Raw genomic sequence first — 115,343 nt, 5'->3', positions numbered from 1 at the left:
CGCGCGCCCACGGGCGCGACCGGCTCCGCGGGCATCAGCCTGAACACCACCGGGATCACCTTGTCCACGGCCACCGCCGACCTGCAATACGAGCAGGTCAGCGATGACTCCAGCATCACCCGCTTTACCACGACCCCGGATGCGTTCACCACCGATGGCTCCAGGCTCGATCTCGACAACAGCGGCCTCATCCAGGCGTGGGGAGATGAATTCAACACCAAGGCAAAAAGCGCCATCCGGCAGCACAGTCCCGTTCAGGTCTTCCAAGTCGTCCAGGGGGACGGCAGCGCCGTCAACTACGATAAACTGCAGATCGACAGCAGCGGCACCGAAATCCGCGCCACCCAGGACACCGCCTTAAGCGTCAAGACCAGCAAGGCCATCCAGGCGCAGGCCGGCAAAGGGGTTCTGGCCCTGGACGACACGCATGCCAATATCGGGCACGGCGGCAATGCCCTGACCTGCAAGAGCTCGGCGGTCAAGCTGGCCTTTGGGGCAACCAATCTGACCATCGACAGCACCGGCATCAGCATTGGCGGAGCCGTCACGATCCTGGCGCCGGGCGGCCCATTGCCCACCTCGACGGACCTGGCTGCAATCCAGGCGGGGCTGATCGCCGCCGACGCCAAAAACGCGACGCTCGAAGCAAAATTGAAAGCCGCCGAACTCAAAGCCAAGCTCATGGAAGAATCCGTTGCCAAGCTGAACAAATCCGTGATCGCGGCCCACGCCCGGGTCACGGCCGCCGCCCGCCGGGCCAAACGCCTGGGGGGTCAGTAAAAATGGCGCTGGATATGCCCCGTTTCGCCTGCATTCTGCCGCCCGATACGCGGCTGGTGCAGCGCAGCCTGTGCCTGGATCAGCAACAGGCCCTGGCCCTGGGCCTGATTGCGCCCTTCGCCCTCAGCCCGGCCCCCGGCGCCCCCACGGCGCCCAATCCCGACACGCCGTGGCCCCAGCTCACCCGCCTGCTGGGCGAGGATCTGGATGCCGGCTGGCCCAAGCTGCAAGGCGAACTGCACATCGCGGGCGGCTGGCAAGCCCCCCCGCGACAGGCGGCGCAGATCACCGTCCAGGCGCCCGGCGCCTGCCTGTCGATCCAGCTGACGCAAGCAGACACTGCGGCAGGCCCCTTTTTCATTCCGCAAACAGACCCGCCATCCGCCACCCCCTACTGGGCCGGCGGCGAAACCATCCATCTGCAATCCATGCACCCGCAGCACCCCCATCTGCATGGGGTTGTGCCCGCGCTGCGCCCCCGGTTTTTCGTCCACCAGACCCTGCCCGACGGCAGCCACCGCTTCGCCGAACTGCAAGCCACGATCGAAACCCTGTGGCTGCTGCCCAGCCTGGCGCAGGGCTTGGTCGTCTACCGCGCCCTGGCCCCCACCCGCAGCGCCGAGGGGCACGACATCAATGCCCTGCTGGTGGCCCTGGAACCCTCGGACACCCCAGAGCATCCCACAGAACACTATCTGCAGTCCTGCGTGCAGGCCATGGCCGCCCACTACGCGGACGATACGCCCGGCTTCATCCCGGACGACGGCCCGGACAGCCCTCGCGGCCCGGACAATCTGGACAAGCCGGACGGCCCGTCCGCCGGGCGCGCCCTGCACGAAGAAATCCGCCAGCAAAAATTGCGCTTTCAGGCCGCGCTGGCACAGCACGGCGTGGATGACGACCACGTCATGCAGGTGTTGATGGCCAACCCCCACACGCAGCAGTTTGCCCAGCTCGTCGCCCAGCGCGCGGGCAACCTGAGCGGTTTTTTCACCGAAATCGAATCCCTGCTGCACGTCATCGAACACGGCGACGTGCCGCAACCGCCTGGTAAAAACACACCATGACCGCGTCCCCCCCCACCATCATCGACAACACCCTGAAAGACGCCGATCTGGCCAAAGCCAATCTGGCCGACACCGATTTTTCCGGCATCGCGTTTCACGGGGTGATTTTTCAGCAGGCCGACCTGCGCCGGGTCAATTTTTGCCAGGCGTCCTTTGAAGAATGCGATTTCAGCCAGGCGCAGCTGGACGGCAGCCAGTGGCTGGGCGCCACCATCACGCGCTGCATTCTGGACGATGCCCAGCTGCAGAACGCCAATGTGTCCACCGCGCAATTCACCCAGGTCAGCCTGAACCGCATCCAGGCCACCGAAGCCGATTTTTCCGGCTGCTCACTGGATCGCTGCACCCTGACCCAGGCGCGGATGCTGCAAACCGACCTGTCCCTGGCCCAGCTGGATCATTGTTTTCTGGAAGCCACCGACCTGACGGACGCCCGCCTGGAAAACCTGTCCGTCACCGACACCGACCTCAGTCAGGCGATTTTCAAGAACAACCGCATGAATCAAGCGCTGTTCTTGCAAACCAAGCTGACCGGCCAGCAATTCCCGGGCTGCACCCTGGATCAAACGCTGTTTATCGACGCCCAACTGGAAAACGCCGATTTTTCCGGCTGCACCCTGAGCGACACGCAATTTACCCAGGCCAAGCTGAACGGCGCCAGTTTCAAAGGCGCACAAGCCGAGCGCATCCATCTGGCCCTGGCCGATCTCAGCGGGGCCGACCTGTCCGATGCCCGCTTTGACGTCTGCATTTTTACCTATGCCGTCATGCACCAGACCCGTTGTCAGAACAGCCGGTTTTCCACCTGCCAGATGGAAGACATCGACGCCAGCGGCAGTGTCTGGGACAACGCCTACCTGAAGCTGTGCGACCTGTCGTCCGCCAAACTGGACGAGGCCAGCTTTCGCCAGACGCAGTTCGAGGTGTGCAGCCTGGACGGCATCGACGAAACTGCCGCCCAGTGGGCAGGCGCGCGCGTCAATGAAACCCTGCGCATGCCCGACAGCGCCGCCCCGCCGCCGGGCGATTGGGCGCCTATTGCGGGATCTCTCTGACCCGAACCTGCTGCGCAGGCGTTGGCCGCAACATCATCGGCTTGCCGTTGGCGTCCAGTTCAATCGTGTCGCCCGGAAACCGGGGCACGCTGACCGTATGGCGCTGGCCCTGGTAGTCGTACACCACCCGGTAGGCGCTTTGGGTATAGCGCACCACCGGCCGGGGCAAGCAGCTGGTCTCGACATAAAACTTCTGATCGACCAGATACTGGCCCGGCTGCGGCGGGGCCAGCAAATCTTTGGACGGTTTATCGGGAAACAAGAAATCAAACGCCTTATCCCCCAGAATGGCCCCCAGCAAGCTGACGGCGGCCACCACGGGCAATTTGCCCGGCACATAGGCATACGCCAGCGTGCCCAAGGCATAGCCCCCCAACACGGCCCCCGGGCCCGCCAGCGCCCCCACGGCCATCCCCCCGGCCACCGTGGGGTAGACCCATTTCTGGTGGGTGGGCCCATAATTGGCCGTGAAGTGATAGCCCAGCGCCCCGCCCAGAATCCCCCCCAGGATGGGCTTCCAGTATTTGACCACCCAAGACTGCTGCTGATACTGGCGCTGGGCGAGTTCACGGTCGCTGACAATGACATCCCAGCAGACTTTCTCCTGGGCCGGCTGGGCCACCGTATCGTGGGTGATGGACAAGACGGGCACCCGCACCCCGGCGGCGTGAACCGACCCCGCGCCGCATATCAGAAGCAACATCGAAAAGGCCACGCAAACACATGATTTATCGGGTTTGTCATAGTAGCCAAGCCCCAGTTGGACAATCCGCATCAGCTATAATCCCAACGTCTGGTAAATAAGGGTTACTCTACCCTGCCCCAACACAAAGCGCACGATTTTCGCCCGCCCCGCCCAAGACCTTGATCCCCATGCCTTATTCGCACCCAATCTTGCTGTTGCTGCTGGCCGGCCTGCTGTCCTTGGCGGCGGGATGTTCCAGCGTCAATTCAGCCCTGGGGGGCAACACGGCCAAAGAGGCCCAGGCCGAGGTCGCCTGGGACTACGCCCGCAACGCCATCCAGATCGAACTGGACAGCGACACCGACCTGAATGATTATTTCAGCCGGCCGCACACCGTGGTATTGGGGGTATTCCAGGTGGCGGACGCAAAGACCTTCACCAGCCTCCTGAAAGACGCCGACACCATCAAGCAAACCCTGGCCAGCGGCACCGCGGGCAAAGACGTCCTGCAGCTGGATCGCTACGTGGTCAGCCCCGGCAAGCACACGATCCTGACGCTGGATCGCGTCCAGGACACCCGCTACGTGGGCCTGATCGTCGGCTACTACAATTTTTCCGCCGACGACGCGGTAAAACTGTTCCGCATCCCGCTGAACATGGACAGCAGCGGTATGATCAGTACCACCTACACCGCACAACCCGCCCACCTGGCCTTGAAGCTGCAACTGGGGCGCCAGCGCATTACCAACGCCCAAAGCCTGACCTTCGACCCCGAGGCCAAGCCCAACATCGAGACCGTGCCGCTGGACAACAGCAAGCTCGAAGTCGATACCGGCGGCGCGGCGCGGGAAGCGGCCCAAGCCGCCAACGCAGCGGCCAGAAAGCTCGGCAACTAAGGATCGCACCCATGGATTTCCGCACTGCAACCTATTGGCATCAGGGGCTGTTCCTGCAGCCCCAGCACTTGCAGCGCCAAGACCTGCACCAGCAATTCCTGCAAAAACCACTGTACCAGCTGGCCACGCCCCACGGCTGGGGGGTGGGCAAGCTCGAATTCGCCCCCGACGGCCTGGCCGCCCAGCACATCGACATCCGCGAAGCCCAGCTGATTTTCCGGCCCAATACCTATGTCGAATTCCCCGGCAACGCCATCATCGCCCCGCGCGCCTTCGATACAGCCTGGACAGACACCGACCAGCCGCTGGATCTCTACCTGGGCCTCAAGAAACTGACGGTCGCCTACCCCAACGTCACGGTGGTCGACGCCTTTGAAGACGCCGCTCACGCGACGACCCGCTATGCCTCGCAGGCCGATGGCCAGGAAACCCCGGATCTGTACGGCGACGGCCCCGTGGCCCAAGTCCCCATCATCAAGCATATCGTGCGGGTTTTCTTCGGCCCCGAACTCGACGCCCTGGACGACTACGACCTGATCCCCATCGGCCAGCTGCAGCGCGTCAACGACACCATCCAGTTCAACAACACCCGGGTTCCCCCCTGCTTCCACCTGTCCGGCTCGGCCGTGCTGCAGAACCAGCTGCGCGACATCCGCGACGATCTCTCGGGCCGCATGCGCCAGCTGGCCGAATACAAAGCCCCGGCCGACCTGCAACAAGACCTGGATTCCAGTTATTTCACCCTGATGCAGGCCTTGCAGGCGCTCAATCGCCAGGTGCCCCTGCTGACCCACCTGGCCGAAACCCCCCAAATCCACCCCTGGATGGTCTATGGCGCGCTGCGCAGCTGCGTGGGCGAACTCAGCACCTTCAGCGAGCCCTACGACGCCCTGGGCCGGCGCCGCGACCAGCCCAACGACGAAGGCCTGCCCGCCTACGACCACCTCAACCAACAGGCCTGCTTCCAGGCGGCGCGGCAACTGATCGGCCGGCTGCTGAACGACATCTCGGCCGGCCCGGAATTCCGCGTCACGCTGGAACCCCTGGACGACTACCGGGTCGCCGCCATTGCGCGCGATCACTTCGCGGCCCGCAACCGCTTCTACCTGATGCTGCAATCGGCCAAAAAATGGGAAGCCACCACGCAGGACTTCCTGCGCCTGGCCCGGCTGGCGGCCCCGAAAGTCCTGCCGTCCCTCATCGACCACGCGCTGCCGGGCACCGATCTCATCGAACTCAACGCCCCGCCCCAGGGCATCCCCAAGCGCGCCAATGCCCGCTATTTCCGCATCGAGCAAATGAGCGCCGAATGGGAACAAATCGTCCAAGCCGCCGAAATCGGCCTGTTCTGGGCCGACGCCCCGGACGACCTGCGGGCCCAGATCATCGTGTTGCGAGGTTGACCCCATGCCCTTAGCCGACTGCTTCACCTTGCTGATGGCCCGGGTTCAAGCCTTCCAGAGCCAATCCGGCGACACCCCGGAAGCACTCTCCGGCACCATCGACCAACTGATCGACCAGGCCCACGCCCAGGCGCTGCGCCAGGGCGCCAGCGCCGATACCTTCCGCCAGGCGCTGTATCCGGTTCTGGCCTGGGCGGACGAAACCATCTCGCGGGGCCGCCACTGGCCCGACGAGCACGCCTGGCAGCCCTTTCTGCTGCAGCGCCGCTACTTCCAGACCGGCCTGGCCGGGCGCGAATTCTTCGAACGCCTGGAGCAGCTCGGCCCCAAAGACCACGACCTGCGTGAAGTCTACCTGCTGTGCCTGTGCCTGGGCTTCCAAGGCCGCTACCTGACCGCCAGCAATACGGCCGACCTGACCGACATCCGCATGAAACACTACCGCCTGCTGCCCCAGGCGGCGCAGCAAGCCCGGGCGGCCGACGCCCGGATGTTTCCCGTGGCCTATCCCGCGCAATCCAAATCCAGCCGCCGCGGCCTGCGCGCGCGCCTCACGCCGCAGCGCCTGCTGCTGATCCTTGTGCCGCCGCTGCTCATCCTGGCGCTGGCCCTGGCCATGCACGCCCAGCTCACCCAAGCAGTCCAGCAATTCCGCCAGGCGATCAACCTATGAAAACCTTTCTGCTCAGGTTCCTGCAACTCATCGCCCTCGGCCTGTTCAGCTGGATACTGGCCATGTATCTGATGTGGCCCGCCTGGGGGGCGCTGGCCGTCTTCTTCGGCTGCATCGGCCTCTGGCTGGGCTACAAGCTGCTGCGGCGCCTGTGGCTGCTGGCCCGGTCGCGCGCCAAGCTGGCGGCCTCCGAAATCCACGGCCGCGCCAAGGTCGACACCCCGGCGGGCCTGACCCGGCTGAACCTCAAATGGAAACAAGCCATCGGCACGCTGCGCCATTCCAGCCTGCGCCGCTACGGCAACCCCATCTACGCGCTGCCCTGGTACATGGTGATCGGCCTGCCCGGCAGCGGCAAGACCACGGCGGTCACCCAATCCCGACCCGGCAGCCTGGTGCGCGGCACCGCCCCCCTGGACGCCATCGGCCCCACCGAAAACTGCGAATGGTGGTTTCTCAACCGCGCCGTCATCCTGGATACCGCCGGACGCTACGTCGCCGCGGACAACACCGAAACCGACCAGGCCGAATGGGACCGCATCCTCGAACTGCTGTCTAAATACCGCCTGAAAGAAGGCATCAACGGCCTGGTGCTCTGCGTGACCGCCGACCAACTGATGCAGGCTTCCCCGGACACCCTGGCGCGCCAGGGCCAGGCGCTGCGCGAACACATCAACCAGCTGATCCGCCTGTTCGACCGCCGCTTCCCCATCCACCTGCTGATCACCCAGGCCGATCACATCCCCGGGTTCGAGGCCTGGTCGCGGCAGTTGCCGGCCCACCAGATCAACCAGGCCCTGGGTTTTACCGGCACGCTGGCCGAGGGCGACGGGGCCGAGGCCCAGTTCGCCGACCAGGCGCTCGATCAAATCATCTTGCGGCTGCGCCAGCTGCGCCTGGACACGGCCATCCAGGGCCAGGCCCCGGGCCCCGAGCTGCTGCTGTTCCCCGACGAGGTCGAGCGCCTGCGCGCCGGGCTGAAGCAATTCCTGGCCGCCAGCATGGGCAACAGCCCCTACCTGGAACAACCGCTGCTGCGCGGCATCTTCCTGACCAGCGCCACGCAAGACGGCCAGCATTGGCCCGATCTGCTGGGCCGACCGGCCGAGGCATCCGCCGCCGGCCCCGTGCGCAAAGGTCTTTTCCTGCACGACATCTTCGAGTACGTCCTGCCCGCCGATCACGGGGCCTGGCGACCCACCGTCATCGTCGACCGCTGGCGCCAGGCCACGCGCAACCTGGCCACCGTCACCTGGATCTGCCTGTGCCTGGCCGCGCTGGGTTTCCTGCTGGTGTCCTACTACCAGACCCGCACCAGCCTGAAAGACATCCAGGACGCCTACCCCAGAACCTCGCTGGACAAAGACCTGCCCGTGCAGGAACGCATCCAGTCGCTGCGCGGGATGCTGCGCATCATCAACCTGCTCGACGACCACGAACAGCAATGGGCCACCCGCTGGCTGGCATTCAGCCCCGATCTCATCAGCCTGGAAAACGACATCAAATCCCAATACGTGGACGGCTACCGCGACCTGCAGGAACGCAATCGGCGCGAAGTCATCCTGCCGGCCCTGCAAGACCAGGATCCGGCGCACGAAAAAGCCTACTCCACCGCCGTCATCACCCTGGTGCGCAACATCAACCAGACCCAGGCGCGCATCCAGGGCGCCGACTACGAGCAGCTGCTTAAAATGCCCCAGGCCCCGGAACAAATCACCGCGACGCTGGGGCTGAACCTGCCCTCGTCGCTGGGCGACGCGCCCGCGCAAATGGCCGCCGCCTTCAAGGCCTGGAGCCCCACCGACGCCCCCTGGCTGCAAGACAGCCTGGAGTCCGACCGGACGCTGCTGCAACAGGCCGTCGACCAAGTGGATCACCTGCCCTGGCTGCTGTCCTGGGCCAACGCGCAGCCCGGACTCAGCCCCGTCGCGCTGCGGGATTTCTGGCTGCCGGGTTCGCAAGGCACCAACTACAACGAAATCCCGCCCGCCATGACCCTGGCGGGCGACCAACTGATCGAAAAACAACTGGCCGCCATCGGCCAGGCCCTGGATAACTCGACCGACTTCCAGTTCAAGAAAGGCGCGTTCGACGCCTGGTACGCCAGCGAGCGCATGAACACCTGGCGCAGTTTCGCCTGGTCTTTCGACCAGGGCGAACAACTGATCACCAACGAGCCCGCCTGGCGCGACCTGGTGACCCGCGTGGATACCGTCACCAGCCCCTATTACCTGTTCTTCGACCGCCTGAATACCGAATTCGCCCGCACGCCGGACACCGATCTGCCCGGCTGGCTGCAGTTCGCGCGCGAATTCAGCACCCAACGCCGGGCCACCAGTGACAACGTGTCGCTGGACAAGGCATCGGCCATCATCCAGACCATCAACACCATCGGCACCCGCATTCTGCATCCCGAAATCAAGGGCCAGGCCGCCGCGGCCGCCGGCAGCACCCTGAACCGCTCCATCCAGGGGGTTCAGGCCTTTGCCGACTACGCCAAGCAATTCGACGTGGCCGCCGCCAAGGCGCTGGAGGGCGCGGGCCAGGCCTACCAGCTTTCCGCCGATTACTTCAACCTGGGCACCGACCCCAAGGCCGCCAGCTCCGACCTGCAAACCGCGCAAGACAGCCTGAACGCCTTCCGCCAGGCGTCGGGCTACAACCTGCCCGACGACCAGATGATCTGGAAGCTGGTGGGCGGGCCTTTGCGCATCCTCACGCTGTACGCCCTGGAACAGGCCTCCTGCCACATTCAGCAGGCCTGGGAACACGACGTGCTGTGGAAAACCCAGCTGGCCGTCAGCACGCGCGAAGCCGACGACCAGCTGTTCGGCGATCAAGGCTCGGTCTGGGCCTTTGCCGACGGCCCGCTGAAACCCTTCGTGAAACGCCAGGCCAGCGGTTTCAGCCTGCTGGACAAAAACGGCTTCAAGGCCCCCCTCAACCCAGACTTCCTGCCTTTCCTCAACCGTTCGGTCGACACCCGCGTCGAATCCGTCGTCAAGGCCAAACAGGCCGAAGCCGCCAAGGGGAAAAGCGCCAACATCCTGATCACCGCCCGGCCCCTGGGGGTCAACGAAGGGGCCCAGGCGCAGCCCTATTCGGCCATTCTGTCGATCCAGTGCGCGCAGCAGGAAATCACCCTGGACAACTTCAACATGGCCGTCACCAACAGCTTCGACTGGTCGCCCGAGCAATGCGGCGACGTGACCCTGCGCATCAGCATCGACGACCTGACGCTGACCCAGCGGTATCCCGGCCCCATGGGCATGGCGCGCTTCCTGGCCGACTTCCAGGACGGCGAACACATCTTCACGCCCGCCGACTTCCCGCAATCCGAAGCCCGACTGGATGCCCTGGACGTGCGCACCATCCACGTGCGCTACGATTTCGTCGGCGCCGATCAGCTGTTGACCATGGCCGACCAGCTGGACTACCTGGCCCAGACCGACACGCCGGCCGTCGGGGCCGTGCCCGCCCGCGTCGCCCTCAAGGTTCCCGACCGCGCCGGCCAGTGCTGGACCGCCGGGTCGCCGCGCCAGATCGCGTCCACCCTGCCGCTCTACATCCAGCAGCGCGCCAACCTGCTGCTGAACCCCTCGCCGCCACCCGAGCCCGAGCCGGAGCCGCCCCCTCCGCCGCCGCCCCCCGCGCCAGCCCCCGAGCCGCTGCGCACCCACAAGGTGCTGGCCGGCGACACCCTGTATTCGATCGCCCGGCGCTACGGCACCAGCATCGACGCCATCCAGCAGCTGAACCACATCAAGGACAACAACCTGATCATTACGGGCAGAACCCTGACGATCCCGCCGGCGGCCACCGGATCCGCCGCGAAAACCGGGCCCGCCGCGAAAGTGACAGATTTCAACGATTGACAGATTAAGTATCTCAGGTCAAAATTTTTATCCCCATTGCCGGGATTGCCATTACAGGAGACACATATGGCTACAGAAGGATCCGTCGCGCCCAAAGAGCGCGTCAACATCACCTACAAGCCGGCCACCGGTGATGCGCACGCCGAGGTCGAGCTGCCATTGAAGCTTCTGATCCTGGGCGACTTCACGCAAAGCGCCGATGACCGCAGCGTCGAAGACCGCGCCCCCATCAACGTGGACAAGGACAACTACAACGACGTCCTCAAGGCCCAGAACCTGTCCCTGGACCTTTCCGTTCCCAACCGCCTGGAACCCGACTCCGAAGACAACATCCCGGTCAGCCTGAAATTCGAATCCCTGGCCGATTTCCAACCTGACAGCATCGTCGAAAAAGTCCCCGAGCTGCGCTCCATCGTCGAACTGCGCGGCGCGCTGAAAGCCCTCAAAGGCCCCTTGGGCAACATCCCCGACTTCCGCAAGAAACTCCAGGAACTCGTCCAGGACGACGGCGCGCGCCAACGCCTGCTGACAGAACTCGGCATCGACGACAAGCAATAACCCGATCGCCATTTTCCCCGCTGGACGGGCCCTACAGTACACAAGCAGGAAGCAAGCATGAGCGAAGAAGCCGCAAAACAGGAACAAACCAGCGCCCAGGAAGGCAGCGGTTCCCTGATCGACCAACTACTGGAAACCACACGGGTGCGCCCCGGCGACGAGTCCTACGCCATCACCCGCCAAGGCATCCAGACCTTTATTTCATCCTTGTTGGATCCTGCCCGGGCGACCGACCGCATCACGGCCTCGCTGGCCGACGACATGATCGCCGAACTCGACAAGAAACTATGCCGCCAGGTCGATGAAATCCTCCACAACCCGGATTTTCAGCGCCTGGAATCCTCCTGGCGGTCACTGAAGTTCCTGATCGACCGCACCAACTTCCGCGAAAACATCAAAATCCAGATCATGAACGTCAGCAAAGACGATCTACTCAGCGATTTTGAAGACTCGCCCGAAGTCACCAAATCCGGCCTGTACAAAAACTGCTATACCGCCGAATTCGGCCAGTTCGGCGGCCAGCCTTTCGGGGCCATCATCGCCAACTACGAATTCGGCCCGGGTTCGTCCGACGTCAAGCTGCTGCAATACTGCGCCAGCGTGGCATCCATGTCGCACGCCCCCTTCATCGCGGCGGCGGGTTCGCATTTCTTCGGCCTGGACGACTTCGCCAAGCTGCCCGATCTCAAAGACCTGTCCTCGATCTTCGAGATGCCGCAATACACCAAATGGAACGGCTTCCGCGAAAGCGAGGACGCGCGCAACGTGGGCCTGGTGCTGCCGCATTTCCTGCTGCGCACGCCCTACGGCAACGACACCACCCCCTCGAAGAAATTCAACTACGAAGAAGATGTCTCCGCCGGCAACCACGCCTTCTTGTGGGGCAATGCCGCCTTTGCCTTCGCTTCGCGCCTGACCGCCAGCTTCGCCGACTACCGCTGGTGCGCCAACATCATCGGCCCGCAAGGCGGCGGCACGGTGGGCGACCTGCCCATCTACAATTTCCAGGCCATGGGCGAAATCCAGACCAAGATCCCCACCGAGGTCCTGATTTCCGAACGCCGCGAATTCGAACTGGCCGAACAGGGCTTCATTGGCCTGGCCATGCGCAAGAACAGCGACAATGCGGCGTTTTTCTCGGCCAATTCGTGCCAGAAGCCGAAATTCTTCGGCAACACCAAAGAAGGCAAAGAGGCCGAAACCAACTACAAGCTGGGTACCCAGCTGCCCTACATTTTCGTGGTCAGCCGCCTGGCACATTATATCAAAGTGCTACAACGTGAAAATATTGGTACATGGAAGGAACGTGCAGACCTCGAAGGTGAACTAAACAACTGGATTCGCCAATACGTTGCCGACATGGATGCACCGGGGCCCGAGGTTCGCAGCCGTCGCCCCTTGCGCACGGCGCAGATCAATGTCGAAGATGTGGAAGGCGACCCCGGCTGGTATCGGGTTTCCATGCTGGTGCGCCCGCACTTCAAATACATGGGCGCATCATTCACCCTATCCCTGGTCGGTAAGCTCGATCGCAAGTAAACCCATACCGCCGGCTGTCCCAGCCGGCACCCTTCACGCTTAGGAGATCCACCATGCCCATGCCCGGCTACCTCACCCTCACCGGCCAAACTCAAGGTAAAATCGACGGCAGCTGCACCATCCAGGGCCACGAAAATACCATTCTGGTTCAGGCAGTCGACCACACCATCGAAATCCCGAAGTCCATCCAGACCGGCCTGCCCACCGGCAAGCGCATCCACGGCCCGCTGACCATCACCAAGGAAATCGACAAAGCCTCGCCCAAGCTGTTCCAGGCGCTCACGTCCGGCGAACAGCTGACCGACGCCAAGCTGGAATACTATCGGATCTCGCCCCAAGGCAAGGAAGAACTCTACTACACGGTGGAAATCAAAAACGCCATCATCACGTCCATGCACAAGTTCGTCCCGATCTGCCTGGATCCGGCCAACAAGTCCATGGGCCACATGGAGGCTGTCTCCTTCACCTACGAGACCATCATCGAAACCTTCACCCCCGATGGCATCGAAGCCCAGGATTCCTGGAACGCCCCGAAGTCCTGATCTCCCTGATGTGGCGGCTTGCCACATGGCCGGGCCGATGCCTTATTCGGTCGTCAAACGGGCGGCTTTGCTGCCCGTTTCTTATCCTGTCTCCTTTCCAGGCGCACACTTATGCAAATTGTCGAATTCAGATCCCTGGTCGAACGCCTCAACCCGGCGTGCCGTGATGCGCTGGAAAACGCCGCCGGCCTGTGCCTCAATCGCACCCACTACGAAATCACCCTCGAACATCTGCTGGTGCGCCTGCTGGACGACCCCAACGGAGACATCCGGCTGATCCTGCGCCAGGCGGACATCGACCCCGGCCGCCTGCAGCGGGCGCTGGAACAAGCCCTGGAATCCTTTAAAACAGGCAATGGGGCGCGGCCGCAGTTCTCCCCCCTGTTGCCCGATCTGTTCTCCGACGCCTGGATGGTGGCCTCCGTCGATCTGTTCGAGTCCTCGATCCGATCCGGGGCGCTGCTGGCGGCCTTTGCCGCGCGCCGGTCTTTCTATGCCAACAGCACCTACGCCGCCCTGCTGGAACACCTGGACAAAGACCACGTCATCCAGCTGCTGGGCGCGGTGGCCGGCCAGTCCCGCGAATCGGCCATGACCAGCGCCGCCGGCGCCCCGGGCGCGGGCCCGGCGTCTGCCGCCCCGGATGGCCGCGGCGGCAGCGCCGTCCAGCGGTTCTGCGAAGACTTCACCGCCAAGGCCCGCGACGGCAAGATCGACCCCGTCTTTGGCCGCGACCCGGAAATCCGCCAGATGGTCGACATCCTGGCGCGCCGCCGCAAGAACAACCCCATCTGCGTGGGCGATCCCGGCGTGGGCAAAACCGCCGTCATCGAAGGCCTGGCCGTGCGCATCGCCGAGGGCGACGTCCCCGACCTGCTGCGCAACGTCACCATTCTGGGGCTGGACATGGGGGCGCTCGAAGCCGGCGCCGGGGTCAAGGGCGAGTTCGAAAACCGCCTGCGCGGCGTCATCACCGAAATCAAAGCCTCGCCGACCCCCATCATCCTGTTCATCGACGAAGCCCATACCCTCATCGGCGCGGGCGGCGCGGCGGGCTCCAGCGACGCGGCCAACCTGCTGAAACCCGCCCTGGCGCGGGGCGAACTGCGCACCATCGCCGCGACCACCTGGAGCGAATACAAGAAGTATTTCGAAAAAGACCCCGCGCTGGCGCGCCGCTTCGAGCTGGTCAAGCTGGACGAGCCCAACGTGCCCATGGCCGTGCAAATCCTGCGCGGGCTCAAAGAACGCTACGAACAAGTCCACCAGGTCATCATCCGCGAAGAAGCCCTGGCCGCCGCCGCCGAGCTCTCCAACCGCTACATCACCGGCCGCCAACTGCCCGACAAAGCCATCGACCTGCTGGACACCGCCTGCGCCCGCATCAAGATCAACCTGAGCTCCAAGCCCGATTTCATCGAAGACCTCGAACGCCAGCTGCAAATGCTGGAACGCGAAAAACGCGGCCTGCTGCGCGACATCGACAACCGCGTGCCCACCGACACGGCGCGGGTGGCCGATATCGACCAGGCCCTGGCCGACACCCAGGCCCAGCTGGATGCCGCCCGCGCGCGCTACCAGGCGCAGCACGACGCCGCCCACCGTGTGCTGGCGCTGCGCGCCGAGCGCAGCCAGGCCGCCCCGCACGGACACGACACCGCCGAAGCCGGCCAGGCCGGCAACCCGGCGGATACCGCTCCAGCCGCTGAATCCACGGCCGCATCGGCCGCCGAAGCCCCGCAGGCCGACCCCCTGAACGCGGGGACTGCCGCCGCCCCGCTGCGCGATGCGGCCGCCATCGAAGCCGATCTGATCCAGGCCGAACAGGCCCTGGATGCCCTGCAGGCCCAGGAAAAACTGATTTTCATCGATGTCTCCGGCGACACCATCGCCAAGGTCGTGTCCGACCGCACCGGCATCCCCCTGGGCAAGATGATGCGCGACCAGGCCAGCGCCGCGCTCGGCCTGGAAGCCACGCTCAAAACCCGCATCCGCGGCCAGGACTACGCCCTGAACACCATCGCCGAAGTCCTCAAATCCGCCCGCTCCGGCCTGCGCGACCCGGATCAGCCCATGGGGGTTTTCCTGCTGGTGGGGCCTTCGGGCACCGGCAAGACCGAAACCGCCCTGTCCATCGCGGACACCGTGTTTGGCGGCGAACAGTCCATCGTCACCATCAACATGAGCGAATTCCAGGAAAAACACACCGTCAGCCGCCTGGTGGGCTCGCCCCCGGGCTATGTGGGCTATGGCGAAGGCGGCGTCCTGACCGAAGCCGTGCGCCAACGGCCCTATTCGGTGGTGCTGCTGGATGAAGTCGAAAAAGCCCACCTGGATGTCGTCAATCTGTTCTACCAGGTGTTCGACAAAGGCGTGCTGTCCGACGGCGAAGGCCGGGAGATCAATTTCCGCAATACCGTGGTCTTCCTGACCTCCAATCTGGCGCTGGATGTCATCACCGAACTGTGCGCGGGCGACGAAATCCCCCCCATGGAAGCCATCCAGGCGGCCGTGCGGCCGATTTTGTCGCAGCATTTCAAGCCCGCCCTGTTGGCCCGCATGACCGTGATCCCGTTTGTCACGCTGAAAGCCGATGCCTTGCAAGGCATCGTGCGCCTGAAGCTGGACAAGCTGGCCCGCCGCATGCTGCAGAACAACAAAATCCGCCTGAACATCAGCGAGGCCGTGGTGGACGCCATCACGCAGCGCTGCACCGAGGTCGATACCGGGGCGCGCAATATCGACTTCATCTTGCGCGGCACCCTGTTGCCCCTGCTGTCCAACACCCTGCTGACGCACATGGCCAATGCCCAGGATCTCAGCCAGGCCCATCTGGACGTGGACGAACACGGCCAGTTCACGGCCCGCTTCGATTAACGCTGAACAAACCCATGTGCCCCATGCCCCCGGGGATGACGCCCGGCTTGCGCGGCGCTTCCCCCGGCGCCCATCTACCCATTGCGAGGCCCCATGACTGACAAATGCGCCTGGTTCATCAACCTGTCCGACGACGAACACGCGGCCCAGGCCGCCGCCCGGCAGCTCAAGCCTTATGGCCTGCCCATCCGGGGCCAGCGCTGGCCCCAGGGCCTGGCCTGGCTGGCCGCCGCCCAGGAAGCCGCCAGCGCCAATGCGGCGGTTGTGCTGGTGTTCGGCCCCGCCAGCCGCTACGCCGACCCGATCCTGCGCCGCGACCTGGCCTTGTTCAGATTGCGGCTGCACACCCAGCTGGGCCGCCCGCTGAACGGGTTTACCGTGCTGGGCGGCGACGCGCCCGATCCCGGCGCCGCGCCGGACGCCCCGCCGCCCCCGGTTCATCCGGCCGTGCTGGACGACTGGACGCCCCTGCCCGCCGCCGGCTGGCCGGCCAAGGTCGTGGCCCGCGCCCACGCGCCCAGCGCCCCGGCCTGGCCCATCGCCCTGGGCCTGCACGCGCATGAACGCCTGGGCGTCTGGCTGGAAACCCACCCCCAGCCGGGACACACCGCCCCGGGGGCGCTGCTGGGCGTGGCGGGCCACGGCGCAAAAATCGACTTCCACGCGGTGGGCCCCAAAGGCGGCCTGCCCGCCAGCACCGATAACCAATACGAACTCAAGGGCGTGCAATTCACCGCGGCGGACACCGCCTTCGAGGCCTGGGCGCTGCGCAACGCCATCGGCCCGGACGAACGCTACTACACGCGCCTGGACGGCGACCCCGACCTGCTGGCCATCGGCACCCTGCCCGACGGCGAACCCCGGGACGTCAGCCTGATTCGCCTGGGATAAGCCGGCCCGGCGCGTCAAACTCTATAATCACGCGCATGACCCTCGATACCGAACCCCTGCTGCAAGCCATCTCCGACGCCGCCCCCGGCGGCGCCGACATCCGCGATGGCGAAGACTACGACGCGCTTTCCAGCGAAATCGACAAACTGTCCAGCCCCACCAGTTCGGGCCAGGTCGATTGGTCCCGGGTCGAAACCATCGCCAGCCGTCTGCTGGCCCAGCAAAGCAAAGACTTCATGGTGGCCGCGTGGCTGTCAGCCGCCTGGATACACCGGCACAAGGTGGAGGGCCTGGCCGCCGCGCTGCACCTGTTCGACCAACTGGTGGCCCGCTTCTGGGACAGCGCCTGGCCCGCGGTCAAGCGCCTGCGCGGGCGGCGCAACGCCCTGATCTGGGGGATCGACCGGGCCTCCGCCTGGCTGGAAACCGCAGAAATTCCCCCGCTGCCGCCCGCCGAACACGCCGCCATGCTGGCCGATATCCAATCGCTGGACAGCCGCCTGGCCGAACTCGACCCCGAAAGCCCGCCGCTGCAGGCCTTGACGCAGCACATCCGCCGCCTGGAAGTACAAGAAGAAGCGCCGCCGGCAGCGGCAACGTCCCCCGCCGAAACCAGCGCCCCCGCCGAAGGCAACACAGACACCCCGCAGACCGACGCGGCACCGGCCGGACAGGCCGACCCGGCCAAACATCCGCCCGCCGCCGTCCCGGCCGCCGCGCCCCCGGCCAAGGCCGCCAGCCTGCCCGCATTTTCCCCGGCCGCCGACGGCCTCCCGGCCAGTCTGGACAGCCCGGACGCCGTCATCCAGGCCCTGCACCCCGCCCTGGACTACATCGCCCGGCTAAACCAAAGCCTGCGGACACTGGCCCCCTTGAACCCCCTGTGCATCGACCTGAACCGCCTGACCGCGCGCAGCACCCTTTTGGATGCCCCACCGGCCCAGCAAGGCGCCACGGCCCTGATGGCCCCGCCCGTAGCCATTCTGGACGCCTTTGCCACCATCCGCCAAAACAACAACCCGGACGGCCTGATCGAATTTTGCGAATCCCGCCTGGGCACGTTTCCCTATTGGCTGGATCTGGATCGTGAATCGGCGCGCGGCTTCGGCTTGATGGGCCCCGCCGGGGCGCCCCTGCGCCAGGCGGTGACTGAACACGCCCTGGCATTCGCCGAACGGCTGCCCGGCCTCGAACACCTGACGTTTTCGGACGGCACCCCGTTTGCCGACGAGGCCACCCGCCACTGGCTGGCCGAATGCCGCGCCGAACGCGCGGGCGGCCCGCCGCCCGACCGGGCCAGCCAAACCCAGCAGCAGGCCCAGGCCGCCCAGGCCGCCGGCCATCCCGAACAAGCCATCGCCGCCTACCAGGCCCTGATCGAAACCACCTGGGCGGGACGCGACCGTTTTCTGGCCCGCCTGGCCCTGCTGGAATCCCTGCCCAGCCTGCTTGCCAACGCCACACCCTACCCCCTGGCCCAAAGCCTGGCCGACGATTGCCTGGCCCAGCGCCTGGACAGTTGGGAACCCGACCTGGCCCGGCGCGGCTGGCTGGCGATCTACCGGGCGCTGCGCGCCCGCCTGAACACGCCCAGCCCCGCTGCCGCGCCCAGCCAGGACGCCGCAAGCCAAGCCCTGATGCAACAAGCGCAGCTGGCCCTGGCGGGCTTGGCGCCGGGGCTCACGGCCTGACATCAATGCACAGAGAAAGCGAAAGCGAAAGCGAATCAACTAAAACCAAGTTTCAAGATTATTGGGTTTCCTTACTTCTGGTGCCATTTTTCCAAGGCCTGCGCGGGCGATAGAATCTCAAACCCCCAGTCAGAAAAAGAAAGCCCCAGCAAATCCTTGTCGCCGCTGATCAGCCAGTCGGCCTTACCATGCAAGGCTGTATAAAGAAACATATCGTCATCAGGATCACGGCTGTATGTTGGCCTGGGCGCCGCCGGCAGAACCACCCATCGGGCGACGGCGGCAAAGTCATGCAATAACAGGCGACGGCGATCCGCATCCAGATAGCGATCAAATTTCGGACGCCAGAGCCTGGTTTCAAATTCATCAAAGGTCTCACGCGAAAACACCAAGGTCGCGTGCTGCAAAAGACAATCTACGATCTGCACTGGAGCAGACCGGGCTGACAGCGCGGCACTAATCAACACATTGGTATCAACGACGGCACGTTTAATCCTCATCGACTAGAAGCTGTTCCAGTTGCGCCTCCGTCAGGCCCCTGGCAGCGGCGCTTTCTGCGCTTTGTTTCAAGGTGCGCCGCAACCGATCCGCATAAAAGGCACGCATCGCATGGTAATCCTCCGCAGACACCATGACGCCAACCACCTGGTTGCGCCGCGTGACCTGAACCGGCTCTCGTTGTACCCGATCTATCAATTCGTCGAATCGAGCTTTCGCTTCGCTGGCGGTAAGCGTTTGCATTTTAGATTCCTCGCATAAGCCTATCAAATAGTCTACTGCATCCACTCGATCTGCTCAATTTATCGAAAAGCCCCCGCGCACCGGACATTCGTCCAATGCGCGGGGGCTTTTCAACACTCAACGGGAAACCTCGCCGGGCGAACGCTCGGACTTACAGTTGCACGTCGCGCGCCGCGGCGCCCGTGTACAGTTGGCGCGGACGGCCGATCTTGTAGTTGGGATCGGACAGCATTTCGTTCCACTGGGCGATCCAGCCGACGGTGCGCGCCAGAGCGAAGATGGCCGTGAACAGCGAGGTGGGGATGCCGATGGCGCGCTGCACGATGCCGGAATAGAAGTCCACGTTGGGATACAGCTTGCGATCCACAAAGTAGGGGTCTTCGAGGGCGATGCGTTCGACTTCCATGGCCAGCTTGAACAAGGGGTCGTTGTGCAGGCCCAGGGCATCCAGGACTTCGCGGCAGGTTTCCTGCATCATCTTGGCGCGCGGGTCGAAGTTCTTGTACACCCGGTGGCCGAAGCCCATCAGGCGCACGCCGGAGTTCTTGTCCTTGACCTTTTCCATGAACTCGCCCACCTTGGCCACCCCGCCATTGGCTTCCAGGGTTTCCAGCATGTTCAGGCAGGCTTCGTTGGCCCCGCCGTGGGCCGGGCCCCACAGGCAGGCCACCCCGGCGGCAATCGCCGCAAACGGATTGGTGCCCGACGAGCCGCACAGGCGCACGGTGGACGTGGACGCGTTTTGCTCGTGGTCGGCGTGCAGGATGAAAATGCGATCCAGCGCGCGCTCGACGACTTCGTTGACCTGGTAGTCGTCGCACGGCGTGGCGAACATCATGCGCAGGAAATTGCCCGTGTAGGACAAGTCGTTCTGGGGATAGATGAAGGGCTGGCCCAGGGAATGCTTGTAGGCCATGGCCACCAGCGTGGGCATCTTGGCGATCAGGCGGATGGCCGAGACCTCGCGGTGCACCGGGTTGGTGATATCGGTGGAATCATGGTAGAAGGCCGACAAGGCCCCCACCAGTCCGGTCAGCACCGCCATCGGGTGCGCATCGCGGCGGAAGCCCTGCAGGAACGTGTGCATTTGCTCATGCACCAGGGTGTGATGCGTGACCAGGTCGTCGAAATCGTGCTTTTGCTGGGCATTCGGCAGGTCGCCGTTCATGATCAGGTAGGCGATGGACAGGAAATCACATTTGTGGGCCAGCTGGTCGATGGGGTAGCCCCGGTACAGCAGCTGCCCCTTGCCCCCATCAATGAACGTGATGGCCGATTCGCACGATGCGGTCGCCAGGAAGCCCGGGTCGAAGGTGAACATCCCGGTTTCGCCATAGAGCTTGCGGATGTCGATGACCTCGGGGCCCACGGTGCCCTGGTATACGGGGAACTCCACCGAAGGGCTGCCGTCGGAGAACGATAGCGTGGCTTTTTTATCGGATAGCTGCATGTGATTTTCCTTTAAGTTACAGCGCTTTCATTTGCTGGACGAGCCGCCGGATATCGGGCGTGTCATAGACCCCAGACACGTCGCAACGCCCCAGCAGAACATCGAGCAATTCGTTGTCGCCCATTTCAAAAAGCTGTGTCAGCGCCCGCACGTCGACATCCGTCAATTGCGCTTCGTGGCGATCCAGGAAGCGCGTGATGATGAGGTCGTTTTCGAGCAGGCCGCGCCGCGCCCGCCAACGCAGGCGGGCGCGGTCCAGATCAGAGAGATCGCCCGGCATGTGGCTTACACCGTCCGGCGCACAAGCATTTCTTTGATCTTGCCGATGGCCGCCGAGGGGTTCAGCCCCTTCGGACAGACTTCGGTACAGTTCATGATGGTGTGGCAGCGGAACAGACGATAGGGGTCTTCCAGGTTGTCCAGGCGCTCGCCCGTGGCGCGGTCGCGCGAATCGGCGATGAAGCGGTATGCCTGCAGCAGGCCCGCCGGCCCCACGAATTTGTCGGGATTCCACCAGAAAGACGGACAGGCAGTGGAGCAGCAGCCGCACAGAATGCATTCGTACAGGCCGTTGAGTTCCTCGCGTTCTTCGGGGGACTGCAGGCGCTCTTTTTCGGGCGGCGGCTCGTCGTTGATCAGGTAGGGCTTGATCGAATGGTACTGGTCGTAGAAGAAGGTCATGTCCACGATCAGGTCGCGCACCACCGGCAGGCCGGGCAAGGGCTTGAGGACGATGGGCTCGGTGAGCGTCAGCATGTTGGTCGTGCAGGCCAGGCCGTTGTGGCCGTTGATGTTCATGGCATCGGACCCGCACACGCCTTCGCGGCAGGACCGGCGCAGCGCCAGGCTGTCGTCGACTTCGTTCTTGATGCGCAGGATGGCGTCCAGCAGCATCTTGTCGGATGGCTGCAGTTCGACTTCCAGCTTTTGCATGTAAGGGCGCTCGTCCTTGTCTGGATCGTAGCGGTAGATTTCAAATTTCACGATACGTTTGGTCATGACGTTATCCAGGATTAGAAGGTGCGCGGCTTGGGCGGGATGGTGTCCACGGTCAGGGGCTTCATGCGCACCGGCTTGTATTCCAGGCGGCCGTGCTGGTCATCGGAGAACCACAAGGTGTGCTTCAGCCAGTTGACGTCGTCGCGCTCGGGGTATTCGTCCAGCGCGTGAGCGCCGCGGGATTCCAGGCGGTTGGCGGCGGACTTGGCCGTGGCGCGGGCGACCTCGATCATGTTGGCGACTTCGAGGGCTTCCAGGCGGGCCGTGTTGAAGACCTTGGATTTGTCCGAGAAATACATGTCGCGCACCTGGGGCACCAGGTCGGCAACGACAGCCTCGCCCGCCTTGAGCTTGTCGAGCTTGCGGAACACGCCGTAATGGCTTTGCATGGCCTGCTGCATCTTGTGGACGACGTCCTGGGGCTTTTCGCCCGAGGTGCGGGTTTCGAGGTGGTTGACGCGATCCAGCGAGGCGTCGATGTCCGTGTCGGGCAGCACCTGATGGCTGTGCTGGCGCTCGGGATGCTGGTCGACGATGAAATTGCCCGCGGAACGGCCGAACACCACCAGATCCAGCAAGGAATTGGTGCCCAGGCGATTGGCCCCGTGCACCGAAGTGGCCGCGCATTCGCCGATGGCGTACAGGCCGTTGACGATTTTTTCCTCGCCATTGACCAACGTCATGACCTGTCCGTGATAATTGGCCGGGATGCCGCCCATCTGGTAGTGGATGGTGGGCACCACGGGAATCGGATCCTTGATGGGGTCGATGTTGGCGAACTTGATGGCGATCTCGCGGATCGACGGCAGGCGCTTCTGGATGGTCTCGGCGCCCAGGTGATCCAGCTTGAGATAGACGTAGCTGCCATCGCCGCAACCCCGGCCTTCTTTGATTTCCTGATCCATCGAGCGCGAAACGAAATCGCGCGGGGCCAGATCCTTGAGCTGCGGGGCGTAGCGTTCCATGAAGCGCTCGCCGTCTTTATTGAGCAGAAAGCCGCCCTCGCCGCGCACGCCTTCGGTGATCAGCACCCCGGCGCCCGCCACCCCGGTGGGGTGGAACTGCCAGAATTCCATGTCCTGCAGGGGGATGCCGGCGCGCGCCGCCATGCCCAGGCCATCGCCCGTATTGATGAAGGCATTGGTGGTGGCCGCCCAAATGCGGCCCGCGCCGCCCGTGGCCAGCACCGTGTGCTTGGCTTCCAGCACGTAGATTTCGCCGGTTTCCATTTCGATGGCGGTCACGCCCAGGACGTCGCCGTCGTTGTTGCGCAGGAGGTCGAGCGCCATCCATTCGACGAAGAAATTGGTGCGCGCCGCCACGTTGCGCTGATACAGCGTGTGCAGCATGGCGTGGCCGGTGCGGTCGGCCGCCGCACAGGCGCGCTGCACGGGCTTTTCGCCAAAATGGGACGTGTGGCCGCCAAACGGGCGCTGGTAAATGGTGCCGTCCGGGTTGCGATCGAAAGGCATGCCGAAGTGTTCGAGCTCGTACACGGCGTTGGGGGCTTCGCGCACCATGAACTCGATGGAATCCTGATCGCCCAGCCAATCGGAGCCCTTGACCGTGTCGTACATGTGCCATTGCCAGTGGTCTTCGCTCATGTTGCCCAACGAAGCGCTGACGCCGCCTTGCGCGGCCACCGTATGCGAACGCGTGGGGAAGACCTTGGACAGCACGGCGACCGTCAGGCCGGCATTGGAGAGCTGCAGCGCGCAGCGCAAGCCGGCCCCGCCGGCGCCAACGACCACCACATCGAACTGGCGGCGCGGGAGAGATTTCTTGACAGCGGCCACGTTAGAGACTCCAGAGAATTTTGACAAAGAAAGCCGCCGAGGCCACCAGCCACAGCGCGGTCAGGACCTGCAGGGCCAGGCGCAGGCCATCGGAATGCGCGTAATCCATCCAGATGTCGCGCACCCCCACCCAGGCGTGCCAGATCAGGGACAGAAAAGCCAGCGTGGCCAGCATCTGGCCCACGGGCAGCGCCCCCACCGTGAAGATGAAGAAAGCCCGCCAGGATTCGAAATCCAGGCTGGGGACAAAAACCGCGTAGAAAACCAGAACCAGCGTGTAGACGGCCATGATGACCGCCGTCATGCGCTGGACGATGAAATCCCGTGTGCCGTAATGGGCGCCCACGACCAGGCGCTTGCGACCGATGCGTTCATGTGTCATTACCAGACTCCAAACAATTTCAAGCCGAACACGACGGTCAGGGCCAGGCCCAGGCCAATCACCAGGGCGCCCGAGCGCTGCGAGGCGGCGCGGTCGTTGCCGATGTGCAAATCCAGCGTGAGGTAGCGGATGCCGGCGCAGAAGTGATGGAAATACCCCCACATCAAGACCAGCAGCACGAGCTTACAGGCGGGGCTGGCGACCCAGTCTTTCATGGCGGCGAAGGTTTCCGGGGTCTGCACGCTTTGGGCGAACAGCGGCACCAGGATCAAGGGCAGCGCCAGGAAAAGCAATGCGCCGCTGACCCGGTGCAGGATGGATGCTTTGCCCGCGGGGGGCAGCTTGTAGCGCATGAGGTCGCTTAACCCCAGGTTACGAAACTGCGGGCGCGGCTTTGTGGCTGATTCAGACATGATGGCCTCGTAGTGGATAATGAAGGAATTTTGGTGCGGATACGGCATTTTCGCCGATCTGGAGATCAATTCAAACTGTTGCGATAATGGTGCCGTTCTGTCACGTAGTGGCCGCGGCGCAGTTCCATGGGACGGTCGCCGTAGGTGTAGGCAATGCGTTCCACCTGCAGCAGGGGGCTGCCCGCCTCGACCCGCAGGTGGCCGGCCTGCGCGGGGCTGGCCGCGACGGCGCGGATTTTTTCTTCGGCGCGCACCATGCTGACCCCGAATTCGGTTTCAAACAGGGCATACACAGGCCCTCGATAGCGTTGCAGGAATTCCAGCGTCAGGCCCTTGAAGGGGCTGCCCGGCAGCCAGATGTCGTCCAGGATGGTGGGCACGTCGTCGAAGGACAGCACCCGGCGCATGTTGACGACCGCATCGCCCGCGCGCAAATCCAGGGCCGCCGCCACATCCGCCGAGGCCTTGGCGCGGCGGCAATCCAGGATCTGGCTGGTGGACACCCCCGGCTGGCCGTCATCCGAACTGAGCCGCAAGAACCGATAGCGCACGCGGGCCTCGTTGTGGGTGGCCACGAACGTGCCCTTGCCCTGGCGGCGGATCAGCAGGTTGTCGGCCGCCAGTTCGTCGATGGCCTTGCGCACCGTGCCCTGGCTGACCTGAAAGCGCGCGGCCAGTTCGAGTTCGCTGGGGATGGATTCGCCGGGCTTCCATTCGCCGCGATCCAGCCCCTGCAGGATCAGCCCTTTGATCTGCTGATACAACGGGCTGAAGGCGGCACTGTGATGGGTGCGTCCCGGCGGCTGTTGGCGATCGAGCTGAGAAGTATCGGACATGTCTTGGAAAGTGCGGCAGGGCGGCCCATGCTACAAAATGGAACTTGTGCATTTTCGCATTTCCACGCGCAGATGTCTAATACTCTTCTGTCTTATATAAGATATAAGACCCTTGACGCTGATAGATGAAATACACTACTCTTTTCGGCACTTTTATCAGGGGCTTCCCGCCGACGCCCGACCGCCTGCCCGGATCACGCGCAGGCAGGTCGCCGGCCCCCTGAACCCGGATACTCTTTACCACATCCACTCGGAGAATCTCTATGTCCAAACCCGCCATGCGCGTTGCCGTCACGGGCGCCGCCGGTCAAATCGGCTATGCCTTGCTATTCCGTATCGCTTCGGGCGAAATGCTCGGCAAAGACCAGCCCGTGATCCTGCAATTGCTGGAAATCCCGGACGAGCGCGCCCAGAAGGCCCTGCACGGGGTCATGATGGAACTGGACGACTGCGCTTTCCCCCTGCTGGCCGGCATGAGCGCCCACAGCGACCCGCGCACCGCCTTCAAAGACGCCGACGTGGCCCTGCTGGTGGGCGCCCGTCCGCGCAGCCAAGGCATGGAACGCAAAGACCTGCTGCAGGTCAATGCCCAGATTTTCACCGCGCAGGGCAAGGCCCTCAACGAAGTCGCCAGCCGCAACGTCAAGGTGCTGGTGGTGGGCAATCCGGCCAACACCAATGCCTACATCGCCATGAAATCCGCACCGGATCTGCCCGCCAAGAACTTCACCGCCATGCTGCGCCTGGATCACAACCGCGCCCTGTCCCAGCTGGCCGCCAAGACCGGCAAAGCCGTGGCCGACATCGAAAAACTGGTGGTCTGGGGCAATCACTCGCCCACCATGTACCCCGACACCCGCTTCGCCACCATCGGCGGCCAAGCGGTGCAGTCCCTGATCAATGACGACGCCTGGATTCGAGACACCTTCATCCCCACCGTGGGCAAGCGTGGCGCGGCCATCATCGAGGCCCGCGGCCTGTCGTCCGCCGCCTCGGCCGCCAACGCCGCCATCGACCACATCCACGACTGGGTGCTGGGCAGCCAGGGCAAGTGGGTCACCATGGGCGTGCCCTCCGACGGTTCCTACGGCATCCCCGAAGGCATCATCTACGGGGTGCCCGTCACCACGGAAAACGGCGAATACACCCGCATCAGCGGCCTGGAAATCGACGATTTCTCGCGCGAGCGCATGGATCACACCCTGAACGAACTGCTGGAAGAACGCGACGGGATCGCCGATCTCCTGAAATAACCCCAGTGCCGGGCCACCGGGGCGCCACACCGGCCCGGCGACCGGCCAAATTGTCCGGTCGATGACAGACAGGGAATCCTCCCGGACACACAATCCCCCCACCATCGACTGGAACCCCGCCCCTACCCGGGGCGTTTCTGCCGCGCACAGGGTCTGCCCGGCGCGGCCGCACACCGGAGCCGTTCATGACCCGTCCCTCCTCGCCCGGCGCTTTGCTGCGCCAGGCCATCGCCGAAGAATCCCCCCTGCAAATCATTGGCGCCATCAATGCCAACCACGCCCTGCTGGCCAAACGCGCCGGGTATCGGGCCATTTATGTGTCCGGCGGCGGGGTGGCCGCCGGCTCGCTGGGCCTGCCCGATCTGGGCATCAACACCCTGGACGACGTCCTGACCGACATCCGCCGCATCACGGACGTCTGCGACGTGCCGCTGCTGGTGGACATCGACACGGGCTTTGGCCCATCGGCCTTCAACATCGCCCGCACGGTCAAGTCCCTGATCAAGTTCGGCGCCGCCGGCTGCCACATCGAGGATCAGGTGGGCGCCAAGCGCTGCGGCCACCGCCCCGGCAAGGAAATCGTCAGCACCGAAGAAATGGCCGACCGCGTCAAGGCCGCCGCCGACGCCCGCACCGACAGCGATTTCTACCTGATCGCCCGCACCGACGCGATTGCCGTCGATGGCGTGGACGCCGCGCTGGATCGCGCCCACGCCTGCGTCGAAGCCGGCGCGGACGCCATTTTCGCCGAGGCCTCCTACGACCTGGACACCTACGCCAAATTCTCCAAGGCCCTGCCGGTGCCGGTGCTGGCCAACATCACCGAATTCGGCAAAACCCCGCTGTTCACCGTGCAGGAACTGGCCGGCGCGGGGGTGGGCCTGGTGCTGTACCCGCTGTCCGCCTTCCGCGCCATGAACAAAGCCGCCGAGGCCGTCTACCAGGCCATCCGGCGCGACGGCCATCAGCACAACGTCCTCGATCTGATGCAAACCCGCGAAGAACTCTACGACCGCATCGACTACCACCAATACGAAGACCAACTGGACGCCTTGTTCCAACAAGGCAAGGGCAAGGCGCGCTGAACCGCCCGCCCCGCTTCCGTTAAATTCCGTCCCCAAGGAGACCTCTGATGGCCACATCCTCCAAAACCAAGAAAACCGGCACACCCGCCGCCGCCCCGGCCGCCGAAGCGCCCGCCCCCGGCTTCAAACCCAAGAAATCCGTCGCGCTGTCCGGCATCGTGGCGGGCAACACGGCCCTGTGCACCGTGGGCCGCAGCGGCAACGATCTGCACTATCGCGGCTACGACATCCTGGACATCGCCGACACCTGCGAATTCGAAGAAGTCGCCCACCTGCTGATCCACGGCAAACTGCCCAACAAAACCGAGCTGGCCGCCTACAAGCAAAAACTGCGCCGCCTGCGCGGCCTGCCGCTGCAGGTGCAGACCGCCCTGGAATCCCTGCCCGCCGCCAGCCACCCCATGGACGTGATGCGCACGGCGGCCTCCGTGCTGGGCTGCGTGCTGCCCGAAAAGGACGACCACAATCTGCCCGACGCCCGCGACATCGCCGACCGCCTGATGGCCAGCCTGGGCTCGGCCCTGCTGTACTGGTATCACTACAGCCACAACGGCCGCGTGATCGACGTCGAAACCGAAGACGACAGCATCGGCGGCCATTTCCTGCACCTGCTGCACGGCGAAGCCCCGTCCGACGAATGGGTGCGCGCCATGCACACCTCGCTGATCCTGTACACCGAGCACGAATTCAACGCCTCCACCTTCACGGGCCGGGTCATCGCCGGCACCGGGTCGGACATATATTCGGCCATTACCGGCGCCATCGGCGCCCTGCGCGGCCCCAAACACGGCGGGGCCAACGAGTTCGCCTTCGAAATCCAGAAGCGCTACGAAACCCCCGACGAAGCCGAGGCCGACATCCGCCGCCGCGTCGAGGCCAAGGAAGTCGTCATCGGCTTCGGCCACCCGGTCTACACCGTGTCCGACCCGCGCAACCAGGTCATCAAGGCCGTGGCCAAGAAACTGTCCAAGTCCGCCGGTTCCACCAAGATGTTCGACATCGCCGAACGGCTGGAATCCGTCATGTGGGACGCCAAGAAAATGTTCCCCAACCTGGACTGGTTCTCGGCCGTGTCGTACCACATGATGGGCGTGCCCACCGCCATGTTCACGCCGCTGTTCGTGATCGCCCGCACGGCGGGCTGGTCGGCCCACATCATCGAGCAGCGCATCGACAACAAGATCATCCGCCCCACGGCCAATTACGTGGGCCCGGAAGACCAGAAATTCGTCCCGCTTGCCAAGCGCAAATAAGCCGCAACTTTTTCAGGAATCATTATGTCTGCGACTATTTCCAACGTCCGCCCCCAGCCCGACCAGGTTCTGGTCGATATCGTCGATTATGTCCTCGACTACAAAATCGACAGCGAACTCGCCCTGTCCACGGCGCGCAACTGCCTGATCGACACCCTGGGCTGCGGTCTGGAGGCCCTGGAATACCCGGCCTGCCGCAAACTCATGGGCCCCATCGTGCCCGGCACGGTCGTCCCCAACGGCGCCAAGGTTCCCGGCACCCAGTTTCAGCTCGATCCCGTCCAGGCGGCCTTCAACATCGGCTGCATGATCCGCTGGCTGGATTTCAACGACACCTGGCTGGCCGCCGAATGGGGCCACCCCTCCGACAACCTGGGCGGCATCCTGGCGGTGGCCGACTGGCTGTCGCGCAACGCCGTGGCGGCGGGCAAACCGCCCCTGACCATGCGCGCCGTGCTGGAAGGCATGGTCAAGGCCCACGAAATCCAGGGCTGCATCGCGCTGGAAAACTCCTTCAACAAGGTCGGGCTGGATCACGTCGTGCTGGTCAAGGTCGCCTCCACTGCGGTGGTCTCGCAGTTGCTGGGCCTGTCGCGCGAGGAAACCATCAACGCCGTATCGCTGGCCTGGGTAGACGGCCAAAGCCTGCGCACCTACCGCCACGCGCCCAATACCGGCAGCCGCAAGTCGTGGGCGGCGGGCGACGCCACCAGCCGCGCCGTGCGCCTGGCCCTGATCGCCCGCACCGGCGAAATGGGCTATCCCTCGGTGCTGTCGGCGCCGGTCTGGGGTTTCTACGATGTGCTGTTCAAGGGCCAGCCGTTCAAATTCCAGCGGCCCTACGGCAGCTACGTGATGGAAAACGTGCTGTTCAAGATCTCGTTCCCGGCCGAATTCCACTCGCAGACCGCGGTCGAATGCGCCATGCAGATCCACGAAAAACTGGCGGCGGCGGGCAAGACGGATGCCGACATCAAGAAAATCACGATCCGCACCCACGAAGCCTGCATCCGCATCATCGACAAGAAAGGCCCGCTGGACAACCCGGCCGACCGCGACCACTGCATCCAGTACATGGTGGCCGTGCCCATTATTTTCGGCCGCCTGACCGCCGCCGACTACGAGGACGGCGTGGCCGCCGACCCGCGCATCGACGCCCTGCGCGACAAGATGGTCTGCGTCGAGGATCCGGCCTTCACGGCGGACTACCACGACCCGGAAAAACGCTCGATCGCCAATGCCCTGACGGTGGAATTCAACGACGGCACGACGCTGGACGAAATCGTCTGCGAATACCCGATCGGCCACAAACGCCGCCGCGCCGACGGCATCCCGCTGCTGGAAGCCAAGTTCCGCACCAATCTGGCGCGCCAGTTCCCGGTGCGCCAGCAGCAACGCATTCTGGATGTGTCGCTGGATCAAGCCACACTGGAAGCCATGCCGGTGCACGAATACGTGGATCTGTATGTCATCTGACCAGGCGCCGGCTGCCGCGGGGGTTGCGCCCCGCACCGTGCGCCACAATGCGGCCGCCTCCCGGTTCGAAGTCACCGAGGACGGCCACTTGTGCGTGCTGGATTATGTGCTGTCCGGCGGGATCGCGGCATTCACGCACACGGGGGTGCCCGCCCCGGTGGGCGGGCGCGGGATCGCCGCCGACCTGGTGCGCGCCGGGCTGGACACGGCCCGGACGCAGGGATGGCGCGTCCAGGCCGTGTGCTCCTATGTGGCGGCTTATATGCAACGGCATCCCGAATACCAGGATTTACTGGCCGCCGATTGAGCACTCATTGCCGTGATTGGCGTCGAAACCCGCGCGTGGAGAGGAATCCACGCGCGGGTTTTTGTTTGTCGAGGGACGGGGGATACGAGGGCTGATTGAAGGGGCTGATTGAAGGGGCTGATTGAAGGGACTGACTGAGGGGGCTGGCCGAGGAGGCTGACTGGGTGGAACTGACTGCACAAGACTGACTGCGTGAAGCCGACTGAGCGAGACTGGCCCGTCAGCATCGATCAAACGCGGGCATTGAGCTGGCCAAGGCGGTGCCGATGAGCGTCTGGGGGGTGTTGCCCGGTGGGGCGCGGTCGGGCAGCGCCGGATGCTGACGAAGGGAGCCGGGGGGCTGTCGTCGGGCGTGTTTGAGGCCGCAGGCCGAGTTCGCCCGACGCCCCGGCGGACGAGGCAGATCCGGGCAGTCCGGCCAAAGGCCGGACCGCTGCCTGGCGCCCCGCCGAGCAACACCCCCCAGACGCGGACGCTGGGGAATGCGCAGCCGGCCCCCCGGTCATCCAGGCTTCATCCATCGGGAAATACCGCCAACGGCCTATGCAACGGCTTATGACAACCGACCGCCGCAGAGACCGGCCAAGCTGTCGTGCTCAAGCCGCTCAATGACTAATCTACTAATCTATTCATCGGCTAAAAAAGCCTAACTTTGTTGGGTTCGGCAAGCAATCACTTATATCTTATATAAATGCCATTGATTTGATCCGGGTTAAGGTTTTTTGACCAAAACATCAACACAATAGGGCCTTTCGTAAAACCATACCGCCAACGTGGAGGCCCTCATGGCATCAACCCTTCGTCAAACCACCCTTGCCTGCGCCCTGCTTGCCGGCGTCCTCGCCGCCAGCCCGGCGCTCGCGCACGAGGCCGGCGATGTCCTGGTCAAGGTCGGCGTCACGCACGTCGAGCCCAAATCCAACAACGGCACCGTGGCCAACGGCGCGGTGAAACTGGATATCGACGGCAGCACGCGCCCCAGCCTCAGCCTGACCTACATGGCCACCCGGAACATCGGGATCGAACTGCTGGCGGCCGTGCCGTTCAAGCACACCATCAACGCCAAGGGTCTCGGCGAGATCGGCTCGACCAAGCAATTGCCGCCCACCCTCAGCGTGCAATGGCACTTCCTGCCCGAATCCACGGTTCAGCCCTATGTGGGCGTCGGCCTGAACTACACGACGTTTTTCAGCACCAAAAGCGCGCTGGGCGACTTGAGCCTGGGGGATTCCTGGGGCGTCGCCGCCCAGGCCGGGATGGATATCCAGCTGAACGAGCGCTGGTTCCTGAACGCCGACCTGCGCTACATCGACATCTCGTCCACCGTGCGGCTGAACGGCGCAAACATCGGCAAGACCCGCATCGACCCCTGGGTGGCAACCGTCGGGGTGGGCTACCGCTTCTAAAGCCGATTCCCTTCTAAAGCCGCTTCCCGAAGCGGCGCATCGGACACCCGGCACCGGGCGGCGCGGGTGCAAACCGGGGCAACAGTCTTATATCTTATATAAGACTGTTGCCCAAATCCGGCTTCCCCTTTAAAATACCGGCATTCTCAAACCCTTACTTTCTGGGGCATCTCCATGCTGGAATCCTATCGCACCGAAGCCGCCGCCCGCGAGGCCATTGGCGTACCGCCGCTTCCCCTGACGGCCAAACAAACCGCCGACCTCATCGAACTGCTGAAAAGCCCGCCCGCCGGCGAAGAAAAATACCTGCTGGATCTGCTCACGCACCGCGTCCCGGCCGGGGTGGACGACGCCGCCCAGGTCAAGGCGTCCTATCTGGCCGCCGTGGCCCTGGGCAGCGAAACCTGTGCCCTCATCAGCCCCACGCACGCCACCGAGCTGCTGGGCACCATGCTGGGCGGATTCAATATCGGCGCCCTGATCGAACTGCTGGATCATCCCACGCTGGCCCCCGTGGCCGCCGAAGGCCTGAAGAAAACCCTGCTGGTGTTCGACGCCTTTCACGACATCGAAGAAAAAGCCAAGGCGGGCAATGCCCAGGCCCAGGCCGTGCTGCAAAGCTGGGCGGATGCCGAATGGTTCACCAGCCGCCCCGAAGTCCCCGACAGCCTGACGCTGACCGTCTTCAAGGTAACCGGCGAAACCAACACCGACGACCTGTCCCCCGCCCCCGACGCCTGGAGCCGCCCGGACATCCCGCTGCACGCGCTGGCCATGCTGAAAAACCCGCGCGACGGCATCACGCCCGACGCCCCGGGCCAGGTCGGCCCGATCACCCTGATCAACGAACTCAAGGCCAAGGGCCACCTGGTGGCCTACGTGGGCGACGTGGTCGGCACCGGATCATCACGCAAATCGGCCACCAACTCCGTCATCTGGCACACGGGCGAAGACATCCCCTTCGTGCCCAACAAGCGCTTCGGCGGCGTGTGCCTGGGCGGTAAGATCGCCCCCATCTTCTACAATACAATGGAAGACTCCGGCGCGCTGCCCATCGAGCTGGACACGTCCGGCATGAATATGGGCGACGTGATCGAACTGCGCCCCTACGACGGCAAGGCACTCAAAGATGGTCAGGTCATCGCCGAATTCCAGCTGAAATCCGACGTCCTGCTGGATGAAGTGCGCGCCGGCGGCCGCATCCCCCTGATCATCGGGCGCGGCCTGACGGCCAAGGCCCGGGCCGCGCTGGGCCTGCCCCCCACCACCTTGTTCCGCCTGCCCGAAGCCCCCGCCGACACCGGCAAAGGCTACTCGCTGGCACAAAAACTGGTGGGCCGCGCCTGCGGTCTGCCCGAAGGCCAGGGCGTGCGCCCCGGCACCTACTGCGAACCGCGCATGACCTCCGTGGGCAGCCAGGACACCACCGGCCCCATGACGCGCGACGAGCTCAAAGACCTGGCCTGTGTGGGCTTCTCGGCCGACCTGGTCATGCAGTCCTTCTGCCATACCGCCGCCTATCCCAAGCCCGTGGACGTCAAGACCCACCACGAACTGCCCGCCTTCATCAGCACGCGCGGCGGCGTGTCCCTGCGCCCGGGCGACGGCATCATCCACTCGTGGCTGAACCGCATGCTGCTGCCCGATACGGTCGGCACGGGCGGCGACTCGCACACCCGTTTCCCCATCGGCATCAGCTTCCCGGCGGGCTCCGGCCTGGTGGCCTTTGCCGCCGCCACCGGCGTCATGCCGCTGGACATGCCCGAATCCGTGCTGGTGCGCTTCAAGGGCGCCATGCAGCCCGGCGTCACGCTGCGCGACCTGGTCAACGCCATCCCGCTGTACGCCATCAAACAAGGCCTGCTGACCGTCGAAAAGAAAGGCAAGAAAAACATCTTCTCCGGGCGCATCCTCGAAATCGAAGGCCTGCCCAACCTCAAGATCGAACAAGCCTTCGAACTCTCCGATGCCTCGGCCGAACGCTCCGCCGCCGCCTGCACGGTGCGCCTGAACAAAGAACCCATCATCGAATACCTGAACAGCAACATCACGCTGCTGAAATGGATGATCGCCAATGGCTACCAGGACGCCCGCACGCTGACGCGCCGCATCAAGAGCATGGAAGCCTGGCTGGCCGACCCGCAGCTGGTCGAACCCGACGCCGACGCCGAATACGCGGCCGTCATCGACATCGACCTGGCCGATATCCACGAACCCATCGTGGCCTGCCCCAACGACCCGGACGACGTGAAAACCCTGTCCGACGTGGCCGGCACGGCCATCGACGAAGTCTTCATCGGCAGCTGCATGACCAACATCGGCCACTTCCGCGCCGCCGCCGCTCTGCTGAAGGGCAAGCGCGACCTGCCCTCCAAGCTGTGGGTGGCCCCGCCCACCAAGATGGACGCCAGCGAACTCACCAAAGAAGGCCACTACGGCACCTTCGGCACGGCGGGTGCACGCATGGAAATGCCGGGCTGCTCCCTGTGCATGGGCAACCAGGCCCAGGTGCGCGAAGGCGCCACGGTGTTCTCCACCAGCACGCGCAACTTTCCCAACCGTCTGGGGAAAAACGCCAACGTCTTCCTGGGCTCGGCCGAAATGGCGGCCATCTGCTCGGGTCTGGGGCGCATCCCCACCCGCGACGAATACCTGGAAGCCATGGGCCTGCTGGCCAAGGACAGCCAGGACATCTACCGCTACATGAACTTCGACCAGATCGAAGATTTCACGGCGGTGGCCAACACGGTCGACGCCTGATCCGGCCGCTGCGCAAGCCCCCGACGGGTGCCCGGCCCATGGCCGGCACCCGAGACACAAAGGCCCCGGCATCGCCGGGGCCTTTTGGCGTCAAAAACCACGCAGCGCTCGGGGTACACTAACGCCACCCAGATTTTTTCATTCATCCATGTCCGCTCGCACATCTTCCTTGTCTCGCACCTCCCAAAACCTGATCTCGCTGGCAGAATCCCTGGCTGCCTGCGGCAGCCGGCTGGAGGCAAGCTGGTGGCAGCACACCCTGGGCCAGGCCCTGGTCAAGGCCCTGGCCGCACGCCATGGCCACCCCATCGAGGCCGCCCTGGACTATCTGCTGGATCAGCAATCCCCCGCCTACGAAATCCTGGTCGAACAGGCCGAGGCCTATTCCAGCGCAATCCACCTCGACCACCAGAACCAGGCCTACGACGCCCAGTTGATTTCAGCCCCGATCCTGGCCTGGACGCGCTACCAGCTGCCGGCGGGCCAGCTGGATCCCCAACAGCGCCAGCAGTTGTCGGCGCTGTTGGCGGAAACCGTCCTGTCCCCGGACGCCATCCATTATCTGGTGCCCGATCTCGTGCGCTTCGACCAGCTGCCGCAATCCTTTCGGGACGCCCGCCAGTGGGTCAACGCCATGGCCCAGCACGCCCTGGGGGCCCGCCGCGACGCCCCCGACATCCGCCCCGGCGACACGCCCCAGGATCTGCTGGCCGATGCCTATTTCCTGATGGCCCTGGTGGTGGTGCCCAAGGGGCGGGCCTTGTTCCAATGGCAAGCCCCGCCGGCCGATGGCGCGCCCAGCCGCGACGCGGTGGCCACGCGATGGTCCGAAGGCTGCGCGCAGATCGTCACGCCCTTGTTCACCGGCTGCCTGACCGAATACCTGCCCCCGGAAGCCTTCTACCACAGCACCCGCGCCGCCGACCAGGCCATCCGGCCCCTGACCCTGAAAGCCGCCATCACCTGGCTGCAGACCGCTGCCCACCTGCCCGGCCAAGAGCTCCGGGCGGCCATCGTCGCCTGCGGCGACCAGGCCATCGAAGAATATCGCATCGGGTTCTGCACCCGCCAAAGCAACGACGTCATCTACGGCTGCATCTGGCCCGCGCTGACGCCAGAGGAATCCGACCCCGACCCCGCGGAAGACGGCCAGGCGGACACCTGGGACACCCTCGCGGCGCTGCTGCGCGAAGCCGGCATCCAAGAAGTCCGCCGGCTGCCCGGCATCCAGGCCCAAGAATTCTGCGAAGACTGCGGCACGCCATTTTTCCCGAATATGCTGGGCGATATGCAGCACCCCGAGCTGCCCGAAGAAATCGACCCGGATCCGGTGCAATTCCATTGATCCGCCTGCCTGGCCGCCACGCCGCGCCGGCCGGCGGGCCGCAGGGATGGCCCGCCGGATGACCCCCCCCGGCCCCCGCCAGCCCTTCGACCTGTTTTGCCGGGTCATCGACAACTACGGCGACGCGGGCGTCTGCTGGCGGCTGGCCCGCCAGCTGCGTGCCCTGGGTCATCCGGTTCGTCTGTGGATCGACCGCCTGGCCCCCCTGGCGGCGCTGGCGCCCGCCATCCAGGTTCGGCGCGCCACCCAGACCTGGGCGGGCGTCACCGTCAACGACTGGGCGCAGGCGGCGCACACGCCGCCGCCGCGCCAGGGCGTGGTCATCGAAGCCTTCGGCTGCACACTCCCCAGCCCCTACCAGGCGGCCATGGCCGCGCAAGAATGCCTGTGGATCAACCTGGAATACCTCAGCGCCGAGGCCTGGGTAGACGGCTGCCACGGCCTGCCCTCGCCGCAGGCTGGCGGGCTGAAGAAGTTTTTTTATTTCCCGGGCTTCAGCCCCGCCAGCGGCGGCCTGCTGCGTGAGCCCGATCTATTCGCCCGGCACGGCCAGGCCCGCCGGCAGGATCGCTTCCAGCGGCTGCAAGCCCTGACCGGCCTGGACACCTGCGGCTGGGCGCGGGACGCTTGGCTGATCCTGTTGTTCTGCTATCCCGATGCGCCCTTGGACGGGCTGCGAACCGCCCTGTCCCGGCTGGATCGGCCCGTCTACGTCCTGACGCCCGGCCACGCCCCCCCTGGCTTCGACAGCCTGGGGGCCATGCGGGTTCTGCCCTTCGATTTTGTGCCCCAAGACCGTTTCGACGCCTTGCTGTGGTGCTGCGACCTGAACTTCGTCCGGGGCGAGGATTCCCTGGTGCGGGCAATCTGGGCCGGCGCGCCCCTGGTATGGCACATCTACCGCCAGGCCGAAGCCGCTCACTTGGACAAGCTGAACGCCTGGCTGGATCGGGCTCAATGGCCCGCCCCGGCCCGGGCCTTGACCCTGGCCTGGAACCAGGAAGACGACGCCGCCTTGGCCCGCGACCTGGCGGCGGCCCTGGCGCCAGCGCCCTGGGCGCAATGGCGGCGGCGCAGCCGGAACTGGGCCCGCGACCTGGCCCGGCAGCCCGATCTGGCCCAGAGCCTGGTGGCGTTTTGCCTGCACCACCGCCAAACAGGTTAGAATGCACAGTTAACTTTTTTCTGCTGTTGCCTCGGTATGCGCGTTGGTCTGCCCGGGGCATGTCAATCCCCCGGAGTCCTAACACCATGAAAACCGCCCAAGAACTGCGCGTCGGCAATGTCGTGATGGTCAACAACGACCCTCTGGTCGTGCAAAAGGCCGAATACAATAAATCGGGCCGCAATTCCGCCGTCGTCAAGCTCAAGTTCAAAAACCTGCTGACCGGCTCCGCCAGCGAATCCGTCTACAAGGCCGACGAAAAATTCGAACAAGTCATGCTGGACAACAAGGAATGCACGTATTCCTATTTCGCCGACCCCATGTATGTCTTCATGGACGAGGAATACAACCAGCACGAAGTCGAGGCCGACAGCATGGGCGACGCGCTGAACTACCTCGAAGAAGGCATGGCGGTGCAGGTCGTGTTCTACGACGGCCGCGCCATCTCGGTCGAACTGCCCACCATCATCGTGCGTGAAATCACCTACACCGAACCCGCCGTCAAGGGCGATACGTCCGGCAAGGTGCTGAAACCCGCCAAGATCAACACCGGCTTCGAGCTCGCCGTCCCCCTGTTCTGCAACATCGGCGACAAGGTCGAAATCGACACCCGCACCAATGAATACCGCAGCCGCGTGATGTAAGAAAGCGGCTACGCCGGCGCCTTCGGGCCGCCCCGGGGCTGGACATTGATCCACCCCGGCGGATGCGGCTCGATGGCGCCGGCTTTTTTCATCCGGCGGCGACGGTTCCGTCATTGCAGGCGGGCATCGCCAGGATGTCGGTGACGATCCCGTTATTGCAAACGGACGGCGCGCAGGATACCGGCGACGATCCCGTCATTGCAAGCGGTCATCATCCAGAATGTCGGGAATGGGCATGATCGAGATACCATCCTCGGCGAGTTCGCGGCATTCTTCGACCGAGGCAACCCCCCGGATGGGGCGTTCTTCGACTTCGCCCTCGTGCATGCGGCGGGCCTCGTCGGCAAAGCGGTTGCCGACATCTTCGGTCTGGCGCACGATCTTGCGCACCTGGCGCAGGACTTCGGCCTGCAGGCTGGCCAGCTGGCGGCTGGACGGCGCCGCCACGGCCGCCCGCCCCGCGGGTACGGGCGTCTTGTCCGCCGCCGCATCCCGCGCGTCCGGCTGGCGCAAATGCCCCAGATTGAGATGCGGCGCGGACACCCGCCGGGTGATCCGCCGGCTTTGGCACACGGGACACCGCACCAGCCCCTGGGCCAGTTGGTCGTCGTAGCTTTGCTGCGAAGCAAACCAGCCCTCGAAGACGTGGTCATGTTCACAAGCGAGGTCGAATACTTTCAGTGCCATGGTCAGCAGATGGTGGTGGTTTTTCCGGTTTCAAGAGCCTGCCAGCATTTCCAGCGCCATTCCCAGGGCGCGACCGGGCCGGGGGCCTGCCACAGGCCCAAGCCGCGCTGGCGGGCCTGGCGCTGCAGCCCCGGCAAGGTGTCGTCGCGCAGATACTTGCCGCCCCCCTGCAGATTGGCCCAGGCCAGGCCGCCGGCCACCAGCGCCTGGCTGGCGGTGCGCCCATCGGCCAAAGGCACATCGCAGATTTCACGGCCGTAGCGGTCTTGTTCGTAGCAGCGCAGCGCCAGAGTCTTGCCCGCGACCAGTTCCGCCAGGGCCCGCCGCGCCGCCTGCCCATAAGGCTGGCCCGGGCGCTGCCTGCTGTGGCCGATTTCCGGGGCGTCGATACTGGCCAGACGCACCCGCACGCGCTGCCGGCCCCGCAGCAGGGTCAGGGTATCGCCATCGGCCACCTGCACCACCCGCCCCTGGATGGTATAGGCGGCCTGCGCCGCCCCGGCAGACTGCGGCAGCCCCAGACACAGGGCGACGCCCAACGCCAGCGCGGACAAGCCGGCCGCCGGACGACCCCGGACATCCGGCGGCCGGAGCCGGGGACAGGGCAAACGAAAGAGCAGATTGCGCATGGGCTTCAGGCCGGATGGCCCCCCGGTGGATGAGCGTCGACGGCACGCATGCACAAGCGGCGCGCCGGCCAACCCGCATTGTAGCGGCTGATTCAGCCGGGCCAGGCGCGTTGCAGCAAGGCCTCGGACGTCAAGTCCGTCAGGCCGGCGCCATACACCCGCCCGGCGTCCGCCAGGCGGCTGTCTACGAAAGCCCGCGAAACGGCCGCGGGCGCGTGCCGCAGCAACAGATCGGCCTGCGCCAGCAAGACCAGATCCTGCGCCATCTGGCGGGCCAGATGCACCGGCGGCTGCGGGGCCTGCAAGCCACGCAGCAGGCGCGAAGCGGTGTCCCGCAAGGCGGGCTCGCCGGGGTGCGACTGGGCCAGGGCATCCACCGCTTGGCCGAGATACGCCCCCGCATGGCGGGCCGCCCGCAGCACGTCCAGGCACATCACGTTGCCCGAGCCTTCCCAGATGGAATTGACCGGCGCTTCACGATACAGGCGCGCCATGGGGCCGTCTTCGATGTAGCCGTTGCCCCCCCAGACCTCCATGCATTCGGCCAGCGCCTCGATGCTGCGCTTGCACACCCAGAACTTGGCCGCCGGGGTCAGGATACGTCGCCAGGCTTGCTCCGCCGGGTTTTCCGGGTGATCGAACGTGCGCGCCAGACGCAAGGCCAGCACCGTGGCGGCCTCGGATTCCAGCGCCAGGTCGGCCAGCACCTGGCGCATCAAGGGCTGGTCGATCAGGTACTGGCCGAACGCCCGCCGGTGCCGGGCATGGTGGATGGCCTGCACCACCCCCTGGCGCAGCAGCGCCGCGCTGCCCAGCACGCAATCCATGCGCGTGGTGCTGGCCATTTCGATCAGCGTGGCGATTCCCCGGCCGGGTTCGCCCACCCGCCGGCCCAGCGCGTCGGTGAACTCGACCTCGGCGCTGGCATTGGAGCGATTGCCCAGCTTGTCCTTCAGACGCTGGATGCGCACCCCGTTGCGTTGGCCATCATCCAGCCAGCGCGGCACATAGAAGCAGGAATGGGCATCACCGTCGCGCGCCAGCATCAGGTGGGCATCGGACATGGGCGAAGAAAAGAACCACTTGTGCCCGGACAGCCGAAACCAGCCATCGCCCACCGCCTGCGCCGCACTGAGATTGCTGCGCAAATCGGAGCCGCCCTGTTTTTCGGTCAGGCCCATGCCGACCATCATGGCGTGCTTGCGCGCCAAGGGGAGATCCCGGTCGTCGTAGTCATCGCTGGCCAGCTTGGGCTGCAGGTCGGCAAACCAGGGTTCGCGGGCCAACAGCGGGATCGCCGCGCTCGTCATGGTGATGGGGCACAAGGAACCCGCCTCGACCTGGCCGTGCATGAGGTAATGCGCCGCCCGCGCAACGTGGGCGCCTTCCTCCGGCTGCAGCCAGGCCCGGCCCTGCATGCCCTGGGCAAACGCCAGGGACAGGAAGTGCGGCCAGCCCGGATGTGTCTCGACCCGGTCGATGCGATGCCCGGTGCGATCGAAAGCGCGCAGCACCGGCGCCGCCCGGTTGACCTCGGCCGCCAGCCGGGCCAGGTCGGCCCGCCCCAGGCGCTGGCCCCAGGCCGCCAGGCTGGCCTCATGGCTGTGCGCCCCCTCGCGGCGCACGCCTTCCACCAGGCAGGCATCCGTCAGGTACAGGTTGTAATCCGGCAGATCAGGCACCTGGTTGTCCGGCGCCTGGTTGCCCGGCGCTAGGCGATGCGCCGGCTGCCCGGTGGAAAAATCTGGCTTGCCCATGGCGCGGCCCTCCGATTGAAAATACGATGACATCCCAGTCTACCCCCTCGCCGGCCAATGGCAACCACCCGCCGTCTGCGGCCGGGCCGGCCCTCGCCGACCCAAGACCCGGCGGCAGGCGGCGGCGCAAAACGGGGACACGGGCGTGCAGACGGCAACGCGGCAACGCGGCGACTATAATCGGGATTTGCCCACCAGACAGGTTCAGACATGCCCTCCTCCTTGCCCAGCCCCGGCGCACCGACGCCGCGGGACACCGGCCTGAGCGCCTGGCTGCGCCGCCTGCCCAAGGCCGAGCTCCACCTGCACATCGAAGGCACGCTGGAACCCGAACTGATGTTCGCGCTGGCCGCGCGCAACGGCGTCCCGCTGCCCTACGCCAATGTAGACGCCGTGCGCGCCGCCTACCAGTTCACCAATCTGCAATCGTTCCTCGATCTGTACTACGCCGGGGCCAGCGTCCTGGTGACCGAACAGGATTTCTACGATCTGGCCATGGCTTACCTGCGCCGCGCCCACGCCGATGGCGTGGCGCACACGGAAATCATGTTCGACCCGCAAACCCATACGCAACGCGGCATCGCCATCGACACCGTGTTCGCCGGCCTGGCGCGCGCCCTGCGCGAAGCCCGCAAGACGCTGGGGATCAGCAGCTACCTGTTACTCAGCTTCCTGCGCCACTTGCCGCAGGCCGACGCCTTCGCCACCCTGGAAGCCGCCCTGCCCCTGCGCGACGCGTACCGCGACCTCTGGATCGGCATCGGGCTGGATTCCGCCGAACTCGGCAATCCGCCGGAAAAATTCGCCGCAATCTACGCCCGCTGCGCCGAACTGGGCTTCAAGCGCGTGGCCCATGCCGGCGAAGAAGGCCCGGCCGCCTACGTGCGCACCGCCCTGGACACCCTCCAGGTGGCGCGCATCGACCACGGCGTGCGCAGCAGCGACGACCCCGACCTGCTGCGCACCCTGATCCAGCGCCAGATCCCCCTGACCGTCTGTCCCCTGTCCAACCTGAAACTGGCCGTGGTTCCCCGCCTGGCCGACCACAACTTGGCCCAGCTGCTGCGCGCCGGCGCTTGCGTCACAGTCAACTCCGACGATCCGGCCTATTTCGGCGGCTACGTCCTGGACAACTACCTGGCATGCGCCCAGGCCCTGGATCTGTCCCGCGAAGAACTGGCCGTCCTGGCCGCCAACAGCCTGAAAGCCGCTTTCTTGCCCGATGCGGAAAAAACCCGGCTGCTGGATCAACTGGCCATGGCCGCCGCCCAGGATTGACGCCGAGCCAAGCCGCCCATACCGCCCATTCCACCCAGCCACAGCGACCCAAAGGCCCCACGCATGACCGCCCCCGCCAACCTGGATAAACTGCGCCTGCCCTCGGACGCCATCCAGGGGACGCGCCAAAAACTGGGCCCCGCCTTCTACGACCGCCCCGCCCTGGAAGTCGCCCCCGACCTGCTGGGCCGCCTGCTGGTGCGCGCCACCCCCCAGGGCCTGCGCCTGGGACGCATCGTCGAAGTCGAGGCCTACCTGGGCCCCACCGACCTGGCCGCCCACACTGCGCGCGGACGCACGGCGCGCACTCGGGCCATGTTCGGGCCGCCGGGCCACGCCTATGTCTATTTGATCTACGGCATGCACCATTGCATGAATGTCGTCACCGGCCCCGAGGGCAGCGGCACCGCCGTCCTGCTGCGGGCGCTGGCCCCGGTCGGCGGGGTGCAAGCGGCCACCAACGGCCCCGGCCGCTTATGCCGCGCCCTGGACATCAACCTGGATCACTACGGCATCGACCTGTGCGGCGAAACGCTGTGGCTGGCCCGGGACGACGCCCCCGCGCCGGGCCGTATCGCCACCAGCCCCCGCATCGGCGTCGACTACGCCGGCGAATGGGCCGACAAGCTCCTGCGTTTCTACATCGACGGCCACCCCGCCGTCAGCCGCCCCCCCCGCCGCAAGCAAAAGCCCTGAGCCCGAACACATTCAGCAAGAATTCAGGCTTCTCTTTGATATGGCTCAAGACAAGGGTTATCCCTAGTCGATAAGATGGCCCGGTCATTGACCCACTGCCGTTCATGCCATGTTGCGCCGCGCCCGCCAGCTTTTGCTGTATTCCTGTTCCCTGCCTGCCCGCGTGTATTGGGCCGTCTGGTTTGTGGCGCTGGTGTTCAGCCTGTCCGCATTCATGCCCCAGGCATTCGCCCAGACGTCCAGCAACGTCAAGCACCAGGCGTACCAGTTCGGCCAAAGCGGCACGGCTCTGGGGGGCGGCCCGCGCCTGGGCGCGTTCCTGCAAAAAATCCAGCCCGCCGACATCTTCCCCGGCGCCGACCGCATCGGCCCCCCGGAAGGCAAGCCCGTGGTCGCCCGCGCCTACGCGGGCAAGCAATTGCTGGGCTATGTGTACCTCACCACCGACATCGTCAACACCCGGGGCTATTCCAGCAAGCCCATCGACACCCTGGTGGGCCTGTCGCTGGACGGCGAGATCGTGGGCGCCAAACTGGTCGAACACCACGAACCCATCGTCCTGATCGGCATTCCCGAATCCAAAGTGGATCACTTCATTGCGGGCTATGTGGGCCTGAACTATATCAAAAGCCCGCCCAAGCCCGGCAGCCCGCCCCCCGTGGACATCGTCAGCGGGGCCACCGTCACCCTGATGGTGGTGGGCGACAGCATCACACGCTCGGTCATGGCCGTGGCGCGCGACTACGGCATCGGCCGCGCAGGCCAGACCGCCGCCGCCCCCGTCGAGACCCGCAGCATCGACATGAGCAAGACCGACACGGCATCCTGGGACACGCTGCTCGAATCCGGCGCTGTCGGCCAGCTGCATGTCCGCGTGGCCGACATCAACCAGGCTTTTGAAAACACCGGCCGCCAGGCGGCCATCGACAAGCCCGAACCCGGCGACCCGGACGACACCTTCATCGACCTCTACACCGCCGTGGTCAGCGTGCCCGGCATCGGCCGCAGCCTGCTGGGCGACACCGAATACAAATACCTGCAGGAACGCCTGGCCCCGGGGCAATCCGCCATCCTGGTCGCGGGCAACGGGCGCTATTCCTTCAAGGGCTCGGGCTACGTGCGCGGCGGGGTATTCGACCGCATCGAAGTCGTGCAGGAAGAACACAGCTTCCACTTCACCGACCTGGATCACCAGCGCCTGGCCGATCTCATGGCGGCCGGCGCCCCCGGCCTCAAGGAAATCGCCCTGTTCACCGTGCCGGAAGACGCCACTTTCAACCCGGTCGAACCCTGGCGGCTGCAACTGGCCGTGCAGCGGGTACTCAGTGTCAAGGAAAAAGCCTTCACCACCCTGAGCCTGAACTACACCCTGCCGGACGCCTACACCCAGGTGGACGCCCCGCCGCCCCCGCCCGCCGAAGCCGACCGCCCCGCGCAAGCCGGCCCGGCCGCCTATGCCGAAGCCGACGCATACGCCGCCCCCGCCCTGTGGAAACAAATGTGGGCCGCCAAGGTCGGGCAGATCGTCATTATTTCGATTGCCCTGGTGCTGCTGATCGGCGTGTTCTTCTTCCAGGATCAACTGACGAAGCACGAAAAGCTCTATAAGCGCTTTCGCACGGGATTCCTGATCTTCACCCTGTTCTGGATCGGCTGGTACGCCCAGGCGCAGTTGTCCGTCGTCAACGTCCTGACCTTCACCACGTCGCTGCGCACGGACTTCAGCTGGGAATACTTCCTGATGGATCCCATCGTGTTCATCCTGTGGGTGGCCACCGCGATGTCGATGATCTTCTGGAACCGCGGGGCCTTCTGCGGCTGGCTGTGCGCCTTCGGCGCCCTGCAGGAACTCCTGAACAAGCTGGCCAAGCTGCTGCGCGTGCCGCAGATCAAAGTCCCGCACGGCGTCAATACCCGCCTGGCGGGCCTGAAATACATCTTCTTCCTGATCCTGTTCGGCGTGTCGATGTACGAACTGGGCCTGGCCGAAAAGCTGGCCGAGATCGAGCCCTTCAAGACCGCCATCATCCTGAAGTTCCTGCGCGACTGGCCGTTCGTCATCTTCGCCATCCTGGTGCTGGTGCCGGGCCTGTTCATCGAGCGCTTCTATTGCCGCTACCTGTGTCCCCTGGGGGCCGCCCTGGCCATCCCCGCGCGCCTGCGCATTTTCGACTGGCTGCGCCGCTACAAGACCTGCGGCAACCCCTGCCAGTTGTGCGCGGTGGAATGCCCGGTGCAGGCCATCAATCCCGAAGGCGACATCAACCCCAACGAATGCATCCAGTGCCTGAACTGCCAGCAGCTGTACCACAACGAAAAGCGCTGCCCGCACCTGATCCAGAAAAACGCCAAGCTGAAACGCACCAAAGCGCCGCCGCCCGACGCGGGCCTGCCCGGCGAGGTCGTCGTCAGCCGCAAACCCACCGTGCGCGCGCGCCCCGTGGACAACAGCCCCGCTTCATCAAACCCATAGCGGCCCACCCCGGCCCGGCGGCCGGGGACGCTATGCCACACCTCCACCTGGGAGAACTTCATGTCCGACCAAAGCAATGACAAACCCGGCCTGAGCCGCCGCGGGTTTCTCGGCACCGCCGCCCTGACGGGGGCAGCCGCCATCGGCACCGCCGCCCCCTTCGCGGCGCACGCCAAAGACGAGAAAAAAGGCCACCAGTCCATCGAGGTCGCCCCGGGCGATCTGGACGAATACTATGCCTTCAACTCGGGCGGCCAATCGGGCGAAATCCGCGTCATGGGCCTGCCGTCCATGCGTGAATTCGTGCGCATCCCCGTCTTCAATATGTGCAGCGCCACCGGCTGGGGCCGCACCAACGAAAGCCGCAAGATCCTGAACGAAAACCTGACGCCGGAAACGCGCCAGTTTCTGAAGGACAGCAACCAGCCCGTGCTGCCCAACGGCGACGCGCACCACCCCCATATGTCGTTCACCGACGGCACCTACGACGGGCGCTACGTTTTCATCAACGACAAGGCCAACAACCGCGTCGCCCGCATCCGCTGCGACGTGATGAAGACCGACAAAATCCTGGAAATCCCCAACGCCGACGGCATCCACGGCCTGCGCCCGCAACGCTACCCGCGCACCGGCTATGTGTTCTGCAACGGCGAACACATCGTGCCCGTGCCCAATACCGGCGCGGTCATGGACGACCCGCAGAAGAACTTCTGGGCCATCTACACCGCCGTGGACGGCGACACCATGCAGGTCGCCTGGCAAGTCATGGTGGACGGCAATCTGGACAACGGCGACGCCGACTACCAGGGCAAATACTCCTTTTCCACCTGCTACAACTCGGAAAAAGGCCTGAACGTCACCGACATGTCCGCCAACGAGCAGGACTGGTGCGTCGTGTTCAACCTCGCCCGCATCGAAGAAGCCGTCAAAAACGGCGACTACAAGGAAATCAACGGCGTGCCGGTCATCGACGGGCGCAAAGGCTCCAAGTACACCCGCTACATCCCGGTGCCCAATTCGCCGCACGGCTGCAACGCCGCCCCCGACGGCATCCACCTCGTCCTCAATGGCAAGCTCTCGCCCACGGTCACCGTGCTGGATGTGCGCAAGCTGGACGACCTGTTCGACGACAAGATCAAAGAACGCGACGTGGTCGTGGCCGAGCCCCAACTGGGCCTGGGGCCCCTGCACACCGCCTTCGACGGCCGGGGCAACGGCTACACCACGCTGTTCATCGACAGCCAGGTGGTCAAGTGGAACATCGAAAAGGCCAAAGAAGCCTACGCCGGCAAGGACGTCGATCCCATCATCCAGAAGCTGGACGTGCACTACCAGCCCGGCCACAACCACACCACCATGGGCGAAACCAAGGAAGCCGACGGCAAGTGGCTGGTCTCGCTGAACAAATTCTCCAAAGACCGCTTCCTGAACGTCGGCCCGCTGAAGCCCGAAAACGACCAGTTGATCGACATTTCCGGCGACGAGATGAAACTGGTGCACGACGGCCCCAGCTTCGCCGAGCCGCACGACATGCTGCTGGTCCATCGCAGCAAGGTGCGCCCCAAGCACATCTGGGAACGCGACGACGTCATGTGGGAAGACGCCCGCCAGCAAGCCGAAAAAGACGGCGTCACCCTGGAAGGCGGTTCCACCGTGATCCGCGACGGCAACAAGGTGCGCGTCTACATGGTGGCCGTGGCCCCGGTGTTCAGCCTGTCCAACTTCGAAGTCAACGAAGGCGACGAGGTCACCGTCTACGTCACCAATATGGAGCGCATCGAAGACCTGACCCACGGCTTCACGCTGACCGGCTACGGCATCGCCATGGAAATCGGCCCTCAGGCCACCTCGTCGGTGACCTTCACGGCCTCGCGCCCCGGCGTCCACTGGTATTACTGCCAGTGGTTCTGCCACGCCCTGCACATGGAAATGTCGGGCCAGATGTACGTCAAGCCCAAACAGGCCTGAAAACCATGTCCAAGCCCCCCTTTCTGTCGTCTGGCGCAGCCCTGGGGCTTGCGCTTGGCCTGGCCTTCTCGGCCTGCGGGGGGGCGCATGCCGCCATACTGGACATCGCCGCCGGCGCCTCCCTGCAGGCGGCGGTTCGGGCCGCCGCCCCCGGCGACACCCTGCGCCTGGCGGCGGGCGACTACCCCGGCAACGTGGTCATCGACAAACCCCTGACCCTGGAAGGGCCGCCGGATCACAGCGCCATCATCACCGGCGAACGCCAGGGCCGCACCCTGTGGGTGCAAGCCCCGGACGTCACCCTGCGGCACCTGACCATCCGCCACTCGGGCCTGAGCCTGCCCGACATGGACGCGGGGGTGTTCCTGGACAAGACCGCCGCGCGCGCCCACATCGCGCACAACCGGATCGTGGATAATTCCGTGGGGGTGTACCTGTGGGGCTCGCCCGACGCCCTGGTCGAACACAACCGCATCATCGGCAACACCGGGCTGCGCGTCAACGAACGCGGCAACGGGGTAACCGTGTGGAACGCCCCGGGCTCGACCGTATCCGACAATCATATCTCCGAAGGCCGCGACGGCATTTTTTCCAACAACAGCCGCGAAAACGTCTTCCGCAACAACCGCTTCGACCACCTGCGCTACGCCGTGCACTATATGTATACCAATGACAGCGAAGTCAGCGACAACCTGTCCCTGGGCAACGAGATCGGCTATGCCATCATGTTCTCGCGCCGCCTGAAGGTGCGCGGCAACCTGGCCGTGAACAGCACCCACCAGGGCCTGATGCTGAACGCCACGGACGACTCCCAGGTTCAGGGCAACGTCGTCGTCAACGCCGAAAAATGCGTCTTCATCTATAACGCGAACCTCAATGAAATCGCCGACAACCGTTTCCAGCACTGCGGGATCGGCGTGCACTATACCGGCTCGGAAGGCAACCGCATCCACGGCAACGCCTTCGTGGCCAACCGCAACCAGGTCAAATACGTCGGCACCCGATTCCTCGAATGGTCCGACCAGCAGCGCGGCAACTACTGGTCCGATGCCGCCGCCTTCGACCTGGACGGCGACGGCATCGGCGACACCGCCTATCGGCCCAACGGCCTGATCGACCAAGTGATCTGGCGCGCGCCCAATGCCCGGCTGCTGCTGAACAGCCCGGCCGTCACCATTGTGCGCTGGGCGCAATCCCAGTTCCCGGCCATCCTGCCCGGCGGCGTGATCGACAGCGCCCCCTTGATGGCCGCCCCCGACACCCCCACCTGGACACGCTACGAGGCCCTGCCATGACCGTCACGGCGCCCCCGATCGACCTACACCGCGTCACCAAACGCTACGGCGCGCACTGCGCCGTCGACCGCGTCAGCCTGTACCTGGAGCCCGGCGAATGCGTGATCCTGGCGGGCCACAACGGCGCCGGCAAAAGCACGCTCATCAAACTCATCCTGGGCCTGATCCGGCCCGAATCCGGCACGGTCCGGGTGCTGGGCGAACTGGCGGGCAGCCGCGCGGCATCCCGCGTCCGCGCCCAGATCGGCTATCTGCCCGAGACCGTCGCCCTGCACCCCACCCTGACCGGGGCGGAAACCCTGGATTTCTACGCCCGCCTGAAAGGCGTGAGCACCCAAGGCAACGCCGCCCTGCTGTCGCGCGTGGGCATCGCCGAAGCCTCGCGGCGGCGGGTGGGCGGATATTCCAAAGGCATGCGCCAGCGCCTGGCCCTGGCCCAGGCCCTGCTGGGCAAACCCCGCATCCTGCTGCTGGACGAACCCACCACCGGCCTGGATCCCGCGTCCCGGCTGCTGTTCTACGACATCGTGCGCGAACTGCGCGACAGCGGGACGGCCATTTTGCTGTCCACCCACGCGCTGGCCGAACTCGAAGGCCAGGCCGACCGCGTGATCGTCCTGCAAAAAGGCCGCAAAATCGCCGACGGCAGCCTGGCCGACCTGCGCCGCGACGCCGACCTGCCCGTCCGCATCCGTCTGAGCCTGAGCCACGACCCCATCACACCGCCCGCGGGCTGGCGCCAGATCAGCGCCCAGCGCATCGAGATCAGCTGCCCGCAGGCCGACAAACTGCGGCACCTGCAAACCGCCCAGACCCTGGATCACGTCATCGACATCGAACTGGAACAACCCGGCCTGGACGAAATGTACGCCCACTTTCTACAGCGCGAGGACGCATGAGCCCCACCTTCATCCTGATGCGCAAGGAAATCCGCGACGGCCTGCGCAACCGCTGGGTACTGGCCGTCGCCCTCCTGCTGGCCATGCTGGCGCTGTCGCTGGGGTTCCTGGGCAGCGCCCCCACGGGCAGCGTCAAGGTCGACCCGCTGACCGTCACGGTGGTCAGCCTGTCCAGCCTGTCCATCTTCCTGGTGCCCCTGATCGCCATGCTGCTGTCCTACGACGCCATCGTGGGCGAAATCGACCGGGGCACCATGAACCTGCTGCTCAGTTACCCGATATCCCGCCGACAGGTGATGGCGGGCAAGTTCCTGGGGCACCTGATCATTCTGGCCCTGGCCATCGGCGCGGGCTACGGGCTCGCCGGCCTGGCCCTGCAATTGGCCTTCGGCGGCCTGGACTTCACCGCCTGGGGCCCCTTCGCCCTGCTGATCGCCGCCAGCGTCCTGCTGGGCGCGGCTTTTCTGGCCATGGGCTACCTGATCAGCGCCCTGGTGCAGGAACGCCCCACCGCTGCGGGAATCGCCATCGGCGTCTGGCTGTTCCTGGTGGTCATCTACGACATGGCCCTGCTGGGGATCCTGGTCGTCGACCAGGGACGGGTGATCACCGCCCCCCTCCTGAATACGATCCTGCTGTTCAACCCCACCGACGTGTACCGCCTGCTGAACCTGACCGGACACGAAAACATCGCCATGTTCGCCGGAATGGCGGGCCTGAGCGGCCAAGCCAGCCTGTCGCTGGGATGGCTGCTGCTGGCCCAGGTGCTGTGGATCGCCGTTCCGCTGGCCCTGGCCGCCCGGGCTTTTGGCCGGAGATCGCTATGACCCCTGTTTTTCTTCCTCGTCTGGGCCGAGCCCTGGCCGCCGCCCTGGCCGGCCTGCTGCTGGCGGCCTGCGGCGGCGGCAGCCCCTCCGGCCCCCCGCCCGCCCCGGTCGCCCTGACGGACGACGCCGTCGGCCATTACTGCGGAATGCACCTGACCGAGCACATCGGCCCCAAGGGTCAGATCCTGCTGCGCGACCAGACCCGCGCCGTCTGGTTTTCCACCGTGCGCGAAGTCTTCGCCTATCAGTTGCTGCCCGAAGAACCCAAGACCATCGTGGCCATCTACGTGCAGGACATGGGCCAGGCGGACGCGCAGGGCAACCCGCCCGATGACGCCTGGATCGACGCCCGTCAAGCCCACTACCTGATCGAAAGCCATGCCGTGGGCGGCATGGGCGCCCCGGATGCCCTGCCCTTTGCCAGACCGGAAGACGCCCAGGCCTATGCCCAACGCTATGGCGGGCGGGTGGTCGGCTTCGGCGATATGCCCGAAGACTATATCCTGCGCTACCGGGAACCCGACGCCCCCACCGCCGTGCCACTTACCGCCCCCAAGGATTCTGGAGAGCGATCATGACCAGCACATCATCACCCACCCGCCGCCGATTTCTGGGCATCGCCGCCGCCAGCGCCGCCCTGCTGGGAACCACCCCTTTGCACGCCGCCCTGCGCCACGCCGCCGAACTGCCCTCCCTGACCACTTGGCGCGGGATCGCCCTGGGCGCGGACGCCCAGATGCAACTGCTGCACCCCGATCCCCGCAAAGCCCGACAACTGATCCAATTGGCCATCGGGGAAATCCATCGCCTGGAACGCATCTTCAGCCTGTACCGCGACGACAGCGCGCTGGTGCGGCTGAATCGCGCCGGGCGGCTGGATGCCCCGCCCGCCGACCTGTGCCGCCTGCTGTCCGAGGCCTGCGCCCTGGCCGAACTGACCGGGGGCTATTTCGACCCCACCGTCCAGCCCTTGTGGGACTGGTACGTGCGCCAGGGCCTGCACCCCAGCCAGCCGCCGGCCGCCTCGCTGCGGCAAACCCTGGCTGCGGTCGACTACCGGGCCATCGACATCCAGCCCGACCGCATCCGTCTGAGGCACCCGGGGATGGCGCTGACCCTGAACGGAATCGCCCAGGGGTACATCACCGACCGCGTCACCGAACTGCTGCGCGCCAACGGCCTGGAACACGCGCTGATCGACCTGGGCGAAGCCCGCAGCCTGGGCCGGCCCGACGCCGGCCGCCCCTGGCGGGCCGGCCTGGCCGACCCGGATCGGGCTGGGCAGCTGCTGGACACCATCGAACTGCACGACCAGGCCCTGGCGACCTCCAGCGGATCGGGCACCCCCCTGGACGCCAGCGGCCACCTCGGCCACCTGTTCGACCCCCACACCGGCAGCGCCACGCCGCGCTGGCACAGCGTCAGCGTGCGCACGCGCGACGCCACCACCGCCGATGCCCTGTCCACGGCCTTCAGCCAAATGCGAGAAGATAAAATCCGTGCTATAGTTACACGCTTTCCTGCTGAGGCATGGTTATTACCGGCGGGCACCGGGCAACTGGTGTATTTGTCCTGAAACCACAGGCCATCACAGGAAAAAGCGTAATATGACAGCTTTAAAAAAACATGTTATATTTACGCCTCTTTAGCGGCTGTAGCTCAGTTGGATAGAGTACTTGGCTACGAACCAAGGGGTCGTGGGTTCGAATCCTGCCAGCCGCGCCAGAATTACCCTGCAATATCAGCAGGTTAGAAACCGCCTAGGGGCCAACGCCTAGGCGGTTTTTCTTTGCCTGGGTGAATTTGCGTGACTTCTTTGAGGGCCGCCCGCCGGGGGCAAGGCCCCCGGCATCGCATCAAGCGGTCACGCTCAGGCGGTCACGTAAAAGGCAATGCCTTCGTAGTTGAAATGGCCGCTTTGCATCACGGCTTCCATCTCGGCGGTATCCGCCGTGTAGAAATGGGTACCGGACTCGGCATTCAAGAAGCGGTACAGCGCCGTCGTGCCATCCGCTTGGGTGCCGTAGGCATTGAAAGCCTGCCCTTCGTACTGCCAGGCTCCGCCGATTTCCATAAGACTATTGGCCTCGTCCACCCCTGCGGTATAGAAGTGATCGCCCGTGGCCTGGTTGTAGAAACGCTGCACGACCACAGTGTCCGCACCGGGAATGCTGGCGCCATCGACGCTGCGGCCAAACACCTCGCCTTCATACGCAAAACCGTTCAACTGGGTCACAGCCGTGGCTTCGTCGTTATTGGACGTATAGAAATGCAGGCCCAGGTCGGCGTTATAAAACCGGTAGACCGCCGGAGTCAGATCATTCAGGTTGGCCTGGAAGCCGTTGAAATTGGCGTATTCGATATTAAGCAGCGTATCGGTTCCGTCCCGGTTCGCCGTCAGATCCAGCACGGCGTATTCCCGGCTGAACACGTTGTAGCTCAGGTCGTAGCCAGGCAGCGCCCCGCTGAACACCGCGCTGTCCTGCCCGTCGCCGCCATTCAGGTAGTTATCGGCGGCATTGCCGCGCAAGACGTCGTTGCCCGCCCCGGTCACGGCGTTTTCGATAAGCGTCGTCCAGGCGATGGCGAGATTGTTGGTCATGCCATTGACAGAGGAATACTGGCCCGGATTGAGGTTGACCAGACTATCCGTCCCCCAGCCGCTGAGATTCAGGGTGTCCACCCCGCCGGCGTCGTAAATCGTCAGAATGGGGTATTCATTGACGGAAAAATCGAAAATCTGTGCCTGGGGGCCCTGGACATTAGAGCCAAAACCATAGACCGTGTCCTCTACCCGGGTGGTGGTGTCGGCCCCATACATCTCCTGGATCACCATGATATCGTTGACCATCGGCGTCTGGGCCGAATACCCCCGGCCATCGGCCCCGAACCAATCGCCCCAGGCCACCAGGCCTTCGCCCCGGTTCATGCCCGGGCCATAATACGACATGATCGACAGCATGTCGCTGTCCTGGTAGGACGACGGCCCATCGTCATCGTCGCCGTTGTAACCCCCCATGTGATTCAGACCCAGCGCGTGGCCGATTTCGTGCACAAAGGTGATAAAGCCGTGTTCGCCGATTTTCGGCGCCTGCAGGTTGTCATGATGGGACGAGAACCAGACCGTGCCGCCATCGCGCGGATAGAGGGCAAAGGCGTAGCCCTCGGTAGCAGACGTATTGCTGACCAGGATGTCGGCGTTGTGCACCGACCCCTGGACAATGCTAGGCGCGATCAGATCATCCCACAACATCATGCCCAACTGAGCCAGGGGCTGCTGCGCCGCGTTCAGGGGTGAGAACCCAGTCAAGACGTCGGCCAGCTCCGGGTCAGAAAATGCGCTGGTAGACTGGGGAAAGGCATACGTTATGACCGGGCTAAACCATTTACTGCCGGAGTTCATCTGATCGAAGACTTGCTGGTCAGTCCATTGGGGAAGGGCCATGTCCACACTCCTTGGGTTAACAAATGACACTGCTGTAAAAAAAGGTATTAGTTCATGATTCTACAGACAAATAGGATGTTGGCGTACCTTACAAACGTTCGTTTCAGGCCAGACATGGCGCTCGGACAAATGACCGCGCCACTGACTTGCATTGTCTCGTCGTGTGCTCGAATCCTGCCAGTCGCGCCATACAAATCAGGGCTTACATATTTCGATATGCAAGCCCTTGTGCTTTGTGCGCATCTTCGCCTCACGGATGGCCGGGCCGGGGGGACAATGCCCCCCGGCATCGCATCAAGCGGTCACGCTCAGGCGGTCACGTAAAAGGCAATGCCTTCGTAGTTGAAATAGCCGCTTTGCATCACCGCTTCCATCTCGGCGGTATCCGCCGTGTAGAAATGGGTGCCGGACTCGGCATTCAAGAAGCGGTACAGCGCCGTCGTGCCATCCACCTGGGCGCCGTAGGCATTGAAGGCCTGCCCTTCGTACTGCCAGGCTCCGCCGAGTTCCATGAGACTATTGGCCTCGTCCACCCCCGCGGTATAGAAGTGATCGCCCGTGGCCTGATTGTAGAAACGCTGCACGACCACGGTGTCCGCACCGGGAATACTGGCGCCATCGACGCTGCGGCCAAACACCTCGCCTTCATACGCAAAACCGTTCAACTGGGTCACAGCAGTGGCTTCGTCGTTATTGGACGTATAGAAATGCAGGCCCAGGTCGGCGTTGTAAAAACGGTAGACCGCCGGAGTCAGATCATTCAGGTTGGCCTGGAAGCCGTTGAAATTGGCGTATTCGATATTAAGCAGCGTGTCGGTTCCATCCCGGCCCGCCGTCAGATCCAGCACGGCGTATTCCCGGCTGAACACGTTGTAGCTCAGGTCGTAGCCGGGCAGCGCCCCGCTGAACACCGCGCTGTCCTGACCGTCGCCGCCATTCAGGTAGTTATCGGCGGCATTGCCACGCAAGACGTCGTTGCCCGCCCCGGTCACGGCGTTTTCGATGAGCGTCGTCCAGGCGATGGCGAGATTGTTGGTCATGCCATTGACAGAGGAATACTGGCCCGGATTGAGGTTGACCAGACTATCCGTCCCCCAGCCGCTGAGATTCAGGGTGTCCACCCCGCCGGCGTCGTAAATCGTCAGAATGGGGTATTCATTGACGGAAAAATCGAAAATCTGCGCCTGGGGGCCCTGGACATTGGAGCCAAAGCCATAGACCGTGTCCTCTACCCGGGTGGTGGTGTCGACCCCATACATCTCCTGGATCACCATGATATCGTTGACCATCGGCGTCTGGGCCGAATGCCCCCGGCCATCGGCCCCAAACCAATCGCCCCAGGCCACCAGGCCTTCGCCCCGGTTCATGCCCGGGCCATAATACGACATGATCGACAGCATGTCGCTGTCCTGGTAGGACGACGGCCCATCGTCATCGTCGCCGTTGTAATCCCCCATGTGATCCAGACCCAGCGCGTGGCCGATTTCGTGCACAAAGGTGATGAAGCTGTCTTCGCCGATTTTCGGCGCCAGCAGGTTGTCATGATGGGACGAGAACCAGACCGTGCCGCCATCGCGCGGATAGAGGGCAAAGGCGTAGCCATCCGTATTGGCCGTATTGCCGACCAGAATGTCGGCGCTGTGCACCGACCCCTGGGTAATACTGGGCGCGATCAGATCATCCCACAACATCATGCCCAACTGAACCAGGGGCTGCTGCGCCGCGTTCAAGGGTGAAAACCCAGCCGCGTATTCGGCCAACTCCGGGTCGGAATATGCGCTGGAAGACTGAGGAAAGGCATACGTAATGACCGGATTGGGCCATGTGCTGCCGGAGTTCATCTGATCGAAGACTTGCTGGTCGGTCCATTGAGGAAGGGCCATGTCTACACTCCTTGGGTTAACAAATGACACTGCTGTAAAAAAGGGTATTGGTTCATGATTCTACAGATAAACCGGGCGCTGGAATACTTATCGACGTCGTTCCAAGAGACAGCCAGGCCACGGACACCGATGGCCAGGCGTTTTTCTTACGAATATGCGATGTGGCGCCATGTGGTTCGCTTTGTCGGCCCTGAAAGGCTGCTTTGAAGAAGGCCGAATAGCCGCCAGCGGCAGACACGGCATCAGCGGTGAATCAGGCAAGCCGCAGCATTGCTCACCAACAGCCGGGTACCAAGGATTCGCTTCGCCGGGCGCCCACCCGTTTCTGGCAAGCCGGGCGGCGGCTTCCGTGCCCGCCCTTGACATGGCCGCATCGGCTCAGTACGTTGTACCGATAAGACGATGTCAAGGCATGCTGACCTGGCCATGATCACGTCGCCAAGACAAATTCAGCATCACCGGCCCCGGCAACAGCATGACCTCCCGTAATCCCCTTGTACAACAATTCAGCGCCAACGAGTCAGGCCGAGACTTCGCGGTGGGCGACATACACGGCTGCTTCAGCAAGTTGGAAACTGCCTTGCAGAAGATCCGGTTTGCGCCGGCATTCGACCGGCTGTTTTCGGTGGGCGATCTGGTGGATCGCGGGCCGGAATCCCAGCATGTGCTGCATTGGCTGGATCGGCCCTGGTTTCATGCCATCTGCGGCAACCACGATTTGATGACATGGCGCAGGGCCGCCGGCGATCCGTATCCTGCGGTCGATCATGTGGCGCATGGCGGCCAATGGTTGGATCAGCGCAGTCGGGTCGAGCAGGAACGCATCGCACAACGTCTGCGCGGGTTGCCGCTGGCGATAGAGGTGGACACCCCACAAGGGATGGTCGGCATCGTCCATGCCGATTTCCCCTACGACGACTGGCAGGCCATCCACCATGAACAATTCAGCGCCAACGATCGGGAAGCCTGTCTGTGGTCGACGGATCGTTACCGCACGCGGTACACACAGCCCATCAGGAATGTACGCGCCGTAGTCCATGGACACGTACCCTGTCCAGAATGGCGCAGTTGGGCAATGTCTTCTACATCGATACAGGCGGTTGGCGCGAGGGTGGGCAGTTCACGCTGCTGGACTTGCAAACGCTGAAGGTGATCCGCTGACCCCGCATTGGCACTCGGTTGACACCCGAACCGCAGACAACAAAAAAGCCACCGCAGCGGGTGGCTTCAATGTCCTGATTTAACAGGGAAAATTCTGGTGGCGCATCAGGGACTCGAACCCCGGACCTGCGGATTATGATTCCGTCGCTCTAACCAACTGAGCTAATGCGCCAAAGCACGCAATTATAAGCAAGTTTTTTAAATCTCGCAAGCCCTGCCGCGCGTCATGGTTCCGGCCGCCCATCTATAGTAGGCTTACAGGGTAAAAGGCAGTCATTCTGGATGCCGCCAACAAAAAGGACACCCGGGATGCTGATCCGGCCACGTTCACGTATCACCCTGCGCCAACTGGTGCTGGTTCTGTCTATAGGCAGCGTGCTGACCATGCTGCTGGCAGGCACGATCGGGGTTTACCAGGTACAAAAAGACCAGTTGATGGACGACACCCTGACGTCCAACCAGGCCTTCGCCGAAAAATTGGCGGCCTCCACCGCCACCCTGCTGGCACAAGCCCAGCAAGACCTGGCCTACACGGCAAACCGCATCGCGCAATCCAGCCAGCAGCTCGCCTCCCTCCAGGACGAGGTCGATTACCTGAGGGAGCAAGGCGTGGGTTTCAATACCGTTTCAATCACCGACAACCAGGGGTACATCGTCACGGTATCGCCGCAGTCCAGGAATCTGAAAGGCAGACGCATCGACCTGGACACCCCACGCACGGCCCTGCGCCACCAGGGGCCCACCATCAGCAAGCCATTTACCACCGTCCTGGGCAATCTGGCCATCCAGTTGACCCACCCCCTGCGCTCGGCGAACAAGCCAGAAAGGGGCTATCTGACCGGCACCATCTACTTGAACTCCAACGGCGCACTGGCCCGCCAGTTGAGCGAACACTTTTTTCGCAATGATACCTACGTGTACGTGGTCGATTCCGCCCGCCGCTTACTGTACCACCCGGATGAAGACAGGATCGGCACGACAGTCGGGGTAAACCTGGCCATCGATGCCGTGCTGAAGGGCATCCAAGGCAGGCAACGCATCATCAACAGCAAAGGCGAGGATATGCTCGCAGGCTTTGCCTATGTTCCCAGTGCACAATGGGGGATTGTGGTGCAGCGGCCCACACGGGTGACGCTTGCGCAGTTGAGCACGCTGATGCACAACATGTTGTGGCAGCTGCTGATCCCAGTGGTCGCGCTGCTGGCCCTGTTGTGGTATTTGTCCACGCTGGTGTCGCGCCCCCTGGAAGCCCTGGCCCAAATCATGCAAGAAGGTTACGAAGATCAGATGCCACAGCGCATCCGCTCGGTGCGCTGTTGGTATTTCGAAGCTGAATACCTGCAAAACGCCTTGTTGTCCGGCCTGGGGGCCGTGGGCCTGCAACTGGGGCTGCTGCACGAGGCCGCCTACCAGGATCCCATGACCAAGCTGGGCAACCGCCGCGGCCTGGGCCTGGCGCTGCAAGCCTGTCAGGACATGGGCCAGCCCTATGCCGTCATGCTGCTGGACATCGACTTTTTCAAAAGCATCAACGATACCCATGGCCACGATGTGGGCGACCAGGTCATCTGCCAGCTCAGCGACATCATGCGCGGTCAGGCACGCGACGGGGACGCCTTGTTCAGGCTGGGCGGGGAGGAATTTCTGGTTCTGCTGCCCGCCACCCAGGCGGACATCGCCACGGTGATCGCCGAACGGCTGAGGGCAGCGGTGGCGCAGGCGCCGATACTGCCGGATCGGACGGTCACGGTATCCATTGGAGTGGCCGGCGGGCGGCCGGATGGCCTGGAAGCCAGCGAGGCCGTCATCAAAGCGGCAGATCGGGCGCTATACCTGGCCAAGCAGCAAGGCCGCAACCGGGTTGTCCGCCAGGCGGTGGAAGCCGTCTGAGCGCTGGCCCGCCACGCCAGACGCGCCGATACGCCGCGCACTATGGAGTGCGCACCAACGTAAAGGCCCCACCTCTTGGTGGGGCCTTACTGCCACTGGGACAGTAGCGCTGCATGGGCGCAGCGCAATGTCAACGCCTTGATGGCGATGAAGCACTACCATTTGGTAGCAGCTTCAGTATAGGCAGGCGCGGCACCCAATGCAAGCCTGGGATTTACCCTGATCAATGGGCCAGGGCGAAATCCAGCGCGGCGCGCACGGCGGCCACCTGGGCCGCATTGCATTGCTCAGGACTGGCCTGGGGGCTGTCGGGATAGACTTCGGTCGTGCAGCGGTAAGGCGCATCGGTCAGGCCCGCGCACAAGCCCAGAGACCGCAGGGCATAGCGGATGACCCCCGGCGCGACCACCGTGGAGCCAATGATTTCGCCATGCTCGTCGGCCGGGGCAATATGCGTGACCTGCCGCACCGCCTGGATGATGGCCTGCTGGAAATCGGGCTGCGGGACCTCGGTGTCGTCCACCACGTAAAACCCATCGGGGACGCCGCCCGGGGTGAATGGCCGGCCATCCCGGGCGGCCAGGGCCGGACGAAATTCGGATTCGTCCGTATCCGTAGTCTCGTGCAAGTCGATATGCACCTTGACCCGCCCGGCAAACGGGGCCACCCATTGCATCAGGGCGGCGGACTCTCCGGCGGGGCTGTCGGCCCGAAACGAACGGTTGGGATCCAGGGCGGCCGGGTTCCAGCGATGGATGCGCTCGAATCCCCAGGGGCTGACACAGGGCACGATGGCGATATCCAGCCGCCCGGCATAGTCCTGCGCATGCTGCACGGCAAACTGCAAGGCGCCGAACACACCGCTGGATTCGTAGCCATGCACCCCGCCCGTCACCAGCGCCAGCGGGCGATCCGCCTGCCAATCCTTGCTGCGCAGCGCCATCAGGGGGTAGTGATCCGGCGCGTAATCCAGCTGGCCATACTGAATCACATCGTACAGCCCGCGCAGCGGCTCGATCGCGTCGAGCACCTGGTCGGCATAGCTGCGCTGGCGCCGCTGACGGCCCAGCCATTGGGCTTTTTCAGCATCGCCCCAGGCGACGCCCGGGGTTCCGATCGGGTAAAACTGCATTCGAGGGCTCCTTGGAAAAATTCGGGTGACTGTAGCATGCGCCCGCGGGCCGAAAACCGCAATCCGTCCCGGACGGCCCCCGGCGGCATGATCCGCATCCGCCGGCCAGCTTGCAATCCAGCGGGACAAAATCGCATACTGGCACCTTGAGCCTACCGGACACCGCACACCATGACCTCCCTGACCCCCACCTTCGAAGACCGCGCCTGCGGCGCACTGATGGGCGCCTATATCGGCGACGCCCTGGCCCTGGGGCCCCACTGGTATTACGACCTGGACGCCCTGCGCCGCGACTACGGCCCCTGGATCACCGACTATGCCGACCCGCAAGCGGATCGCTACCACGGCGGCATGAAGGCGGGACAATCTTCGCAGGCCGGCCTGATCCTGGATCTGCTGGCCGCCTCCCTGGCAGATCAGGGCGGCTACCAGGAAAGCGACTTCTGCCGGCGGCTGGACGAGGATCTGTTCACCCAGCTGGACGGCGCCCCCATGGGCGGCCCGGGCGGCTATACCAGCCAATCCATCCGTGAAACCTGGCGCCTGCGGATGCGCGAACACCGCCCCTGGGGACAGGTGTCCGGCCTGGCCGACACCACCGAGGCCGCCGAACGCATGCCCGCCCTGGCCGTCCGCTACGCCCGTCAACCCGCCCAGTTGGCCAAGCTGGCATCGGCCAATACCGCCCTGACGCAACACGACACCACCGTCATGGCCATGACGGTGGCCTATACCTGCGTGCTGGGCAGCCTGCTGCGCGGCGAACCCCTGGACGCCCAGACTTCAAGCCGCCTGATGGCGCTGGTGCACGACGGCGCCCTGCCCTTTCATGCGGTCACCCAGCCGGGCGAGCAACCCCCGTCCTCAGGGCCGGAGGCCGCCCGCCACGCGGGCCAGTTCCCGTCGCCCGACGCCCTGCTGACGGCCTCTTGCGTGGTGCGCGCCGCGCAAGACCCGGACATCCGCATCGAACCCGCCTGGAAGGCATCCTTGGTATACGGCATGCCGTGCGCGGTATACCATCAGTTTCCCGCCGCCTACTACCTGGCGGGCCGCTTCCAGGGGGATTTTGAATCGGCCGTCCTGCACGCGATCAACGGCGGCGGACAAAACATGGCCCGGGCCATGCTGACCGGCGCCTTGTGCGGCGCCATCGGCGGCATCCAGGCCATCCCCGAGCGTTTCTTGCAAGGCTTGGCACACGCCGACCGGCGCCTGGCCCGGGCCAGGCAACTGGCCCGCCAGGCGGACGCCGCGCACTGATCTGCCGGAAGCCGGGATCGGGGCGCTTGCCGCTCAGTACTGCCGGGAAAGATCCACCACGCCGGTAATGGCCTCGCCCCGGCCGACGGCGCGAATCTTGTCCGCAATCTGCCGCACGCACAGCGACAACAGGCTGGCGCCGGCCACGTGCGGGGTCACCTGGATGCGGGGATCGGCCCAAAAGGGATGGCCGACGGGCAGCGGCTCTTGCGCAAAGACATCCAGGGCCGCCCCGCGCAAGCGCCCCGATTGCAGGCTGGCCAGCAAATCGGCCTCGACCAGATGAGCCCCCCGCGCAATATTGATCAAATACGCGTCGGGCAGCAATTGGTCGAATACGGCCTGCGACAAAATACCTTCGGTTTGCGCCGTCAGGGGCAAAACATTGACCAGCACCCGGGTGCGCGCCAGGAATTCGGCCAGTTGGCCGTGCGCATACCCTGGCGTCCCCGCCACGGTTTTACCGCTGCGCGACCAGACCGCCACCGGGTAATCCAGGGCGGCGCAAGCCTGGGCCACCCGCGCGCCCATGACCCCCGCGCCCATGACCCCGACGGACCAGGCCTGCCGGTCGATGTCCGCCAGGGGCTGCCAGCGCGCCTGCGCCTGAAGGCCGGCATAGCGCCCCAGGTCGCGCGATTCGCGGATCAGATAATGCAGCACGTATTCCGCCATCTGCACCGCCATGCCGCCGTCTTCCATGCGCACCAGCGTGACGGCATCGGACAGGCCGGGCAACGGCAGCAAGGCATCCACACCGGCCCCGAGATTGAACACGTGCGTCAGACCGGGTTCGCGCTGGAAAAGATCCGCGGGCGGGGCCCAGACCACGGCGATCCGGGCTTGCTCCGCCGCTTGCGGGTCATCCAGCGCCCGCACCCGGTGCTCGGGCAGCGCCCGCTGCAGGGCATCGATCCATTCCTGGGGATTGGATTCATGGCGGGAGGCAAAAACGATTTCCATTCGGCAATACCAGACGAGAACGACAGAACACGGGGGACTGTAGCACAAGGGGTCAGCCTAATCGCCCCGCCGGCGCTGCCAGAACGCCCCCTCGCGCCAGCGATCCTGCTGGGCATAATAAAAATTGCGCTGCAGCACATAGCGATCCCAGCGCAGCGCCTGGCCATCCAGATACTGTTGCACCTGGCTTTGCGGCCGGCCCGCGGGGACGGCCGCCTGCAGCTGATAATGCACCTGATGGCCGGCTTCGCTGCCGCTGTCCAGGGCTTTCCAGATGCCTTGGGACGACAAGGGATCGTAGGCCTGGGCGGCGTCCCCCGCAGCCAGCCAATCCGGCCCGCCAAACGCCTGCAGGCGCTGACTGCCCGCGGGCGCGCCACGCACCGGGCGGCTGCCGTCGGCGGCATAACCCTTGTCCCGCAGCAGGGGCCGCAGGTGGGTCGAAGCCTGCAGCAAGGCGTCAAAGCCGGCCTGGTGGGCGGCTTGGCGGGCGGCCGGCAAATCGTGATCCGTATGAAACACCAGCAGGCGCCGCGCGGCCGCGCCCGGCAGCCGGTTGCTGTACCACCAGCCCAGCGGGCCGGATTCTATCCGGGTATAGACGTCCTGATCCGGCATCGCGCTGTCGTACCACTGGGCATAGGCAAACAGGCCGTCCAAAGGCTGGCAGGCCACGCCCAAGGCGCGGCCCACCACGGCGACGCGCCCGGAGGCATCCACCAGAAACCGGGCCTGATGCACGCAGGCGCCGCCCGCCTGTGCCTGTGCCTGTGCCTGATCCAGCGTCACCCGCCAGCGCGACAGCCCGTCCACCTGGCGGACGCAGGACACGAAGCGCCCGCCCACCAGCGTCGCCCCGGCGGCGGTTGCCCGGTCGCGCAGGGCCTGGTCGAACGCCAAGCGGTCGACGCACAGGCCGTGGCCCGCGGGGGTATAGAAAAAATCCGTCGTATCAGGCTGTGCGCCGGCCCACAACGACACGTTGCCCGCCGTCCGAAAGCCGGCGGCGACGCGATCCAGCACATCCGCCGAGGGCCCGAGAAACTGCCGCACCAAGCCCACGGCCCCGGGGGCAATGGATTCACCCAGCTTGAAGCGCGGCGCGGCGCGGGCTTCAACCAGCAGCACGCGCCAGCCAAAGCCCGCCAGCGTGATCGCAACAGCGCAGCCGGCCGGCCCCGCCCCCACGACCACGACATCCCAGGAAGCGCCCGCGACAGGCGCACCCGACGTCATCAGCCGGCGTTGCCGGGCGGCCGATCCAGCACGGGATCGCGTTCTTGCTCGACAAAGACGATTTCGCCGTTATCGCGCACAAACTGGCCATCCGCGGATTTCAGCGGCAGCACCATGCCCAGCTTGGGCCAAGCGTACAACATCTGGTCGTAGCCGTCGGTGGACGACAAGGGCTCACCACTTTCGTCGTAGCCCCGGAACCATTCGCGGTGCGTGCGATCCTGGGTCTTGCTGTCGTACTGGAATACGACGTCGGGCCGCTGCGTGGGCCACCAGGCCGTATTGCAGGACCAGAAATCGCCCTGCCAGGGGCTGGACATATAAGCGCTGAGGGCGCCGGGCTCGATATCCCCCGCCACCCGGAAGGCGGCGGCGAATTTTTCTCGGTAAATGATCAGGTAGGGGAACTCGATGCCGGGATGGAAACCCCCGCCAATCGTGGGCTCCAGGGCGGCGGCATCCAGGGCGTGCGGCTGCTGGGCCAGCGGCAGCCCATCCAGCGCCACCGGCGCCTGCGGGGCGCCGACCTGGAAATTGCCTTCGGCCCAATCCTGCAAGTGGCGCAGCTGCCAGTCGGTCAGGCTCAGGAACTGATTGGGGAAATCGTCCCCCAACTGCTGATTTTGCAGGGGTTTCCCGCCCGTCCCCCAGAGCTTGGGCATCTGGTGTTCATCCACGGCCGTGGTGAATTCGGGTTTTTTCCAGCTCTCGGGCCGCAGCGGCGGCGCGGGCATCAGGGAATCCACCAAGCGGCTGCGCGGGCCCGAAGCGTGCCGCATCAGGGTGTAGATGCGTTCGCGCAAGGGTTTGAAATCCTCGCCGGGATTGGACAAGGCCGTGACGTAATCGGGACTGAGCAGATTGCCGGGCTGCTTGGGGCCGTGCGCCAGGTTCTTGGTGCTGGGATCCACCCCCGCCGCCTGGGCGCTGACCCAGCCATAATTGACCGCCTTGGCGAACAGCGGATAGACATCCCGGTAGAAATCCGTTTTCTCGCCCGCGTGCGGATACACCTCGGGAAAGGCTTCGTAGACGCGATCCAGGATGGAGACCACGTGCATCATATGGGGCGCATACTTGGGCGGCGCCGTGACGACCCAGGCCCCGCGCAAAGGATTGCGGCGGCCTTCGTCCGTGGCGGACGCCACGCCATCGCGCGTACTGAGCACCGTGCCATCGGCCAAGGTGACCGTCACGTCGATTTCGCCGCCACAGGTATCGTCCCACCAGCCGGGAATATTGAAATACGCGAACTGATTGGTCAGCGGATCTTCGCCGCTATCGGGGCCGTTGGGCGGATTGTGGAATTCGCTGGGGTTGGACAGGGCGACTTTCGGGGTGGTCACGCACCCGCCTTTGCCGGGCGAGGCGACGAACAACAGGCGGTCGGCTTCATCCAGCCGCAGTTGGCCAAGCTCGATACCGCGTGCCGGGGCATAGGTGACGTCGACTTCCTGGGTGATGTCGGCGGGCGTATACCCCTCGAACCGCAAAGCGCCGGGCAGCTTGCCTTTTTCGATGCCGGTGAAGACGTCGCCCTTCAGAACCACCGCGTCGCGCTGGCCGGAGGCAATCGTCTGCACGCCGGGGTCGATGATCAACTGGTCGCGCTGGCCGGGTTCCAAGCCAGGCTGAATGCCGGCATTGCGCAGCTTGTCGGGGTTGAACAAATACGCCCCCTGGAACGCGTAGTTGGCGGCTTTCATGTTGCGCACGTGCACGCGCCAATGCAAGGACTTGACCTGATCGGAAGCGGCGGAGAGTTCGCCGATGACCTGGTCGTCGGCATCGTAGGCATACACGCGATAGCGCTGGGCCTGGCGTTTCAGACGCATGTCGGCATCACGATAGCTGCCGCCGTCGGGCCCGGGCCCGCCCTGGCCGCCGGGATCCACCACCACCCCGGGGGCCTCGGGGCCGATGAAGAATTCATCGCTGTTGCCCATGCGGGCCAGGCCGATGCCGGGATGAATGCGTATGCTTTTAATGGCTGCGGACATAAGCTCCCCTGTTATTTCCCGGACACAACGGCCCAGTCGAGCAAGTTATTGGATACCACGACATAACGGCGGCTGCCATGGCCGATCGTGGCCTGGATGCCGTCCTGGCCTCGGGCCTGCCGGTAGACGGAAAAGCCCCCGCCGAACCCCGCCTTGATGGATTTTTCGACCTGAGCGGGGGAAGCATCCGCCAACGCCGGGGCCGTCCGGCCCACGGCCATTCCCGGCAGCAGCGATGCCCCGGCCGCCCCGCCACACGCCTGCATAAACGTCCTGCGCCTGATGTTCATTCATGTCCTCCTGGTATCCACATGCCTTAGGCATGCACATTATGGGTGTGAACATTATGGCAGATCACATGGAAACCACGCGATAAGATTTAACCCGACCATCCAGAACGCCGACGCCAAACCATGACGAACCAGACTATGACGGACCAGACGATGACAAACCAAGCCATGACGAACCCGACCCCGAACCCGAACCCGGATCGCAGTCCCCTGAACGAACCAACCGGCATCCGCCTGCTGAAAACCGGCATGGTGCTTGCCGTCGGTCTGTGGGCGCTGCTGGTCACTTTCAACAACCTGGCTGACTACGAGAGCAACTGGCGGTTCGTGCAGCACGTCCTGTCCATGGACACGGTGTTTTCAGACAATGCCCTGAAGCACCGCGCCATCACCGACGTCCGGCTGCAGACCGCCGCCTACTGGCTGATCATCGCGGCCGAATCCCTGATGGCCGGGCTGTGCCTGCTGGGGGCGCTGCGTTTGTTTCTCGCCCGGCGCACCCGCGCCCGCTTCATCCGCGCCAAGACGGTCGCGGCCAGCGGGCTGGCGCTGGTGTTTCTGACGTATTTCGTGGGATTCGTGATCATCGGCGGCGAATGGTTCTGCATGTGGCAATCGCCCCTCTGGAACGGTCAGGAAAAGGCGGTGATGTTCCTGACCTGCGCCATGCTGGTCTTGATTGTGCTGCTGCTCGACGAGCCGCCGGCCTGACGGGCAGCAGGCCCGACACCGCGCTTGCACGCCAGGCCAAGGCCGCCGAACCCTGTCACGCAGGGGCGGCCTGGCGCAATTTGCGCCGGGCCAATGCGGTGGCGGTGTGGATATCGTCGCAGAACCGCACGCCCCGTATCCCGTGGCTGACCAGGGTGCGGCGCACGGCCGGCGTGCCCGCCGTAATGTACACGCGCGCCTTGCGGCGCTTGGCCTTGTGCGCAAAGCCCTCGATGCTGGCCACGGCGGTGGCGTCCAGCAAGGACACGGCGGACAAGTCCATGATGTAGGCTTTGGGCTGATCCGCAATGCGATCCAGCACAGATTCCACCGCTGCGGTGGCCCCGAAGAAAAACGCCCCCGTCACCCGGATCACCGCAATTTCCGGGTCATTGGCCGCCGGCGACCTCGAATCCAGATCCTCCGACGGCTCACCCACCGCGTCGGGCACGTCGTCCTCGACGCGAGGGCTGTGGTGTTCCACCGAAACCGCCTGCGACATCCGATGCAGAAACAACAGGGTACTGCAGGCAAAGCCCACCAGAATCCCCTCGCTGAGATCGCGGAAAATGACCAGCAGGAAGGTCACCATCAGCACGATGGCATCGCCCCACGAAGCGCGCAGCAACAGCATGAAGGCGTGTTTCTCGACCATGTTCCACGCCACGATCACCAACACCCCCGCCAAGGCGGCCAGAGGAATATACGAGGCCACGGGGGCGGCAACCAGCACGAACAGCAGCAAGAACACCGCGTGCAGCATGCCCGCCACCGGCCCGTGGGCCCCCGAACGCACGTTGGTGGCGGTGCGGGCGATATTGCCCGTGACGCAAATGCCGCCAAACAAGGGGGTCACCACATTGGCCACCCCCTGGGCGACCAATTCGCAATTGGATCGGTGCCGCCGCCCGGTCATGGAATCGGCCACCACCGCCGACAGCAGGCTTTCGATGCAGCCCAGCAGGGTAAACGCCAGCGCCGTGGGCAGCACCGCCACTACTTTGTCCCAGGTGATGGCGGGCCAGTGCGGCATGGGGAGGGTCTGCGGAATCCCGCCGAAACGGCTGCCGATGGTATCCACCGGCCACTGCAAGCCAGACGCCAGCACCGTGGCCACCGCCACCGCAATCAGAAACGATGGCCACTGGGGACGCAAACGGCGCACCAGCAGGATCACGCCGACGGTGACGGCCGCCACCACCACCGCCATGACGCCAAACGTGGGCAGCGCGCCCCCGATCGCCTGCAGCTTGGGCCACAGCGGGCCGGGCTCGTGATCCAGCCGCAGGCCCAGAAGGTCTTTGATCTGGCTGGCGAAAATAATCACGGCAATGCCGGCGGTAAAGCCCACCGTGACGGGGTAAGGAATATATTTGATGAAGACCCCCAGGCGCAGCAAACCCATGGCGATCAGCATCAAGCCGGAAATCAGGGTGGCCAGCAACAAGCCTTCCACGCCATGCTGCGCAACGGCAGCGGCCACCAGCACGATGAAAGCCCCAGCCGGCCCGCCGATCTGAAAACGGCTGCCGCCCAGCGCGGACACGATGAACCCCCCAAAGATCGAGGCATACAGGCCGCGATCGGGGGTGACCCCGGAGGCAATGGCAATCGCCATGGACAAGGGCAGCGCCACGATGGCGACGGTCAGCCCCGCGACGGCATCCGCCCGCAGGCCGGCCAAGCCATAGCCCTGCTTGAGGATCGTCCATAGTTTCGGGGTGTAAAGATCAAGGAATTCAGAGGAATTGGCCGCAGTGCCCATCGTATCGCCAACAATACAAATTTAAACTAAATTTCAGCAAGATACGTAGGGATACACGCATCTGACGTCAATCCAAATCATAAAACAGATTGGGCCGGACATCGGCCGAGCCAGACGCTATTTTTGCAACGACACCCTCGCGGGTGGCGGAACCGATCCGGCGGCCTTGCGCGCTGCGGCGCCCGGCCCCGCCACCCGCTGCGCGGCAGCCGGGCTATCGTGGCATCCGCTGCCGGCGGCAGCGGTGTCCGCCAGGCAGCAAGCCTTCGTTTTCAATCTTCTTTTTCTGAAGACGTTTCGCCACGCGCAGCAGCATTGTCACGCTTTTGCTTTGCCTGTTCTTCCCTCATTTCGGGGGAAACCCAGTTCAAGGGTTCGACGACAATGCCTTTTTTCTTGGGAGTGACGGGTTTTCTCACGCATGATGCTCCTATTCATATGTCCGACGGCACCATGCCCCGGACGCCCTAGTAAAGGGTATCCCATATGAAAGAAAAAGTCCAATTTATACAAAGACTTAGAAAACAGCAGCCCTTCCATGCGGCAGCGACGCAGCGGCGCAGCGGCGGCCCGGATACGGGGCCGCCGGGTGGCGCGCAATAGCGCGGATCAGAACGTCGTGCGCAAGGTGACTTCCACACTGCGGCCGGTGCCCGGCAGGGAATCGAAGGCGGCGCGGTATTCCTTGTCCAGGATATTGTTGAACTGCACCCCGACCTGCACCTTGCGATCCTTGCCGTGCGTGCCGCCGAAGGCCAGGTTCAGCGTGCCCCAGCCCGGCAGGCGGTCGCTCTCGGTCTCGCTGGTGGCCTGTTTGATCGACGTGGCGGCGCGCACGAACAGGTCGGCCCAGACGTCGGCACCGTACAGCATCGTGTCATAGCGCACCCCCAGGCGGCCCGAGAAAGACGGCACGCCACTGTCCTTGGTCGAATAGGCGGCGTATTTCAGTTCTCGCTGCATCCACGCGCCGGACACGTAGGGCGTGAAGTTCGTGCCGGGCAGCGCGTATTCGGCCACCAGTTCGACACCGTGGGTCTCGGCGCGGTTGGCGTTGACATAGGTGTAATCGTTGACGCCGTAGCCCGCCGGGCAGGTGCCCGCCGCAGCGCATCGGGTGGAGCTGATGTAGTCTTTGGCGCGCGTGTAGAACACGGCGGAATCCAGAACCACGCCGGCGTGCTGGTAGCGGGCGCCCAATTCGTAGTTCTGCGAGGTTTCGGGCTTGAGGCCGGGGTTGGCCCGCGTCAGATTGCCGCTGCCGGCCGTGGTGTCGGTATACAGCTGCATCAGGGTCGGCGTGGTGTAGCCTTCGGAATACAGGGCGCGCAGGGTGGTGTTTTCCAGGCCGGTCCAGGTCAGGCCCAGGGACTTGACCAGGCGGTTGGTGGTGCTGTCGCCCTGGCCCGCCAGGGCGGCGTTGGTGGTGTCGTCCAGGCTCGAACTCACATGGTAGTAGCGCAGGCCGGCGGTCAGCTTGAAGTCCCGCGCGAAGGACCATTCATCCTGGGCGAACACCGAGGTCGTCTGAAGCGAGGCGCGGGTGTGCGTCGGGCTGACGGTGACCTTCGTGCCAGGCATCGGCATGGGCGGCTTGGTTGCAGTGGTCGTGATGCTGTTCTTGCTGGTATCCAGGTCGTCCATCAGGTACTGCAGGCCGGCGATCGTATAGTGATCCGGGTGCAGCGCCAGATCGATCTGCGCGGTGCCGCCGTAGTTCAGGTTGCGGTCGTCCGAGGTGGCGGTGTTCTTGACGTTCATGAACGGGGTGGGCTGAACCTCGACCCGGTTCTCGAACAATCGATCCACGGTCTGGTGGTAGGCGTCCACATGAATCTTGCGCACCACCGGGCTCAGATCCTTCGCGTCGTAGTACAGGCCGACCTTGCGCAGGTCGCGCTTGGGCAGGTCGATCCCGAAATCACGGATCGGCGCCTGAATATAATCGGGATCCGTCCAACTGTCGGTGCTCAACTTGTGCTGCTCGGCCTTCAGCGCCAGGTAGTGATTGCGGTTCTGGCCGAAGGTATAGCCCAGATGCAGCGAGACATCGTTGTCGCGGTAGTTGGTGCCGTCCAAATGGCCGGTCTGCGTATAGGTGCCGTTGGGCACCTTGCGGTCGTGGTGGCGGTCGGCGCTGCCCGAGAGGCGGTAGTCGAAATCGCCCAGGGTGCCGGACACGGCGGCCCAGCCCTGCCAGCCGCGCGTGCCCGAATAATACGTGCCGCCCAGCTCAAGCTGGACGGGCTTGGGCGCGCCGCGCTTGGTGATGATATTGACCACGCCGCCGATGGCCTTGGCGCCGTACAGCACCGAGGCCGGCCCGCGGATCACGTCGATGCGCTCGACGTTGGCCGGATCCACCAGGATGGGCGTGCCGTAGTCGCTATGGTCGGTGATTTCCTGCCCGTCCACCAGGATGGTCACGCGGTGCGAGGATTCGCCCCGGATGCGCAGGCGCTGCATGCCCGGCACGGAGGCATCCACGACTTCGATGCCGGGCACGTCACGCACCAGGTCGGCGATGCTGCTGGGCGCCTGGCGTTCGAGCTGTTCCTGATCCACGACCGAGACCGAGGCGGGGTTGTCCATGACGGGGAGTTCGGTGCGCGTGCCCGTCACGGTGATGGTATCGAGCCAGGTGGCGTGCGGCGCGCCCGCTTCTCGCGCACCAGCTTCTTGCGCGCAGGCTACACCTGCCGCCAGCGGCAGGCTGAATGCCAGCACCAGCGCGCGCGCGCCGACGCGCAGCGTGGCGGCAGCTTCCCCCTGGCCCATGAGCGTGTGATTCATTTTTTGGTTTCCTGTATAGGTCAGTCTCAACAGGAATGTCGGGGTGCGGTCATGGCTCGTGGGGCAGTAAAAGAAGGGAGAGGCGGCGTGTGCTCGCCCGGCGCGAGCTCCACTATATGGAAATATAGTGTTTTTATCAATCATAATGATAATTGTTTTGATTTAGATCAAGAGTGCCCGGTGTGGTGGCGCAACAGTGGAAAGCTCTTGAAGGTGGTGCGGCGGCGGCGCGAACATTTCTTTCTGTTCCGCCTTGACACATCAAGCAAATTGGCAATCCTTGGGCATTTTTTTAACATACCCAAAACACGGGACTGTGTGCCCCAACCTGAAACACACAGACAGTGACGATAGCAATGGCGAAGTCGATGACAGCGACGACGAAGATGAAGATGGATCAGGCAGCGGCTGGGCCGGACGCGGACGGCGGTGAAACATGGCGGGCATCCAAAACAGGGTGCAGCCATTGTGAATGCCTGCCCGGCAAACCACTATCCCGGAAAAATCCTGACGGCTAAAAATGTCATGGATTGTCGTGTTGGTATGCGCGTTACGACCATTCCCCCTAAGCGAATGGCTTACTCTTTAACCGTATGACATTCAGGCAAGAATCTAAATCTGCTTAACCAGTATCCCATTTGCTTTGCCATCTGGCCGTGGGGCTTGCTTCATCCCCAGCCTGCAGCTTTGCTTCAGAAGATGTTGTACTAAGAGCGTACCGCTTTCTTGCCCGGGTTGGGCCTTGTCATTAAAGCAATCGCGGCGGCACACCTTAATCCTTGAACACGTCATCCAAGACCTGGGCATCCACAAAATTCAATGACCAGGCTTCCAACTGGGCGCTGTTGGCCGAACGGATTTTTTCATGGACGTCGTCGGCTTGTGCGCCAAAGCGGCGTTCGACCAAGCGCAGCAACAAATTGGCCTGGCCTTGCTCAATGCCCCGCTCAATCCCCTGCTCAATGCCCATCTTCAGCCCTTGCTGGGTATACACCCGCTCGGCAATCGTCACGTAGCTCATTTCATGCTCCTGTTCCAGCTGCCGGGCAGCCTGCAAATAATCGGTTTCCAGATCGGTGGGCAGGCGCACCACCCATTCCACCAGACGCACCAGTTGACCAATTCGATCCCGGTCGTAGCCATAGCCGTACAAGCGTCGCACCAAATCGACCAAAGGCCGCAACCGCGTGGTCTTGTCCGGGTGGCGGGACGCCTGGATTTGCGCCATCACAAACACCGCAAACGGGTTGTGCGGGGCCAGAGCATCCAGGTCGTCCAGCCGATTGGCCCATTGCCTTAATTCTACAACCGGGAAGACGAATTCGGTCTTTTGCGACAGGTACTTATCCTGATAAGCCAGCTGCGTGACCGGCGCCTGCCCAGCGCCGGGCTGGTCGATCAGTATGCCCAGGCTGTAGATGGGCGGTGGGGTCGCCAGACCCTGCCGGCGCATTTCACGGATCTGCAGCAGCGTGTGGTACTGGAAGACGCGTCAGGAAAACGCCCGGAAATCCGCCTCGGTGGCCAGCCGCCCCTGGACTTCCAGGTGCACCTGCAAATACACAGGGAGCCCCGACAATAGCCGCACCTTAACCAGCTTGTCCACCACTTGACGGCCTTTGGATGGAACCGCCGCATGCCGGATGGCCTGCAATTCCTTATCCAGGAACTCAATCGGGGCTGCCCAATCGACCAGCGCGTATAAGTCCGGGGCCAGCAGCTGGATGGCCTGCGGGAAGAACAATTCCAGCGCCTCTTTCCAGGGGCTGTCGTAGTCGTTCACGGGGCGGGTGGTCATGGCGGGCATCCAGAACAGGAGCAGCCCATTGTGAACACCGCCCGGGCAAACGGCCAGCCCGGAAAAATGCGGACGGACACAAAGGTCACGGCGGGCCGGCGCACCATGAAAAAAATCCGGGCGGCCTTTTTTCACATCCACCCTAAAGTTCCCCGCCCCCCCTCCGTTAACGAGTCAGAACAGGAGGTCACTCGGTTTGTCATCCTGGGCAATAAGGGCGGATCTCCGCCAAACTACTTAGGAGTCTCTCATGGCTGTCATTAACACCAACTACCTTGCTCTGGTCTCCCAGAACAACCTGAACAAATCCCAGTCCGCCCTGGGTACTTCGATCGAACGCCTGTCTTCCGGCCTGCGCATCAACAGCGCCAAGGACGACGCCGCCGGCCAAGCCATCGCCAACCGTTTCACGGCCCAGATCACCGGCCTGTCCCAGGCTGCCCGCAATGCCAACGACGGTATTTCCATCGCGCAGACGACGGAAGGCTCCCTGAACGAAATCAACAACAACTTGCAGCGCATCCGCCAACTGGCCGTGCAAGCCTACAACGGCACGAACTCCGACGATGACTTGGATTCCATCAACGCTGAAATCAAGCAGCGCCTGGACGAAATCGACCGCGTGGCCCAACAAAGCGAATTCAACGGCGTGAAAGTGCTGAATGGCTCCATCCCCTCCGGTTCAGGCCAAGGCCTGGCCATCCAGGTTGGCGCCCGTGACGACCAGACCATCAGCATCAAGGGCACCGATGCCCAGGTTTCCGCCCTGTTGAGCGGAGCAACGTCCATCACTTCAGCCGGCCTGACGCGCTCTGCCGCCGTTTCGGGCGCAGGTGCTGCCCAAGGCGTGGTGTCTGGCGCCCTGAAGGAAATCGACGCGGCCATCGCGAGCGTCGACAAGATGCGCAGCGATCTGGGTGCTGTCCAGAACCGCTTCGAATCCACCATTGCCAACCTGAACAACACTATCAACAACCTGTCGGCTTCGCGTTCGCGCATCGAGGACGCCGACTACGCGGTGGAAGTGTCCAACATGACACGCGCCCAAATCCTGCAGCAAGCCGGTACGGCCGTGCTGGCACAGGCCAACCAGGTGCCGCAAACCATGCTGTCCCTGCTGCGTTAAGCGGCACCGCCATAGGGGTGGGCTCCGTTCCACCCCATCCGGCAAAAAACCGTCGATACACATCGACGGTTTTTTTACGCCACACCACCTATCCAGGGCCCGGTTTCCATCATGCCAGAAAAGCTCCTGATCACCCGCCTGGCTGGCCTGGGCGATGTTGCGTCAATCCTCATTCCGGCTGTTTCAGGCCTGTCCCGAGCAGCGGCGCCAGATACCGTCATCGACGTACTGACCTACGATGCCGGGATCGAACTCATGGATCTGGTTCCCATCGTCACCGACGTCCTGGGCATTACACCCGAGCAGTGGCCACGCGACCTGACGCCCGCCATGGAAAGCTTCACAAACATTGCGCGCTTCATTGCGTCGCGCCAATATGACCGGATCATCTGCCTGGACACCTGGTTTATGCCCTGTTTCCTGGCACAGGTGCTCAAGGATGCCGGTTTCAACGTCGAAGGCAATCATTTAGATCGGTCGATAAGCGACCTTAATCTCGCCTTGGGTGCAGGCAAGCTCGATGCCTCGTATTTTTCCAATACGCGCTACATGCGCAGCACCTACCCCAAGATGTCGGACTGGCAGCAGCCATGGTGGCTAAAGCCGCACACCGCAGCCCACTACCCCGAATACTATTTAAACCACTGCTGCGGCTTCACCTGGCCTGTGGATATCCGCCTGCGGATCAGCCCCGACCCGTCATTACGCCAGGCTGTCGCGGGAAAAAAAATCATCGCGCTCTCCACACAAGGCAGCGCGGCGCTGAAACACTATAAACAGGCAGAACAACTGACGCGGATACTGCAATCCGCAGGCTACCATGTCTGGAGCAGGTTTGACGGCAGCCAGCCCATGGCAACGACCCTTGGTCAGCTGGCGGCCACAGATCTTCTCATCACTGTCCCGACATCCACCCAATGGCTTGCCAAGCTGGTCGGGTGCCCGTCCTTGATGATCCCGGGCGCCATGCACCCCGATATCCTGGGAGCCGAATACACCATTGCCCAATCGGAAGACTGCCAATACTGCTGTCAGACCGGCTGCCCAGCAGGCCGAAACTACGCCTGCATGGACATCCCCGCGCAACAGATCCTGGAAAAAGTGCAAGCCATCCTGGGCTAAACAGATGGCGCGGCATCCTCGATCGCAGCGCCCCACGCATGCGCCCACTGATCCAGAAAGCGGCCTTCCAGCATCCAGTTTTCCAGGACAGCATGGCGCAAGGCATCGCCCTGTCGGGCCAAGGCGTCCAGATCAGCCAGATGGCTGCGGATCGCCTGAGTCCAATCACGCGGACGATTGCGCACCCGCGTGATGGGCAGGTCACCCTGATAGGGGTCGATATCCGTTGCGATGATCGGCACCCCGCAGGCGCCAAATTCAAGCACCCGCAGATTGCTTTTGCAGCGATTGAATTGATTGATTTCCAGCGGCACCACGGCCAAGTCCAGATTCAGGCTGGCCAGCTTTGCGGGGTATTGGTCAATCGCCACCCCCGGGTGATACTCGCAAGCCACGCCTTCAGGCTGCATCCCCATGAACACCCATTCGACCTCGCCCTGCAAATCCTGCACGACAGACCGGATTTCCGCCAAATCCCCCGTATGGCTGATGCCCCCCGCCCAGCCTACCCGCGGCTTGCGGCCCACCCGCCGCCGAGACTGCAAATCCCCCCAGATCGCACGCGGCAGGCCGTTGCGCGCCACCCGGATATCGGCATGGTAATCCCGATATTCCTCGGCCAGCACGGGCGTGGACACCACCAGCCAATCCACTTCCTCAATCGCCCGGCGCATTTTCTTAATTTCGCTTTGCGGCATGCGCTGGCGATAAATGCTGCGGGTGGGAATATTCGGCAGGTAGTCATCGAATTCCAGCACGACCTTGGCCTGAGTCAGATCCCGGTAGCGGCGGATTTCCTCCAGGATACCGTCCACGATCCACGCCCCCTGCAGCACCAGGACGTCGGGCCGCACCCTGGCGACGTCGCCGAAATAATAATTCCCGATCTTCAGGCTGCCATCCAGGCGCAATTCATCCGACAGTGCGTGGAAAGGATGCAAAATACGATAATGGCCGCAGCCCTCCCAGTCCGCATGCATCGCCATCACGACCGGCAGCGGCCGCCCTGGCAAGGGCGCTTGTATCCGCGATGCATCCCGGCTCAAGGCAAAGCCCGGCGAGAACTTGTCGAAGGCGGGATGATAGTTCGGGTCGCGGGCCAACTGCGGCAGCCAGCGGGCAAACAGGCGATCCCGATCCGCCGCGTCCGGCGCTTCCCGAACGCCGGACTGCTTGCTGGACAAGCGCGTCGCCCCGCCGATATGCCGCAGGCCGGTGTCCGGCTCCAAGACCAGCAGATACCCCGCCTGGGTCGCCTTCAGGCACAGATCGGTATCGGCATAGTAAATTGGAAAATCCTGGGCATCGAACCCGCCCAGTTCCTGGAACACACTGCGTCGCATCATCAGGCACGACGCCCCCAGCGCGCTGACATCCTGCTGCGCCACCATGCGTTTCATATAGCCGCGGCGGTCGGCCGGCTGTCCATGGAAAGCCGCCCCCACGCAGCCGTTCAGGCCCAGCACCAGGCCATTTTGATCCACCTTGCCATCGGGCAGATCCAGCCGGGCGCCTGCCGCGCCCACCTCCGGCCGCAAGGCCAGGGACAGCAATCGCTGCAGCCAATCCGCCCGCGTCTGATCGGTAAAACAGATATCGTTGTCCAAAAACAGCACGGCCTCGCCACGCGCCTGCTGTACGGCAAAATTACCCATGGCGGCAAAGTCGAAAGCCTGGGGCCAGCGCAACACCCGGATTTGCGCTGTGCCCATCGCGGCCAATTGGGCCAGGAATTCAACCGCACCCGCCTCCTGGCTGCCATTGTCCACAATCAACAGTTCATAATGCGGATAGGTGGTGTGCGCCATCAAGCCTTCAATGCAGGCGCGCAGCACCGGCAATTGGTCGCGCGTGGGGATGACGATCGACACCAGCGGCTGCGAATCCAGGGGATAGGCGACCCGGGAGACCCCCGGATGCGGCGTCGCTTCCACCGTCGCCTGCGACCCCATCCGCGTCAGATGGGCCTGCGCCGCCACCGGCGCCCAGACCTGCGTCCGGGCGGACTCCACCCAATCCAACAAGCCGACCGCGCCATACCGCAGGACTTCGGGAAGATGCCCCACCACGGGCGGCCCGACCTGTTCCACCAAACGCCAAAGCAAATCCACCGGCGCCAAGTCATCCAGCCGATCGTCCAGGCCGCCCGCCGCTTGCACGGCCGCCGTGCTGATGATCAGGCTGCGGCCCACATAGGGGTAGCTGCGCAGTAGATCCACATTGAAATCGGGCTTCAGCATGGGGTTGGCCGGCTCACCGTCGATCAGCGCGGCTTCGTCCGTATACCAGACCAGAGGGTCGGGGCTGCGCAGGCGATATTCACCCATCAACAGCGTGGCCTGCGGCAGCAGGCGGTCGCCCGCATGCACGATCCAGATGAAATCCGGGGCGCCCCCACGGGCAACGCGGTCGGACAGCCGCTTGGGCCAGCCGCCCTCGCCCTGCACGATTTCAATGCCATCGCCGGCCGCCACAGCGGGGATATCGTCACCAATCAGCCAGACGCCATCCACAGGACGGTGCTGGACACCCAGGCTTTCCAGGGTATCGGCCAGCGGCTGAAGATCCCGGGCATCCGGGACGACAACGGCCACGCCCAGGGTGCCCACATCGGGATTGGCCCGCAGCATGGTCTGAATGGCCAGGACGCGGGCGGCGGAAGGGGTGCGCTCGGCGATCCAGTCGGGGACGGACCAGGATTCGGTTTCTGGATTTAAAGAACGCAACAAGACTGCTTGTCGAGTACGGATGCGTTCTGCTAAATCGAGAGGTGCAAAGCCTTGGCGTGGATTGTTCAGAGGCTTGACACGAACCAGGTGGTTATCTTTGGCTCGATACCAACCCAATTCACGAATCATGCGTCTGAAATCATTGTGGCCTTTTTCACCGATGCCAGGCTGATCGCGTCCTTGCTGGCTGAATTGCTCTTTGGAAACACGAAATGCGGAATAAGGCGTATCCAACAGAGCGAGGTTGCCCTGGCGTAATAACTTGACCACCATGGCCAAATCACCAACCCACTCTATATGCAACCCCCCCAAGTAAAATAAATTGCTGCACCAATCATATACGCTATTACGGCGCATCATGATGGAACTTGGCTCACCAACAAAATTTAAAGCAATATCACCAAAAAAGGAAGCAAGATCCTTTCCGTGAATTATTGAATCCTGATCGAAAAAATCGACTGTAGCGATGTTTTCAGGCAAACGATCATCTTTTTCATCTATCAACAATCGACGAGAGCTAACAACAGAAACATCCTCGTAATTCTGAAGGATACGCACGAATCTAGATAAGCATCCCGGCAATAGAACATCATCATCAAAAAGCGGTTTTATATAAACCCCTCTCGTTCTATAAATGCAGCGTCCAAAGTTCCAACCGCCGCCAAGAACTCTTTCATTCTTATAATATCTAAAATTTTTTATATTATTGACTTTAATAAAATCATCAACAACAACCCGAACATCATCCGTTAGGCAATCATCGCCGATCACCACCTCGTAATCCAGAAAGTCCTGGGCCAGCAAGCTGTCAAGCGTGGCTCGAAGATACTTCCCCCGAAAAGTTGGAATCACTATGGAAACCAAAGGGGGGCTCTCATCCTGCTGCGTTTCAAAATCCGTTGCCATCAATCTATCCTTAGAGCACATACAATCAAACTTTCTGGATCAAATAACTATTTTCAAAACCACGAACAGAACCCAAAACATTGTATTGGCTAAAATAGCCGCCTGCCCGCAACAAATCGACGGCGGGCCCCACCTCCGGGCTATAGGCAGCATCCGCATAGTCATCGAATACGACAAACCCGCCCGGCACGACACTCGGGGCATATAACAGAAAATCCAGCAAAACATTGCGGCCTTCGTGGCCACCATCAATGTGCAACAATGCCACCGTGGGATTCAATGCATAAAAATCCGCCGCGCATAGCTCGGAAAAACCACGCAATACCATGACGTTCGGGAACAGCAGCCGCTTGTAATGGCTGAATTCCTCGAACTGCTTATCCAAGGCAAACGGGTCGATGCCGATCACCCGGCGCTGCCGGTTGCAGACCTCGTTCATCAGACTCAGGGATTTGCCTTTCCAGACGCCGATCTCAACGACATCCCCGGGCAAATCGCCCAACAGATTGCATAGATAGGCCAGCAAACGCACCTGATCATGGAAGGAAAGCTCTTTCCTGGCCATGGCCTGTTCGGCGGGCAACAGGGCCTGCGCCTGGCGAAAGCTGTCGCCCAACAAGCTCCAGACGGTGGCCACCATCTGCTGCAGCTGCGGAGTTTCCAGAAAGTCGTATAACTGTTTTTTATTGATCATCTTGACGTACCGCCGTTTTCCATCACATTGAAAGACGCCACCCCGGGATTGCTCTCGCAGCCATCGCGGCATGCAACCCAGAAAACGCCCATTGGCCCCCAACGCCCCCCTTCCCGCAGCCTACTGCGGGTCTGGCGGTTGAGGTATCATCCAGAAACAGGCAGTCTTGGCCCAGGGCCCTATTTCACCACAGGATGACATGACCGCACAGCGCCCCATTTTCGTCACCGAGCCGCACCTGCCTCCTTTGCAGGAATTCATCCCATATCTGGAACAGATCTGGGCCAGCAAGCGCCTGACAAACGGTGGCCCTTTCCACGAACAGCTGGAAAAAGAACTGGCCGCCTACTTGGGCGTCCAGCATCTTAGCCTGTTTGCCAACGGCACCCTGGCGCTGGTCACCGCCCTGCAGGCCCTGCGCATCGGCGGCGAAGTCATCACCACGCCGTACACCTTCGCCGCCACGGCGCACTCCTTGCTGTGGAACAACATCAAGCCCGTCTTTGTCGACATTGATCCGGTCACCTGCAATCTCGACCCGGAACGCATCGAGGAAGCCATCACCCCCGCCACCACGGCCATCCTGCCGGTGCACTGCTATGGTCTGCCCTGCGATGTGGATCGCATCCAGCAAGTGGCGGACATCTACGGCCTGAAAGTCATCTACGACGCAGCACATGCCTTCGGTGTCAAAAAAGACGACATCAGTATCCTGAACGATGGCGACCTGGCGGTGCTCAGCTTTCACGCCACCAAGGTAATGAACACCTTTGAGGGCGGCGCCATCGTTTGCCCGGATGCCAAGATCAAGCAGCGCATCGACTACCTGAAAAACTTTGGCTTCGCCAACGAGACCACCGTGGTGGCCCCCGGCATCAACGGCAAAATGAGCGAAGTCTGCGCCGCCATGGGGCTGCTGCAGCTGAAACACATCGACCAGGCGCTGGCGGCCCGCACCGCCATCCATCAGCGCTATCGGGAAGCTTTCCAGGACATCCCCAGCTTGCGCCTGCAGCAAGTGCCCGGCAATCTGGATTGGAACCACGCCTACTGCCCTTTGTTCGTCCTGCCCGACCATCCCGTCAGCCGCGACGCGCTATACGATGTCCTGAAAGCTCACCAGATCCACGCTCGGCGCTACTTCTATCCCCTGGTCAGCTCGTTTCCCATGTATCGCGGGCTGGCCAGCGCCACGCCCGACCACCTGCCCCACGCCCATCGGCTGGCCGAACAGGTCATCTGCCTGCCCATCTACCCCACGTTGCCGGCCGACGACCAAGCCCGGCTGATCGACCTCGTTTTACAAACGGCGCAATGAAAAAACGCCTCCTGGTCTTTCCCTGCGGCTCGGAAATTGGTCTGGAAATCCACCGGGCGCTGCGCTATTCCACGCACTTCGACCTGATCGGCGCATCCAGCGTGGATGACCACGGCCGCTTCGTCTACGAAAACTACGTGGGTGGCCTGCCGTTTCACGACCACCCCGATTTTGCGGCGCGCCTGACGGAAATCGTCCAGGCGCAGCGCATCGACGCACTGTACCCAACCATGGACGCGGTAGCCGATACCGTGCAGCATCTGGCGGCGCACCTGGGCATCCGTGCCATCGGCAGCGGGCCGGAAACCACCCGCCTTTGCGCGTCCAAACGGCTGACTTACGCTGCGCTGGACGGCCTGATCCCCATCCCCAGCCGCTACCCGGATATCGCCGGTATCCCTGCTTACCCCGTCTTCATCAAACCCGACCGAGGCTATGGGTCGCGCCACGCCGCCCGCGCCGACGATGCCGACGATGCCGTCGCGCTGCTGGCCCGACGGCCCGGCCAGGACATGCTGATCCTGGAATATCTGCCCGGCCGGGAATGGACGGTGGATTGCTTTTCCGACCGCCACGGCGCGCTACTGTTTCACGCGGCCCGGGGACGCGACCGGATCAGCAACGGCATCAGCGTCCGCACGTCGCCCGATGCCGCATTCGCCGACCTGTTTGCCAACTGGGCAACGATCATCAACCGTACACTGCGTCCACGCGGGGCCTGGTTCTTCCAGGCCAAACTGGGGCAAGACGGCTGCCCCAAGCTGCTGGAAGTCGCCGCCCGCTTCGCAGGGTCATCCGCGCTGCAGCGCGGCCTGGGGGTCAACCTGCCGCTGTTGAGCGCCTTTGATGCCTTCGATTGGCCCGTGTCGATCCTGGCCAACCCGTATCCGATCGTACTGGATCGGGCATTGGAAAACCGTTTTCGGATTCAGCTTGATTATCGGCATGTTTATGTGGATCTGGACGACTGTCTGCTGATCCAGGGGCGGGTCAACGTCACGCTGCTGGCTTTCCTGTACCAAGCCATCAACAACGGCTGCACCGTGACGCTGCTGACCCGCCATGCGGGGGATTTAAATAACACGCTGATTAAAATGCGGCTGGACAGCCTGTTCGACAACGTCATGCACATCAAGGACGGCTCGTCCAAGGCGCATCATATTCACCCGGCCGCAGCCATCTTTATCGACGACTCTTTTCAGGAACGCGCCGATGTCCGCCATCGGCTGGGAATCCCTGTGTTTTCCCCCGACATGATCGAAGCCCTGCTCTAAAACTGGCCATTGCCGCTTGTGCTTTCCAGTATGCGCTCAATCACACGTCTGGAATTATAAAAATCAATATGCTTGTAAAGCATTTTCTTTGAGAAGCAAGCTCCGTCATCCGGCATAGCCCCGGAAAGAATCCGATCCATGCGATCCACGCACTGATCGAATGTCCTGAAAACCGCCCCCGGGAAGATCAGATCCAGGTCATACAATACACCATCCTGATTGCTGTTGTATTCGTCCAAGTCATACGCAAAACAGATCCCCGGTTTATCAATATACAGCCCATCGACATAGACGCTTGAATAATCTGTCATAATGATGTCGGATTCCCTGACCAAGGCGGAAACATCGTCAACAACATGTTTAGAGGCATCCACGATCAGTTCGCCATCTATGTACCGATCTAAATTCGTCCCGCTGGAATCATTGCCAAAATAGTGGGGGCGATAAGCCAGGACAGCATCATGCCGCATCAACACCGATCGCAGCGCATCAATTTCCGCCGGACTGAACTGATAATAATAGGCCGTTGGAGAAAGCCGCGTCTGCCGATACGTGGGCGCATACAAGACCAAGCGCCTGCCTTTCGTCAAGTTCCGTATACGGCCGATATTCTCGGAAAGATATCGCGGAAGGGAATCATCCGCCATGAGTAGAAAATCATTGCGTGGAAACCCGGTAACCCAGATTTGTTGGAAATTGACTGGATGGAACATGGCCGCCATCGCATAGCCATGGATATCCGAACTCGCCAGCATCCCGGCATAGCCAAGCCTTTCTTTGGATTTGTAGCTATTTCGATCCAGATGTTCGAGCATTTTCCGGCTGGAAGTGTAATTCAAGCTTTTCAGGGATATCCCATGAGACAGATTAACCACAACCCTGCCAAGGCAATGCAGACGCAATACTGAGTAAGACCTGGCCCCCCAGCGCAATGAAAAATCCATCGAGATGGAATGCGTGAGCAAGACCACTTTGCAGCGCGCCAGACAATAAAGCCCACGCCAGGTTTGCAAATCCAGAAACTCATAGTTGACAGCATCTTCCACATCGGCGTACGCAAGGCTGCCTCGATAGAAGATCAGCTTTTTGATGCCATTTTCTTTTTTAACAGCCTCAAACAAGGCGCGCTGGCTCTCGATGAACTTGCCCGTGTCCAAGTGATGGGTGGAAAATGCCCAGAAATCTGTCCGCTTTGGCACCAGGCGATCGAAGACAGGCCAAAACGCCGCCACAATCCTGGCCAGCACATGAGAAATTTTCATTGCTTGATGTCGATAATCTGACCCGTCCCGCCACCGCACGCCACCGCTAAAGCCTTCAAGGCCACGGATTTTGGCTGCAACAATGTGTCAGGCGGCTCGATCCCGAAGGCGGCCCTCCGCATCGGGGTCGCTGTGCGTTCTGGATTGATGCAATTGACGCGAACCGAATGCACAAGCCATTCATCCGCCAGGGCCTGAGTGAGGTTCACGATGGCTGCCTTGGATGAACTATAAATGCTATATAAGGCGCGCCCATAGGTATAGGAACTGGATGTGAAATTAAGCAAGCACCCCGCACTGGCCTTCAGATACGGGAAAGCCGCAATCGCAACATTGACGGTGCCGCGATAATTCACATCCATTATTTCGTACACCTCGCTGATGTTCATATCCACCAGAGGCTGCCTGATCAGAATACCTGCCGTATTGATGACGATATCGACCCGGCCCTGTTGGGCAGCGACATCATGAAACAACGCACGCGCGCTGTCCAACGACCTGACGTCAAAGCCTGTGCGGCGGCTCACGCAAACCACTTTTGCCTGATAGGCCTGCGCCAGAGAAACCACTTCTTTCCCGATGCCGCTGGTGCCGCCGATCACCACAAGAACCTTGTTTTTTAATCTTGACAACTCAAGGCTGCCGCCCGGAACCGATCCCTGTTCAAATGAGCGCAGCTGCAAGAATTTATCCAATATCTGCAAATCATTGCGGCGCTCCAACTTAAGATTGGCAGGGTCTCCCTCTACCATATAGACAGGTTCTTCAGGCAAGTATTTGTGCACGACATCGCAATCGTCGATCAGAACCTTGTTTGGATCAGCCATCGCCAAAGCATAAGCCCGCTGGATCACATCAAAACTGAATGCTTGCGGCGTCTGACTGCTTTTCAGGTCGCGCCGATCCGGGATTTCCTGAAGCAAGGCGCTGATCGGATCGGTTCTGACAATGGTATCGACCGTCCAAATTGCCGTGCTGACCGCATGATAGGCATCCAAGGCATCGACAACCTCATTGATCACACGCTGGCTCACCAATGGCCTGATCGCATCATGAAAAATCAATCGGATGGTGTCCCGTGCCGCGCGCTGGCGCACTGCCTCTATTGCAATGCAGGAAGACTCCGCACGGGATTTCCCGCCAAGCAACACCTTTCGGACCTTTGAGAAGCCGCCGGAGAGAATGATTTTTTCTATAATCAGCCGGCAATGGTCATTCGTCACGACAATGATTTCATCAATCCGGTCATTCCCCTGAAAAGCAGCCATGCTATGCTCGACAATCGCTTTTCCAGCCAACCGAACCAGCTGCTTGGCGCCATTGAACTCGGTCTCGCCCCCCTTGCCCGCCGCCAGCAAAACGGCAATATTCAGTGTTTTGTTTTCCAAGGCAGCCATCCCATGCAGTCCAAAAGGTCAATCTGGTTTTTATCAAGACAGAAGACGATCATGAGCCAGAGTTGGAAAGCTCCGATAATCATCCACAACAACACAATCCAGATCGGATGATCCAATCGGAGAATCATTCCCCCCAAACCCGAAATCATCTCCGAAGTAGATGACCTCATCGGGAGAAACCTCGACCCTGGACAGATAGCCTTCAAGCGCATGATACTTATCGTAAGGCTTCGGAACCAAGTCAAAGGACGATGAACCACCAATGAACACATTGTAATCAGGGAATGCCGCGACCACATCGGCGTATATTTTCCGCCTGACGGCCCGGTCTGGATCAAAAATCAATTTTTGATCCAAGGCGGCCCGTTGCCCAAGCAATGGGAAAGTCACCACACCAGAATCATGAAATTCCGCGCTTTCTCCCGCATAATCCAGAAAACCGAAACGTTTCCGAAGACCGGCAACACAGTTCAGTATGCCATCCTTATCCGGCGGCCTGACAAAGCCGGCTGGCTTTATTTGAAATCCATCGGCGGCAACAGATGCCTGGATGCCATAGTAGCCGAGAATGTCTATCTCCAGGCCGCCCAGCTGGCGACGCACCCGCTCACACCCCCCGGCACACACCATGACAAGCTTGAATTTCTGCTGCAAGGATTCCAATATCTGCCGGCAATGGGGCTCCAGCGGACTGCGGTGCTGGGTCAGCGTTCCGTCCAGGTCCAGCGCAACAAGCCGGTATTTCTTTCTTTTATTCATTCACCGGCCCCATTGAAATCGAAAACCCCAGACGCCAACAACGCCTCGGCCATGATCAAATCATGCCGATAGGTGATTTTTGGATTGAGCGCAAGACCATCATGGCACATCACCCGCGCATCCACCGGCAACTGCTGAACGGTTGCCGAGAGATCAGAGTCCCCCGAAAAGCAGCGGTTCAGCATTTGAAACCGAAACGCCTCCGGCGCCTGGATAAGATAGAAATCCCGTCTGTCCGTTACCCACGCCCCGGTCGACCCGAGGCTGTCCGTGATGCTGCTGGTCGTGATCACCGCGTCATGCTTTTCGAGCAGCCTTACATAAAAATCAACAATGGCGCCCGTAAGAAAAGGACGCGCAGCTTCGCTGATAAAGACATTCATGCAGTCGGGATGATGTTTTTTGATATAGTCCAGCGCATTCCGAATGGATAGGTTTCTGCTTTCCCCTGCGGGAACAAGATCGAAGCCCCGCCGGCCGGCCAGATCCGCAGCCAGGCGGCCGCTACCCGCAAGCACTACGGTATCAATCGAATCAGCATGAGACAATGCGTCCGCCACATAATCCACCACCATTTTTTTACCTAGCGGCTGGTATTGCTTAGGCAGCGCATCGTCACCAAATCGAACCCCCGTTCCCCCAGAAAGTATTATTCCAATATTTCTTATCACGATTCACTCATTAGGCCAGGAACAAGAGGATGCCCGGGGCATTAAAAAAACTCAGGAAATAAACAAAACAATGATCAAAGGCCAGAAAACTTCGACTTTATATTTTTTGCCAAATGATAAAGCCAAACAATGTAGCAGCGACTGCGCCTCAAGGAGACCGTAACCGATTCGGTTGAAATCGAGCGCCCCTTCACCAGATCGAAAATATCCTTGACACCAAGCGGCGGGGCAAACTCTGTTTCTGGCTCAAAGGTTCTATTTGAATATTTTAAATGAGCATAGGATTCAATCACCAATTGATCATTCAAATCTTCATGAAACCTCTTGACGGACCAGTCAAACAGCCTTCGAAACAAACCCACTTTATCATAGAACCCAGCGCTGCATAGATCAACCGCGAACCTCGGAAGCAAGTGCTCCATCGCCGAAAAAAGGGCCGCATCATGATCTTGCGGAAAAGTAACCGGCTGGACAGCCCCCTGCAGTTTTTCATAGGCCACAACCGTGCCGGAAGGAGAATTTCCAAATATCCGCTCAATGGGAATCAGCGTATTCCTGTTGACCGTAAAATTATTACGAACCAACAGCGCATCGCTCTGATGGACGCTGCGCGCATAATAGAATTCGGTTTTCAATTCTTTGCCGAACGCAGAAGACAGCAAACGGCCGAAGCATGCTTGAGTGAAACCTCTCCCCCAGAACTCAACAAAGGCAAAATACTCGTTTGGATTGATATTTTCTCTCAGGTATTGGCAAGCCAGCACACGATCAGCAGATGCCTGCCGTATGAGATAAGACGAATACTTTGCCGACCCTTTTACCCGATCAACAAGAACAGCGACATCGGCCGGATCAAGCTGACTCTCTAGCGTAAAACCAGAATATTCTGGAAAAATCCCGCAAAAATCATCTAATCCGATATTCAGCGCTTCCAGTACATTTCCAAAACCGCACGGACGCCTCAGGCTTGTCAGGCCAAGGAAAAATTCATCATCGATTCTATCCGTGAAGGAAGGCACCAGCCATACCTTGCGTGAGCCATATAGATAAGCAGTCGATATATCAAGACGCTGCTGTTTGATAACGGCATCAGCGATCTTCTTTAAATGATAGCCATCTCTGGAAACAAAATATAGGCATTCTATTCCCTTTCTGGTGGCATCGTTCAGTATCCAAAGAACATAAGTCGCCAAGTACAGCGAAACACGCGCATACGCAAACTCTTGCCTCGCGGAAGGCGCATGATCAAAACGATACCGGGCCATCAGCGCCGCAACACAATACGCTTCATAGCTATCCAAATCCTGGACAAGGATTCGTTCATGGCGATTGAACTGGGGGATGGCATGCAATACCGGCTTGATCCCCAGCCGTTCGGCACATGCGCCATCCGCCGCCGGGTTATCCCCGTAATGAATCCAATTCAAACAATCCACGCCCTCGGATTTCGCAACCAGGCTGAACAGCTCTCCGGTCAGTTTCTGCTTCCCATGGGTAGCAGACAAGTAAAGCGGCACTTCCGTCAAACGCGGTTCAGCCTGAGCCAGCAGTTGACGAATAAAAGCCTCCGGCAGGTACATGTCCGAGATCAGAACAACGCGCTCTTTTTTATCCAATAAACCCAGCAATTGAGCAATTCCAGCCTGCCGCGGCTGGCAAGCGGCCAGCTCGCACGCCATTTCAGTCTCGGCAAGATAGGCCACTTGTTCCGCATTCAACCCATAAACGGATGCCAAGCGTTGGAAAATATCGAAGAAGGAAATTTCCCTTGATATTCCAATAGTCGAGCGGACGGCGTAGCGCACATTGGATTCCGCGCCCATACGGGCGGCGGGGTAGTCTTCGACCAAGCCACTGGGGAAGTCCATACCTGAATCCCGCATCAACTCACGAACCCGAAAAAAAATACCGACAGGCTCTAGCGTAGTGCGCTGGATTAAGGTATCAAAAATATCGAATGAATTAAATGAGGCAGAAGGCTTGAGCATATTATACAATAGCAAGCATTTTTAATGATCTACTCATCATCAACCCTTAAAGATATCAGATTTTTATAAACAAATTACGAACGCAGAACAGCAATTACATCATTGACATCAGAAAACACCTTTGATGGAAAAGCAAAGGGGTGATCTTTCACCCAATCAATCCAACTAACATCCATTTTAGGATTTCTATTAGATTTCAACGTATTTATATGCCACCTATTGAAGGCCTCAATATACTTCAATAATTCTGGAGGAAACTCCCCACCAAGAAAGCCGGTGCCATCATCTGCCATTGTCAAAGAATCCCCACGGCGCGACGCCAAAGACAAAGGAGCCGAGATATTCTTGACTGCAAACGGACCATAAGCTAAGGCAATACGACGAATAAACTCTACATCGGCACCTGTTCTAGCACACAGATCCCACACCCCAATCTCCGTGACTATTTTTTCTTTTCTGAAAAGCAAAGAAGAATAATTCAGGTGAACCAGATCCACTCTTTCCAATGTATCGACCACTCCAATATCGGACACACGAATCCAATTGGATGTTGTTGCAACCAGAGAGTCATCCTGAAGCAGAGGATACATTTGCAACTCAAGCTTCATCGGATGCGACCAATCATCCGCATCCATACAAGTCACAAACTCACCACCAGCATGTTTTAACCCAACGCTTTTTGCACAATAAGTACCTACATTTCGGTCCAATTTTATAAAAGAAACCCTAGCATCTCGATCTGCCCAATCCTGTATTTCACGGGCCGTCTCATCCGTACTTAGATCATCAACCACAATGAGCTCAAGCTGGCGATAACTTTGCCGCAAAATTGACTCGATGGCAGCAGAAACACGTCCCTCCACGTTAAATGTGGTCATCAATACAGAAACCAGCGGCCCATCGGAAAAAACATGGCCTGTAGAAGAATAAACATTACAAGGATTCAGAGGGAAGTTTCTATCTCGGAGCGCAAGCTCTGGCAAGCCATATGCAAGATAGGTCTTATTCACACTATTTAATTGCTGCAGCGGCGACATTTCCTCTGTTATTGTTCTATAAAGATGGAGAATACTATAAAAATCGCTACGATCAGTGATATTTTTTAATGCCTGCTCGACCATTTCACGTGCTAAATTCTTATGGCCCGCACGCAACAAAATCAGCACATAAACTACAACAGGAACTTCTTTACCTAAAGCATCAATCAACCTCAAAGCATCTTGCGGCATATAGCTGGACAAATGTTTAGCAACCCCAATGCGCAAATGATGTGGCAAGCGCACCCATGGCGCGTCTTTGAGCAGGCATTTCACCAAGTCCGACTTACCCACTGCGGCATGAGAAATCACCGCCGGCAAAAGCTGGCGCTCCGCATACTGAAGATTACATGGATCGATATCTAAAGACGAAACAGTTTCATACATACCTAATCTAAAATAGGCCCATGGTTGCCAAATACCTTGCGTACTATTTGGTGCAGCACGACTCAATGAAAGTGCTCGAGAGAACTCCTCTCTATCAGAATAAAACGACGCAGAAGATTCTATATCCGCCATGAAATCAGATACTCCATGCTTTTACCCATTGATCCAAGAAAGACCCCTCTAGCATCCAATTTTTCATGACGAAATCACGCAAGTCATCACCTGCCTGTGCCATCGCATCTGGATCAGACAAATAGAACCGAATGGCCTTCATCCAATCTTCATATTGATTAGGCACTCGAACCACAGGCAGGTTGTCTCGATATGCTTCAATATCTGTGCAGATTACCGGTATGCCGCAAGCCCCAAGCTCCAGAATATTGAAATTGCTCTTGCAGCGATTATATGGATTATCCCGCAAAGGCACCACAGCCAAGTCTAAATTAAGGCTAGCCAATTTTTCTGGATAACGATCCATCGGCACCTTAGGATGGAATTCGCAAGAAACACCATCCAACTTATCACCCAGGAATACCCAATCAACCTCATCCTGCAGATCTGAGATCACCGAATGTATCGGTGCCAAATCCACAGCGTAGCCTGAGCTGCACGCCCAACCAACTCGCATCTTTTTGCCAGCCTTCCGTCGACTGGACAGATCGCGCCACCGAGTAGGGCACAAGCCATTCATGGCAATCCGAATATCAGAATGATAATCTGCATACTCTAGAGCCAGCATCGGCGTAGAAACAACCACCCAGTCGACATAGCTCATCAGATCATGCATTTTTTTTATCGCGCTAGGGAACATCATGATGCGAGAAATGCTTCTGGTAGGAATATTAGGTAGATAATCATCAAATTCCAAAACAATCTTAACATCTTTTAATTCACGATAACGTTGCACTTGAATCAGAACATTATCATTAGCCCATGCTCCTTGCAGTACGATCACATCGGGTCTAATCCGCGCAGCATCTATCAAATCAAAGCAACCAATTCCTAACCCTCCATCCACACGCGATTCATTCACCATTGATTTGAAAGGATCAAGAATTCGATAATGGCCGCTCCCTTGCCAATCCGCATGCGCCGCAAGCACAACTGGCAACGGCCTCCCCGGCAAAGGGACATTGAGTCGAGATGCCTCTCGACTCAAACAAAATCCTGGAGAAAATTTACCAAATGAAGGATGATAACTCGGGTCTTGAGCCAATTGAGGTAGCCACCGCTTACGCAAGCGAACCAAATGCTCGTTATCCGGCACGGCCCGCTGCATATCTCCCATCGACCAGAATTCTATCTTACTCTCGCGCAATAAGCCCGTATCCGGCTCAAGAGCCAATAAATAACCTGCTTGAGCAGCCTTTAAACACAGGTCGCTGTCATAATAATGAGTAGGAAAAGCCTCAGCATCGAATCCACCCAACTCATCAAAAACTGCTTTTCTAATCATTAAACAAGACACATCGAGTGCGCTGACATTATGCTGAGAAATCAGGCGATTCATATATCCAGAATCATGCGACGACACCCCCCTGAACCCAGCACCAACACCATGGTTCAGCCCCAAAACCTGCCCGCACTGATCGACCGCCTTGCCATCTAGCCGATCAAATCGGGTGCCTACTAATCCAACATCGGGCCTAAGCGCCAATCCCAGCAAGCGATCCAACCAGTCAAGGTGGACGTCATCAGAAAAGCAGACGTCATCCCCGAAAAACAGCAGAACATCACCCCACGCTTGAGCAGCAGAAAAGTTACCCGCTGCGGCTGGATCAGGTATATAAGGGCATTTCAGGAAACGAATCCGATTCGCCCAAGGATTCTCTAGGCCCAACAGAAGATTCGTCATGTCGATCCGATCTTCACTGCAATCAACAATCAACAGCTCATAACAAGTATAAGTAGTATTTTTTTTAAACTTTTCGAGAAAGCCCTGTAAAGAAGACCGCTTCGTATTGACAGACAAGATGACTGAAACCATTGGCTTAGTTAACAATCGGTAATCAACACGAGAAATCCCTGTGTCATATTTTGGATTAACATTAACGTCGACTTTAATCCTCGAAAAATGCGACCTAGTCACATCCACTGCCTGATCTACAACATCAGCAGCACCCGCCCACTCTGTGGGATCAACGGTGCTATATTGCAATGCTTCTGGCACATGACCCACCATGGCTCTGCCATTCTGCTCTACGACACGCCAGAGAAAATCCACCAGCGCAAGATCTGTATTTTTTTCGTCCAAGCCCCCCATCATTTGGACAGCCCGGCTACTGACGATCAAACTCCTACCAACATAAGGATAGCTGCATAAGAGGTCGGCATTGAAATCGCACTTTAACGCCAAAGAGGGTGACATCCCCGATCTCAACACCACCTCATCGACATACCACACCAACGGATCAGGTTGACGCATAAAATATTCGGTTACCGTGAGCGTGGCATGGGGCACCAGCCGATCACCAGCATACAATACCCAGAGAAAGTCAGGGGACTGGCCTTGCATGATCCGATCAGACAATCGCCGAACCCAAAAGGACGTCCCACTCAGGACATCAACGCTTTCCTCTGTCAAATCTATACTCAGGCATTCCTCCTTTACAAGCCAAACCTTATTGACTGGTTGATGCTGAGTTTTCAGACTTTCCAGAGTATCCATCAACAGCTGCGGGCTTTCATTATTTTCAGCTATGATCACTATGCCCAATGTGCTGACATGCGGATTGGCCTTCAATAAAGCCATGGCCATACGAGTGCGAGCAGCCGGGGGCGTCCGATCAGATAACCAGTCTGCTGTTCCCCACAGAGCCTCAGAAGCAGGCTGCCCAGACAAAATGCTATTACGTTCTGCCTGAATACGGACACTATGGTTCACTGGATAGCGAGCATACATTTTTTGGTAAAGCGGCAACACATGGCTTTGGGGCTTTAATATATTCAGTGGCAGGCTCTCATTGCATCGAATTTCCACCGTCACCTGAGAAGTGCTATGTATAGAGTAATTTTTTGCCAAGCGCAGCAACATATCCCAGTCTTCCAAGGCGGTTAGGCCCGCATCGAAATTTCCAATCTGAAAAACAGCCGCTCTCGGAAAAACCCAAGCACTACTAGGAATATAGTTCTGAACATACAAATCATCACGGCCAAAGCCATCATGAGTAGGCAAATAGGACCGCCTAAACTCTAGGCGCTGACCTTCTTCTAATTTTTCTTCGATATAAACCGCATCAGAATATACAACAGATTCTGGATACCTTTCTAAGATACCTGCAAATAGTTTTAGATGATCAGGAAGATAAGCGCCATTATCATCCAGGAAAGCAACATAGTGGCCACGCGCGCGTTTCAGCCCTGCATTACGAGCAACAGAAAGCCCCAAGCCATTGGGCAATCTGACATAAGTCAAGGGCAAATCATAATCAAGTAATAGATGTTCCACGGTGCCTGGGCCAGCATCCATTAGAATGATCTCAAAATCGTGATACACCTGCCCCTGGAGGCTAGCCAATATTTCTTGAATGCGATCTGAATTGTTATTGAGAACAATAATAACGGAAAAAAACGGGCCGTTTTCATCCCAATGGGATGTCAAATCTTCAAAGAGCTTTCTGCTGATAAATTTTTCTCTTTCAGCAACTTCTTGACAGAAAGCACTCGAATAAAAATTCAACCTCTTTTGATACAAATGCCAAATTGGCAACGGAGACACTCTCATACGCATTAAAGCATTAGTGTCTTTTAAACAGTACTCTAGAATTGACGTATGTTCATGCAAGGGACGGGCATCTGCATAAAATTCTCTAGAAACCTGCCCGCCATGAACTCGGTAGCCGACACTAGCCTGCCGCATAAATATAAAATCAGGATGCACTCCAGCAATACGGAGCCAGAGATCCCAGTCTCCCGCCATCATACCCTTTCGGACTAAAGCGCCATCCTCAAGAGCAACATCATCGAGCATCGATCGACGAAGAACCACTGCAGACGGGGTAATATAGCAATCATAAGTCAATAATTCAACAATCTCGTCACGGCCTCCACGATAAGAGGTCGGTCGGTGACCTGGATGTATGGCATACTGAATCAAATCACCACCCGAATCAATCCAATTGCACTGAGAATAGGCAAGCATGGAAGAAGGATTCTCATCCAAGGCTTGGCATAAAGAAGCCAGATGCCCTGGATAAAGAAAATCATCAGAGCCAAGAACCGCTACATAGCGCCCCCTCCCTTGCCTAACACAATGATTATAGTTGCCAATCTGACCTAAATTGCAGGCATTGACAGAGTAATGGAATCGCGGATCCCCCACATAGCGTCGAATGACATCCAGGCTGGAATCCTGTGAGCAATCATCAATTACAATCACCTCTAGAGAGAGCCCCCTCTGCGCCAAGGAAGATTCTATGGTCTCACCAATAAACTCCGCATTGTTATAAGACATGATCACGACAGACACATCGATGCCACATCCCAGTCGTTGAGTCTCGCATGTCACGTTTCTCTCCCTCCTCTCAGCAGAGTTTATCCTTCCGAAGATTGGCAGCAATTTTTTTCTATACAGCCAAGATAATAAATCGTCCACAGCCACTCGAACGTTCCAGTGGAATATTGGCCGATTTTGTTGACGTACCCCTTGAATGGGAAAATAAATCAATCGCACGCCCAAAGCGGCTGCTGCAGAATGCCAGAACCAATAAAGGATCACCGGAAAATCCACAATCAGCACTACAGCAACAGTACCAGATCGCATCCAGAGCAAATTGGCCAATGCGGCCCCCGATGGCGCAATTACTAGGTCAAGCCCAGAGAAATAAACCACTTGCTCCAGAAAGGACATACGCCCAGGCTCTACACACTCGCAGCCATGCCAACTCAGCATCGATATGAGCTCTACCTGATTCAAGATCGAACGACCATTACCGCCATAAGGTCGAACCAAATAGGCTCCCCCTCCCCTTTTTGAATCAGGATAAGCCTTTCCCTGCATATAATCTCTAAGCCAGCAAAAAGCTTCTGGACATATTCTAAATTCCATACCACTGTAAATATATCCAGCCCTAGGCTCCCAAATTTCAGCCGAATCAGAAAAATAATAAAGCTGTCGAACATTGACAGCCGATCCACAGCGAACGTATACAATATGCTCTTTTGGCCAGATTAGTTCTATAGATTCAATTATAGATGGAGGAAGACCCTCCTCCACTAGCAATTTCAAGCCACTAGGAAGGCGCCATCCGAGAATCCAAAAAAAACTAGCCAGCTTCTCAAATATCCAATGCGCGTAATTTCTATTCTCCCAAGAAAACAATGAAATAGCTTGTTCAATACAAACCGCTTCCTCCCTACCCGCATAGCAACGAGCGCATTCTTTATCTGTAACATCCAACCCATGCTCCTGATACCAAACCAAATTGATATCAGCATGGTGATGGCTTATCGCATCACTAATAATTTCTTCAGATTCAAAATCAAGGATGGCAGATATTCCAGCCACAACTCGCACATTACGAAATATCGCCATATATTGCGGAAGGGACATGGGTCGCGCACGAGAGGCACTGGCGTAACTTGAGAAACCTTCCATATCCAATGGCGGCGGCTCCCAATCCACTCCCGGTGTCAACAGATGCAAAACGTCACACCTTGAAGAATTTTCTATAGAGACCAATCTGCCGGAAAACATACCATTTTTATCTACCACCGCCTTGGAATACACCATGCCAACCCCCAGAAAACTTCAAAGCTTGCCTGGAAATTAAGGTACGAAGCGATTGCATGCATCTACAATCACCTCGATTTCGTCATATTTAATTTCGGGCCCTATCGGCAGACTCAGCACACTGCGACTCAGCATTTCCGTTATAGGAAATGACGCCTCCCATCGACCCTTATAAGCCCCCTGATGATGGGGTGCAATTGGATAATGCGCCAAAGCGCCGATACCTGAGTCCGCCAAATATTTATGCAATTGTTCTCGATAATTAGTCTTTATTACGAACAGATGCCATGCATGCGCCTCCCAGATCTGCGGTCTATCCAGAACATCAGGTAGCATAATATGCTCACAAACGATTCTATCGACATAAGCTTGAGCCACCCTGCGCCGCAATCGAACATTCTCATCTAGGTGCCGCAGTTTTACCCTCAACATCGCCGCCTGAATCTCATCCAAGCGGCTATTCACTCCCTGAAAGTCATGCTTGTACTTATCATGAGATCCATAATTTCGCAAAGCACGCAACCGATCAGCCAACTCGGGATCCTTTGTGACGACGGCTCCCGCGTCTCCCAAAGCTCCCAGATTCTTGCCAGGGTAAAAGCTAAATCCAGCCGCATCACCCCACGCACCGGCTTTGCACCCGCCAAAGCCTGCGCCATGCGCTTGCGCGGCATCTTCTAGAACCAATATCCCATGACGCTTGGCCAGATCGGCAATGACTGGCATCTCGGCTAAACGACCATACAAGTGCACCGGCATGATGACACGCGTTCGAGGAGTAATTGCAGCCTCAATTCTTTCTGGGTCAATATTAAAGGTCTTTGGGTCCGGTTCTACCAAAACAGGTGTCAGCCGATTTTCTGTAATCGCTAAGATTGTCGCAATATAGGTATTAGCCGGAACCAATACCTCGTCCCATTCCTTGAGCCGCCCCAATGTTTTCCAGGCACGCAACGTCAGAATCAAGGCGTCTAGACCATTACCAACGCCAATGCAATATTCGGCACCACAATAAGCAGAAAACTCCTGTTCAAAAGCCGCCAATTCTTCTCCGGCAATATACCAACCAGAATCAATAACGCGAGCGCATGCCTCAAGCAAATCATCTTTATAGCGCGCATTGGTTGCTTTCAGATCCAAAAACGGCACAAACAATTTTGACTGATCCATGATGGACGTTATAAATTAGGATTAGTCGCTAGAACGTAAATCTCTCCAGCAATATCTGGGTATCGTTCTCCTAGCGTCATAAAGGCCTCCATCATCTGTGGAGTCCATGTCGCCTCAATTTGGGCGTTGGACAGGGGCTTCATCCAATATCCTCCAAACAAGTCAATATTCAAGCCCGCCTTGAAAAAGGCCTGTCGGAATGTTTCTGGATTAAATACTCTACGATGACCATGGTGGAGGTCAAGGCTATTTAACGTATCCTCAGCAGGCAATAATCCCATGATGACAGCAGCCTGTCTATGCAAAGAGCGGGCATTGGGCACAGAGCCATAAATTCGCCCCCCAGGAGCCAGCCATGTACGTGCTCTCGATAATACCTCTACTGGATCCTCTACATGTTCAAGGACATGGCCCAAAACAATATTATCAAATTTTTTTGCTGGCTTGAATTCCTCAAAAAGATAGTTTTCCACAGATATCTCAGGGAATCGATTTTTCAAGTCTTCGCAAAACTTTTTAGACCCTTCCACTACTGTTAAATCCATTCCCAACGTCACTAACCTTTGTGTCATAACTCCTTCAGCCGGCCCCATTTCGAGCAGCGTAGAGCCGCGGAAGTGGCGACGCGCAATCAAAAACGAATATATAATTGAATCCGTATTTGCTCCCGCAGCATATAAAGACTCTTTAGATATATTCTCTAGACGAGATTTTTCATCATTACTCATTAGTTTTCCTATTTTCACTGGAAAGGCTTTTTATCTCTCGAAATTAAGACGTAAAGCAATTTTCTTAGACAACCCATCAAGATACATATGAACCGTCGATCTCCACAATTGGACATCAACTTGATGCTCAATTGCATCCATACTGGACCCATCAATATTGAAGTACCCTGGTAAAATATTGAGCCGTTTGGCCCCACAAGAATCATGAAAAGCAACTACCGATTTATTTTCCACAACAGTCTGGCTACGAACATTATTTAGACCCAAAGTTTCAAATGCGCAAAAATACATCAAGGCCACACTCTCAACCGCAGCTAGTGAGCCTTTCTTAATAATCCAACGGCCCCACACCGCAGAAAAACCACAAGAATCAATTTCATAAATTGAAATTAAACCATGAGCCTCTGAAGAAGAACGGCTCTCCACAACGAAATAATAATCCCCTGGACGATCATAATATGCAGACAGCCAATTCAACTGGCTTTCAAGCGAGGGAGGAGTAACATGCAAAAAACGGTTTAGATCAGGATCGCTGCGCAATGCTAAAATCAGGGGAGCATCTTTATCAGCCACAGGGCGCAAACGAAAGCCTGCGCCTTCTACACAAATATCATGCCTCATCACCTACGATCCTATCAATAATCTCTGATACGTTGTCCAGATCTGACAATTCTTTTTCTGAAAAAGCAATACCAAACTCGTCCTCAAGTGCAAACATGATTTCCACATGCTTGAGAGAATCCCACGTAGACAATGCCGCACGTGATGCTTCTAGACTAATCTGCTCTTTCAGCACGGTACTGACGATCTTAACCACAGCTGATTCAACTTGCTGGCGATCCATGCTATCTCCTTATTCCCATGTCAGTGCTACACCTGCGGGCGGCACAAAATTCGCAAGCATATCCGCCTGCAACTCACTACTTCCGAAATTGCCCCCAAGACGATTTTCCGCACTATTAAACCAATCCCGAGCCGGCTGGTTGCGTGGCCCTTCAACAATATGGAACCTAACCTGCCTGCATCCATAAAACAGAGGCATACCGCGCACCGCAGAAAACACAATCGTATCCTCAAGCTGGCGGCCCAACGCTCGGCAACTGATACAAAGCTCCTCGACAACAAGTACGTCATGCTCTCGTACCGCAACCAAGACGGCTATCGTGCCACTGTCGGATAAACGGTCAGTAAGCGAAACTGCCGCAACACATGCATCACCGCGCACCAGGAAAGCAGCCAAGTCTACGTCATTGTAACGGCGCAATGCCAGATTGAACTGATTGGTTTTGCGACACAAATCTGCTAAACGCGGGAGATCGGCAACGGCGTTATAACGCACGTCCAGAGTAATGCCCAGTTCTCGAAAATACTGCCCTGCGTCTCCTATCTCCCGAGCAAGCTTGTCACGCTCGGCATTGGCCTTCATATCTTGAACACGACCAGCATCATCGGCCGATACAGACCAATGCCACAAACCAGGGTAATAATGCAATGCCCGCCATGCCTGTGCCCCAGTCGGGGCAGCAAACAGTGTATGCGCATCAGGGCAGCCGACTGTTACATTCACCAATTCACCCGGATTATCGTCAATGAATAGCACAGCATTCAGTGCAATACGAAGTTGTTGCGCGACTCGACGCAGTGCATCAGCCTTGCTGCCCCAGGAAACCTCAATCACAGAAAAATCATCCCAGCGCACGGGATAATCAGCTCTCCGTGCGAACAACGACCTAACATCCTCGCGCTCATTGCGAGATACAAGGGCAATGAATATCCCTTTTGTTTTCAATGCATACAGTGCTTTCTGAAAAGCCACATGGCCATCTTCCAGCCGCACTCCCTCGACCCCATCTTCTCCCAAAATGCCGGCGTGCAATGTATTGTCCAGATCCACCGCTACTGCCTTGATTGGCGGCAGCAGCAGCCCGGGAATCCATTGGCAGCCCAACCGGCGGGCCAGAGTCACCTGAGCAGAACGCGAAATGGGAGAGCCAGAAATTTTTGCTACCCGGGGATCCAATAAGATGACATTATCCTCTCGGCACGCAGCATCAAGATCCACAACATATATGCCCGGCATACTGGCAGCAAGCGTCTCCAACTGCTGACTGCCAGCATCTTCTTGCCACGCAACCCAGCTTGCCACCAAGATAGGAGCAGTCGTTTTAGATCGAAGATCCAATAATCGGTCGCGCAACCAGTCTGCCCATTCCTCAAAGGCCATCCGGCTACTGTACCGCGAACTATCCAGCCACAAGAGTTCAATTGCCGCCGGTTTCCATTGGGAAAAATCCAGTGTGTCATCATACCCATTGATGCAAAAATCAATCTTCAGGCTCGCGTAATTCAGGAAGGGGCTTAATAAACCCTCGAAAGTCTCAAAATTCTGGTTGCGCCAGACATTGACACGGTGATGCTCAAACACACCAAACGGCAACGCAAGGTTTTGAATGTCCAGCCTGGATGGTTCTGCCGAGAACAAAATCTCCTGCGCTTTGAAGCGTGCCAGAGCACGGTCTACAAGCTTAGACTGAACTTCAGTACTTGCCGTAACAAGAGCATCATCAACCCAGTTAATACGAGACATCATGCTTCCCCATCCAACGCTGATAAGAACTGCCGATAATCGCGGATGTAATCCGCCGGATCGTAGTGCTCACTGGCCAGCACAAGCAATACGCAATCCGGCGTGAAATCATGCATCTCTCGCCAAACCATACTTCTGATAACCAATCCTCGCACGGGGGAATCGAGCAATACATCTTCGCGCCTAACACCATCATCCAGCACCATTCGGCAGCTTCCCGTTACACAAACAGCCACCTGTTGCAAACGCCGATGAGCATGAAAGCCGCGCGACACCCCCGCCTTAGTATCAAACAGGTAATAGACTCGTCTGATATCGAAGGGGACCGTTTTATTCCCCTCCAACGCAACCAATGAGCCACGAGCATCTCCCAATGGAGGGAAATCCACCCAATTAATCAAATCCATCTTCACCTCAACAGAAGCATAATTTCGCTCATTCGACGTTTGTCAACCATAATGTCCATTTTTATGCTGCACGTTTCAATACCCGCAGCTGAATACTATCTTCAGCTTGCAAGTTTAGCCAAACACCTTGTCTCGGGCTCCAAGTGCGTGCTTCGCAACCTTCCCGGCGCGATCAGACATAGCACGTTTCATTGTCCCGCAGTGCCAAAACTGAACCCCACTATAGCGGTGCCCGATGTTGTGCCAGGCCACGAAGCGTAGTGCCCACCGACGACGGGCCTGATCAATCGTAGCAAAGTCAGCTTGGCGCGGCACAATCTGCGAAGGCAGCAAGTGCTGGTCTTCCAGATTGTTGCAGGCGACAGAGATCACTCGCTTTTCTCTGTTCGTCAGCGCATATCTACATAGCCGCCTCTGAGTCTCTCTGCGACCATCCCCCAGTCCCTTGGCACTAGGCGCCAGGTAAGCTAAACCCAGCACCTCACTCGCCTTTGACTGGCAAACGTCACCATTGACCGCTTCATCAATCATTGTCATGGTCATCTGCTTCGTCTTCAGAGGAATCAGTCGTCCCCGTCGGCGCCTCCGATAGTTTGGTTTTTTCGACAGTATCAGCAGCGCTATCGCCTCAGTGTATTGTTTGATTAATTAAATTATTAAAACCTGCTTCTGCAGCTCTCTTGGCGAGGATGGTGGCCGCCGATTTCGTTCAACAAAATGGCTTTGCACTATACGCGTTATGGGTGCCGATGAATTGCAGAATTGGTCGCGTAATTCGCCAATACTGCCGAAGGCACCTCGATAAAGAGATCGGCATTCAAGGCGGGAAAACCAGCGCTCGACAGCGTTTAACCACAAGGCGCTGGTGTGTTTGAAGTACAGCGTGATACGCGGATGCTTGGCCTGCCATGAGCGCACTTCGGCCGTCTTGTGTGTGGAGCTGTTGTCCGAAATCACATGCAGATCCAGCTCCGGCGGCGTGCTGCGTTCAATCTGGCGCATAAGGTCCAGCAACTCGCGTGCCCGATGCCGTTGGGTGGCGCGCCTCGCCACCTGGCATGTCAGGATATCGAAAGCGGCATACAAGCTGGCAATGCCACGGCGCTTGTAATCGTGGGCACAGCGCTCAAGCTGCCCAGGGCGCAGAGGCCGTTGCGGTTGTGTGCGATCCAGCGCCTGAATTTGCGTCTCCTCGTCGGCCGAGAGCACAACAGCGTTCTCAGGAGGGCTCATGCAAAGGTTCGCCACATCGGGTTCACCACATCGACCACTTTCTCGACAAAATGCGGATTGTTGCTAATCTTGAAGTTCTCAATGCGATGTGGCTTCAGATCCGCACCTTGCCAGATCCCACGCAACTGGTACACACTGATGCCAGCATACCGGGCCATCAGCTGCAAACTCCAGTGAGAGACCTCGGCGGGAATCTTTCTGGTAGTGAATGTGAGCATTTCCTTGACCTTCTGTTGTGTGAGCTTGCACGGTTGTCCCGGGCGAGGCAAGCCCGAGAGGCCGGCGATGCCGCGCTCCTGGTAGCGAGCACGCCACTTGAAGACCACGGGTGCCGAGATCCCCAGGCGCTGATCCAGCGCGCTTTTGCGCAGCCACGCTTGAAGTTCCACGCGATCCGCGCTCGACAAAGCGAACGCCGCAGCAGGCTTACCCATGGCAAATATCCTATCGAAGTGGGTAGTTGTCATTTTATGCCAGATTGCTATGTTAATAAACAAATTAATAAAATATTATACTAGCCTGGAAATTTCGTCAGGAGTATAAAAAGAATAGGTAACTCTTGCCCGAAGACCTATGGCTATTGGTTCTTACGCCACATAAATAAAAATAATCACTTACACCAAATCGTACCACTGAACAACTGGACTTTGGGCGCCTCGGACGGCGGTACTTGCAAGCGTATTTCGAGAGTGGCGGCCTCAGTTCGGATAGCGGGCTGACACTGCGCCAGATTGATACCCGCACGAGCCTGTTGCGCATGACAGGTGTCAGAGCGGGCGATGCAGGCCCGGTCTGTTTCAGATTTAGCGGTTATTCTGGATTCTGACAACCGGCGCGTCGCAGGCTGGTTCCTGAGTGATCGGATGACGGCTGATCTGGTCTGCAGTGCCCTGAAGACCGCTTACTTGCGCACAAGCCGGCCCCGGGGCCTGATCATGCATGCCAACCTGGATAGCCACCAGTATGCAGACCTGTCTCATCGCCCGCTGGTGAGTGATTACGACATGCTCGTCTCCAGGTGTCGACGGGCCAATGACTGGGATGACGCGGCGATGGAAAGTTTTTTAAAACCTTGAAAGTGAAACGGATTTACCAAGTTCGCTATGCCACCCGCACACAGGCCCGGCTGGATATCGTCAACTGGATTGAAGGCTTCTATAATCGAACACGCTGGCATTCGGCCATCGGCTGTTGCGCCGGTATACATGATGCAGGCGCTTAACGCAGCATGAACTGCTGTACGTAAAACCGAGGCAAGTTCACCCGAGGAGCATACTATGCCGTCCACACAAACCTTTGGATTTCTTCTCCACTCTCCAGAGCTTATAAATCACTTTGGCCCAGTCTGGTCTCTACTCCCCGCTGGCTCTTTCGAAATTGTACTGATTGACACTCTCCCAGCTGACATTCTGGAAGCAACAAAACAATGGAACAGCCCCGTTATTTCCGCAGATGAGGCCATCCGCACAAACAAGCGATATGACTATTTAATATCCAACCACCCCCAAGCCGGTGCATACCAACCTCCGCTTGTCCAACAACTGGGAAAGCACAATATCCGTTTTATGTACGCCGCTGGTAAATCCGGATGGAATTTGAGCTTCTGGAATCAGATTTACGACGCAATCTTGTGCTTCGGACCATTCCACGCCACAGAGTTCTCAAAAATTTGCGATGCAGCCATCATACCGATGGGCTATCCGAGATTTGACCGCTTTTTCAACGAAAAGCCAAATTTGACGGAACTAAGGGAAAAATATGGCTGCAATCCTAGGAAAAAAACAATTGTTTGGCTACCAACCTGGGATGCCTTATCCTCTGTCGGGCACTTCGACGAGGAAATCGGCGAACTCGCGAGAAATTACAATGTGATTGTAAAGGTTCACCCGCTGATGCCTGCTGCGGAACCCCATCGAGTCAAGGCACTAGCAAGGCAGCCTTTTACAACGCTCATTACAACCGCCCAGGACAATCTACCTCTGTATCAACTAGCCGACTATATGATTTTTGATTATGGCGGCCCACCTATGGCCGCCTTGTACACCGATAAAAACTTCCTTCTTCTCAATGTTCCTGGGGCAAGCAAAGACCCATGCACAGGAGAGAATTCCCCTGATATTTACCTGCGCCAGCATTTCAAAAGCATCGAAGCGGGAGCAGCCGATATAACTAAGTATCTAGAAGACGAGGCTCTCTGGGATGAACAGAAAAAAACACGTTCGCAACTTCGCCCAAGATATTTTTCTCCTTATTTTGGCTTCTCGTCTGTCGTGGCGGCACAAGCTTTATTAAACATGGAGCATATCATCGCGCACCGGAAGGTTCGGCACATGGTAGCATGACTGGATGGTCTTTCCAATTTAGGCAAAACGGCACTCGACCGAGAAAAGGCTCGACAGCTTCGGGCACGGCATCCTAACACTGTGCTGCTGGATGGAGACACATTGCGGCAAATCTTCTCATTCGACAAGGGCCCAACCCCTATGCGGTGAAGGATCGACGCACCAATGCTGAATGCATCTCCGCCGTGTGCGAGATGCCAATTTACTGTTTGATTGATTTGGTTATTAGACACCCGCTGCCGCTCTCGTACGCTACGACTGTAGCAAGGATGGCGACAGAAAATCGACTCATCCGTATACTGAGATATCGACCAAGTAAAAGAACCTTCATAAATCATTATTATGCCCATCAAATTTCCAATCTCCCAGACAATCCATATATTAAACATCCATCCCCGTTTATTGGATCCTCTAGAGCAAAAGGCGATAAATATAATAACCACTATAGAACAAAGCCAAGCCGATTCAATTTGGATGAAATTGATATCATGCGTATTACTAGACCCATCATTGATTTCAATGCTCTGGCCCGAGACTTGCGAGAAAAACCAAAACCTGATTCCTACAATCCGTCAAATAAAACAAAAATCATGGAATCCAAAAGCCGAAGAAAGCTTAACTATAAATAAAAATCAATGGTTAGCAGAAAACGGAGATCCAAATAATTCCAACGGCCTAATATACAGCTTGCTAAACGACTTACAAAGTACCGACCTTACCGCAGGTGATTCATTCCAGAACCTATCGCGCTACTATATTTGGCGTGACTTGATTGTTGTTCATTTAGCAGCACCAGAATTAGCATATCTTCAATTAAAGATATTTCAATTGCTTTATATGCAAGCAACTCAGTGGGGGAAGCCATACGCTGCCGGTTATGCTTACCAAGGCTACGAGCGCATAGGTATTGCCGGAGCCAAGCCGACTCAGCAGCGACTACAGAAATATGAATTTCTACCTTGGTTGAAACCTCACATGCATGTTTTAGAGATTGGCTGCAATAACGGATTCATGGCATTGGAAATAGCTCGCCATGTTGACCACGTAAAAGCAATAGAATTTAATCCCTATTTAGTTGAAATAGGAAGAATAACCAGCGCGGAATTTCAACAAAAAAACGTACATTTTGAAGTTGCTGATTTCCCCATATGGGAGACAAATGAACAATACGATATAGTTATCTCATTTGCCAATCACTGCACCATTGATGGCAATCTCTCGATGGATTTTGAAGATTATATAGCTAAAATATGGAAAATAACCAAGCATGACGGATATTTTTTATTTGAAACCCATAATGTATTTGGCCCCGGAACCGGAAAGCCAGGAGACGACGGAGATTTAGATAAAAAATTTGACATAGTGGAGTGCTATTTTGAATATATAGACTCAAAAATGACACAGCGGTTTATTCCAAAATACGATATAGACAAATTGTTTGTCATTCTAAGAAAAAGGGATAAAATAATTATAAAGCCACAGAGAAAAATGGATCTAAATACCGCCAAAAAGAGATTCAACTTTTCAGAAAACCCTTTTCCCAGCACAGATTCAGAGAAATAATAAATCATCTCTGATAAACCCTCAAAATCCGCATGAGTATTGTATCTTCGAGTAACACCCGATAGCTGGAACCCCCAGTTTATTGTCCAATGGAAACCATTTTCTGGGAGTTTTGCCTTCATGTTCACCTGCCCCGCCACCGACGATTTCTTCCGCGCCCGCCTCGACCAGATGATTGATCTTCGCCATCCGCTGGCGGCGCTAGCCTCGCGCCTGCCGTAGCAAGAGATCGAGGCAGCGATGGCACATCTGTTTGTTTGCAAGGCCCAACTGAGCCATCAGGCTGTGCGCGATGCCCTGGGCGAGGTCCTGGAAAAGGCCCGGCGTATTGCCGCTCAGAGTGCGCAGCGCAAGGCCGTCAACGGGCAGCCCAAGCTGTATGCCTGGCACGCCCCGGAGGTCAGCTGCATCAGCAAGGGCAAGGCGCGCCATCCTTACGAATTCGGTGTGAAGGTGGGCATTGCCACCACCTTCAAAGGCAACCTGATCGTGGGCGCCCGGGCGTTTCACGGCAACCCGTATGACGGGCACACGCTGCACGCTCAACTGGAACAGGCCACGATCCTGATGCAGGACTGCGCGGGGGCGCCCGAGACGGTGTTTGTCGATCTGGGCTACCGGGGTGTGGATGCTGAGAACCCGATGGTGCGTGTCGTACACCGGGGCAAGCCCAAGCGGCTGACGGCGCTGGAGAGAAAGCAGCTCAAGCGGCGTCAGGCCATTGAGCCCATCATCGGCCACTTGAAGGCGAATCATCGAATGGATCGCTGCCACCTGAAAGGCGAGCACGGCGACCGGCTGCACGCCGTGCTGTGCGCGGCGGGCTACAACATCAAGTGGCTGCTGCGCATGATTGCCAAGAAGGGCGTGCCCTTCTTGTGGCGTCTTTTTTTGCATCTGCAAAAAGACATCGATACAGGCCGATTCTGGTCGATCTTGGCTTCACGGCGGCCCAGCGGCCGAATCAATAACCGTGTCAACTCAACACAACCGCTGCTTCTGGCGGCGTGAAGTGGCCCCTGACTGTCGAAATGAATATTTCAGGGTTGACTATAAAATCTTAATTTAATTGGTGATAAAGATGATTTCACATAAAAACCTACGAAATTATTATGATAATGGATTTAAAAATACAGCCGGCTGGTGCAGCGAAAAAAACTTCGACGTAATGGAAATTTTAGATAACGTCGAAATCAATAAAAATGGAGGATGCATGGAAATAGGCATCCATCATGGTAAATTCTTCATCATGCTGAACTGCCTTGTGGATGAAAAATATCCTTCGTTTGCGATTGATGTATTTGATGATCAAAGCCTGAACATAGATCGATCAGGGAAGGGAAATCTAGATGCCTTTAAGACCAACCTAATCAATCACGACAGACACAATGGCTCTAATGTCAAGATAATCAAGGGAGACTCAACTGACCCGTCTCTCAGATTACGCGATACAATTGGCCTAGGCACTATGCGTTTTATTTCTATTGACGGGGGACACACAGCAGAGCATACGGTTTCTGATCTTATACTAGCAAATGACCTTGTAAATAACCAAGGAATTGTTATTCTTGATGATATTTTAAATTACCATTGGCTGGGCGTAATAGAAGGAACTGCTAAATTTATAAGCTTCCATCCAACACTGGTTCCATTTGCAATCGGGTACAATAAACTCTACATGTGCAAACTAAGCTTCAAAGAGTTTTATTATAAAACCTTCGAGGAAAGCGCGCTAAAGACGAAGCTTGTTAACTTTTTCGGACATTCTATTGTCGCGCTGTGAAGCCCCTCGGCAAACTCTCGACAAGCCCCTTGCCACGGCATGCGCGAAGTCAACGTCACCTGTGGATAGCAAAGAAAGAAATCATCAATAACGGGGAGTCGAACATGCCCCCCAGAAAACAGCCTTCATAGGACAAAAAATTGAGAGTTCCTACTATCGGATGTTGCCCGAAGAAATAATATTAGACGCCATCACGCAGGCAAATCCAGAATCTCGACAAAAGGACAACATAATCGACAAATCAATATTGCCAAAAAGCTATACTCATTAAAAAACACCAGATCACCCATTCAAACCAACCTCCTGATCATGATCCTCTGGCTCATCGGCCTATCCGGCTCCGGCAAGACCACGTTGGGCAGCGAAATGGCCCGGCAACTTCGTGCCCGACACCCCAACACGGTACTGCTCGATGGCGACACCCTGCGTCAGGTCTTTTCCTTCGACCAGGGTTCCGACCCCTACACGGTCGAGGGCCGACGGATCAACGCGGAACGCATCGCCTCCCTGTGCGAGATGCTGGACCGGCAAGGCATCCATGTCATCTGCTGCATTCTGTCGATCTTCGACGACATGCGACGCGCCAACCGGGCCCGCTTCAGCCGCTATTTCGAAATATTCATGGATGCGCCTCTGGAAGCCCTGCGCCGACGAGACGTCAAGGGGCTGTATGCGGCAGCCGACAGCGGCCAGACCCCAAACGTCGTCGGTGTGCATATTCGGTTTGAACCGCCCTCCCATCCCGACATGGTGATTGATTCCTCCGGCGACGCCCCCGACATCCCAAGCCTGGCCGCACAAGCCCTGGCAAGGGCGGGATTAGGAGCTTCCACATGACGGCGCCCGTCTACCCTTACGCATCAGGCAACCTGCTGGAAAACCGGAATACTTATTTCTACGCCGCATTCGGGGGACGCGCCTTTCTACAAGCCTGGCAGCGCCAAAGAACGGCCGCTTTGGCCGCATGCCACGCAAACCCATACGCGGCTACCGCGCGGGAAGACCCGGCGCCCATCGTCCAGGCCCTGCGACGACTGCAATGCGCGCTACATCTTCCCGAATGCCCTGCCGAGACATGGGACACGCTGGATCATGTGCTGCAGCGCTTCGAAGTATCCAAACGGCTGCATGACGACTATACAAGGACTTGGCGGCCTAAAGACCCTATGCACTACCATGGCCTGGAGCGTTATCTGCTGCTGGCCGAAGTGCTGGGGCAAGCGACGGCCTTGACCACCGACCTGCGCTACCTCAGCGGCCTGCTCAAATGTGTCGATACACTGACTGCGGACGGCATGGTGCCAATGACCAAGCACATCAGCAGCATGCGTCTGGGTGCCATTCTGGATCAGGAACGGACACTGGTGGATCAAGTCGCCAAACGCCCACGGCCCCATCTCGCCCCAGCAGATCTCCCGATTGTTTCAAAACCGCGCACCACCCCCACGATGTTGCGGGGCATCGGTCTGATCGCCGCCCCCACCGCCAGATCGCAAGCCTACATCCAGACACTGGAAGCCAACGGCCTATACCCGGAATTCGTCCTGCTGCTGGGCAAGCACACCGCTCCCGACTTTCCGTCCAACGCCTTATCCTCTCCTCTACGACATGGCATCGCACTCGTCAACCCGGACGAATCCGTCATCACCACCTGCCGCCGGGCCGGTATTCATACCCGGGCGGTCGAAGCGGCCAGCATTAATGATGCGCCAGCGATGGATGCCATCCGGCAATTGCGCCCCCACACACTGATCTATTCCGGCGCGGGCGGCCAAATCGTTTCACCCGAGGCACTGGGCCTGGGGGCGCGATTTCTGCATATGCACGCAGGCCGCATACCCGACTACCGGGGCAGCACCACGATCTACTATGCGCTGCTGAACGGTGCCCCGCCCACCGTCACAGCAATCTTTCTAGATGCGCAAATCGACACTGGCGGCATCCTGGCCCGCTATGACTACCCCGTGCCCGACCAAGGCATCGACGTTGATCAGATTTACGATGCCTCCATCCGCGCCGACACACTGGCCCGGCTGCTGCACGATTACGCATCCACTGGATCATTCCCATCTCCCCAACCTCAGCAACCGGACGAGGGGTCAAGCTATTTCGTCATCCACCCTGTTCTGAAGCACTTGGCGATCCTGGGCCTACCGATACAAAACCATGACTGACGACACGCGGACGAGCCGAGCATTCACTTTCGGCACCAAAGCCGAAACACTGCACAACCTGACCGGTCGCATTCAGTCCGGGATCATCGCAAAACCGTACTACTTTTCCTGCGATCAGTGGCTTGCCGACTCCGCGCGGATATTGGCTGCCATCCAGGCCCAGTTCAGCGGTTTGTCCATTGCCGTGCGATCCAGCGCCTTGGCGGAAGACGCGGAAACGACCTCCATGGCGGGCGCATTTCTCAGCATTCTGGATGTCGCCGCCTCGGATCGCAATGCCTTGGACACGGCCATCCAACGCGTCGTGCGATCCATGACCGGCAACCCTAAAGACCAAGTGCTGATCCAGGCCATGGCCCGCGACATCGTCGTCAGCGGGGTCGTCATGACCTATGACATGGTGCATGGCGCACCCTACTTCTGCATTGACTATGATGACGAAACCGGGCGCACCGACGCCATAACCAGCGGCAATGGCGTCCACAAAAGCCTGTACGTGCATCGACAATGCCCCGAAGCGCTCATCCGATCAGACCGCATCGCGGCCATTCTGCGGCTTGCGCGCGAGCTGGAAGAAACCTGCCATTGTGCTGCACTGGACATCGAATTCGGCCTGGACAGCCAGGGGACAATGCACCTGTTCCAGGTTCGTCGCATCGCCCTGGCGCGCAACTGGCACCCCGTCACCGAACGCCGCGTCCACCGTCAATTGGCTCAGGCCGAACGGTTCATAGAACACGCTTCCCTGCCCCGGCCAGGCATACTGGGTTCACACACCATACTGGCCATCATGCCGGACTGGAACCCGGCCGAAATCATCGGGACGACACCGCGCCCATTGGCCGCCTCCTTGTACAGGCACCTGATCACCGAAAGAACCTGGAGCCTGGCGCGTACCCGAATGGGTTACCGAGACACGGGGCCCATCGAACTGATGGCTTGTATTAATCATCACCCCTACATCGATGTCCGCAACAGCTTCAATTCGTTCCTGCCCGCCGACCTGCCGGATGATGTGGGCAGCCGCTTGGTGAATGCCTGGCTGCAGCGACTGGAAGATCACCCCGAATTTCACGACAAGGTCGAGTTCGAAATTGTATCGACCTGCCTGGACCTCAGTTGGGACACGGTATTTCCCAACCGCTATCCCGGCCTGCTTGTCCCGACCGAGCTGGCCGAATACCGCGAAGCCCTGTGCAAGCTGACATCCACCAGCCTGCGCCCAGGATCAGACAATACGCTGGATCAAGCCATTGCAGACGCCAACCGGCTGGATGCCGAACTGGCTCGGCGGCAGCCGGTCGGCCCTGACCTGGCCTGGGCGGTGCATCTGCTGGATCGCTGCAAGACGTTGGGCACCCTGCCTTTCTCGGTAGCCGCCCGACATGCGTTCATCGCCGAAGCCCTGCTGCGATCGGCCGTTCAGCGCAAGGCGCTGACACAAGACCGACTGGCGCAGTTCAAGCGCAGCATCAACACGGTCACCCGCGACCTACTGACGGATTATCGGGCAGCAGGCACCGACTGCCTGGCCCGAGAGAGATTCTTCCGCCGATATGGCCATCTGCGGCCGGGCACCTATGAAATCACCTCGCTGCGCTATGACGAGCGCGACGATCTATTCTCGGATATGGCGCCGGGCAAGCCCCTGCCGGTGGCTAATTCCTTCGCCCCCACCGCCCAGGAAACACAGGATCTTGACGCCTTGCTATCCGGTGCCGGTCTCACCGGAATCACGACCTCGATCCTACTGGCACATGCCGCCCAAGCCATTGCCGCCCGGGAGCAAATCAAATTTGTCTTTACCCGGTGCCTGTCCGACGCGCTCTCGGCCATCATCCGATGGGGGGCGGCCCATGGCCTGTCGCGGGATGACCTATCTTTCCTGGACTGGGACTCGATCCGCGCTTCGCAGTACCAGGCCATCATGGACGATGTGGATCGCTATTATCTCGATCAGGCAAACCAGGCACGACGATCCATGGACGCCGCCCATGCCCTGCGCCTCAGCCATATCCTGTTCAGCGGTCGAGACATCCATGTTGCCACCATGAACCGCAGCGTGCCCAATTTCATCGGCCTCGGGCGCGCCACAGGCGCCATCGTGCGCCTGAACGCCAACACACCCTCCACCATCCAGATTCAAGGCAAGATCGTCTGCATCGAAAACGCAGACCCAGGCTTCGACTGGATTTTCACCAAATCACCGGGCGCCTTGATCACGCAATACGGCGGCGCCAATTCCCACATGGCCGTGCGCTGCGCAGAGCTGGGCCTGCCTGCCGCCATCGGCGTCGGCGAACAAATTTATCGCCGAATAGCCAATGCCCATCACGTGGAGCTGAATTGTGCAGAAAACATTCTTCGACCCATCGAAACAATCTGAACCAATCCGCATCGGCCTGACCATGCGCATTATGTCTGCGCCTCACTACACCGAGCCCAGGGACGCCATCGCCCAGGATTGGGCCGTATTCCTAGCCGCCGCATTGCCCGAAGCCGCCTGGCTGCCCCTGCCCAACCTAGGCCAAGGGCGTATCCGCGCATACTGCAAGACCTGGGGCGTAAACCGCCTGATTCTGACAGGCGGAGACGACATCGGCACCACGCCCCTGCGCGATGAAACCGAACACGCGCTGCTGTCATGGGCGGATGAAACAGACCTGCCAGTACTTGGCGTCTGCCGCGGCATGCAACTGATGGCCCTGCACGCGGGTTGCCCATTGATTCCCAAGCCGGGCCATGCCGGCACCCGCCATCCCATCAGCGGCAGGATATCCAAAGAGGTAAACAGCTTCCACGCCAACACACTGCGCACATGCCCGGCAGGCTTCAGCGTGCTGGCATCGGCCCCGGATGGCACAATCGAAGCCATGCAAAGCACCCGCAAGCCCTGGGAAGCCTGGATGTGGCATCCAGAGCGCGAACCCGCCCCTTTCGACCCTGCCGACAAATCAAGAATTCGACAGCTGTTTCTATGAAAGCCATTATCCTCGCTGCCGGACGCGGTAGCCGCATGCGGCGCATGACCGACGACCGCCCGAAATGCCTGGTCGAGTTCCAAGGCCGCGCGCTACTGGATCACCAGATCAGCGCCCTGCGTGCTGCCGGCATCCAGGACATCGGCATCGTCACCGGCTATCGCCGGGAGATGCTGGCTGGGCGCGCGTCCCGGGAATTCCACAATGCCCGCTGGCCTAATACCAATATGGTCGCATCGCTGGCCTGTGCCCGGGAATGGCTACTTCAGGCGGCATGCATTATCAGCTATTCAGACATTTTCTATGAGCCCGAAGCCATATCCCTGTTGATGGCCTCGCAGGCAGACTTGTCCATCACCTATGACCCGGACTGGCTGGACATCTGGCAGCGGCGGTTCAGCGACCCGCTGTCTGACGCGGAAACATTCCGGCTGCATGCCGACGGCACACTGGCCGAAATCGGCAATCAGGCGGATTCCATACAGGCCATTCAGGGACAATACATGGGACTGCTGCGAGTCAGCCCGGCAGGATGGGCGGAGATCGCAACAATCCGCGAAGGGCTACCTGCTCCACAACAAGACAGGATGCACATGACAGGAACGCTGCAAGCCATCATCCAGGCCGGAAGATTACCCATCGAGGCGATACCCTACCAGGGCGTCTGGGGAGAAGTGGACAGCGCAACGGATTTGGAGGCTTATGGGTGAGCGAGGGGTGAGCAATTTTCTGTGCTCACCGTCCCGCTGTGTCCACCCGAGTTTGTCGTGGTCAAGTATTAATGGACACGGAGATAGGGGCTATGAGCTAGTCATCCCTGACAAACTCTCGAAACCCGCATGAGTATTCCTGAGTTCGACAGTTTGAGCCTCACTCATTGATGAAGATGCAGCAATACTGCGGGTTTCAACAAATCTCGCTGTTTTATTTGTAATGGCACGTTGTGGGTGAATTTTGTTGACGTATCGCTATGATTAATAGTATCGTAGTGGCATGTTCATCAAGGTCACCAAGTCGGGTTCTCGCCGCTATGTGCAGCTGGTGGAGGCCTATCGAGATGGCGCGGGGCGCCCCAAGCAGCGCACCGTGGCTACGCTCGGACGCCTGGACCAGATAGGTGATTCGATCAAGTCCATGCACGATGGGCTCTCACGCATCCTGGGGGTGGCGCCCTTACCGGACGCGGGTAATGGCACAGCCCGTTTTGATTCTTCCCGGGCGTTCGGTGACCTCTGGGTGTTGACTCAAATCTGGAAGCAACTGGGGCTGGATCGGCTGCGCGCAGTATTGCGCCAGCGCACACGCCACAAGATCGACCTGGAAGCGCTGCTGCGCATCATGGTGTTCAATCGTCTGTGCGATGCGGATTCAAAGCTGGGCGCCGTGCGTTGGCTGCAAACCGTGAGCCTGCCCGATCTGGAGCTGGCAGCGGTGGGGCACCAGCAGTTGCTGCGCACCATGGATGCGGTGGTGGAACATCACGCCGCCATCGATCAGGCGCTGGTACAAGCCGTCAAACCCTTGGTCAGCGACGATCTGTCGGTGGTCTTCTACGACATGACCACGATCCGGGCCGAAGGCCTATCCCAGCAAGCGAACGACATCCGTCAGTTCGGCATGTCCAAGGAAGGCGTCATTGCCCGTCAGTTCATGCTGGGATTAGTGCAGACGGCAGACGGCGTACCGCTCTATCACGAAGTCTTCGAGGGCAATACGGCCGAGGTGGGGACGCTGAAGGCGTCGCTACAGAAGGTGCTGGATCGCTTCCCTGTGCAACGGGTCATCGCCGTGGCGGATCGAGGCTTGCTCTCGATCGACAATCTGGCCGAACTCCAAGCCATGCGTCTGCCCAACGGCCAAGTGCTGGAATTCATCCTGGCTGTGCCGGGGCGTCGGTATGGAGAGTTCGCCGAGCTGTTCGAGCCCCTCAACCAGGCGGCTGCGGTGGCCAACGACCCGGAGATCGTGGGCGAGCAGACCTGGCAGGACTTGCGACTGGTCGTGGCCCATGATCGGCACCGGGCCGCCGAACAAACGGCCCAGCGTGACCAGAAGATTGCTGCACTGGAAACTCAGGCGGCCCAGTGGGTAGGCAAACTCGATGCCCAGGATGCCGGGGTACGCGGCAAAGGCCGCAAGCTCTCCGATGGCGGTGCGCGGGCACGGTTCTATCACGCGGTATGCGAGGCACACCTGCGGCGCATCATCCGGGTGGATCTCAAAAGCGAACTCTTCACCTACCAGATCGACGAACAGGCTCTGGCCCTGGCACGCGCCATGGATGGCAAGCTGCTGCTGGTCACCAACGTCCCGGACCTGGCTCCTGAAGAGATTATCAGTCGCTACAAATCCCTGGCGGATATCGAGCGCGGCTTCAAGGTCCTTAAATCCGACCTCGAGATCGGCCCCGTCTACCACCGACTGCCCGAACGCATCCGGGCGCACGCCATGATCTGCTTTATCGCCCTGGTGCTGCAGCGGGTGATGCGCCTGCGCCTGCGCGAGAGGCCTGTGCCTGATGTCGTGTCGCCCGAACGCGCACTGGCGATGCTGCGTCGCATCCAGACCCATCGAGTGGTGCTGCCGGGCGGCAAGCCCGTGATGGGGGTCTCGAATATCGATGCCGAACAGTTGACGATCCTGAAGAGCCTGCAGGTCGAAAAACCGACTGCAGCTGCGGAATTCGTCAATCTGTAGTGGAGCGTTTTTAAATCTGGTTCTTATAAATCAATAAGTTGCGGGTGTAACTGTCGAACTCGGGTGACCACGACGGCTCGCCTGAGCGTGCTCACGCAGCACGCGATAAAACGTCGATTCACTGCCCAGGTAAACCCCCTTATCAGCTAAACGCGGGACGATTTGTGAAGGGGGCAAGCTCTGGTATTCCGGGCTGTTGCAAGCGGCAAGAATTTCTTGCTTCTCACTGGCCGTCAGCGCATGTCGGCATGGCCCTCTTTGTGCGCCTTTACGACCGTCGCCCAGGCTCTGGGCATCACGCCAGCGTCGCAGCGTACGGCAAGTCAAACCCAGCACCTCACACGCCTTGGACTGGCGTGCGCCACACTCAACCGCTTCATCAATCAGTGTCATGGTCATCTGCTTCATCTCCAGAGGAATCAGTCTTCCTCGTCGGTGCCCCAGATGGCCTGGGCTTTTTTTGATAGCGTCAGCAGCGCCGCCGCTTCGGCCAGCGCTCTCTCCTTTCTACGTAATTCGTCGGCCCTGCATAATCCCAGCAACCCGCATGAACACTGAGCATTCTAGCTATATCCGATATCCATAACTCCCAGTT

94 protein-coding genes, 2 tRNA genes and 3 pseudogenes (1 of these 99 running past the window's edge) are annotated in these 115,343 nt (G+C 60.2%); 54 read left to right on the top strand and 45 right to left on the bottom strand.

Features of this window, described 5'->3' with window-relative positions; translation table 11 throughout:
• The 3 genes in view from ACMHYJ_RS00495 to ACMHYJ_RS00485 are tightly spaced (at most 14 nt apart) and all read left to right on the top strand, a layout consistent with a single transcriptional unit that may run on beyond the window.
• Window positions 1-780 carry the final stretch of a hypothetical protein gene (locus ACMHYJ_RS00495; protein ID WP_414244237.1) on the top strand. The gene continues 834 nt to the left of window position 1, outside the view, so only the last 780 of its 1,614 coding nucleotides appear in the window; the start codon falls outside the window, past its left edge; the stop codon is at window positions 778-780.
• A 14-nt stretch (window positions 781-794) separates the two neighbouring features.
• A complete protein-coding gene (locus tag ACMHYJ_RS00490) occupies window positions 795-1,847 on the top strand; it encodes a DUF2169 domain-containing protein (protein WP_414244236.1) in 1,053 nt (350 codons plus the stop codon).
• Window positions 1,844-2,902, top strand: a complete 1,059-nt coding sequence (locus ACMHYJ_RS00485) for a pentapeptide repeat-containing protein (RefSeq protein ID WP_414244235.1) — start codon at window positions 1,844-1,846, stop codon at window positions 2,900-2,902. The genes ACMHYJ_RS00490 and ACMHYJ_RS00485 overlap by 4 nt, the downstream gene beginning before the upstream one ends.
• On the opposite strand, the gene ACMHYJ_RS00480 is transcribed toward ACMHYJ_RS00485, so the two are convergent.
• Window positions 2,883-3,605 (bottom strand): hypothetical protein, encoded by a 723-nt coding sequence (locus ACMHYJ_RS00480; RefSeq protein ID WP_414244234.1) that lies wholly within the window; start codon window positions 3,603-3,605, stop codon window positions 2,883-2,885. The genes ACMHYJ_RS00485 and ACMHYJ_RS00480 overlap by 20 nt on opposite strands.
• Window positions 3,606-3,775: 170 nt before the next feature.
• Here ACMHYJ_RS00480 and tssJ point away from each other — a divergent pair, with 170 nt between their 5' ends.
• The 10 genes from tssJ (at window position 3,776) to tssA (ending at window position 18,532) form a co-directional block, all read left to right on the top strand.
• Window positions 3,776-4,483: a type VI secretion system lipoprotein TssJ gene (gene tssJ / locus ACMHYJ_RS00475; protein WP_414244233.1), complete on the top strand. Its 708-nt coding sequence runs from the start codon at window positions 3,776-3,778 to the stop codon at window positions 4,481-4,483.
• 11 nt (window positions 4,484-4,494) lie between these two features.
• Window positions 4,495-5,886, top strand: coding sequence for a type VI secretion system baseplate subunit TssK (gene tssK / locus ACMHYJ_RS00470; RefSeq protein ID WP_414244232.1), 1,392 nt, complete (start codon window positions 4,495-4,497; stop codon window positions 5,884-5,886).
• 4 nt (window positions 5,887-5,890) lie between these two features.
• Window positions 5,891-6,559 (top strand): DotU family type IV/VI secretion system protein, encoded by a 669-nt coding sequence (locus ACMHYJ_RS00465; RefSeq protein ID WP_414244231.1) that lies wholly within the window; start codon window positions 5,891-5,893, stop codon window positions 6,557-6,559.
• A complete protein-coding gene (locus ACMHYJ_RS00460) occupies window positions 6,556-10,434 on the top strand; it encodes a type VI secretion protein IcmF/TssM N-terminal domain-containing protein (protein ID WP_414244230.1) in 3,879 nt (1,292 codons plus the stop codon). Before ACMHYJ_RS00465 ends, ACMHYJ_RS00460 begins: the two co-directional genes overlap by 4 nt.
• 66 nt (window positions 10,435-10,500) lie before the next feature.
• Window positions 10,501-10,992, top strand: coding sequence for a type VI secretion system contractile sheath small subunit (gene tssB, locus ACMHYJ_RS00455; RefSeq protein WP_414244229.1), 492 nt, complete (start codon window positions 10,501-10,503; stop codon window positions 10,990-10,992).
• 57 nt (window positions 10,993-11,049) lie between these two features.
• The gene (gene tssC, locus ACMHYJ_RS00450) at window positions 11,050-12,531 is read left to right on the top strand and encodes a type VI secretion system contractile sheath large subunit (RefSeq protein ID WP_414244228.1); all 1,482 of its coding nucleotides are present in this window, start codon (window positions 11,050-11,052) and stop codon (window positions 12,529-12,531) included.
• A 53-nt stretch (window positions 12,532-12,584) separates the two neighbouring features.
• Window positions 12,585-13,073 (top strand): Hcp family type VI secretion system effector, encoded by a 489-nt coding sequence (locus tag ACMHYJ_RS00445; protein ID WP_414244227.1) that lies wholly within the window; start codon window positions 12,585-12,587, stop codon window positions 13,071-13,073.
• A 111-nt stretch (window positions 13,074-13,184) separates the two neighbouring features.
• Window positions 13,185-15,950 (top strand): type VI secretion system ATPase TssH, encoded by a 2,766-nt coding sequence (gene tssH / locus ACMHYJ_RS00440; RefSeq protein WP_414244226.1) that lies wholly within the window; start codon window positions 13,185-13,187, stop codon window positions 15,948-15,950.
• A gap of 93 nt (window positions 15,951-16,043) precedes the next feature.
• Window positions 16,044-16,841: a hypothetical protein gene (locus tag ACMHYJ_RS00435; RefSeq protein WP_414244225.1), complete on the top strand. Its 798-nt coding sequence runs from the start codon at window positions 16,044-16,046 to the stop codon at window positions 16,839-16,841.
• 35 nt (window positions 16,842-16,876) lie between these two features.
• Entirely contained in the window at window positions 16,877-18,532 is a 1,656-nt protein-coding gene (tssA, locus tag ACMHYJ_RS00430; protein ID WP_414244224.1) for a type VI secretion system protein TssA, read from the top strand.
• Between the two features lie 71 nt (window positions 18,533-18,603).
• Here the strand turns inward: tssA and ACMHYJ_RS00425 are convergent, their stop codons facing one another.
• The 9 genes from ACMHYJ_RS00425 to ACMHYJ_RS00385 form a co-directional block, all read right to left on the bottom strand.
• A complete protein-coding gene (locus ACMHYJ_RS00425) occupies window positions 18,604-19,032 on the bottom strand; it encodes a putative toxin-antitoxin system toxin component, PIN family (RefSeq protein ID WP_414244223.1) in 429 nt (142 codons plus the stop codon).
• Window positions 19,022-19,273, bottom strand: coding sequence for a type II toxin-antitoxin system Phd/YefM family antitoxin (locus ACMHYJ_RS00420; RefSeq protein ID WP_414244222.1), 252 nt, complete (start codon window positions 19,271-19,273; stop codon window positions 19,022-19,024). The genes ACMHYJ_RS00425 and ACMHYJ_RS00420 overlap by 11 nt, the downstream gene beginning before the upstream one ends.
• Window positions 19,274-19,424: 151 nt before the next feature.
• Window positions 19,425-20,723: a citrate synthase gene (gene gltA, locus ACMHYJ_RS00415; protein WP_414244221.1), complete on the bottom strand. Its 1,299-nt coding sequence runs from the start codon at window positions 20,721-20,723 to the stop codon at window positions 19,425-19,427.
• Between the two features lie 16 nt (window positions 20,724-20,739).
• Complete coding sequence (locus ACMHYJ_RS00410; RefSeq protein ID WP_414244220.1) at window positions 20,740-21,003, bottom strand: succinate dehydrogenase assembly factor 2; 264 nt, start codon at window positions 21,001-21,003, stop codon at window positions 20,740-20,742.
• Window positions 21,004-21,008: 5 nt separating this feature from the next.
• Window positions 21,009-21,722: a succinate dehydrogenase iron-sulfur subunit gene (locus tag ACMHYJ_RS00405; protein ID WP_414244219.1), complete on the bottom strand. Its 714-nt coding sequence runs from the start codon at window positions 21,720-21,722 to the stop codon at window positions 21,009-21,011.
• A gap of 14 nt (window positions 21,723-21,736) precedes the next feature.
• Window positions 21,737-23,518, bottom strand: coding sequence for a succinate dehydrogenase flavoprotein subunit (gene sdhA, locus ACMHYJ_RS00400; RefSeq protein WP_414244218.1), 1,782 nt, complete (start codon window positions 23,516-23,518; stop codon window positions 21,737-21,739).
• Window position 23,519: 1 nt separating this feature from the next.
• On the bottom strand, window positions 23,520-23,900 hold the full coding sequence (gene sdhD / locus ACMHYJ_RS00395; RefSeq protein WP_414244217.1) for a succinate dehydrogenase, hydrophobic membrane anchor protein: 381 nt from the start codon (window positions 23,898-23,900) through the stop codon (window positions 23,520-23,522).
• Entirely contained in the window at window positions 23,900-24,313 is a 414-nt protein-coding gene (gene sdhC, locus ACMHYJ_RS00390) for a succinate dehydrogenase, cytochrome b556 subunit (protein ID WP_414244216.1), read from the bottom strand. The genes sdhD and sdhC overlap by 1 nt, the downstream gene beginning before the upstream one ends.
• Window positions 24,314-24,378: 65 nt before the next feature.
• Window positions 24,379-25,149: a GntR family transcriptional regulator gene (locus ACMHYJ_RS00385; protein WP_414244215.1), complete on the bottom strand. Its 771-nt coding sequence runs from the start codon at window positions 25,147-25,149 to the stop codon at window positions 24,379-24,381.
• Between the two features lie 263 nt (window positions 25,150-25,412).
• Here ACMHYJ_RS00385 and ACMHYJ_RS00380 point away from each other — a divergent pair, with 263 nt between their 5' ends.
• From ACMHYJ_RS00380 to efp, 10 genes are all read left to right on the top strand, one after another.
• Complete coding sequence (locus tag ACMHYJ_RS00380; protein ID WP_414244214.1) at window positions 25,413-26,402, top strand: malate dehydrogenase; 990 nt, start codon at window positions 25,413-25,415, stop codon at window positions 26,400-26,402.
• Window positions 26,403-26,587: 185 nt separating this feature from the next.
• Window positions 26,588-27,487, top strand: a complete 900-nt coding sequence (gene prpB / locus ACMHYJ_RS00375; RefSeq protein WP_414244213.1) for a methylisocitrate lyase — start codon at window positions 26,588-26,590, stop codon at window positions 27,485-27,487.
• 47 nt (window positions 27,488-27,534) lie between these two features.
• Window positions 27,535-28,740: a 2-methylcitrate synthase gene (gene prpC, locus ACMHYJ_RS00370; RefSeq protein ID WP_414244212.1), complete on the top strand. Its 1,206-nt coding sequence runs from the start codon at window positions 27,535-27,537 to the stop codon at window positions 28,738-28,740.
• 24 nt (window positions 28,741-28,764) lie between these two features.
• On the top strand, window positions 28,765-30,216 hold the full coding sequence (locus ACMHYJ_RS00365; RefSeq protein WP_414244211.1) for a bifunctional 2-methylcitrate dehydratase/aconitate hydratase: 1,452 nt from the start codon (window positions 28,765-28,767) through the stop codon (window positions 30,214-30,216).
• Window positions 30,206-30,523: a GNAT family N-acetyltransferase gene (locus ACMHYJ_RS00360; protein WP_414244210.1), complete on the top strand. Its 318-nt coding sequence runs from the start codon at window positions 30,206-30,208 to the stop codon at window positions 30,521-30,523. Before ACMHYJ_RS00365 ends, ACMHYJ_RS00360 begins: the two co-directional genes overlap by 11 nt.
• 785 nt (window positions 30,524-31,308) lie before the next feature.
• Window positions 31,309-31,929 carry an OmpW/AlkL family protein gene (locus tag ACMHYJ_RS00355; RefSeq protein ID WP_414244209.1) on the top strand — a complete coding sequence of 207 codons (621 nt, stop codon included), beginning with the start codon at window positions 31,309-31,311 and terminating at the stop codon, window positions 31,927-31,929.
• A 174-nt stretch (window positions 31,930-32,103) separates the two neighbouring features.
• Window positions 32,104-34,689 (top strand): bifunctional aconitate hydratase 2/2-methylisocitrate dehydratase, encoded by a 2,586-nt coding sequence (gene acnB, locus ACMHYJ_RS00350; protein WP_414244208.1) that lies wholly within the window; start codon window positions 32,104-32,106, stop codon window positions 34,687-34,689.
• Between the two features lie 148 nt (window positions 34,690-34,837).
• On the top strand, window positions 34,838-36,034 hold the full coding sequence (locus ACMHYJ_RS00345) for a DUF2863 family protein (protein WP_414244207.1): 1,197 nt from the start codon (window positions 34,838-34,840) through the stop codon (window positions 36,032-36,034).
• 58 nt (window positions 36,035-36,092) lie between these two features.
• Window positions 36,093-37,199, top strand: coding sequence for an elongation factor P maturation arginine rhamnosyltransferase EarP (gene earP / locus ACMHYJ_RS00340; RefSeq protein WP_414244206.1), 1,107 nt, complete (start codon window positions 36,093-36,095; stop codon window positions 37,197-37,199).
• Between the two features lie 86 nt (window positions 37,200-37,285).
• The gene (efp, locus tag ACMHYJ_RS00335; RefSeq protein WP_414244205.1) at window positions 37,286-37,843 is read left to right on the top strand and encodes an elongation factor P; all 558 of its coding nucleotides are present in this window, start codon (window positions 37,286-37,288) and stop codon (window positions 37,841-37,843) included.
• Between the two features lie 195 nt (window positions 37,844-38,038).
• On the opposite strand, the gene ACMHYJ_RS00330 is transcribed toward efp, so the two are convergent.
• From ACMHYJ_RS00330 to ACMHYJ_RS00320, 3 genes are all read right to left on the bottom strand, one after another.
• Window positions 38,039-38,530 carry a DUF1178 family protein gene (locus ACMHYJ_RS00330; RefSeq protein WP_414244204.1) on the bottom strand — a complete coding sequence of 164 codons (492 nt, stop codon included), beginning with the start codon at window positions 38,528-38,530 and terminating at the stop codon, window positions 38,039-38,041.
• 2 nt (window positions 38,531-38,532) lie between these two features.
• Entirely contained in the window at window positions 38,533-39,159 is a 627-nt protein-coding gene (locus ACMHYJ_RS00325; protein WP_414244203.1) for a thermonuclease family protein, read from the bottom strand.
• Window positions 39,160-39,251: 92 nt separating this feature from the next.
• Window positions 39,252-40,916 (bottom strand): acyl-CoA dehydrogenase family protein, encoded by a 1,665-nt coding sequence (locus tag ACMHYJ_RS00320; RefSeq protein ID WP_414244202.1) that lies wholly within the window; start codon window positions 40,914-40,916, stop codon window positions 39,252-39,254.
• Between the two features lie 210 nt (window positions 40,917-41,126).
• Here ACMHYJ_RS00320 and ACMHYJ_RS00315 point away from each other — a divergent pair, with 210 nt between their 5' ends.
• From ACMHYJ_RS00315 to ACMHYJ_RS00270, 10 genes are all read left to right on the top strand, one after another.
• Entirely contained in the window at window positions 41,127-42,194 is a 1,068-nt protein-coding gene (locus ACMHYJ_RS00315) for an adenosine deaminase (protein WP_414244201.1), read from the top strand.
• A 63-nt stretch (window positions 42,195-42,257) separates the two neighbouring features.
• Window positions 42,258-42,890: a DNA-3-methyladenine glycosylase gene (locus ACMHYJ_RS00310; RefSeq protein ID WP_414244200.1), complete on the top strand. Its 633-nt coding sequence runs from the start codon at window positions 42,258-42,260 to the stop codon at window positions 42,888-42,890.
• 109 nt (window positions 42,891-42,999) lie between these two features.
• Window positions 43,000-45,363, top strand: coding sequence for a 4Fe-4S binding protein (locus tag ACMHYJ_RS00305; protein ID WP_414244199.1), 2,364 nt, complete (start codon window positions 43,000-43,002; stop codon window positions 45,361-45,363).
• A gap of 60 nt (window positions 45,364-45,423) precedes the next feature.
• Window positions 45,424-47,331, top strand: a complete 1,908-nt coding sequence (gene nosZ / locus ACMHYJ_RS00300) for a TAT-dependent nitrous-oxide reductase (RefSeq protein ID WP_414244198.1) — start codon at window positions 45,424-45,426, stop codon at window positions 47,329-47,331.
• A 5-nt stretch (window positions 47,332-47,336) separates the two neighbouring features.
• On the top strand, window positions 47,337-48,626 hold the full coding sequence (locus ACMHYJ_RS00295) for a nitrous oxide reductase family maturation protein NosD (protein WP_414244197.1): 1,290 nt from the start codon (window positions 47,337-47,339) through the stop codon (window positions 48,624-48,626).
• Window positions 48,623-49,525, top strand: a complete 903-nt coding sequence (locus tag ACMHYJ_RS00290) for an ABC transporter ATP-binding protein (protein WP_414244196.1) — start codon at window positions 48,623-48,625, stop codon at window positions 49,523-49,525. The genes ACMHYJ_RS00295 and ACMHYJ_RS00290 overlap by 4 nt, the downstream gene beginning before the upstream one ends.
• Window positions 49,522-50,352 (top strand): ABC transporter permease, encoded by an 831-nt coding sequence (locus tag ACMHYJ_RS00285; protein ID WP_414244195.1) that lies wholly within the window; start codon window positions 49,522-49,524, stop codon window positions 50,350-50,352. Before ACMHYJ_RS00290 ends, ACMHYJ_RS00285 begins: the two co-directional genes overlap by 4 nt.
• On the top strand, window positions 50,349-50,930 hold the full coding sequence (locus ACMHYJ_RS00280; RefSeq protein ID WP_414244194.1) for a nitrous oxide reductase accessory protein NosL: 582 nt from the start codon (window positions 50,349-50,351) through the stop codon (window positions 50,928-50,930). Before ACMHYJ_RS00285 ends, ACMHYJ_RS00280 begins: the two co-directional genes overlap by 4 nt.
• Complete coding sequence (locus ACMHYJ_RS00275) at window positions 50,927-51,928, top strand: FAD:protein FMN transferase (protein ID WP_414244193.1); 1,002 nt, start codon at window positions 50,927-50,929, stop codon at window positions 51,926-51,928. Before ACMHYJ_RS00280 ends, ACMHYJ_RS00275 begins: the two co-directional genes overlap by 4 nt.
• A gap of 72 nt (window positions 51,929-52,000) precedes the next feature.
• A tRNA-Arg gene (locus tag ACMHYJ_RS00270) sits at window positions 52,001-52,077 on the top strand.
• Window positions 52,078-52,222: 145 nt separating this feature from the next.
• On the opposite strand, the gene ACMHYJ_RS00265 is transcribed toward ACMHYJ_RS00270, so the two are convergent.
• Together ACMHYJ_RS00265 and ACMHYJ_RS00260 are read right to left on the bottom strand one after the other, a co-directional pair.
• Complete coding sequence (locus ACMHYJ_RS00265) at window positions 52,223-53,797, bottom strand: M10 family metallopeptidase C-terminal domain-containing protein (RefSeq protein WP_414244192.1); 1,575 nt, start codon at window positions 53,795-53,797, stop codon at window positions 52,223-52,225.
• A 308-nt stretch (window positions 53,798-54,105) separates the two neighbouring features.
• A complete protein-coding gene (locus tag ACMHYJ_RS00260) occupies window positions 54,106-55,680 on the bottom strand; it encodes a M10 family metallopeptidase C-terminal domain-containing protein (protein ID WP_414244191.1) in 1,575 nt (524 codons plus the stop codon).
• Between the two features lie 475 nt (window positions 55,681-56,155).
• Between ACMHYJ_RS00260 and ACMHYJ_RS00255 the strand changes: the two genes are divergently transcribed.
• Entirely contained in the window at window positions 56,156-56,827 is a 672-nt protein-coding gene (locus tag ACMHYJ_RS00255) for a metallophosphoesterase (RefSeq protein WP_414244190.1), read from the top strand.
• Between the two features lie 109 nt (window positions 56,828-56,936).
• Here the strand turns inward: ACMHYJ_RS00255 and ACMHYJ_RS00250 are convergent.
• A tRNA-Met gene (locus ACMHYJ_RS00250) sits at window positions 56,937-57,013 on the bottom strand.
• 137 nt (window positions 57,014-57,150) lie between these two features.
• Between ACMHYJ_RS00250 and ACMHYJ_RS00245 the strand changes: the two genes are divergently transcribed.
• Window positions 57,151-58,731: a diguanylate cyclase gene (locus ACMHYJ_RS00245; protein WP_414244189.1), complete on the top strand. Its 1,581-nt coding sequence runs from the start codon at window positions 57,151-57,153 to the stop codon at window positions 58,729-58,731.
• Window positions 58,732-58,954: 223 nt separating this feature from the next.
• On the opposite strand, the gene ACMHYJ_RS00240 is transcribed toward ACMHYJ_RS00245, so the two are convergent.
• Window positions 58,955-59,863 carry a M14 family metallocarboxypeptidase gene (locus tag ACMHYJ_RS00240; protein WP_414244188.1) on the bottom strand — a complete coding sequence of 303 codons (909 nt, stop codon included), beginning with the start codon at window positions 59,861-59,863 and terminating at the stop codon, window positions 58,955-58,957.
• A 171-nt stretch (window positions 59,864-60,034) separates the two neighbouring features.
• Here ACMHYJ_RS00240 and ACMHYJ_RS00235 point away from each other — a divergent pair, with 171 nt between their 5' ends.
• Complete coding sequence (locus tag ACMHYJ_RS00235; RefSeq protein ID WP_414244187.1) at window positions 60,035-61,126, top strand: ADP-ribosylglycohydrolase family protein; 1,092 nt, start codon at window positions 60,035-60,037, stop codon at window positions 61,124-61,126.
• Window positions 61,127-61,159: 33 nt separating this feature from the next.
• On the opposite strand, the gene ACMHYJ_RS00230 is transcribed toward ACMHYJ_RS00235, so the two are convergent.
• Genes ACMHYJ_RS00230 through ACMHYJ_RS00215 form a run of 4 tightly spaced genes read right to left on the bottom strand, consistent with a single transcriptional unit; the run spans window position 61,160 to window position 65,615 of the window.
• Window positions 61,160-62,089 (bottom strand): 2-hydroxyacid dehydrogenase, encoded by a 930-nt coding sequence (locus ACMHYJ_RS00230; protein WP_414244186.1) that lies wholly within the window; start codon window positions 62,087-62,089, stop codon window positions 61,160-61,162.
• Between the two features lie 57 nt (window positions 62,090-62,146).
• The gene (locus ACMHYJ_RS00225; RefSeq protein WP_414244185.1) at window positions 62,147-63,325 is read right to left on the bottom strand and encodes an NAD(P)/FAD-dependent oxidoreductase; all 1,179 of its coding nucleotides are present in this window, start codon (window positions 63,323-63,325) and stop codon (window positions 62,147-62,149) included.
• The gene (locus tag ACMHYJ_RS00220) at window positions 63,325-65,325 is read right to left on the bottom strand and encodes a LodA/GoxA family CTQ-dependent oxidase (protein WP_414244184.1); all 2,001 of its coding nucleotides are present in this window, start codon (window positions 65,323-65,325) and stop codon (window positions 63,325-63,327) included. Before ACMHYJ_RS00220 ends, ACMHYJ_RS00225 begins: the two co-directional genes overlap by 1 nt.
• A gap of 11 nt (window positions 65,326-65,336) precedes the next feature.
• Window positions 65,337-65,615: a twin-arginine translocation pathway signal protein gene (locus ACMHYJ_RS00215; RefSeq protein ID WP_414244183.1), complete on the bottom strand. Its 279-nt coding sequence runs from the start codon at window positions 65,613-65,615 to the stop codon at window positions 65,337-65,339.
• A gap of 168 nt (window positions 65,616-65,783) precedes the next feature.
• Here ACMHYJ_RS00215 and ACMHYJ_RS00210 point away from each other — a divergent pair, with 168 nt between their 5' ends.
• Window positions 65,784-66,326: a DUF2165 family protein gene (locus tag ACMHYJ_RS00210; protein ID WP_414244182.1), complete on the top strand. Its 543-nt coding sequence runs from the start codon at window positions 65,784-65,786 to the stop codon at window positions 66,324-66,326.
• 55 nt (window positions 66,327-66,381) lie between these two features.
• Here ACMHYJ_RS00210 and ACMHYJ_RS00205 read toward each other — a convergent pair whose 3' ends face one another.
• The 5 genes from ACMHYJ_RS00205 to ACMHYJ_RS00185 all read right to left on the bottom strand — a co-directional run bounded on the left by ACMHYJ_RS00205 (window position 66,382) and on the right by ACMHYJ_RS00185 (window position 72,682).
• The gene (locus ACMHYJ_RS00205; protein WP_414244181.1) at window positions 66,382-68,091 is read right to left on the bottom strand and encodes a SulP family inorganic anion transporter; all 1,710 of its coding nucleotides are present in this window, start codon (window positions 68,089-68,091) and stop codon (window positions 66,382-66,384) included.
• Between the two features lie 272 nt (window positions 68,092-68,363).
• Window positions 68,364-68,510 carry a hypothetical protein gene (locus tag ACMHYJ_RS00200; RefSeq protein ID WP_414244180.1) on the bottom strand — a complete coding sequence of 49 codons (147 nt, stop codon included), beginning with the start codon at window positions 68,508-68,510 and terminating at the stop codon, window positions 68,364-68,366.
• Window positions 68,511-68,700: 190 nt separating this feature from the next.
• A complete protein-coding gene (locus ACMHYJ_RS00195) occupies window positions 68,701-70,884 on the bottom strand; it encodes a TonB-dependent receptor plug domain-containing protein (protein WP_414244179.1) in 2,184 nt (727 codons plus the stop codon).
• A gap of 772 nt (window positions 70,885-71,656) precedes the next feature.
• The gene (locus ACMHYJ_RS00190) at window positions 71,657-72,337 is read right to left on the bottom strand and encodes a DUF4351 domain-containing protein (protein ID WP_414244178.1); all 681 of its coding nucleotides are present in this window, start codon (window positions 72,335-72,337) and stop codon (window positions 71,657-71,659) included.
• A gap of 39 nt (window positions 72,338-72,376) precedes the next feature.
• Window positions 72,377-72,682, bottom strand: a complete 306-nt coding sequence (locus tag ACMHYJ_RS00185) for a hypothetical protein (RefSeq protein ID WP_414244177.1) — start codon at window positions 72,680-72,682, stop codon at window positions 72,377-72,379.
• Between the two features lie 250 nt (window positions 72,683-72,932).
• On the opposite strand from ACMHYJ_RS00185, the gene ACMHYJ_RS00180 reads away from it, so the two are divergent.
• Both ACMHYJ_RS00180 and ACMHYJ_RS00175 read left to right on the top strand, forming a co-directional pair.
• Entirely contained in the window at window positions 72,933-73,808 is an 876-nt protein-coding gene (locus tag ACMHYJ_RS00180) for a flagellin (RefSeq protein ID WP_414244176.1), read from the top strand.
• Window positions 73,809-73,919: 111 nt separating this feature from the next.
• Window positions 73,920-74,930: a hypothetical protein gene (locus ACMHYJ_RS00175; RefSeq protein ID WP_414244175.1), complete on the top strand. Its 1,011-nt coding sequence runs from the start codon at window positions 73,920-73,922 to the stop codon at window positions 74,928-74,930.
• Here the strand turns inward: ACMHYJ_RS00175 and ACMHYJ_RS00170 are convergent.
• The 3 genes and pseudogenes from ACMHYJ_RS00170 to ACMHYJ_RS00160 form a co-directional block, all read right to left on the bottom strand.
• Window positions 74,927-77,659: a glycosyltransferase gene (locus ACMHYJ_RS00170; RefSeq protein WP_414244820.1), complete on the bottom strand. Its 2,733-nt coding sequence runs from the start codon at window positions 77,657-77,659 to the stop codon at window positions 74,927-74,929. The genes ACMHYJ_RS00175 and ACMHYJ_RS00170 overlap by 4 nt on opposite strands.
• A 492-nt stretch (window positions 77,660-78,151) precedes the next feature.
• Window positions 78,152-78,565 (bottom strand): annotated as a pseudogene (locus ACMHYJ_RS00165) (glycosyltransferase family 2 protein); the annotation flags it as partial.
• Window positions 78,566-78,590: 25 nt separating this feature from the next.
• Entirely contained in the window at window positions 78,591-79,259 is a 669-nt protein-coding gene (locus tag ACMHYJ_RS00160; protein WP_414244174.1) for a class I SAM-dependent methyltransferase, read from the bottom strand.
• A gap of 199 nt (window positions 79,260-79,458) precedes the next feature.
• Here ACMHYJ_RS00160 and ACMHYJ_RS00155 point away from each other — a divergent pair, with 199 nt between their 5' ends.
• Together ACMHYJ_RS00155 and ACMHYJ_RS00150 are read left to right on the top strand one after the other, a co-directional pair.
• The gene (locus ACMHYJ_RS00155; RefSeq protein WP_414244173.1) at window positions 79,459-80,577 is read left to right on the top strand and encodes a DegT/DnrJ/EryC1/StrS family aminotransferase; all 1,119 of its coding nucleotides are present in this window, start codon (window positions 79,459-79,461) and stop codon (window positions 80,575-80,577) included.
• Window positions 80,574-81,851: an ATP-grasp domain-containing protein gene (locus tag ACMHYJ_RS00150; protein ID WP_414244172.1), complete on the top strand. Its 1,278-nt coding sequence runs from the start codon at window positions 80,574-80,576 to the stop codon at window positions 81,849-81,851. The genes ACMHYJ_RS00155 and ACMHYJ_RS00150 overlap by 4 nt, the downstream gene beginning before the upstream one ends.
• On the opposite strand, the gene ACMHYJ_RS00145 is transcribed toward ACMHYJ_RS00150, so the two are convergent.
• From ACMHYJ_RS00145 to ACMHYJ_RS00075, 15 genes and pseudogenes are all read right to left on the bottom strand, one after another.
• A complete protein-coding gene (locus ACMHYJ_RS00145; protein ID WP_414244171.1) occupies window positions 81,848-83,113 on the bottom strand; it encodes a CDP-glycerol glycerophosphotransferase family protein in 1,266 nt (421 codons plus the stop codon). The genes ACMHYJ_RS00150 and ACMHYJ_RS00145 overlap by 4 nt on opposite strands.
• Window positions 83,110-84,510 (bottom strand): SDR family NAD(P)-dependent oxidoreductase, encoded by a 1,401-nt coding sequence (locus tag ACMHYJ_RS00140; protein ID WP_414244170.1) that lies wholly within the window; start codon window positions 84,508-84,510, stop codon window positions 83,110-83,112. The genes ACMHYJ_RS00145 and ACMHYJ_RS00140 overlap by 4 nt, the downstream gene beginning before the upstream one ends.
• Window positions 84,511-84,543: 33 nt before the next feature.
• Window positions 84,544-85,269 (bottom strand): HAD hydrolase family protein, encoded by a 726-nt coding sequence (locus tag ACMHYJ_RS00135; protein ID WP_414244169.1) that lies wholly within the window; start codon window positions 85,267-85,269, stop codon window positions 84,544-84,546.
• Window positions 85,266-85,940, bottom strand: coding sequence for an IspD/TarI family cytidylyltransferase (locus ACMHYJ_RS00130; RefSeq protein ID WP_414244168.1), 675 nt, complete (start codon window positions 85,938-85,940; stop codon window positions 85,266-85,268). The genes ACMHYJ_RS00135 and ACMHYJ_RS00130 overlap by 4 nt, the downstream gene beginning before the upstream one ends.
• Window positions 85,941-86,014: 74 nt before the next feature.
• Entirely contained in the window at window positions 86,015-87,928 is a 1,914-nt protein-coding gene (locus tag ACMHYJ_RS00125) for an HAD family hydrolase (protein ID WP_414244167.1), read from the bottom strand.
• Between the two features lie 74 nt (window positions 87,929-88,002).
• Window positions 88,003-89,484 carry a glycosyltransferase family 2 protein gene (locus tag ACMHYJ_RS00120; protein ID WP_414244166.1) on the bottom strand — a complete coding sequence of 494 codons (1,482 nt, stop codon included), beginning with the start codon at window positions 89,482-89,484 and terminating at the stop codon, window positions 88,003-88,005.
• Window positions 89,485-89,488: 4 nt separating this feature from the next.
• Entirely contained in the window at window positions 89,489-95,083 is a 5,595-nt protein-coding gene (locus ACMHYJ_RS00115) for a glycosyltransferase (protein WP_414244165.1), read from the bottom strand.
• 36 nt (window positions 95,084-95,119) lie between these two features.
• Window positions 95,120-96,253 (bottom strand): DegT/DnrJ/EryC1/StrS family aminotransferase, encoded by a 1,134-nt coding sequence (locus ACMHYJ_RS00110; RefSeq protein ID WP_414244164.1) that lies wholly within the window; start codon window positions 96,251-96,253, stop codon window positions 95,120-95,122.
• 8 nt (window positions 96,254-96,261) lie between these two features.
• Complete coding sequence (locus ACMHYJ_RS00105; protein ID WP_414244163.1) at window positions 96,262-96,981, bottom strand: class I SAM-dependent methyltransferase; 720 nt, start codon at window positions 96,979-96,981, stop codon at window positions 96,262-96,264.
• A gap of 30 nt (window positions 96,982-97,011) precedes the next feature.
• The gene (locus ACMHYJ_RS00100) at window positions 97,012-97,602 is read right to left on the bottom strand and encodes a GNAT family N-acetyltransferase (protein WP_414244162.1); all 591 of its coding nucleotides are present in this window, start codon (window positions 97,600-97,602) and stop codon (window positions 97,012-97,014) included.
• Entirely contained in the window at window positions 97,592-97,825 is a 234-nt protein-coding gene (locus ACMHYJ_RS00095; protein ID WP_414244161.1) for an acyl carrier protein, read from the bottom strand. Before ACMHYJ_RS00095 ends, ACMHYJ_RS00100 begins: the two co-directional genes overlap by 11 nt.
• 9 nt (window positions 97,826-97,834) lie before the next feature.
• Window positions 97,835-99,571, bottom strand: a complete 1,737-nt coding sequence (locus tag ACMHYJ_RS00090) for an HAD-IIIC family phosphatase (protein WP_414244160.1) — start codon at window positions 99,569-99,571, stop codon at window positions 97,835-97,837.
• Window positions 99,568-99,975 (bottom strand): sugar 3,4-ketoisomerase, encoded by a 408-nt coding sequence (locus ACMHYJ_RS00085; RefSeq protein WP_414244159.1) that lies wholly within the window; start codon window positions 99,973-99,975, stop codon window positions 99,568-99,570. The genes ACMHYJ_RS00090 and ACMHYJ_RS00085 overlap by 4 nt, the downstream gene beginning before the upstream one ends.
• Window positions 99,976-100,089: 114 nt before the next feature.
• On the bottom strand, window positions 100,090-100,512 hold the full coding sequence (locus tag ACMHYJ_RS00080; protein ID WP_414244158.1) for a hypothetical protein: 423 nt from the start codon (window positions 100,510-100,512) through the stop codon (window positions 100,090-100,092).
• A 178-nt stretch (window positions 100,513-100,690) separates the two neighbouring features.
• Window positions 100,691-101,642 (bottom strand): annotated as a pseudogene (locus ACMHYJ_RS00075) (IS630 family transposase); the annotation flags it as partial.
• Between the two features lie 429 nt (window positions 101,643-102,071).
• Between ACMHYJ_RS00075 and ACMHYJ_RS00070 the strand changes: the two are divergent.
• The 13 genes and pseudogenes from ACMHYJ_RS00070 to ACMHYJ_RS00010 all read left to right on the top strand — a co-directional run bounded on the left by ACMHYJ_RS00070 (window position 102,072) and on the right by ACMHYJ_RS00010 (window position 114,748).
• Window positions 102,072-102,284, top strand: coding sequence for a hypothetical protein (locus ACMHYJ_RS00070; RefSeq protein ID WP_414244157.1), 213 nt, complete (start codon window positions 102,072-102,074; stop codon window positions 102,282-102,284).
• A 2-nt stretch (window positions 102,285-102,286) separates the two neighbouring features.
• Entirely contained in the window at window positions 102,287-102,430 is a 144-nt protein-coding gene (locus ACMHYJ_RS00065) for a hypothetical protein (protein ID WP_414244819.1), read from the top strand.
• A 55-nt stretch (window positions 102,431-102,485) separates the two neighbouring features.
• Window positions 102,486-103,550: a CDP-glycerol glycerophosphotransferase family protein gene (locus tag ACMHYJ_RS00060; protein ID WP_414244156.1), complete on the top strand. Its 1,065-nt coding sequence runs from the start codon at window positions 102,486-102,488 to the stop codon at window positions 103,548-103,550.
• Window positions 103,551-103,700 carry an adenylyl-sulfate kinase gene (locus ACMHYJ_RS00055; protein WP_414244818.1) on the top strand — a complete coding sequence of 50 codons (150 nt, stop codon included), beginning with the start codon at window positions 103,551-103,553 and terminating at the stop codon, window positions 103,698-103,700. It abuts the gene before it with no gap.
• 192 nt (window positions 103,701-103,892) lie between these two features.
• Window positions 103,893-105,113, top strand: coding sequence for a class I SAM-dependent methyltransferase (locus ACMHYJ_RS00050; protein ID WP_414244155.1), 1,221 nt, complete (start codon window positions 103,893-103,895; stop codon window positions 105,111-105,113).
• A gap of 318 nt (window positions 105,114-105,431) precedes the next feature.
• Window positions 105,432-105,995: pseudogene (locus ACMHYJ_RS00045) on the top strand (transposase); the annotation flags it as partial.
• 199 nt (window positions 105,996-106,194) lie between these two features.
• Window positions 106,195-106,896 carry a class I SAM-dependent methyltransferase gene (locus tag ACMHYJ_RS00040; protein ID WP_414244154.1) on the top strand — a complete coding sequence of 234 codons (702 nt, stop codon included), beginning with the start codon at window positions 106,195-106,197 and terminating at the stop codon, window positions 106,894-106,896.
• Between the two features lie 309 nt (window positions 106,897-107,205).
• Window positions 107,206-107,733 carry an adenylyl-sulfate kinase gene (locus ACMHYJ_RS00035; RefSeq protein ID WP_414244153.1) on the top strand — a complete coding sequence of 176 codons (528 nt, stop codon included), beginning with the start codon at window positions 107,206-107,208 and terminating at the stop codon, window positions 107,731-107,733.
• A complete protein-coding gene (locus ACMHYJ_RS00030) occupies window positions 107,730-109,070 on the top strand; it encodes a hypothetical protein (RefSeq protein ID WP_414244152.1) in 1,341 nt (446 codons plus the stop codon). Before ACMHYJ_RS00035 ends, ACMHYJ_RS00030 begins: the two co-directional genes overlap by 4 nt.
• A complete protein-coding gene (locus tag ACMHYJ_RS00025) occupies window positions 109,063-111,456 on the top strand; it encodes a PEP/pyruvate-binding domain-containing protein (protein ID WP_414244151.1) in 2,394 nt (797 codons plus the stop codon). Before ACMHYJ_RS00030 ends, ACMHYJ_RS00025 begins: the two co-directional genes overlap by 8 nt.
• A 22-nt stretch (window positions 111,457-111,478) precedes the next feature.
• Window positions 111,479-112,051 (top strand): gamma-glutamyl-gamma-aminobutyrate hydrolase family protein, encoded by a 573-nt coding sequence (locus tag ACMHYJ_RS00020; RefSeq protein WP_414244150.1) that lies wholly within the window; start codon window positions 111,479-111,481, stop codon window positions 112,049-112,051.
• On the top strand, window positions 112,048-112,761 hold the full coding sequence (locus tag ACMHYJ_RS00015; protein ID WP_414244149.1) for a phosphocholine cytidylyltransferase family protein: 714 nt from the start codon (window positions 112,048-112,050) through the stop codon (window positions 112,759-112,761). Before ACMHYJ_RS00020 ends, ACMHYJ_RS00015 begins: the two co-directional genes overlap by 4 nt.
• A gap of 283 nt (window positions 112,762-113,044) precedes the next feature.
• Entirely contained in the window at window positions 113,045-114,748 is a 1,704-nt protein-coding gene (locus ACMHYJ_RS00010; RefSeq protein ID WP_414244148.1) for an IS1634 family transposase, read from the top strand.
• A 30-nt stretch (window positions 114,749-114,778) separates the two neighbouring features.
• On the opposite strand, the gene ACMHYJ_RS00005 is transcribed toward ACMHYJ_RS00010, so the two are convergent.
• A complete protein-coding gene (locus ACMHYJ_RS00005) occupies window positions 114,779-115,141 on the bottom strand; it encodes a helix-turn-helix domain-containing protein (RefSeq protein WP_414244147.1) in 363 nt (120 codons plus the stop codon).
• Between the last annotated feature and the right edge of the window lie 202 nt (window positions 115,142-115,343).

This window comes from Castellaniella hirudinis (assembly GCF_047468865.1).
GTDB classification, from domain to species: Bacteria; Pseudomonadota; Gammaproteobacteria; order Burkholderiales; family Burkholderiaceae_B; genus Castellaniella; species Castellaniella hirudinis_A.
This window is presented reverse-complemented; position numbering and strand designations above follow the sequence as displayed.

Excerpts from the sequence above, each read along its gene's own strand:
- ACMHYJ_RS00125 (WP_414244167.1), bottom strand. The coding sequence starts at position 87,928 with ATGCTCAAGCCTTCTGCCTCATTTAATTCATTCGATATTTTTGATACC.
- ACMHYJ_RS00090 (WP_414244160.1), bottom strand. The coding sequence starts at position 99,571 with ATGATGTCTCGTATTAACTGGGTTGATGATGCTCTTGTTACGGCAAGT.
- ACMHYJ_RS00230 (WP_414244186.1), bottom strand. The coding sequence starts at position 62,089 with ATGGAAATCGTTTTTGCCTCCCGCCATGAATCCAATCCCCAGGAATGG.
- tssA (WP_414244224.1), top strand. The coding sequence starts at position 16,877 with ATGACCCTCGATACCGAACCCCTGCTGCAAGCCATCTCCGACGCCGCC.
- ACMHYJ_RS00005 (WP_414244147.1), bottom strand. The coding sequence starts at position 115,141 with ATGACACTGATTGATGAAGCGGTTGAGTGTGGCGCACGCCAGTCCAAG.
- ACMHYJ_RS00260 (WP_414244191.1), bottom strand. The coding sequence starts at position 55,680 with ATGGCCCTTCCTCAATGGACCGACCAGCAAGTCTTCGATCAGATGAAC.
- ACMHYJ_RS00235 (WP_414244187.1), top strand. The coding sequence starts at position 60,035 with ATGACCTCCCTGACCCCCACCTTCGAAGACCGCGCCTGCGGCGCACTG.
- ACMHYJ_RS00345 (WP_414244207.1), top strand. The coding sequence starts at position 34,838 with ATGTCCGCTCGCACATCTTCCTTGTCTCGCACCTCCCAAAACCTGATC.
- acnB (WP_414244208.1), top strand. The coding sequence starts at position 32,104 with ATGCTGGAATCCTATCGCACCGAAGCCGCCGCCCGCGAGGCCATTGGC.
- ACMHYJ_RS00435 (WP_414244225.1), top strand. The coding sequence starts at position 16,044 with ATGACTGACAAATGCGCCTGGTTCATCAACCTGTCCGACGACGAACAC.
- gltA (WP_414244221.1), bottom strand. The coding sequence starts at position 20,723 with ATGCAGCTATCCGATAAAAAAGCCACGCTATCGTTCTCCGACGGCAGC.
- nosZ (WP_414244198.1), top strand. The coding sequence starts at position 45,424 with ATGTCCGACCAAAGCAATGACAAACCCGGCCTGAGCCGCCGCGGGTTT.
- ACMHYJ_RS00315 (WP_414244201.1), top strand. The coding sequence starts at position 41,127 with ATGCCCTCCTCCTTGCCCAGCCCCGGCGCACCGACGCCGCGGGACACC.
- ACMHYJ_RS00310 (WP_414244200.1), top strand. The coding sequence starts at position 42,258 with ATGACCGCCCCCGCCAACCTGGATAAACTGCGCCTGCCCTCGGACGCC.
- ACMHYJ_RS00280 (WP_414244194.1), top strand. The coding sequence starts at position 50,349 with ATGACCCCTGTTTTTCTTCCTCGTCTGGGCCGAGCCCTGGCCGCCGCC.
- ACMHYJ_RS00445 (WP_414244227.1), top strand. The coding sequence starts at position 12,585 with ATGCCCATGCCCGGCTACCTCACCCTCACCGGCCAAACTCAAGGTAAA.
- ACMHYJ_RS00210 (WP_414244182.1), top strand. The coding sequence starts at position 65,784 with ATGACGAACCCGACCCCGAACCCGAACCCGGATCGCAGTCCCCTGAAC.
- ACMHYJ_RS00100 (WP_414244162.1), bottom strand. The coding sequence starts at position 97,602 with ATGAGGCATGATATTTGTGTAGAAGGCGCAGGCTTTCGTTTGCGCCCT.
- ACMHYJ_RS00465 (WP_414244231.1), top strand. The coding sequence starts at position 5,891 with ATGCCCTTAGCCGACTGCTTCACCTTGCTGATGGCCCGGGTTCAAGCC.
- ACMHYJ_RS00410 (WP_414244220.1), bottom strand. The coding sequence starts at position 21,003 with ATGCCGGGCGATCTCTCTGATCTGGACCGCGCCCGCCTGCGTTGGCGG.
- ACMHYJ_RS00330 (WP_414244204.1), bottom strand. The coding sequence starts at position 38,530 with ATGGCACTGAAAGTATTCGACCTCGCTTGTGAACATGACCACGTCTTC.
- prpB (WP_414244213.1), top strand. The coding sequence starts at position 26,588 with ATGACCCGTCCCTCCTCGCCCGGCGCTTTGCTGCGCCAGGCCATCGCC.
- ACMHYJ_RS00480 (WP_414244234.1), bottom strand. The coding sequence starts at position 3,605 with ATGTTGCTTCTGATATGCGGCGCGGGGTCGGTTCACGCCGCCGGGGTG.
- ACMHYJ_RS00365 (WP_414244211.1), top strand. The coding sequence starts at position 28,765 with ATGTCTGCGACTATTTCCAACGTCCGCCCCCAGCCCGACCAGGTTCTG.
- ACMHYJ_RS00025 (WP_414244151.1), top strand. The coding sequence starts at position 109,063 with ATGACTGACGACACGCGGACGAGCCGAGCATTCACTTTCGGCACCAAA.
- ACMHYJ_RS00145 (WP_414244171.1), bottom strand. The coding sequence starts at position 83,113 with ATGAAAATTTCTCATGTGCTGGCCAGGATTGTGGCGGCGTTTTGGCCT.
- ACMHYJ_RS00485 (WP_414244235.1), top strand. The coding sequence starts at position 1,844 with ATGACCGCGTCCCCCCCCACCATCATCGACAACACCCTGAAAGACGCC.
- ACMHYJ_RS00420 (WP_414244222.1), bottom strand. The coding sequence starts at position 19,273 with ATGCAAACGCTTACCGCCAGCGAAGCGAAAGCTCGATTCGACGAATTG.
- ACMHYJ_RS00010 (WP_414244148.1), top strand. The coding sequence starts at position 113,045 with ATGTTCATCAAGGTCACCAAGTCGGGTTCTCGCCGCTATGTGCAGCTG.
- tssJ (WP_414244233.1), top strand. The coding sequence starts at position 3,776 with ATGCCTTATTCGCACCCAATCTTGCTGTTGCTGCTGGCCGGCCTGCTG.
- ACMHYJ_RS00320 (WP_414244202.1), bottom strand. The coding sequence starts at position 40,916 with ATGGGCAAGCCAGATTTTTCCACCGGGCAGCCGGCGCATCGCCTAGCG.
- ACMHYJ_RS00255 (WP_414244190.1), top strand. The coding sequence starts at position 56,156 with ATGACCTCCCGTAATCCCCTTGTACAACAATTCAGCGCCAACGAGTCA.
- ACMHYJ_RS00160 (WP_414244174.1), bottom strand. The coding sequence starts at position 79,259 with ATGATCAATAAAAAACAGTTATACGACTTTCTGGAAACTCCGCAGCTG.
- ACMHYJ_RS00060 (WP_414244156.1), top strand. The coding sequence starts at position 102,486 with ATGCCGTCCACACAAACCTTTGGATTTCTTCTCCACTCTCCAGAGCTT.
- tssH (WP_414244226.1), top strand. The coding sequence starts at position 13,185 with ATGCAAATTGTCGAATTCAGATCCCTGGTCGAACGCCTCAACCCGGCG.
- ACMHYJ_RS00135 (WP_414244169.1), bottom strand. The coding sequence starts at position 85,269 with ATGAATAAAAGAAAGAAATACCGGCTTGTTGCGCTGGACCTGGACGGA.
- ACMHYJ_RS00085 (WP_414244159.1), bottom strand. The coding sequence starts at position 99,975 with ATGGATTTGATTAATTGGGTGGATTTCCCTCCATTGGGAGATGCTCGT.
- ACMHYJ_RS00245 (WP_414244189.1), top strand. The coding sequence starts at position 57,151 with ATGCTGATCCGGCCACGTTCACGTATCACCCTGCGCCAACTGGTGCTG.
- ACMHYJ_RS00190 (WP_414244178.1), bottom strand. The coding sequence starts at position 72,337 with ATGCGCCGGCAGGGTCTGGCGACCCCACCGCCCATCTACAGCCTGGGC.
- ACMHYJ_RS00220 (WP_414244184.1), bottom strand. The coding sequence starts at position 65,325 with ATGTCCGCAGCCATTAAAAGCATACGCATTCATCCCGGCATCGGCCTG.
- tssB (WP_414244229.1), top strand. The coding sequence starts at position 10,501 with ATGGCTACAGAAGGATCCGTCGCGCCCAAAGAGCGCGTCAACATCACC.
- sdhD (WP_414244217.1), bottom strand. The coding sequence starts at position 23,900 with ATGACACATGAACGCATCGGTCGCAAGCGCCTGGTCGTGGGCGCCCAT.
- ACMHYJ_RS00080 (WP_414244158.1), bottom strand. The coding sequence starts at position 100,512 with ATGACAATGATTGATGAAGCGGTCAATGGTGACGTTTGCCAGTCAAAG.
- ACMHYJ_RS00325 (WP_414244203.1), bottom strand. The coding sequence starts at position 39,159 with ATGCGCAATCTGCTCTTTCGTTTGCCCTGTCCCCGGCTCCGGCCGCCG.
- ACMHYJ_RS00265 (WP_414244192.1), bottom strand. The coding sequence starts at position 53,797 with ATGGCCCTTCCCCAATGGACTGACCAGCAAGTCTTCGATCAGATGAAC.
- ACMHYJ_RS00020 (WP_414244150.1), top strand. The coding sequence starts at position 111,479 with ATGCGCATTATGTCTGCGCCTCACTACACCGAGCCCAGGGACGCCATC.
- ACMHYJ_RS00355 (WP_414244209.1), top strand. The coding sequence starts at position 31,309 with ATGGCATCAACCCTTCGTCAAACCACCCTTGCCTGCGCCCTGCTTGCC.
- ACMHYJ_RS00425 (WP_414244223.1), bottom strand. The coding sequence starts at position 19,032 with ATGAGGATTAAACGTGCCGTCGTTGATACCAATGTGTTGATTAGTGCC.
- ACMHYJ_RS00205 (WP_414244181.1), bottom strand. The coding sequence starts at position 68,091 with ATGGGCACTGCGGCCAATTCCTCTGAATTCCTTGATCTTTACACCCCG.
- ACMHYJ_RS00195 (WP_414244179.1), bottom strand. The coding sequence starts at position 70,884 with ATGAATCACACGCTCATGGGCCAGGGGGAAGCTGCCGCCACGCTGCGC.
- ACMHYJ_RS00275 (WP_414244193.1), top strand. The coding sequence starts at position 50,927 with ATGACCAGCACATCATCACCCACCCGCCGCCGATTTCTGGGCATCGCC.
- ACMHYJ_RS00385 (WP_414244215.1), bottom strand. The coding sequence starts at position 25,149 with ATGTCCGATACTTCTCAGCTCGATCGCCAACAGCCGCCGGGACGCACC.
- ACMHYJ_RS00225 (WP_414244185.1), bottom strand. The coding sequence starts at position 63,325 with ATGACGTCGGGTGCGCCTGTCGCGGGCGCTTCCTGGGATGTCGTGGTC.
- ACMHYJ_RS00110 (WP_414244164.1), bottom strand. The coding sequence starts at position 96,253 with ATGGATCAGTCAAAATTGTTTGTGCCGTTTTTGGATCTGAAAGCAACC.
- ACMHYJ_RS00490 (WP_414244236.1), top strand. The coding sequence starts at position 795 with ATGCCCCGTTTCGCCTGCATTCTGCCGCCCGATACGCGGCTGGTGCAG.
- ACMHYJ_RS00175 (WP_414244175.1), top strand. The coding sequence starts at position 73,920 with ATGCCAGAAAAGCTCCTGATCACCCGCCTGGCTGGCCTGGGCGATGTT.
- ACMHYJ_RS00040 (WP_414244154.1), top strand. The coding sequence starts at position 106,195 with ATGATTTCACATAAAAACCTACGAAATTATTATGATAATGGATTTAAA.
- sdhC (WP_414244216.1), bottom strand. The coding sequence starts at position 24,313 with ATGTCTGAATCAGCCACAAAGCCGCGCCCGCAGTTTCGTAACCTGGGG.
- ACMHYJ_RS00070 (WP_414244157.1), top strand. The coding sequence starts at position 102,072 with ATGACGGCTGATCTGGTCTGCAGTGCCCTGAAGACCGCTTACTTGCGC.
- ACMHYJ_RS00105 (WP_414244163.1), bottom strand. The coding sequence starts at position 96,981 with ATGAGTAATGATGAAAAATCTCGTCTAGAGAATATATCTAAAGAGTCT.
- ACMHYJ_RS00360 (WP_414244210.1), top strand. The coding sequence starts at position 30,206 with ATGTCATCTGACCAGGCGCCGGCTGCCGCGGGGGTTGCGCCCCGCACC.
- efp (WP_414244205.1), top strand. The coding sequence starts at position 37,286 with ATGAAAACCGCCCAAGAACTGCGCGTCGGCAATGTCGTGATGGTCAAC.
- ACMHYJ_RS00380 (WP_414244214.1), top strand. The coding sequence starts at position 25,413 with ATGTCCAAACCCGCCATGCGCGTTGCCGTCACGGGCGCCGCCGGTCAA.
- ACMHYJ_RS00155 (WP_414244173.1), top strand. The coding sequence starts at position 79,459 with ATGACCGCACAGCGCCCCATTTTCGTCACCGAGCCGCACCTGCCTCCT.
- ACMHYJ_RS00095 (WP_414244161.1), bottom strand. The coding sequence starts at position 97,825 with ATGGATCGCCAGCAAGTTGAATCAGCTGTGGTTAAGATCGTCAGTACC.
- tssK (WP_414244232.1), top strand. The coding sequence starts at position 4,495 with ATGGATTTCCGCACTGCAACCTATTGGCATCAGGGGCTGTTCCTGCAG.
- ACMHYJ_RS00290 (WP_414244196.1), top strand. The coding sequence starts at position 48,623 with ATGACCGTCACGGCGCCCCCGATCGACCTACACCGCGTCACCAAACGC.
- prpC (WP_414244212.1), top strand. The coding sequence starts at position 27,535 with ATGGCCACATCCTCCAAAACCAAGAAAACCGGCACACCCGCCGCCGCC.
- earP (WP_414244206.1), top strand. The coding sequence starts at position 36,093 with ATGACCCCCCCCGGCCCCCGCCAGCCCTTCGACCTGTTTTGCCGGGTC.
- ACMHYJ_RS00015 (WP_414244149.1), top strand. The coding sequence starts at position 112,048 with ATGAAAGCCATTATCCTCGCTGCCGGACGCGGTAGCCGCATGCGGCGC.
- ACMHYJ_RS00185 (WP_414244177.1), bottom strand. The coding sequence starts at position 72,682 with ATGACCACCCGCCCCGTGAACGACTACGACAGCCCCTGGAAAGAGGCG.
- ACMHYJ_RS00295 (WP_414244197.1), top strand. The coding sequence starts at position 47,337 with ATGTCCAAGCCCCCCTTTCTGTCGTCTGGCGCAGCCCTGGGGCTTGCG.
- ACMHYJ_RS00050 (WP_414244155.1), top strand. The coding sequence starts at position 103,893 with ATGCCCATCAAATTTCCAATCTCCCAGACAATCCATATATTAAACATC.
- ACMHYJ_RS00285 (WP_414244195.1), top strand. The coding sequence starts at position 49,522 with ATGAGCCCCACCTTCATCCTGATGCGCAAGGAAATCCGCGACGGCCTG.
- ACMHYJ_RS00215 (WP_414244183.1), bottom strand. The coding sequence starts at position 65,615 with ATGAACATCAGGCGCAGGACGTTTATGCAGGCGTGTGGCGGGGCGGCC.
- ACMHYJ_RS00120 (WP_414244166.1), bottom strand. The coding sequence starts at position 89,484 with ATGGCGGATATAGAATCTTCTGCGTCGTTTTATTCTGATAGAGAGGAG.
- ACMHYJ_RS00150 (WP_414244172.1), top strand. The coding sequence starts at position 80,574 with ATGAAAAAACGCCTCCTGGTCTTTCCCTGCGGCTCGGAAATTGGTCTG.
- ACMHYJ_RS00035 (WP_414244153.1), top strand. The coding sequence starts at position 107,206 with ATGATCCTCTGGCTCATCGGCCTATCCGGCTCCGGCAAGACCACGTTG.
- ACMHYJ_RS00460 (WP_414244230.1), top strand. The coding sequence starts at position 6,556 with ATGAAAACCTTTCTGCTCAGGTTCCTGCAACTCATCGCCCTCGGCCTG.
- ACMHYJ_RS00305 (WP_414244199.1), top strand. The coding sequence starts at position 43,000 with ATGTTGCGCCGCGCCCGCCAGCTTTTGCTGTATTCCTGTTCCCTGCCT.
- ACMHYJ_RS00030 (WP_414244152.1), top strand. The coding sequence starts at position 107,730 with ATGACGGCGCCCGTCTACCCTTACGCATCAGGCAACCTGCTGGAAAAC.
- ACMHYJ_RS00405 (WP_414244219.1), bottom strand. The coding sequence starts at position 21,722 with ATGACCAAACGTATCGTGAAATTTGAAATCTACCGCTACGATCCAGAC.
- ACMHYJ_RS00180 (WP_414244176.1), top strand. The coding sequence starts at position 72,933 with ATGGCTGTCATTAACACCAACTACCTTGCTCTGGTCTCCCAGAACAAC.
- tssC (WP_414244228.1), top strand. The coding sequence starts at position 11,050 with ATGAGCGAAGAAGCCGCAAAACAGGAACAAACCAGCGCCCAGGAAGGC.
- ACMHYJ_RS00240 (WP_414244188.1), bottom strand. The coding sequence starts at position 59,863 with ATGCAGTTTTACCCGATCGGAACCCCGGGCGTCGCCTGGGGCGATGCT.
- ACMHYJ_RS00140 (WP_414244170.1), bottom strand. The coding sequence starts at position 84,510 with ATGGCTGCCTTGGAAAACAAAACACTGAATATTGCCGTTTTGCTGGCG.
- ACMHYJ_RS00115 (WP_414244165.1), bottom strand. The coding sequence starts at position 95,083 with ATGGTGTATTCCAAGGCGGTGGTAGATAAAAATGGTATGTTTTCCGGC.